At 62.6% G+C, this 115,343-nt stretch carries 86 protein-coding genes, 3 tRNA genes and 2 pseudogenes (1 of these 91 running past the window's edge); 49 read left to right on the top strand and 42 right to left on the bottom strand.

The features are described from left to right. From NFR41_RS08240 to NFR41_RS08265, 6 genes and pseudogenes are all read left to right on the top strand, one after another. Positions 1–1,412: pseudogene (locus NFR41_RS08240) on the top strand (hypothetical protein); the annotation flags it as partial. Positions 1,413–2,139: 727 nt separating this feature from the next. Next, the gene (locus NFR41_RS08245; RefSeq protein WP_251231464.1) at positions 2,140–3,480 is read left to right on the top strand and encodes an MFS transporter; all 1,341 of its coding nucleotides are present in this window, start codon (positions 2,140–2,142) and stop codon (positions 3,478–3,480) included. A gap of 327 nt (positions 3,481–3,807) precedes the next feature. Beyond that, positions 3,808–4,314 (top strand): PadR family transcriptional regulator, encoded by a 507-nt coding sequence (locus tag NFR41_RS08250; RefSeq protein WP_251231465.1) that lies wholly within the window; start codon positions 3,808–3,810, stop codon positions 4,312–4,314. A gap of 9 nt (positions 4,315–4,323) precedes the next feature. Then, positions 4,324–5,463 carry an HAAS signaling domain-containing protein gene (locus NFR41_RS08255; RefSeq protein WP_251231466.1) on the top strand — a complete coding sequence of 380 codons (1,140 nt, stop codon included), beginning with the start codon at positions 4,324–4,326 and terminating at the stop codon, positions 5,461–5,463. A gap of 214 nt (positions 5,464–5,677) precedes the next feature. Continuing rightward, on the top strand, positions 5,678–6,466 hold the full coding sequence (locus NFR41_RS08260) for a MerR family transcriptional regulator (RefSeq protein WP_251231467.1): 789 nt from the start codon (positions 5,678–5,680) through the stop codon (positions 6,464–6,466). Between the two features lie 7 nt (positions 6,467–6,473). After that, positions 6,474–7,328, top strand: coding sequence for an MBL fold metallo-hydrolase (locus NFR41_RS08265; RefSeq protein ID WP_251231468.1), 855 nt, complete (start codon positions 6,474–6,476; stop codon positions 7,326–7,328). A 300-nt stretch (positions 7,329–7,628) separates the two neighbouring features. Here NFR41_RS08265 and NFR41_RS08270 read toward each other — a convergent pair whose 3' ends face one another. Beyond that, entirely contained in the window at positions 7,629–9,239 is a 1,611-nt protein-coding gene (locus tag NFR41_RS08270) for an FAD-dependent oxidoreductase (RefSeq protein WP_251231469.1), read from the bottom strand. Between the two features lie 869 nt (positions 9,240–10,108). Between NFR41_RS08270 and NFR41_RS08275 the strand changes: the two genes are divergently transcribed. The 3 genes from NFR41_RS08275 to NFR41_RS08285 all read left to right on the top strand — a co-directional run bounded on the left by NFR41_RS08275 (position 10,109) and on the right by NFR41_RS08285 (position 15,416). Continuing rightward, complete coding sequence (locus NFR41_RS08275) at positions 10,109–11,638, top strand: helix-turn-helix transcriptional regulator (protein ID WP_251231470.1); 1,530 nt, start codon at positions 10,109–10,111, stop codon at positions 11,636–11,638. A 610-nt stretch (positions 11,639–12,248) separates the two neighbouring features. Continuing rightward, positions 12,249–13,871: an MSCRAMM family adhesin SdrC gene (locus NFR41_RS08280; protein ID WP_251231471.1), complete on the top strand. Its 1,623-nt coding sequence runs from the start codon at positions 12,249–12,251 to the stop codon at positions 13,869–13,871. 168 nt (positions 13,872–14,039) lie between these two features. Beyond that, complete coding sequence (locus NFR41_RS08285) at positions 14,040–15,416, top strand: MFS transporter (protein WP_251231472.1); 1,377 nt, start codon at positions 14,040–14,042, stop codon at positions 15,414–15,416. Here the strand turns inward: NFR41_RS08285 and NFR41_RS08290 are convergent. From NFR41_RS08290 to NFR41_RS08300, 3 genes are all read right to left on the bottom strand, one after another. After that, positions 15,413–15,847 carry a type II toxin-antitoxin system VapC family toxin gene (locus tag NFR41_RS08290; RefSeq protein ID WP_251231473.1) on the bottom strand — a complete coding sequence of 145 codons (435 nt, stop codon included), beginning with the start codon at positions 15,845–15,847 and terminating at the stop codon, positions 15,413–15,415. The two genes, NFR41_RS08285 and NFR41_RS08290, sit on opposite strands and share 4 nt — an antisense overlap. Then, complete coding sequence (locus NFR41_RS08295; RefSeq protein WP_251231474.1) at positions 15,844–16,221, bottom strand: argininosuccinate lyase; 378 nt, start codon at positions 16,219–16,221, stop codon at positions 15,844–15,846. Before NFR41_RS08295 ends, NFR41_RS08290 begins: the two co-directional genes overlap by 4 nt. Before the next feature lie 302 nt (positions 16,222–16,523). Next, complete coding sequence (locus NFR41_RS08300) at positions 16,524–18,152, bottom strand: FAD-dependent oxidoreductase (RefSeq protein ID WP_251231475.1); 1,629 nt, start codon at positions 18,150–18,152, stop codon at positions 16,524–16,526. Positions 18,153–18,399: 247 nt separating this feature from the next. On the opposite strand from NFR41_RS08300, the gene NFR41_RS08305 reads away from it, so the two are divergent. Continuing rightward, a complete protein-coding gene (locus tag NFR41_RS08305) occupies positions 18,400–19,989 on the top strand; it encodes a helix-turn-helix transcriptional regulator (RefSeq protein WP_251231476.1) in 1,590 nt (529 codons plus the stop codon). A 206-nt stretch (positions 19,990–20,195) separates the two neighbouring features. Here NFR41_RS08305 and NFR41_RS08310 read toward each other — a convergent pair whose 3' ends face one another. Next, positions 20,196–20,927: a response regulator transcription factor gene (locus tag NFR41_RS08310; RefSeq protein WP_251231477.1), complete on the bottom strand. Its 732-nt coding sequence runs from the start codon at positions 20,925–20,927 to the stop codon at positions 20,196–20,198. On the opposite strand from NFR41_RS08310, the gene NFR41_RS08315 reads away from it, so the two are divergent. After that, positions 20,896–22,416, top strand: a complete 1,521-nt coding sequence (locus NFR41_RS08315; RefSeq protein ID WP_251231478.1) for an FAD-dependent oxidoreductase — start codon at positions 20,896–20,898, stop codon at positions 22,414–22,416. The genes NFR41_RS08310 and NFR41_RS08315 overlap by 32 nt on opposite strands. 90 nt (positions 22,417–22,506) lie before the next feature. On the opposite strand, the gene NFR41_RS08320 is transcribed toward NFR41_RS08315, so the two are convergent. Then, the gene (locus tag NFR41_RS08320) at positions 22,507–22,776 is read right to left on the bottom strand and encodes a type II toxin-antitoxin system RelE/ParE family toxin (protein WP_160213459.1); all 270 of its coding nucleotides are present in this window, start codon (positions 22,774–22,776) and stop codon (positions 22,507–22,509) included. Continuing rightward, complete coding sequence (locus tag NFR41_RS08325) at positions 22,769–23,074, bottom strand: hypothetical protein (protein ID WP_251231479.1); 306 nt, start codon at positions 23,072–23,074, stop codon at positions 22,769–22,771. Before NFR41_RS08325 ends, NFR41_RS08320 begins: the two co-directional genes overlap by 8 nt. A gap of 370 nt (positions 23,075–23,444) precedes the next feature. Between NFR41_RS08325 and NFR41_RS08330 the strand changes: the two genes are divergently transcribed. Next, positions 23,445–24,539, top strand: a complete 1,095-nt coding sequence (locus tag NFR41_RS08330) for a DUF6092 family protein (protein ID WP_251231480.1) — start codon at positions 23,445–23,447, stop codon at positions 24,537–24,539. On the opposite strand, the gene NFR41_RS08335 is transcribed toward NFR41_RS08330, so the two are convergent. Further along, the gene (locus NFR41_RS08335; protein ID WP_251231481.1) at positions 24,445–25,083 is read right to left on the bottom strand and encodes a helix-turn-helix domain-containing protein; all 639 of its coding nucleotides are present in this window, start codon (positions 25,081–25,083) and stop codon (positions 24,445–24,447) included. The two genes, NFR41_RS08330 and NFR41_RS08335, sit on opposite strands and share 95 nt — an antisense overlap. A 315-nt stretch (positions 25,084–25,398) precedes the next feature. Between NFR41_RS08335 and NFR41_RS08340 the strand changes: the two genes are divergently transcribed. Next, entirely contained in the window at positions 25,399–26,025 is a 627-nt protein-coding gene (locus NFR41_RS08340) for a hypothetical protein (protein WP_251231482.1), read from the top strand. A 121-nt stretch (positions 26,026–26,146) separates the two neighbouring features. Here NFR41_RS08340 and NFR41_RS08345 read toward each other — a convergent pair whose 3' ends face one another. Beyond that, entirely contained in the window at positions 26,147–26,488 is a 342-nt protein-coding gene (locus NFR41_RS08345; protein ID WP_160213463.1) for an NAD(P)/FAD-dependent oxidoreductase, read from the bottom strand. Between the two features lie 15 nt (positions 26,489–26,503). Beyond that, on the bottom strand, positions 26,504–28,537 hold the full coding sequence (locus NFR41_RS08350; RefSeq protein ID WP_160213464.1) for an oxidoreductase: 2,034 nt from the start codon (positions 28,535–28,537) through the stop codon (positions 26,504–26,506). Between the two features lie 338 nt (positions 28,538–28,875). Between NFR41_RS08350 and NFR41_RS08355 the strand changes: the two genes are divergently transcribed. From NFR41_RS08355 to NFR41_RS08370, 4 genes are all read left to right on the top strand, one after another. Further along, positions 28,876–29,628, top strand: coding sequence for a hypothetical protein (locus NFR41_RS08355; RefSeq protein WP_160213465.1), 753 nt, complete (start codon positions 28,876–28,878; stop codon positions 29,626–29,628). Next, complete coding sequence (locus NFR41_RS08360; RefSeq protein WP_160213466.1) at positions 29,625–30,437, top strand: helix-turn-helix transcriptional regulator; 813 nt, start codon at positions 29,625–29,627, stop codon at positions 30,435–30,437. Before NFR41_RS08355 ends, NFR41_RS08360 begins: the two co-directional genes overlap by 4 nt. 378 nt (positions 30,438–30,815) lie before the next feature. Beyond that, a complete protein-coding gene (locus tag NFR41_RS08365; protein WP_160305451.1) occupies positions 30,816–31,115 on the top strand; it encodes a transposase in 300 nt (99 codons plus the stop codon). Further along, positions 31,112–31,978, top strand: coding sequence for an IS3 family transposase (locus NFR41_RS08370; protein ID WP_160213468.1), 867 nt, complete (start codon positions 31,112–31,114; stop codon positions 31,976–31,978). Before NFR41_RS08365 ends, NFR41_RS08370 begins: the two co-directional genes overlap by 4 nt. Before the next feature lie 6 nt (positions 31,979–31,984). Here the strand turns inward: NFR41_RS08370 and NFR41_RS08375 are convergent. Further along, a pseudogene (locus NFR41_RS08375) lies at positions 31,985–32,644 on the bottom strand (IS3 family transposase); the annotation flags it as partial. Between the two features lie 742 nt (positions 32,645–33,386). On the opposite strand from NFR41_RS08375, the gene NFR41_RS08380 reads away from it, so the two are divergent. Continuing rightward, positions 33,387–34,304, top strand: a complete 918-nt coding sequence (locus NFR41_RS08380; RefSeq protein WP_160213470.1) for a Ppx/GppA phosphatase family protein — start codon at positions 33,387–33,389, stop codon at positions 34,302–34,304. 353 nt (positions 34,305–34,657) lie between these two features. On the opposite strand, the gene NFR41_RS08385 is transcribed toward NFR41_RS08380, so the two are convergent. After that, positions 34,658–36,400 (bottom strand): helix-turn-helix transcriptional regulator, encoded by a 1,743-nt coding sequence (locus NFR41_RS08385; protein ID WP_251231483.1) that lies wholly within the window; start codon positions 36,398–36,400, stop codon positions 34,658–34,660. 466 nt (positions 36,401–36,866) lie between these two features. Here NFR41_RS08385 and NFR41_RS08390 point away from each other — a divergent pair, with 466 nt between their 5' ends. Continuing rightward, the gene (locus NFR41_RS08390; protein ID WP_160213471.1) at positions 36,867–38,642 is read left to right on the top strand and encodes an FAD-dependent oxidoreductase; all 1,776 of its coding nucleotides are present in this window, start codon (positions 36,867–36,869) and stop codon (positions 38,640–38,642) included. A 287-nt stretch (positions 38,643–38,929) separates the two neighbouring features. Here the strand turns inward: NFR41_RS08390 and NFR41_RS08395 are convergent, their stop codons facing one another. The 3 genes from NFR41_RS08395 to NFR41_RS08405 form a co-directional block, all read right to left on the bottom strand. Next, positions 38,930–39,430: a hypothetical protein gene (locus NFR41_RS08395; protein WP_160213472.1), complete on the bottom strand. Its 501-nt coding sequence runs from the start codon at positions 39,428–39,430 to the stop codon at positions 38,930–38,932. Between the two features lie 30 nt (positions 39,431–39,460). Then, the gene (locus tag NFR41_RS08400; RefSeq protein ID WP_160662095.1) at positions 39,461–41,071 is read right to left on the bottom strand and encodes a molybdopterin-dependent oxidoreductase; all 1,611 of its coding nucleotides are present in this window, start codon (positions 41,069–41,071) and stop codon (positions 39,461–39,463) included. Positions 41,072–41,506: 435 nt separating this feature from the next. Beyond that, on the bottom strand, positions 41,507–41,845 hold the full coding sequence (locus NFR41_RS08405; RefSeq protein WP_251231484.1) for a hypothetical protein: 339 nt from the start codon (positions 41,843–41,845) through the stop codon (positions 41,507–41,509). Between the two features lie 66 nt (positions 41,846–41,911). Between NFR41_RS08405 and NFR41_RS08410 the strand changes: the two genes are divergently transcribed. Together NFR41_RS08410 and NFR41_RS08415 are read left to right on the top strand one after the other, a co-directional pair. Beyond that, positions 41,912–43,192, top strand: coding sequence for a helix-turn-helix domain-containing protein (locus NFR41_RS08410; RefSeq protein ID WP_251231485.1), 1,281 nt, complete (start codon positions 41,912–41,914; stop codon positions 43,190–43,192). 164 nt (positions 43,193–43,356) lie between these two features. Continuing rightward, positions 43,357–44,472: a DUF8462 domain-containing protein gene (locus NFR41_RS08415; RefSeq protein ID WP_160213474.1), complete on the top strand. Its 1,116-nt coding sequence runs from the start codon at positions 43,357–43,359 to the stop codon at positions 44,470–44,472. A 312-nt stretch (positions 44,473–44,784) separates the two neighbouring features. Here NFR41_RS08415 and NFR41_RS08420 read toward each other — a convergent pair whose 3' ends face one another. Beyond that, positions 44,785–46,224, bottom strand: coding sequence for a helix-turn-helix transcriptional regulator (locus NFR41_RS08420; RefSeq protein ID WP_251231486.1), 1,440 nt, complete (start codon positions 46,222–46,224; stop codon positions 44,785–44,787). 265 nt (positions 46,225–46,489) lie between these two features. Here NFR41_RS08420 and NFR41_RS08425 point away from each other — a divergent pair, with 265 nt between their 5' ends. Continuing rightward, the gene (locus NFR41_RS08425; RefSeq protein WP_251231487.1) at positions 46,490–48,172 is read left to right on the top strand and encodes an FAD-dependent oxidoreductase; all 1,683 of its coding nucleotides are present in this window, start codon (positions 46,490–46,492) and stop codon (positions 48,170–48,172) included. 217 nt (positions 48,173–48,389) lie between these two features. Here the strand turns inward: NFR41_RS08425 and NFR41_RS08430 are convergent, their stop codons facing one another. Next, positions 48,390–48,983 (bottom strand): DUF3825 domain-containing protein, encoded by a 594-nt coding sequence (locus tag NFR41_RS08430; protein WP_251231488.1) that lies wholly within the window; start codon positions 48,981–48,983, stop codon positions 48,390–48,392. A gap of 441 nt (positions 48,984–49,424) precedes the next feature. Here NFR41_RS08430 and NFR41_RS08435 point away from each other — a divergent pair, with 441 nt between their 5' ends. Next, positions 49,425–49,784 carry a YccF domain-containing protein gene (locus NFR41_RS08435; protein WP_251231489.1) on the top strand — a complete coding sequence of 120 codons (360 nt, stop codon included), beginning with the start codon at positions 49,425–49,427 and terminating at the stop codon, positions 49,782–49,784. Positions 49,785–50,258: 474 nt separating this feature from the next. On the opposite strand, the gene NFR41_RS08440 is transcribed toward NFR41_RS08435, so the two are convergent. The 6 genes from NFR41_RS08440 to NFR41_RS08465 all read right to left on the bottom strand — a co-directional run bounded on the left by NFR41_RS08440 (position 50,259) and on the right by NFR41_RS08465 (position 56,733). After that, positions 50,259–51,599, bottom strand: a complete 1,341-nt coding sequence (locus NFR41_RS08440) for an MFS transporter (RefSeq protein ID WP_251231490.1) — start codon at positions 51,597–51,599, stop codon at positions 50,259–50,261. A 51-nt stretch (positions 51,600–51,650) separates the two neighbouring features. Then, positions 51,651–52,499 (bottom strand): dimethyl sulfoxide reductase anchor subunit family protein, encoded by an 849-nt coding sequence (locus tag NFR41_RS08445; RefSeq protein ID WP_251231491.1) that lies wholly within the window; start codon positions 52,497–52,499, stop codon positions 51,651–51,653. Beyond that, on the bottom strand, positions 52,478–53,077 hold the full coding sequence (locus NFR41_RS08450; protein WP_160213480.1) for a 4Fe-4S dicluster domain-containing protein: 600 nt from the start codon (positions 53,075–53,077) through the stop codon (positions 52,478–52,480). Before NFR41_RS08450 ends, NFR41_RS08445 begins: the two co-directional genes overlap by 22 nt. A gap of 2 nt (positions 53,078–53,079) precedes the next feature. Then, positions 53,080–55,416 carry a molybdopterin-containing oxidoreductase family protein gene (locus NFR41_RS08455; protein ID WP_251231492.1) on the bottom strand — a complete coding sequence of 779 codons (2,337 nt, stop codon included), beginning with the start codon at positions 55,414–55,416 and terminating at the stop codon, positions 53,080–53,082. A 182-nt stretch (positions 55,417–55,598) separates the two neighbouring features. Continuing rightward, positions 55,599–55,799, bottom strand: coding sequence for a 4Fe-4S binding protein (locus NFR41_RS10515; RefSeq protein ID WP_160213482.1), 201 nt, complete (start codon positions 55,797–55,799; stop codon positions 55,599–55,601). Next, complete coding sequence (locus NFR41_RS08465) at positions 55,780–56,733, bottom strand: LysR family transcriptional regulator (RefSeq protein WP_160303727.1); 954 nt, start codon at positions 56,731–56,733, stop codon at positions 55,780–55,782. The genes NFR41_RS10515 and NFR41_RS08465 overlap by 20 nt, the downstream gene beginning before the upstream one ends. A 526-nt stretch (positions 56,734–57,259) precedes the next feature. On the opposite strand from NFR41_RS08465, the gene NFR41_RS08470 reads away from it, so the two are divergent. Next, positions 57,260–58,597, top strand: a complete 1,338-nt coding sequence (locus NFR41_RS08470) for an MFS transporter (RefSeq protein ID WP_251231494.1) — start codon at positions 57,260–57,262, stop codon at positions 58,595–58,597. Between the two features lie 67 nt (positions 58,598–58,664). On the opposite strand, the gene NFR41_RS08475 is transcribed toward NFR41_RS08470, so the two are convergent. Continuing rightward, the gene (locus tag NFR41_RS08475; RefSeq protein WP_251231495.1) at positions 58,665–60,377 is read right to left on the bottom strand and encodes a helix-turn-helix transcriptional regulator; all 1,713 of its coding nucleotides are present in this window, start codon (positions 60,375–60,377) and stop codon (positions 58,665–58,667) included. A gap of 426 nt (positions 60,378–60,803) precedes the next feature. On the opposite strand from NFR41_RS08475, the gene NFR41_RS08480 reads away from it, so the two are divergent. Further along, the gene (locus NFR41_RS08480) at positions 60,804–61,640 is read left to right on the top strand and encodes a deoxyribonuclease IV (RefSeq protein WP_251231496.1); all 837 of its coding nucleotides are present in this window, start codon (positions 60,804–60,806) and stop codon (positions 61,638–61,640) included. Positions 61,641–61,844: 204 nt separating this feature from the next. Here the strand turns inward: NFR41_RS08480 and NFR41_RS08485 are convergent, their stop codons facing one another. Both NFR41_RS08485 and NFR41_RS08490 read right to left on the bottom strand, forming a co-directional pair. Beyond that, entirely contained in the window at positions 61,845–63,434 is a 1,590-nt protein-coding gene (locus NFR41_RS08485) for an FAD-dependent oxidoreductase (RefSeq protein WP_251231497.1), read from the bottom strand. Positions 63,435–63,640: 206 nt separating this feature from the next. Continuing rightward, positions 63,641–64,282, bottom strand: a complete 642-nt coding sequence (locus NFR41_RS08490; RefSeq protein ID WP_251231498.1) for a hypothetical protein — start codon at positions 64,280–64,282, stop codon at positions 63,641–63,643. Between the two features lie 430 nt (positions 64,283–64,712). Here NFR41_RS08490 and NFR41_RS08495 point away from each other — a divergent pair, with 430 nt between their 5' ends. Further along, entirely contained in the window at positions 64,713–66,113 is a 1,401-nt protein-coding gene (locus NFR41_RS08495) for a helix-turn-helix transcriptional regulator (RefSeq protein WP_251231499.1), read from the top strand. Positions 66,114–66,161: 48 nt separating this feature from the next. Here NFR41_RS08495 and NFR41_RS08500 read toward each other — a convergent pair whose 3' ends face one another. The 4 genes from NFR41_RS08500 to NFR41_RS08515 all read right to left on the bottom strand — a co-directional run bounded on the left by NFR41_RS08500 (position 66,162) and on the right by NFR41_RS08515 (position 70,059). Next, positions 66,162–66,665, bottom strand: coding sequence for a nucleoside deaminase (locus NFR41_RS08500; RefSeq protein WP_432762703.1), 504 nt, complete (start codon positions 66,663–66,665; stop codon positions 66,162–66,164). A gap of 188 nt (positions 66,666–66,853) precedes the next feature. Continuing rightward, a tRNA-Ser gene (locus tag NFR41_RS08505) sits at positions 66,854–66,941 on the bottom strand. 973 nt (positions 66,942–67,914) lie between these two features. Further along, the gene (locus tag NFR41_RS08510; protein WP_160213491.1) at positions 67,915–68,418 is read right to left on the bottom strand and encodes a hypothetical protein; all 504 of its coding nucleotides are present in this window, start codon (positions 68,416–68,418) and stop codon (positions 67,915–67,917) included. A gap of 9 nt (positions 68,419–68,427) precedes the next feature. Next, the gene (locus tag NFR41_RS08515) at positions 68,428–70,059 is read right to left on the bottom strand and encodes a molybdopterin-dependent oxidoreductase (RefSeq protein ID WP_251231501.1); all 1,632 of its coding nucleotides are present in this window, start codon (positions 70,057–70,059) and stop codon (positions 68,428–68,430) included. A 291-nt stretch (positions 70,060–70,350) separates the two neighbouring features. Between NFR41_RS08515 and NFR41_RS08520 the strand changes: the two genes are divergently transcribed. Beyond that, positions 70,351–71,853, top strand: a complete 1,503-nt coding sequence (locus NFR41_RS08520; protein ID WP_251231502.1) for a helix-turn-helix transcriptional regulator — start codon at positions 70,351–70,353, stop codon at positions 71,851–71,853. Positions 71,854–72,757: 904 nt separating this feature from the next. Here NFR41_RS08520 and NFR41_RS10520 read toward each other — a convergent pair. From NFR41_RS10520 to NFR41_RS08535, 3 genes are all read right to left on the bottom strand, one after another. Beyond that, complete coding sequence (locus NFR41_RS10520) at positions 72,758–73,306, bottom strand: hypothetical protein (RefSeq protein ID WP_285833867.1); 549 nt, start codon at positions 73,304–73,306, stop codon at positions 72,758–72,760. Between the two features lie 429 nt (positions 73,307–73,735). Next, positions 73,736–73,811 (bottom strand) — tRNA-Ala (locus NFR41_RS08530). Between the two features lie 232 nt (positions 73,812–74,043). Further along, a tRNA-Ile gene (locus NFR41_RS08535) sits at positions 74,044–74,120 on the bottom strand. A 147-nt stretch (positions 74,121–74,267) separates the two neighbouring features. On the opposite strand from NFR41_RS08535, the gene NFR41_RS08540 reads away from it, so the two are divergent. From NFR41_RS08540 to NFR41_RS08555, 4 genes are all read left to right on the top strand, one after another. Further along, entirely contained in the window at positions 74,268–74,852 is a 585-nt protein-coding gene (locus tag NFR41_RS08540; RefSeq protein WP_251231503.1) for a J domain-containing protein, read from the top strand. Positions 74,853–75,146: 294 nt separating this feature from the next. Then, positions 75,147–76,961: a translational GTPase TypA gene (gene typA / locus NFR41_RS08545; RefSeq protein ID WP_251231504.1), complete on the top strand. Its 1,815-nt coding sequence runs from the start codon at positions 75,147–75,149 to the stop codon at positions 76,959–76,961. Positions 76,962–77,266: 305 nt separating this feature from the next. Further along, positions 77,267–78,508 carry a peptidylprolyl isomerase gene (locus NFR41_RS08550; RefSeq protein ID WP_160213237.1) on the top strand — a complete coding sequence of 414 codons (1,242 nt, stop codon included), beginning with the start codon at positions 77,267–77,269 and terminating at the stop codon, positions 78,506–78,508. A 91-nt stretch (positions 78,509–78,599) separates the two neighbouring features. Further along, positions 78,600–79,520 (top strand): ABC transporter ATP-binding protein, encoded by a 921-nt coding sequence (locus NFR41_RS08555; protein ID WP_160213236.1) that lies wholly within the window; start codon positions 78,600–78,602, stop codon positions 79,518–79,520. Between the two features lie 96 nt (positions 79,521–79,616). Here NFR41_RS08555 and NFR41_RS08560 read toward each other — a convergent pair whose 3' ends face one another. Together NFR41_RS08560 and NFR41_RS08565 are read right to left on the bottom strand one after the other, a co-directional pair. Then, positions 79,617–79,889 (bottom strand): ribbon-helix-helix domain-containing protein, encoded by a 273-nt coding sequence (locus tag NFR41_RS08560; RefSeq protein ID WP_251231505.1) that lies wholly within the window; start codon positions 79,887–79,889, stop codon positions 79,617–79,619. Between the two features lie 203 nt (positions 79,890–80,092). Further along, complete coding sequence (locus NFR41_RS08565) at positions 80,093–80,884, bottom strand: ParA family protein (protein WP_251231506.1); 792 nt, start codon at positions 80,882–80,884, stop codon at positions 80,093–80,095. A gap of 408 nt (positions 80,885–81,292) precedes the next feature. On the opposite strand from NFR41_RS08565, the gene NFR41_RS08570 reads away from it, so the two are divergent. Further along, positions 81,293–81,856, top strand: a complete 564-nt coding sequence (locus NFR41_RS08570; protein ID WP_251231507.1) for a bifunctional nuclease family protein — start codon at positions 81,293–81,295, stop codon at positions 81,854–81,856. A 195-nt stretch (positions 81,857–82,051) separates the two neighbouring features. On the opposite strand, the gene gyrA is transcribed toward NFR41_RS08570, so the two are convergent. The 5 genes from gyrA to dnaA all read right to left on the bottom strand — a co-directional run bounded on the left by gyrA (position 82,052) and on the right by dnaA (position 91,352). Further along, a complete protein-coding gene (gyrA, locus tag NFR41_RS08575) occupies positions 82,052–84,883 on the bottom strand; it encodes a DNA gyrase subunit A (RefSeq protein ID WP_285833868.1) in 2,832 nt (943 codons plus the stop codon). Between the two features lie 73 nt (positions 84,884–84,956). After that, a complete protein-coding gene (gyrB, locus tag NFR41_RS08580; RefSeq protein ID WP_251231508.1) occupies positions 84,957–86,903 on the bottom strand; it encodes a DNA topoisomerase (ATP-hydrolyzing) subunit B in 1,947 nt (648 codons plus the stop codon). 367 nt (positions 86,904–87,270) lie between these two features. Beyond that, positions 87,271–88,380, bottom strand: a complete 1,110-nt coding sequence (recF, locus tag NFR41_RS08585; RefSeq protein WP_251231530.1) for a DNA replication/repair protein RecF — start codon at positions 88,378–88,380, stop codon at positions 87,271–87,273. Between the two features lie 18 nt (positions 88,381–88,398). Next, complete coding sequence (gene dnaN, locus NFR41_RS08590) at positions 88,399–89,496, bottom strand: DNA polymerase III subunit beta (RefSeq protein WP_160213214.1); 1,098 nt, start codon at positions 89,494–89,496, stop codon at positions 88,399–88,401. A gap of 260 nt (positions 89,497–89,756) precedes the next feature. Further along, positions 89,757–91,352, bottom strand: coding sequence for a chromosomal replication initiator protein DnaA (dnaA, locus tag NFR41_RS08595; protein ID WP_251231509.1), 1,596 nt, complete (start codon positions 91,350–91,352; stop codon positions 89,757–89,759). Positions 91,353–92,326: 974 nt separating this feature from the next. Between dnaA and NFR41_RS08600 the strand changes: the two genes are divergently transcribed. From NFR41_RS08600 to NFR41_RS08650, 11 genes are all read left to right on the top strand, one after another. Beyond that, entirely contained in the window at positions 92,327–93,511 is a 1,185-nt protein-coding gene (locus NFR41_RS08600; RefSeq protein WP_251231510.1) for an ATP-binding protein, read from the top strand. Positions 93,512–93,785: 274 nt separating this feature from the next. Next, positions 93,786–93,920, top strand: coding sequence for a 50S ribosomal protein L34 (gene rpmH / locus NFR41_RS08605; protein WP_160213232.1), 135 nt, complete (start codon positions 93,786–93,788; stop codon positions 93,918–93,920). A 28-nt stretch (positions 93,921–93,948) separates the two neighbouring features. Further along, positions 93,949–94,272 (top strand): ribonuclease P protein component, encoded by a 324-nt coding sequence (gene rnpA / locus NFR41_RS08610; RefSeq protein ID WP_251231511.1) that lies wholly within the window; start codon positions 93,949–93,951, stop codon positions 94,270–94,272. A 3-nt stretch (positions 94,273–94,275) separates the two neighbouring features. Then, positions 94,276–94,548, top strand: coding sequence for a membrane protein insertion efficiency factor YidD (gene yidD, locus NFR41_RS10525; protein ID WP_285833869.1), 273 nt, complete (start codon positions 94,276–94,278; stop codon positions 94,546–94,548). 69 nt (positions 94,549–94,617) lie between these two features. Continuing rightward, the gene (locus NFR41_RS08620; protein ID WP_251231512.1) at positions 94,618–95,406 is read left to right on the top strand and encodes a YidC/Oxa1 family membrane protein insertase; all 789 of its coding nucleotides are present in this window, start codon (positions 94,618–94,620) and stop codon (positions 95,404–95,406) included. Positions 95,407–95,498: 92 nt separating this feature from the next. Continuing rightward, positions 95,499–96,044, top strand: coding sequence for a Jag family protein (locus tag NFR41_RS08625; protein WP_160213231.1), 546 nt, complete (start codon positions 95,499–95,501; stop codon positions 96,042–96,044). A gap of 71 nt (positions 96,045–96,115) precedes the next feature. Then, a complete protein-coding gene (rsmG, locus tag NFR41_RS08630; protein ID WP_251231514.1) occupies positions 96,116–96,766 on the top strand; it encodes a 16S rRNA (guanine(527)-N(7))-methyltransferase RsmG in 651 nt (216 codons plus the stop codon). Positions 96,767–97,112: 346 nt separating this feature from the next. Beyond that, positions 97,113–98,105 (top strand): ParA family protein, encoded by a 993-nt coding sequence (locus tag NFR41_RS08635; RefSeq protein WP_349665476.1) that lies wholly within the window; start codon positions 97,113–97,115, stop codon positions 98,103–98,105. Further along, complete coding sequence (locus NFR41_RS08640) at positions 98,098–99,393, top strand: ParB/RepB/Spo0J family partition protein (RefSeq protein WP_251231515.1); 1,296 nt, start codon at positions 98,098–98,100, stop codon at positions 99,391–99,393. Before NFR41_RS08635 ends, NFR41_RS08640 begins: the two co-directional genes overlap by 8 nt. Before the next feature lie 134 nt (positions 99,394–99,527). Then, positions 99,528–100,574, top strand: coding sequence for a dual-specificity RNA methyltransferase RlmN (rlmN, locus tag NFR41_RS08645; protein WP_251231516.1), 1,047 nt, complete (start codon positions 99,528–99,530; stop codon positions 100,572–100,574). 124 nt (positions 100,575–100,698) lie between these two features. Then, entirely contained in the window at positions 100,699–101,670 is a 972-nt protein-coding gene (locus tag NFR41_RS08650) for a D-alanine--D-alanine ligase family protein (RefSeq protein WP_251231517.1), read from the top strand. A 120-nt stretch (positions 101,671–101,790) separates the two neighbouring features. Here NFR41_RS08650 and NFR41_RS08655 read toward each other — a convergent pair whose 3' ends face one another. Beyond that, positions 101,791–102,438: a hypothetical protein gene (locus NFR41_RS08655; protein WP_251231518.1), complete on the bottom strand. Its 648-nt coding sequence runs from the start codon at positions 102,436–102,438 to the stop codon at positions 101,791–101,793. Between the two features lie 291 nt (positions 102,439–102,729). Here NFR41_RS08655 and NFR41_RS08660 point away from each other — a divergent pair, with 291 nt between their 5' ends. From NFR41_RS08660 to NFR41_RS08680, 5 genes are all read left to right on the top strand, one after another. Next, a complete protein-coding gene (locus tag NFR41_RS08660; protein WP_251231533.1) occupies positions 102,730–105,981 on the top strand; it encodes a helicase C-terminal domain-containing protein in 3,252 nt (1,083 codons plus the stop codon). Beyond that, positions 105,971–107,353: a hypothetical protein gene (locus NFR41_RS08665; protein WP_251231519.1), complete on the top strand. Its 1,383-nt coding sequence runs from the start codon at positions 105,971–105,973 to the stop codon at positions 107,351–107,353. The genes NFR41_RS08660 and NFR41_RS08665 overlap by 11 nt, the downstream gene beginning before the upstream one ends. A gap of 82 nt (positions 107,354–107,435) precedes the next feature. Continuing rightward, on the top strand, positions 107,436–110,729 hold the full coding sequence (locus tag NFR41_RS08670) for an aminopeptidase (RefSeq protein WP_251231520.1): 3,294 nt from the start codon (positions 107,436–107,438) through the stop codon (positions 110,727–110,729). Between the two features lie 149 nt (positions 110,730–110,878). Further along, positions 110,879–111,028, top strand: a complete 150-nt coding sequence (locus tag NFR41_RS08675; protein WP_251231521.1) for a DUF5679 domain-containing protein — start codon at positions 110,879–110,881, stop codon at positions 111,026–111,028. Between the two features lie 304 nt (positions 111,029–111,332). Next, complete coding sequence (locus tag NFR41_RS08680; protein WP_251231522.1) at positions 111,333–113,036, top strand: FAD-dependent oxidoreductase; 1,704 nt, start codon at positions 111,333–111,335, stop codon at positions 113,034–113,036. A gap of 84 nt (positions 113,037–113,120) precedes the next feature. On the opposite strand, the gene NFR41_RS08685 is transcribed toward NFR41_RS08680, so the two are convergent. Continuing rightward, entirely contained in the window at positions 113,121–114,614 is a 1,494-nt protein-coding gene (locus NFR41_RS08685; RefSeq protein WP_251231523.1) for a helix-turn-helix transcriptional regulator, read from the bottom strand. Between the two features lie 248 nt (positions 114,615–114,862). On the opposite strand from NFR41_RS08685, the gene NFR41_RS08690 reads away from it, so the two are divergent. Next, positions 114,863–115,343, top strand: partial view of a citrate/2-methylcitrate synthase gene (locus tag NFR41_RS08690; RefSeq protein ID WP_251231524.1) — the beginning only. It continues 869 nt past the right edge of the window; 481 of the gene's 1,350 nt are visible here — the first part of the coding sequence; the start codon lies at positions 114,863–114,865; the stop codon falls past the right edge of the window.

The following is a 115,343-nucleotide window of genomic DNA, read 5'->3' on the forward strand; positions in this document are numbered from 1 at the left end:
TGGCCGAAGGATGGAAATCCGTCGGCGGCTCCTGGTACTACCTGACCCCCGGCTCGGGCGCCATGGTCACCGGCTGGGAGAAGGTGAACGGAAGCTGGTACTGGATGAACAGCTCCGGCGCCATGCGCACCGGTTGGCTGCCCCTGAACGGAACCTGGTACTACCTGACCTCGTCGGGCGCCATGGCCGAGGGGTGGGAGTCCGTCGGCGGCTCCTGGTACTACCTCAACCCGGGCAGCGGCGCTATGGCCGAAGGATGGAAATCCGTCGGCGGCTCCTGGTACTACCTGACCCCCGGCTCGGGCGCCATGGTCACCGGCTGGCAATGGATTAACGACGAGTACTACTACTTCGAATCCTCCGGAGCCATGCAGGCGAACCGCTGGGTCGGCGACTACTACGTGGGCCCGAGCGGCGCCATGCTGCGCAGCCAATGGGTGGACAGCTACTACGTCGGTGCTGATGGAAAGTGGATTCCCGGCTACACCGACCCTGCGAAGCCGGCCGACCCCACAAAGCCGGGCGCAGCACAGGAGCCGACCGCGACCAAGTACTTCACCTACGCCGTGGGCGACTACGTAACCGGACTTGGGAACAGCGCCTCCGATGTGAAGACCGGCACTCCCAGCGCATCGGGCGGCACCTACGAGTCCCTGCCAGGCGGCGGCTTCGACATCGTCTCCTCGGGCGGGTTCGACCTGATGGAAGGCTATTCGTGCGGACATGGCGTATACATTGTAGGATGCACCGTGAGCTCCGGCGACCCCGTCGTGATCCCCGATACCATAGACGGCGAACCGGTGGTGTACGCGAACCTGTGCTCGCCCGACGCCGTCAGCGCCGACCCGCGCCTGATCCTGAGCCAGGTGGACGCAACGCAAGCCAAGCACCTGCGCTGGCTCACCGTCGGCGGCGCGCCGGAAGCACTCTACTGCCAAGGCGCCACCGAGCTGCGATTCCTCAGCTCGCAGGAAAACGCGCTGCTGAAAAGCTTCGACGGGTCCACGTTGACGAACCTGGAAGTGCTGCAGTTCGGCACCATACCGCAGGAGTTCTCTCTGGCCAAAGACTCGCTGGTGGAATTCAGCGCCCTGTACCAGGCCACCGACAAGACAATTCCCTACCTGGACTTCTCCGATGCACCGAACCTACAGTCCTTTTCCGTCGATCGGCGCGGCGGCAACGTCACCTCGCTGGGTCCGCTAACGGCTAGCGGCTATACGTTGAAAGGATGCGATGCACTGACCACGGTGAAGCTGCCCTTCCAGAACATCGACTCCTTCGACCCGTACCAGTTCCCGATGCTTGAAACCTTGGTTCTGACGGGCGACCCCCTTACCTCCGAAGCCCGCAACGCCTGCGAAACCTGGGCCGAGGAAACCGGCGGCAGCCTGACCTTGGCGCTGCCCTAAGGGTACCGGTCGGAAAGACCAGCAGAAAAGACCCGCAGGCTCGGGAGCTGGCAAAGTCGAGAAAGACAGCCAGGCAAAGAGGCTGACCCTGCGAAGTGTCCGAAGCGCTTGTCGTGCGATGTGCGGCAGGCGTTTCGGAAGACAGGCAGCCTATTGAAAATCGGATTATTTGGCAGCGATTTTTACGCCTATGAGCTGGTATAACGCAAGAAACACCAGATAGAACGCCTAAAATTGCCCAGCCAAATAATCCGATTTTCAACAACTCGAAGGCTTGCGGGGGCGCGGTGCGCTATACTGTGCGTCAGTGCCCCTTTTTCGAGAAACGTGATCTTATGGCCTCAATGCTTGCTCTCTAGTACATCTACTCCCTTTCGACGCCACCTTTTCTTGCGCGAAACGACACCTCTACTTGCACTGCGGGCGACCGCTTGTTGCATACGTACAACTGCTTTCGCCGGCATGCAAACTCTACGTGCTAGAGCAACCGTTTCCGCAACCGTAAGGTGGACTGCGCGAAATGCTGAGGAGCCAGGTCGTTGATACTGGCGGTCTCTTTCCCCTGCAGGCTTGCCCCGCATCTTGCAACTCGGGGAAGCGCAAAGGCTGTCCGTTACACGTCCTGCCGGCCAAAAGGAGGAGCATGCGGAAGCGGTCCTCGTCCCCTGGCTTGTGCTCCTCAGAACTCGCGCGTTTGCAAGCATCGATCACTTTCCGAGGAGCCACCATGGTTGAGAACCACGCATCTTCACATGCCAAGCCGGATTGCAGCGAGCCGCGTCGGCCGGACGAGCAGCCGAACAGCCAAGCGCCAAACCAACCGCAAGCCGACGCCGTGAGCGCCGCAGGCCTGCCGCTTCAGAAGAACTGGCTGGCCACCATCGCCTTCATCTGGATCGGGCAGGCGCTGTCGATGATCACCAGCTACGCCGCCGGGTACGCTGTGGTGTGGTACGTGACCGAAAGCACCGGCAGCGCCCTTGTGCTGGCGCTCATGACCGCCGCCGCCATGCTACCCATCGGCCTCATCTCCCCCTTCGGCGGCGTGGTGGCCGACCGATTCAACCGCAAGGCCATCATGATTGTGGCCGACGGAGCCGTGGGACTGGTTTCCCTGGTCGCCGCGGTACTCATTCTGCTGGGCGATGTGTCGATTCCCCTGCTCATGGTCATCTGCCTGGCGCGCGCCGTCGGCCAAGCCTTCCACAGCCCGGCCATGATGGCCACCATGCCCATGCTCGTACCCGACAAGCATCTGCTGCGCATCAACACCCTCGACCAGCTGCTGGCCTCCGTCGCCTCCATCGGTGCTCCGGCTTTCGGCATCTTCCTGTACACCACCTTCGGATTCTCCTCGGTAATGTTCCTCGATTTCGCCGGCGCGCTGCTGGCCATCGCCGGCTTGGCCTTCGCGAAGGTGCCCACGGTCATCGATGAGCAAGCCGCCAACCAGCACGTAATCGCGAATCTGAAGGACGGCTGGGGCTGCATCGCTCGCAATCGCGGCCTTGCCCTGCTCATTGCCATGGTCACCGTGGGCATGATGATCTTCGGGCCGCTGTCGGCTGTGTGCCCGCTTATGACCTTCCAGCATTTCGGCGGCGACGGCTATGCGGCGTCGCTGGTGGAAGCGGCCTTCGGCGTGGGCATGCTGGCGGGGTCGGCCGTGCTGGTGATCAGCGGAGGCGGGAAGCGGCTCGCCGGGCTCATCGCCGTGGCGGCCGTGGTGACAGGAGCGTCGACTGCGCTGTGCGGCGTGCTGCCGCCAGATGCGTTTCCCCTGTTCGTTGTGCTGATGGGCATCATGGCCGTAGCCTGCGCCTGGTTCAACGGACCGCTCATGACCCTTACGCAGCGCAACGTCGACGACGAGAAAATGGGTCGCGCCATGGGCTTGCTCACCGCGGCTATGGGGCTGGCCACTCCCGTGGGCGTAACCCTGGGCGGATTCCTGGCCGAAGCCATTGGCGTGGCGCCCTTCTTCGTGGTGGACGGACTGGCCTGCCTGGCCCTTGGCCTGGTGATGTACCTGCCGAAATCGGTGCGTGCGCTGGACAAGGCTAGCTAGCGGCCTTCGCCTTACTCGCGCCAGGCGGCGGAAAAGCGCAAGGGGGCGGAAAGCCGCAAGGACCAGAAAGAGCGGCACGTGCGGACGGAGCTGGCCGGAATCGGTTGAAGCAGAAAAGAAAGCGCTGGGAGCAGCGGTAAGAAGACGACGAACGCACGGGCGGCGACGAGAAGCAGCGGCCGCAACTAGTGGTGAGCGGCGGTCGCAGCCGCGGAAGCGCACGTGGCGACGGCGATGGCGACGGCTTCCGCGGCCGTTTGTGCGCATCTTCCAAGTGGCCTTGACACTATACTATGCGACATATAGTATATCGCTACAGGAGGTGTAATGGACGCGCAAATGAAAAGGGGATTTCTGGATGCATGCGTGCTGGCAACGCTGCTGCCCGGAGAATCCTACGGATACCAGATCATCAAAGACGCTCCCCCGTCGCTGGGCCTGAGCGAGTCGACACTGTACCCGCTGCTCAAGCGCTTGGAAACACGAGGGCTCATCCGCGTTCGCAAAGCCGAGCACAACGGGCGGCTGCGGAAGTACTACTCGCTCACGCCGGAAGGGAACAATGCCGTGAGGGAGTTTCTGGAAGACCAGGCAGAAGTGCTCAGCCTGTACCGATTCATCCAGCAAGCAGCTCTGAACAGCGCGAAAGCCGCCAAGGGAAGTCCCGCGGACAGCGATTGCGCCCCCGCTGGCCAACCGGACGGCGCTCCGCCACCAGACGGAACCAGCTCGCCCCAGCCGGCCGAACCCGACAGCGGTCCTGCCTTCGAGAAAGGCGCCGCACCGCGCATCGCAACCGTCACTGCCACCGATCCCTCGTCCTCCTTGGTGTAAGGAATGCCCATGAACAGCACGCAGTACCGAGAGAAGCTCACCTCCCTCCTAGGCGCCCTTGCCGCCGAAGAGCGCGAAGACGCCGTCGCTTTCTATATGGAAGCCATAGCCGACCGCATCGACGAGGGTATGACCGAAGAAGCCGCCATCGCTGCAGCTCCCACGCCCGAAGAGGCAGCCGCGGCCATCCTGCTGAACGCCAAGTCCGTTGCTGCGGCGAAGACGGGCGATACCGCCGACCGCAAATCACCCGCGGCCTCGGGCTCCGCAAAGCAGGACGGTTTCTGGAAACGTCTCAAGAAAGGCCGGCTCAAACCTCTGGAATGGGTGGGGCTTGTATTCGCTTCGCCGTTCATCCTTGCGGCAGCAGCCATCGTCGCGGCACTTGCAATCGGGGTGGCGGGCATCGTGCTTGCCGCAGGGCTGGTGGCGGCTGTGCTGCTTCTGGCGGTCTGGATTCTGGTGCTGGCCTGCTGGATCGCGGGGGTCGCCTTCGTAGCGGCGTCGCCAGTGTGCGTGCTGTATGCCATTTGGGGGTTGCAGATAGGCGACATCCCCTACACCATGGTGCAGCTGGGATACGCCTGCTTCGGCTTCGGCACCGGCATCTGGGTACTGTGCGGGTGCAAGGCCCTTACCAAATGCGTTTGGAACGGCCAGCGAAAGGGTTGGTCGGCGTTCGTCCGCGCCTGCAAGCGCCGTTGGGGAAAGAAGCCTGCGGAACCGTCCGGCGCTGTCGTCCACCCCGCGCCCGCACCTGCACCCCAGGGCGGTCCCGTTGCCGCCAACATGCCTGCTGGCGCGCCCTTCGGCACAGCCCCCGCACCCACGGACACGGCTGCAAGCGTCCCGGGCGCATGTGCCATCCCGGCACCCGCAATCAGCTCCGACGCCGTCGGCAGCGGCGTGCCCGGCAGCCCGGCCCTACCGCTTGCCACGTCTTCGCGCTACGCCGCTTTCTTCCGCGTCTGCCTGATCATGATCGCAGTAGGGCTTGCCCTGGTGCTGGGCGGATTTCTGGCGTCGGGCCTGAACTGGCGCGTCTTCTGCTCGTCACTCTACACCAACGGCTCCATCGTCCTTGGCGGCACCGTGGTGGCCGACCCGCGCCAGCTGCTCTTCGGCCGCCTGCTCTACTGGCTCTACTAAGCTCGCATCCTGCGCGGCACCCAGCACCACCGCGCAGCACCGCAAGCCGCGCCCCTTGACCTTCTGGCTGCGTGAGGGTTCACACTGTTCCCCGTCGAAGTTGATCGGCGGGCACGCGGCCAGCAAGCCCGGGCAGCGCCGCATCGAAGAAGGCAGGCCGGCACCGAAGAGCGCCGGGGAGCAGCGCAGAACGCACGACCGAAGGAGCGCAACCGTGACCACGCCCAGCAACCTGATGACCATCGGCCAGCTGTCCGAGCTGTCGGGCGTGAGCGCGCGGACCCTGCGCTTCTACGAGGAAAAGGGCTTCCTGTCGCCATCGCGCACCGAAAGCGGCTACCGGCTGTACTCCAAGCGCGACGAGCGGCGGTTGGCCCAGATTGTGGCCATGCGCTCCTGCGGGCTGCCCCTGGCCACCATCGGCCGGCTGCTAAGCTGCACAGAGGACGTTGACAGCCCAAGCCTTCGCCAAGCCCTGACCGACCATCTTCGGACCCTGCGCGAACAGGGGAACTCCCTTCAGGCCGCCATTCGCAGAACCCAGGCGGCGCTGAACGCCGTGGAAAGGATACAAGGCATGGAAACGAAAGATGCATTCGAAGAGCTGAAACGCCAAGGACTGGAGGCCTTCGAGCACGAGTACGGCCAGGAGGCTCGCCAGCGCTACGGCAACGATGTCATCGAGCAGTCGAACGCGCGCATGATGGCGCTCACCAAGGACGAATGGGACGCCAAGGAGCTGCTGGAGGAGTCCATCAAGGTGCAGCTGCGCCTGGCCATGGCCACCAACGACGCCGCATCGCCCGAAGCCCAGGAGCTCGCCCGCATGCACAAGCGCTGGATCACCGTCCATTGGGGCCCGGGGTTTGCCGACGAAACCTACCTGGGGCTGGTGCGCGGCTACCTGGCCGACCCGCGCTTCACCGCCTACTACGACGGAGCCGCCGGCGAGGGCGCCACGAAGTTCCTGGTGGAAGCCGTAGAGGCTGCGCACGCTGTATAATGGGGGCATGAACGCCCACCCGCAGAGCGAAGCCGAATCCGCAGCGCCCCTCTATCCCGAGCGGGCGCTGCGGCTGCATGTGCTGGCCAGTGGGTCGAAGGGCAATGCGGCCATCGTGGAGAACACGGCCACCGGCCAGGGAATCCTGGTGGACTGCGGCATCTGCAAGCGCGACTTCTTCGCCCGCTGCAGCCAAGCGGCCTTCGATCCAGCCAACCTGCAGGCCATTCTTATCACCCACGACCACGGCGACCACACCAAGGGGCTGGGAGTGGTCTGCCGGGAGCTGGTTCGGCGCGCCGTGCGGCCGAGGCTGTTCGTCAGCACGGCGGTCCGCGCGGCCAGCAAGCCGGTTGCCGAAGTGCTTGACCAGGGGCTCTGCGAGTTCGTGGCCCTTGCTCCCAGCGCCTTCGACGTCGGCGACATCCGCATAATCCCCTTCGCCACCTCCCACGATGCGGCCGAGTCCTTCGGCTTCCGCTTCGAGGTGCCCGGCGACGCCATCGGTTACATCACCGACACCGGCATAGTGCCGCCAACCGCCCGCGAACTGCTACGCGACGTGCGCATTCTGGCCCTGGAAAGCAACCACGACGCCCGCATGCTGGCGGAGGGCCCCTACCCCTGGCCGATCAAGCAGCGCATCGCGTCGGAGCACGGCCATCTCTCCAACGACCAGGCATCCGACGAGCTGGCCGAGCTGCTGGGCCCGCGGCTGCAGACGGTGGTGGCCATGCACATCTCCCAGAACAACAACACCTATCGAGCTCCCGAACAGGCCCTTCGCGAGGTTGTTACCCGCGCGTCCCACCCCGCCGCCGTGCTGGTGGCCTATCAGGACCGCCTCGTCACCGTACGCTAGAGCAAAGCCCGCACAATCGGTAGTTTCATCAAGAAACGGTGACGAAACTACCGATTGTGCGGGCTTTTCGGGCAGAGGGGTGCGGGCGGAGGGTGTGGGCGAAAGGTGCGGGCTTTGCGGGCGAAAGGCCCGGGCTTTGCGGGCGGAGGGTGCAGGCGGAGGGGTGCGGACGGCCGCGAAGAGGGCGAAATGCGGCCCAACGCGAAACGGAAGCGCCTGGAGGGGACGCTTCCGTTTCTGGGGAGAAGGAGAGAGGTTCCGCGGGCAGGAAGGGGGAAGGCTGCCCGCAGCCTGGCTTACCTAGGCCTTGGCCAGGTCGCGACCGACCACGTAACCGAAGGTCATGGCGCGGCCCAGGGACAGGCCGGTGATGTCGAAGGGATAGTCGGTGCCGCCGAACATGCCGCCCTGGACGTTGCCCACCGCGTACAGGCCGGGGATGGGGTTCCACTCCTCGTCCACCACGTTGCAGTTGTCGTCCACCTCAAGGCCGCCGGTGATCACCGAAATCACGTACTGACGACGGATGGCGTAGAAGGGCGGGGTGTCGATGGGGTACATGAATTCCATGGGCTTCATGTAGTCGTCGTCGCGGCCGCCGGCCACCAGCTCGTTGTAGCGCTCCACCGTAGCCTTCAGGTGGTCGGCCGGGAAGTCGGCCACCTTCGCCAGCTCTTCGATGGAGTCAGCCTTGAAGGCGAAGCCCCACTCGATGAAGTCCTCCAGGGTGCCGTCGTTGGCCGGGTCCACCTGGTTGGGCATCTGGGCGTAGTACTGCTCGTAGTTGCCGTCGAAGATCTGGGTAGCATGCACATCGGGGTACTTTACGGCCTGGTTGCAGCGGTGCTCGTACAGCGTGCTCTCGTCCATGAAGCGATCGCCGTAGTCGTTCACGTTCAGCCACGGAGCCTTGCGCATGGGAGCGTTCTTGTCGCCGTCGCCCACGTAGTGATGCACGTGCACCATCTTGGGATGGGGCGCCTCCTGCATGCGTGCGCCGGCCCACAGGCCCATGAGATGGCCTTCACCGTCGTTGTAGGGAGGGTTGTAGAAGTTCTCGAAGGGCAGCGCACCGGGGCACCACTTGGCCAGCATATCGCGGTTGTTGCCGTAGTCGCCCGTGGCCAGCACCACGCCCTTCTTGGCGTTGAACTGGATATACCCGTTGGCGCTCTCGCCGATGACGCCGGTCACCGCGCCCGAGCCGTCCACCACCAGCTGCACACCGGGGCAGTTGAAGAACACTTCGGCGCCCTTCTGCTCGGCCAGGTCGGCCATACCCTTCGCACCGGCAATCTGCTTCCCTTCGAACTTCACCGCCGGGATGGGCGCGGGGATGATGGCCTTCACGCCGGCCTCCTCGGCCTTCTTCAGGATCCAGCTGCCGGACTCGGGGGACTCGTCGAAGTAGCGGCGCACGAGCGACCAGTTGATCAGGTTGTTGTTATTGGCGTTGAACTGCTTCATCATCTCGTCGACATCGATGGTCTCGCAGCCGGCCTCGGTGAATTCGGGGCTGTTGATGACGGCGCAGAAGTTACCGTGGGTCAGGCACATCTCGCCCTTCTGCAGCACAGCCACCTTGGCGCCACCTTCCACGGCAGCCAGAGCGCAGGCGGCACCGGCCATACCCAAGCCCACCACCACGATGTCGTAGTCCTTGGTCTCGGCGATGTCGGTGATGGCAGCGGGGGCAGCCAGCGGATCGACGGAGGCCACCGTGGTGCTGGTGGCGTCGGCGGAGGCAGGGGCAGCGGCGCCATCGGCGGGAGCGGCTTCGGCCTTCGTCTCGGGAGCACCCTTCGGCGCACAACCGGCCAGAGCACTCACGCCGGCCAGAGCGGCGGCACCAGCGCCCATCTTGAAGAAGCTGCGGCGGCTCAATCCGGCGGTCTCGGTGTTCTTCATCATGACTCCTTCTCCTTTTCGCGGCCCGTTTCTGGGCCTTGTCCCGTTTGCGGCCCGGCCTGCGGGCCTTCCCTTCGCGGCCTGGCTTCCGAACCTCGGTCTTTTCTCGGTCCGGCCTGCGGGCCTCGTCTTTCCGCGGCCTGTCTTCTGAGCCTTGTCTTTTTCTCGACCCGGCCCCAGGCCACGCTCCGGCGAATGCCGTTTCTTCCATCCCCCGCGCCCGCTCGCCGTTGCCTTCCCATATTCCTTAGGCCAGCGATCCGGTCGCGGTGCCGCCTCCGAAGCGGCGAGGCCATCCTAGGTCCCGGAGCGGCGTGCGGTCACCTCACGATTAGGCTGATTTGCCCCTCATCCACCGGTCTATTTTTATCACCCACTCTTGCTTTATGCCTGGTCAAACGGGTGCTGATAAAAGACTCTTACCGGTGGCTAGGTTTTTCCGAATTGCCGAAAGCGCACAAGACGCACCAAGCTCGAAACGGAAAGAGGTGCCTTGCCAGGGTTATCGTTGCGCCGTGGTCGCTTTATAATGTTGCAAGCTGACGGGAGGCCGAAAGCATGCAGAATCGTTCGGTTCGTCAAGAAATCGTGGCGAAGGCGCCGATTATGCTGGCACGACCGCAGGCCACCACCCATGGCGAACGCAGGCAACGGCAGACGAGAGCCGCAGCGGGCAGCGGGCGGCGGCAGTCGAGAGCCGACCCGATCCGAGGGGAAGCAGCCGGCCTCGAGCTGCAGTGGTCCGAGGGGGCGCGACGTGGGTCACGGGCCGCCACTCATGGCGAACGCGGGCGGAGGCATGTTGAAGAGGGCCGCGGCGAAACGGGGCGCCGACGGGGTGCAGCACGAGAACGCCTGGGAAGGAAGCGAAGATGAGCAGCGAGCACGCCACGGGCATCACCGACGGCAGCGAGGCGGCGCCGTCGCAACGCGCAGGTTTGGGCGCATTGCTGCCCGACGGTGTGCTGCCGCTACGCTACCTGGGCATGGGTGTTTACCTGGCGTGGATCTATTCTGTGCACTTCGGAAGCCCTGCGTCGCCCTCGTCGGTGCCAGGGGTCACCCTAGAGCCGCTGTTCCTGATATCGAACCTGGTGAACGCCGTAACGCTTATCACCTGCGCCCTGTGCGCTCAACGGCTGCACCGCCATCCGCATCGCGGCGTCGTGCCGTGGGCAGCCGGTGCGCTCATGGCCGTAGGCACCGTGCTCATGGCGCTTCCGGAAGGCACCGTCTCCGTCATCGGAGCCGAGCTCTACAGCGCTGCCGCCATTACCGGCGCGATCTTCACTGGCTTGGGACTAGCCGCCATCATCTTGCTGTGGAGCGAGTTCTACGCCGCACTGCCCATGCGCCTGGTCGCACTGTACTACTCGTGCTCGTTCGTGCTGGCAACGCTGCTGCACTTCGTCATCATGGCACTCTCGGGGCCGGCGGCTCTTCTGTTCACCGCACTTCTTCCGCTAGTGAGCGCCGCCCTGTTCGTAGGCAGCATGCGCATGATCAAACGCCAGCAGCACGCCACCAACCAAAGCGAGCGTCAAGAGGCTGACGAAATCGCCTACGTGATGGGCCGCAGCTCGACCCAGCGTTGGAGCTTCCCCATCCGGCCCATGCTGCTTATGGCGGCTTATTCGTTCACCATGAACTTCTGCCGCACCACCGGCGGCATCGTCAACGACCTCACCATGCTTGGCGTGTCGTTCGCCGCCCTGGTGGTGCTGGTCATGGCGCTGTTCTTCTTCGATCGCTTCGACGTGCGCTACCTGTACCGCATCGCGCTACCGCTCATGGTGGCCGGTGCGCTGTTCCAGCCGTTCCTGATGGACGGCGGCCTGCTGCTTGCGGGCATCATGCTGAACATGAGCCACGCCAGCTTCGTCATCCTGACCATGATCGTGCTGTCCACCATCTGCAACCGCTACGGCGTGCTGGCCATCTGGCTGTTCGGGCTCACCCGCGCCGCACGGGTCCTGGCCAGCGTGCTGGGGTCCCACGTGGGCGTGACGGCCTGGAACCAGCTGGATAGCACAGGAATCTTGTTCCTCACCTGCGTAGTGGTGGTGTTTCTGGTGTCGTTTTCCATGTTTCTGCTGAACGAGAAGGACCTGGAGACCACCTGGGGCATCACGCCGCTTGCGCCGCACAAGGAAACCGCCGGGTTCCAGTCGTCGCTGGAGGGAACCTGCGCGAAAATCGCCCGGGAACACGGGCTGACCCGCCGCGAGGAGGACGTGCTGACGCTGCTGGCCCAAGGCAAGAGCGTCCCGCGGATCGAGCAGGAGCTGTGCATTTCCAACGGCACGGCGAAAAGCCACGTGCGACATATCTACGCGAAGCTGAACGTCCATAGTCGCGACAAACTCATCCAGCTGGTGGAAGTCGGCGGCGAAGGCGAATAAAGCAGGCGCCCCCACGGCAGCGGCATGCCAACCGGGTAGGCAGCCACGCGGGAGCTGCAAGGGCAGCCGGTCTGGGACGGTCGAGGCAGGTGTGGTGGCTGTGGTGGCTGCAGCACTCCGGCGGGTGTGGTGGCTGCGGCATTGCGGCGGCTGCAACACCGAGGCTGAGACCCCAGGGATGCGGGACCTTCCGCCGCGCTCCGCTGTGTTCGGCTATGCCCGCACAATCGACAGGTTCGTCAAGAAATCGTGCCGAAACTGTCGATTGTGCGGGATGGCCGCCTGACAGCTTTGCAGATAAGGGTGATGCACTCAATCAACCATGATTAACAGCATAATCCCTGATGGGAAGCGTCTACAATTAGTTCATTTGTGTATGCATTATGTTTCACTTGTGTCATAACTCACGATTCATTGCGTTTTCTTTCCCCGCTTGATACGTTATCGACGTCAAACAATGCCCCGTGCGCTACGCCGGTGAACCGCGGACATCACCTATTCGTCGTCCCGAACGATCACCGTCTTGCCTGTATCGTCGTAATTCATCGACGCCCCGCACCCGCTTGCATACAACGCACCGCTTCTATCCCTTCGTCCGAATGGAACGACCATGAACAACATACGCACTCGAAAGTCGCGCTTCTCTGCATCCCGAAAGAACCCTTTCCACGCTCTTGCTACCGCAGCCTTCTTGTCGGCTGCGCTGGCCCTCGCTCCCCTTCCGGCGCTCGCCTCTAGCACGGAGCCCAACAACGCGGCCGAAAGACCCGCACCCGAGGCCGCCCAAAACCCGGTTGTCGCCGAAGCCGCAGAGCCGGATGCCGATTCCCAACAGCAGCCCGAAGTCCAAGCGGAAATCGCCCACATTCAGAGTAACCTGAGCGCCGCCGATGCGGCGGAGGCGGTAGTCGACACCGCTCTGGATGCTTCGGCCGCCTTCGCTGCGGATAGCCTTGCACTAAGCGGCAATGGGCAAACCGCCGAAACCAACTCCAGCGGCGCTGCAGAAGACAGCGTTGAGACCTGCTCGCTCACGGTGTACTACTGCGAAATTGTCTTCTATGAGGATCCGGACTTTTCCCATCCGTCCGGCATGCGTCTGCTGAAAACGAGAACCGTCGAGGGGCTTACCCCGGGTGACACAATCAACCCCTGGAACTACGTAGAAGTCATCGACGGGTTCCACTTCTTCGACGGTTGGGCCGAAAACAAGACGCTGAGCACCGACAGCAGCAAAAACAACGTGCAGCTGAACTACTTCGCCACCACAAACAACTCGTTCTCGGTGAACTACTACATGCTGACCGACGGGAACGCCCCCATAAGCAGCCAGAACATCGTCCCTGACAACTCAGGCGCAAAAATCGGCCTGGACGGCAAACTGGCGACAGGAGACTCGATTATCGCCGATTATTACGGCGAACCGGTACGAATCACCAAGCTAGGAGGCCTGCAGGAAGAGGGGCAGCGGTTCGGTCAGATGGTCGATGGGTCGAACTATGCCACGCCAATCGAGCACATGATGTTTCTAGACAGCTACCCTTCATCCATCCGCGTGGGTACCGACCCTGAAAGCAACGTCATCAACATGTTCTACGCTCCTACCCTCACGACACCGCCCGACGAGACGCCGGCACCCGGAGATGGTGAAGACGGAGGCCAAACGCCCACGCCGGACGTGCCCACCACCCCCGATGGCGACACCACACCGGACAACCCCTCCGACGGCAGCACGCCGGATAACCCCGGCGATGGCAGCACACCGGATACCCCCTCCGACGGCGACGCCACTACGCCGGACAACACGCCCGACGGCGACGACCCGTCCCAGGGCAGCGACAACGCCGACGATAGTCAGGGAGGAAGCGACAACGACGCAAGCAAGCCGAGCACACCCAGCACAACCAATCCGGCAGATTCAGACGAAGGTGCCGGAAACGAGCAACCTGGCGAATCGGACAATTCTGACGGGAACGCAGAAGGGTCTTCGACCGAGGCCGGCAACAACGGCAGCAACTCAGCTGCCACCGGCAGCAACCAGCCCAATGGCAGCTCAAACGCCTCCGGCGACTCCGAAAGCGAGAGCGCAGCGGACCAGGGCACTACTGCCTCCGACAGCTCGAGCACTCTGACGCAGACCGGCGATTCGTTCGCACCGATCGCAATAGCGGTAGCGCTGCTGGCCGCCATAAGCCTGGGCGTAGTGGTAGTGGCCCGCCGACACCTTTCGTAGTCCGCGCATGGCGAAAGGATACTCATGGGCAGCTCGCATAGCGCAACCGTACCGGGATCGGCGAGAACGGCAGTAGCGGCGCAACCTGCCGCACGGAAGCCCGCGCAAACCCGGTCGGGGCGCGGGCTGGGGTCAGACCCCGCCGTTTCCATCCCCACCGGACGCGCCATGTGGGCGATGATGGCCATGATGCTGGGCAGCAACCTGCTAGCGTCGTTCAACCAGTCGCTCATGAACATCGCGCTCGACCAGGTGGCGACCGATTTCCATGTGAGCCTGTCCATGGCCAACTGGATGGTGCTGGGCTTCACCATAGTGGCGGCGACCGTCATCACCATGGCCGCCGCCCTGCTCAAGCGCTACGGCCTGCGCAAGATCATGCTGTTCGGCTACGTTGCCTCGCTGGCGGGTTCACTGCTGGGATTCTTCTCGTGGGACTTCGGCGCCATGTTTGCGGCACGGCTTATCCAAGCCCTTACCGTAGGGTTGTTCTTTCCCGTGGTGACCAGCGTTATCCTCACCATTGCGCCGAAGGGCAAGGGCGCCACCATGCTGGCCATCAACAGCGGTGCCATCGGCGTGGGGCTGGCGTTCGCCCCGCTGCTCGCCGGATTGCTGCTCACCTACGTGGGGCTGCACGCACTCTTCCTCATCCCGGCGGTCATGTCCGCCGTGCTACTGGTGTGCGGCCTCAAGTTCCTGCACAACGTGTACGAACGGCAAGATCAACGCATCGACGTCGTCAGCGTGCTGCTGAGCTTCGCCGGGCTGGGCGCGTTCATCTTCGGGCTGAACGAGGTCACGCGTACGTTGGTGCCGTCGCTGGCGTTCATGGCGGTGGGCGTGGCCATTGTGGCGCTGTTCGCGTGGCGCCAATTCCACATAGCCGACCCGCTGCTGAACCTGTCGCCCTTGACGCACAAGAAGTTCGCAGCCGGCGAGCTGCTTATGATGCTGGGCTATGCGGGCTCCATCTACATGAGCTTGCTGGTGCCGCTCTACCTTGAGGGCACCGCCGGTTTCTCCGCCTTCGTTGCCGGCGCGCTGCTGGCCGGACCCATCCTGTGCTATGCGGTCAGCTGCTTCGTCGGTGGGCGCATCGAGGACAAGCACGGCATCTGGCCGCTGGTGCCCGCGGGCTTTCTGGTGATCCTGGTTGGGTTCGTGGCGGTGGAGTTCACCTCGTCCCAGCAGCTAGTAGTGGCCATGATGCTGTGCGTTGCGACGTCCTACGCCGGCGTAGGTCTGGTGTTCCCCACGCTAAAGGCCGCCGATTTGGACGTGCTGCCGCGCAAGCTGTTCGCCCACGGCTCGTCAATCCACTCCACGCTGGTGCAGATCGCCGGGTCGCTGGGGTCTGCCCTGTTCGTCGGCATCATGTCCGCCGACGTGGACCGACTGATGGCTAGCGGCGCCACCAAAGCAGCGGCCTACGCATCCGGCTTCTCGCACACGCTGCTCATCAGCATAGGCATACTAACTGCAGCGCTGATAGGAGCCACCGTGTACGCCCGCGTTCGGTCGCGGCGCGAGGGGCAGCACTAGCTCGCAGCAGGCCCGTGCTTCCCTTCCAGCTTCGTCAGCCAGACGCTGTTCACCCCTAGAGACAGACTGAGATCCTGCAGCTTCTTGTCCAACGTGAACAACGTTGCTCCGCTGCGCCGCGCGAGCACCACGTAGAACAGGTCGTAGGACGAGTGGCCAAGCCGAACCGACTCCCCCATCGCCTCAACCCACAGCTCGCCATCGTCGCAAAACCGATCGACCAGCCCAACGGCATCACGGCCGCAAGCCACGGCTTCTTCTTGCCCCAAGCACCCCGCTCTCACGTATTTGACCAGCCCGTGAGTCACTTCGCTGAATAACAGCGCAGGTGCGAGCACCGTTTCCCCCTCGAGAAGCTGACCTTCCAGCGCCCGACCGTACTCCGATCCGAGAGCCATGGCTATGGCCGCGTTGGCGTCGAGAACAATCATCGCACACCCCCCAGCACCATCTCCGCCAGCCCATCAAGGTCTTCGTCTCGCTCCGCCCGGGCTTGAGCTAGAAACTCCACGGGCTCCGGCAATTCCGCCGAACGTTTTGCCCTTCGCTGTGCCGCCCGCTGAAGAATCGCCCGCTTACGCGCAATTCGCTCTCCATCCCGGGAATCGAAGTCCGAAACAGCAGGCCCCTCGAAAGGTCGCGCGCCTCGTCCCCCCAGCACATCATCGACGCCCGAGCCCCCGTTAATCATGGCATCGACGGCGAAGACGGTTTGCTGCGCAATGCTTCGGTGGTTTGCCGCCGAATACTCCCGCAGCTGCTCGTACAGCTCCGAGGGAAAATCTCGCACCTGCAGCGCCGGCATAGCTCCTCCTCGCGTAGTCGTTTTACATGCATATTACATGCATTATTGAGACAAGTCAACCCCTCGCTAGTGGCTATCGCCGAGATCAGCGCTATGAGCTAGCAGCATTTGACGGCATTCTCTGGCAAAAGCCGCGGCGACACCAAGCTGCGCTTCGAGCCTATGGCACTATTGCAAGCGCTTGCCAGGCCCGCTGAGCCGTGCATCTGCGCACCCGATATAGAAAACGGCGGCCCCGCACCGCAAAACGGTAGCAGGCCCGCCGTACACCACAGCTATATAGGAACCGCCGCCGGAACCGCTTACGCCTTCGCGTACTCCCCAGCGTTCTCGCCAGCCAGAAGGCCGCTGCCCAGCGCAAAGGCGTTGCCGGAGGCCATCTGGTAGTAGGGCGAGGTGAACAGGTCGGCGTCGGCGCCGGCCACGTACAGACCGGCAACCGGCTTCCCGTCGGCGTCCAGCGCCTGGCCGGCAGCGTTCGACTTGATGCCGCCAAGGGACAGCCACCCCGCCGGCTGCGACTGCACCACATAGTACGGCGGCGTGGTCAGGGCATTCAGGTACTTCGCGTCCTTGAAGAACAGCTCGTCAATGCCCGAGGCGCACGCGGCGTTGTACTCCTCCACCGTAGCCTCCAGGTTGGTCAGCCCGAAGTGCTCGGCAAGCTCGGCGATGGTATCGGCCTTGAACGCCCAGCCCTCGCCGATGGCCTTGTCGAACTGCGCCTCCAGATCGCTCATGACGGTTTCGGCGAACATGCCCTTCATGCGCTCGTCGCCGAAGAAGTCGCTGGCCGGACGCGTGGTCAGCTCTTTGATGAAGGCGCTGTCGGCCACGGCGTAATGGAACTTCTCGCGCACGAACGGCTCGGCGGCGAACATGCAGCGCTCGCACACAAAACCCTCGTTGATGAAGCGATCGCCTTCGGGGTCCACCAGCAATCCGCCGAACACGGTCAGGCGCAGCGGCTCGTTCTCGCCGGTATTGGGACGGAAAGCGTAGGTGGGCGATGCCAAGTCGTTCGCTCCGCCGTACTCGTTCATGGAAATGCTGAAGCACTTGCCGATCTGAGCTCCTGCCGCCTGAGCCATGTCGATTCCCGCACCCGTGCACGCAGGGTTGCCCATGACCACGATCTTTGCACCGGCGAAGCGCTCGGCCACTTCATCGGCATTGCCCAGGAAGCCGCCCGAGCACATGACCACTGCCTTCGCGCGAATGTCCACCACTTCGCTGCCGCTTACGCATTGCACGCCCGCCACAGCGCCGTCTTCCAGGATGACGTTCTCGGCGGTGGTTCCGAACAGGCACTCTACGCCTGCGTTGTCAGCCACGGCCTGGAACACAGCGGCGCGGTCGTCGCCGGTCAGGTTGTACCAATGCACGCCCTTCGTGTTGATGTTGGCCTGGGCGCCGGTCTTGTCGAAATCAGTGCGGAACTCCATCCCGCTTTCCACCATGGCGTCGATGGCGCGACCCGAAGCACCCAGCAGCGCGCGCAGGGCCTTCTGGTTGCTTTGGTAGTTGGTCCCATTGTTGATGTGGTCCATGGCCTCTTGAATCGTCAGCACCTCGCCCGTGGCCTGCTGCTGCAGCTTCGAGCCGGTGCACCATGCGCCGGAAGTGCGCACGTTAGTGGTACCGCTCATGGACGGCGCCGTGTCAATCGCGATAACCGACGCGCCCTTGCTCGCCGCGCCGTGGGCAGCCATGAGGCCGGATGCGCCCAGTCCCACCACCAACACGTCGCACTCGCGGGTGCTCGAAGCGTCCTTCAACGCGGGTTTCGCAGACGCCATGGTTGCGTCATCGCTCGGCGCGGGCGTCTTCTGCGGATTCGAGCACCCGACCAACCCTGCAGCCGCCACTGCTGCCAGAGCGCCCGCCCCGGCCAAGAAGCCCCTGCGCGATACGCTCGTCGATTCTGCCATGTTCGTCGTCTCCATTATGATTGCCTCCCTTTCTTCCGCCGTCTTCGCAGACAGCCCTCTCTCCTTGCGCGTGCCTCAGCGCCGTAACCGCGCCATGAGCAATTTGCATCCTAAAAAGATCGCTGGGAGCCGCCATCATCGTCTCGCGATGATGTTTTGCGAAAGGGTGATTCCCTATACTTGCCGTAGAATGATTTTTCGGAATTACTTGCATATTCGCTAGGGTTTCAAAACGGAGGGGCCTCCTATGGGCGAGACTGCGGCAAAGCCCGAAATACGCAACATAAGCTGGATGGCAGCTTGGGCTGGGCTGGCATGCTGTCTGGTCTCCAAAGAATCGATTCGCTACACAGCGCTGTGGACCTTCGAGCTGAAGAGCCCGGCGCTCATGATAGCCATCCTGGCTTTCATCGTTGCGGGCTTCCTCGGCATGGCCCTTGCATGGACCAAGCGGAAAACAGCGCTGTGGAAAAGCGGTCCGCTCGTGTTCGGCTTGGCCTTCGTGTCTTTCGCCGGAACCGCCGTGCACGTGCTCGAGGAAGGCGGCATGCTTGCGCCCGACTGGCTGTCGTTCCTTGCGAAGGTAGCGGCGGAAGCATCGCTGCTGCTGTTGGTGGTGTACGCCCAATACCTGCTGCAGTTCTCGTGGAGCGAGCGTCTGTCGGTGTTCGTATGGGGCATCATCGGCGCAGGCGCTTGGCAAATCGTTCTGATAGCCGTGTCCGTCGATTTGGCTCGATGGCTCGTGGCGATAGCGGCGCTTCTTTCTGCAGGGCTGCTGGTGGTTTCGCGAAGGTCGTTCGCCCAAAGACCTCCGACGGTCGAAGCGGAAACCGCAGACCAGCACAGCAGCGCGAAAGGCGCGCGCTCAAGCATGGCCATTCCCAAGAACAAGGCCGCATCGACGGAAAGCAACCAAACCGGCACTGCTCTCTTGGCGTGGCCGAGGCTTTCTCTGAGGGACGCCCTTCTCTCGCCGAAGTCTTTCTCTGGCTACGTTGCCACCATCTTCCTGGTAAGCATCGTACTGATGGGGGCCTACTCCCAGTGGCGCACGCAACAGGATGGGCAACTGGTCTCCATGCTGGTGCAGGCCTCCTCTGGGTTCGGCTTCATGCTAACCGCGCTGGTGGTGTCGCTGCTCGGGCGCTCCGTTCGCGACAAGTCGCTTCTTTACGTATGCCAGACCATCGTGTTGCCCGTTGCCCTTGGTGCGCTCTACATCGGCACCGCTTTCCAGGGGCCCGGCGTGTCGCTTTCCGTCATCTTGTTCGATGCGGCGTACTCGGCCATTCTGTTCGTCATCTGGCTTTCGCCGGACGTCTTCGACCGCAACGACAGTTTCATCGTGGTATGGGCCGGGTTTCTCGCCTACAAACTGGGATGGTTTGCGGGGGTGCTGACCACTGCGTCGCTAGCCCACACAACAGCATGGTGGCTGGGCAACGTCGTGGTGGTTTCAGCGTTTCTGTGCCTGGTCGTACAGTGCTCGGCGTTTGTGGTGGGCAACCTGCGGCCTGGGAATGCGCAGGGGCAACCGCAGGCGGATAGCAGCGGCGCCCGGGTAAGCCTCGAGCAAGTATGTGGCCGCCTTTCAGAACGCTTCGGGCTAACCGCCCGCGAACAAGACGTGCTGCTGCTTCTGGCGAAGGGGCGCACGGCCAGCTATATAGCTCGCGACCTGGTGGTTTCCGAACCGACCGTGCGCACCCACATGTCCCATATCTATAGGAAAATGGACGTGGCCTCCCACCAGCAACTGCTCGACACGGTAGAGCAGGCCACTCGCCAAGCCAGCGGCTCCGAACCAGGCAACAATCCCGGGCCCACCTCTTAAGCTGCAGCCGCCTTTGCAGTGAGAGACGGCACTCCTTGCAAGGAGCTTCGTGACGAGACAGGGAATAGCAAGACGACAGGGTAGGCGGGGTGCGGGCTTGCCCGGCGACCGGCTGCCGGTGACCAGACGACGGGTGGGGAGCGACGGAGCGCATGTGAAAGAGCGCGTGCGGAAGAGGAAGCGAACGGCAGCGGAACGCTGGCGGCCTATTCGCCGCTGCGTTCTACCAGGTCGATGAGCTCTTGGCGCGAGTGCACGCCCAGCTTCTTGTAAATGTGGCGCGCGTGGGTCTGGGCGGTGCCGGCGGAAATGAACAGCTCGTCTTGCACGAAGGGCAGGCTGCGACCCTTCGCCAGCAGCACGGCTACCTCCGCCTCGCGCGGTGTCAGGCTATGGGCGCTCGCCAAACACGCAATCGTGGCAGCCACAGGGTCTACGCCCGCACCTTCCGCGACGGTGATGCCCCTCGCGCCCTCCGCCCCGGCCGCACCACCCACATCTTCCGCATTTTCCACGGCTCCAGCATCAGCCTCGGCATCGAAAAGAGCCCGCACGTTGGGGCCGTTCAGCACGAACAGCGCCATGAACATGAGCGCGAACACAGCGATCAGCGACACGGTAGTAATCTCGGTGGTTCCCACTTTCAGCGCCTCGGTCAGCCATCCGTTCAGCGACGAGCCAACCACCACGGACAGCGCGTAGGTTGCGTCCAGCACACCGATGGCGACCACGGGCCGCACGCCCCGCTTGCGACACAGCGAGAAGCAGACGGCCCAGGTGATAGCGCGGAAGCACCAGAATCCAGCGCCGAATATGCCGTAGGACACCGCCAAAGCCGACCCCGCCAAAAACGGCGCCACCAGAAACGCAGCCGCCATGAACAGGAACACGCCGCGCAGCAGCGGGATGGCCGCCAGCTTCGCCAACCAGATCGCCATCGCCGCCGTGCCCGTAGCCGAAGCCGGCGAGGCCGCCAAGGAATGCGACTACCTGGTCATCGGCGGAGGCAACTGCGGCATGATGTCGGCCGCCCACGCCGGCGCCGAGGGGCTGAAGACCATCCTGCTGGAAAAGGCAACCGTCACCGGCGGCTCATCGGTAGGCACCGAGGTCACCCAGGGCTATTCGGACTGCAAGATCATGCAGGAATGCGTAAACGACCCCGAGGTCATCAACATGAGCCAGCAGACCGGCACCCCCAACGACATCTTCACCTACTTCATGATGCACAACTCCTGGGAGGCCAACGCCGAGCTGGTGTCGAACTTCGTGCACAACAACCACCGCTTCCACGACTTCCTCTACGAAGAAGGCGCCTACCCCATGATGCTGCTGCCCTCGCTGGACGCACCCACGGGCGGCATCATGTACAAGGGCCAGGGCATCGGCGCCTTCGAGGTCATGCAGAAGGCGGCGGAAAAGTACGGAGTTGAGATCCTTACGAACTCGCCGGCGACGGCGCTGGTCATGGACGGCGACGCGGTGGTTGGCGCCATGGCCGCGCTCGACGGGGGCGACCCGGTGTACGTGAGGGCCAAGGCGGTATTCGTGGGTACCGGCGGCTTCTCGAACAACGAGGAGATGATCGCCCACTACATGCCCGGCTGGGGCGAGATCGCGTGGAAGAACGACGCGCACATCCCCCACGACGGCGACGGCATCCGCATGCTGCTAGGCGCCGGCGCGGTGGAGTCCGACATGAGCCTGGCGCAGCCTTCCGCATCAAGCGTCGAGGGCGTGACCTGGGACAGCGCCATCGACAAGGCCGCCCGCGAGCCCTACCTGTGGGTGAACGCCATCGGCGCGCGCCTGGGCAACGAGAAGTGGAACGTCATGGACACCATGTACAAGGTGGGCATCAAGGAGAACGACTTCACCTACTTCAACGTCATCGACTCGGCCGCCGTGGAGCGCATGGCCACCCAGGCGCTCATGACCAACGCGCGCACGGTGCTGGGCAGCATGGACCCGATGCCCGAAATGGCCGACGAGCTGGAAAAGGGCGTGAAGGCCGGCACCGTGTTCAAGGGCGAGACGCTGGCCGACCTGGCGAAGTCCGCCGGCATCGACCCCGAGGGACTGGCCGCCACCGTGGAAGAGTACAACGCCATGGCAAAGGCCGGCGAGGACACCAAGTTCTTCAAGGATCCGGCGGCGCTGTTCCCCATCGATGAGGGGCCGTTCTACGCGTTCCGCCTGATTCCGTCGTGGTACTCCACCCTGAACGGCGTGAAGATCAACGGCCGCATCGAGGTGGTGGATGCTGACGGCTACGCGATCCCGGGCCTGTACGCCGGCGGCCTGGACTCCGGCGAGTTCTACAAGGACAACTACAACCACGGCTTCTCCGGCGGCTGCTCCGGCTACTCCTACTTCACCGGCTACTTCGCCGTAGACAACGTAAAGGACTACATCGCCGAGCTGTAAGCCGATAAAGCTTGCGGGATCGACGGAACCGAAACGGCGAGGCGTGAGGCAGCCCCTTCCGCCTCGCCGTTCGGCAAGACGACAGCCCCATCACCAAGCGCCACGCTGATGGATGAGGGCGGCCACTTCTACGATGTCTGCGTCGGGATGGTAGATGGTCACGATGTCGAAGGGGTTAACCGGAATCTTCCTCACCTGGCCCTCGTATTTCCTCGCAATGGATTCAGGCACGTCCCGCGAACCCATGAAGGGCATCGTTTCCAGCAGCTTTGCCGTGGACAGGATGCGCTCGAAAACCCTGTCCGATTCGACCATGCCCATATCCCTCTCGAAGCCTTCGGAAACGACCAACTTAGTCATTGCCGTACCTTACCGCACGCATGCGGTTGCAGAAGTCCTCTACGTCTTCGCTATAGCGCCCTTCGTCAAAATCCTGTTGGGCCCGAAACAGCAGGTATTCCATCTCGAGCTCGTAACGGGCTTCCTCCTTTGCCTCCTGAATCCGCCGCGCGAACACCTCTTCGGAGCAGAAAATGAATGCGCCGTTGCCGTTCTCGGTGATATGGACCACGCTTTTTGCGGCGTCGTTTTTCACCTCGCGCTGTCTTGTGGCCAATGCAGTTGACGAATAGATTGGCTCGCATACCACGGCACCCATGGCTGCCCCTTTCGTAGAGGTCAGTGTTTGTAGATATTATCTTATAGGATTCGATAGGATATTTACAATAGAATGACACAGATGCGGCAATGAGCCTCTGAGAGCGTCCTTATCGAAACCTCATAAGAATTGACAGGCGCATATCGCGCACGGCGTCCCTTCTTCCCACCTGACAACGAAGCAGAAGCCAACATTTCGGGACGGCTCACCCGGCGGCCTGCGTCACGTGCCGCCCGCGTCCCGCACGAGCTTCGCGGCCAGCGCCGGCGTGCAGCTGCGTGCGGCCGTCATGCCGCCATGACACCAGCTGTAGCACTACCGGGATGCTGCTATGATAGGCAGAACAACGTTGGCCGACCGAGGAGAGCCCATGGAAACTTCCGCCGCAATTCTTGCGCGCCGCAGCGTGCGCGCGTTCAGCGATCAGCCCGTCAGCCGCGACCTGCTGCGCTCGCTTGTGGAGGCGGCAACCTGGGCGCCGTCAGCCAGCAACGTGCAAGCGTGGCGGTTCTGCGTGGTGGACGACCCTGCGCTGGTGCGGAAGCTGGATATGGTTTCGCCCGGGCTTTCGGGAAAACCGCCGGTCATCGTAGTGGTGCTGTCCGACCGCGAGTACGCGCGGGCCAAGGGCGGCCAGAAGGCAGCCGACGAGTTCTCCTCCCTGGACGCCGCCTACGCCTGCGAGAACCTGATGCTGGCCGCCGCCGACGCCGGACTTGGCACCTGCGCTATCAAATCCTACAACGACGACGCCGTGCGAAGCCTGCTGAACGTACCGGACGGCCTGCAGGTCGAGCTGCTGATCTCGCTCGGCTGGCCAGACCCCGCCAAGTCGCCCCGCGCGCCCAAGCGCAAGCCGCTAGATGAAGTGCTGCGCTTCAACGGCTGCGAAACCTGGGGTGCCGAAGAGACCTCCTCCCACACCGATGCGGCCGCTTCGCAAGCCGACGATGAGGGACGCACCGCATCCTGTGCCGAGCAGTCGCGCGATGCGATCGGTGCGGAAGGCAAGGCCAGACCAGTCCAGACATCGCTTTCCGAAGCCATGAGCGCTTCTCCCGCCCCGCAACAGGAAACCACGCAACCATCGGCCGCCGCGTACGAAACCGCCTTCCACGGGTCCCTTTCTGCAGCGATGGCGGCCGCGTCCGCAGCTGCCGGAGCCCCTCCGCATAGCGCCGAGGAAGGCACTGACGGCCTGGAACTTCTCGCCTACATGGTGACATCGGCTGCGGGGCTGCGGGGCGAGCCGGCCATCTACGGACCGCTGCGCCTCATCGAATCGTCGAAGCGCGTTGCCGCTCAGCTGGCCGATTCGCTGAAGACCGCCGACCCCGCCCGCGCCGAAGTCCTACGCAACCTGGCAACCCTCATAGCCGAGCGCCAGAACGACTGCATGACCGACGAAGACTCCTTCTACGCCATGCTGAGCGAAGCCGCAGCCCTGCTGGCAAAGGCGCTGTAGAAGGAGCCGTTAGGGAATGCTTCCACATGCCGGCGTAGCCCCGCTCTATCCAGCGGTAGATGGTGGAGGGGGCGGCCCTGAACTCGGACGAGCGGGCGTCAGCTATCTGCGCCGGCGACAGGCCGCGGGCCAGGTCCGCCCTGATCTTGGCGGCGATGGCCTCAAACTCCTCCTCCGTGCGGTCCACGCCGCGCCTGGCGGCGGACAGCTCGCCGTCGGCGACCAGCTGCGCGCGGGCCGCGGAGTACTCGCAGCGGAACGGCATCGAGCAGCGGTAGCGCCGCTTGCTGCACCCGTTGCACACGTGCGGCCAGCCGCGGAGCCTGGCGCAGGCCCCCTCCGGCACCGACCCCACGCGCCCGCCCTTACCGGAGCCGCGGCTTACGGTGCGGTTGCGCCTGACCTCGTCGGCGACGCTCGACTGGGACAGCCCCAGGTCGCGCGCCATCGCGCGGGCCGACCGGTTCTTGTCCAGCCCCCGCTCCACCGCGGCCCTCTCGGCGCGGTCGAGCCTCCTGTAGAGCCTCTGCCTTCTCTCGGACATCGGAATCTCCTTCCGCTCGCGCGACGCCCCTTCGGCGCCGCTGTCGGATGAAGCATCCCGAACTCAGCCGCACGCGTCCAGCTAAGTTCTGAGAAAAAGGGGAGGTGTACGGATCAACTCGCGAATCAACCGTAACTTTTGCGATAGCACCGGCGCACAATGTATTGCTGCGAAATGGGGTTACTCTTATACTGGAACACGCGAGTATAGACTTGCAAGCGTAAGAGCTTCTCACACGCCCGATAAGGCTTATGCGAATGCTCTTCATGCAACGCAAATCATTCGTCAAGCAGCTTGGAATACGGAGGGTAGAGGATGAACCACAAACGTATACATCTTTTGAGTATCTTGTTTGCCCTTTCAATGGTTATGCTTCTTGCTGGCTGTACCGTAAACACTCCTGGTACAAAGAATCATGATACTCCCATGAGCGAAATGAGTTATATAGCTCCGTACGGCGAGGGATCGTTCAGTTTGGAACACATATATGCGCGAGAAACAAATCAAGACTATAAGTATAGGCTTTATGTCATATGCGAATATGATCTGAGCAAGCTGAGCGAGAAAGATCGCACACTATTTCTGGAGGACGAAGGAGAAATAACGCGAGTGTATACGATGTGCTATCTGAAGGGGGGAGAAAACAACCTGGACTTTGATGGTATGTTTTCCTATCCTCAGAAAGGAACCAAACTGACATCAGACAACAAGTACTACAAACTGATGACTTATCCTTCATTTGGCACAAGCACCGCAGATGACCGGGAAACATTCCTTGGGACTGAACTCACGGTTTCTGTTGATGTATCTGAGGACTTGGTTGATGACTCCAACGAATTGAAAAAAAGCTGCGATATTACCGCATATGGAACTATTGACAAATTTACATCAGAGGAAGAGTTCAATAAAGTGTTAAATATCATGGGATGGGAGAGCCTGTAAACAAACGCCCGTAAATAAAGTGAAGAGGCTTTAAACTCCTTCGACCTGCTCTTTAACACAGGCGGGAGTGGGACAGAGAGGGTGCTCCCCTCCCACTCCCGCCAACCGTTGGCCAACTCTCTTAGCAGTGGCGAGCTGCTAGATTCGCTGCAGTGATGGCGCTTTGGATGTCCCACGGGTCGGCGCAGTCACCTACGGCGTACAGATCGAAGCCCTCGTTCGCAAGCGCGTCGCGCAGCTCCAGGTTCACGACCATGTCTGCGGCGTTCACGATGCAGTCGCAGGGCAGCTCCACATCGACGCCTGCCTCGTTGCAAACAACGACGGTCCCCTCGCCCCCGCTCTTCACCAAAGCGTTCGGGAACACCCGTACGTCGCGGGCGTACAAGGCCGGCACCGTGAACATCTTGATCTTGTCGGACTGGCCCTTGCCCAGGTTCACCTCGTCATCCTCGGCCACCATGGCCACCGTCTTGCCCTAGGCCAGCAGGTACCAGGCCAAATCCAGGGCCTGGGCGTTGAAGCCGGCGATCAGCACCCGCTCGCAATCGTCCAGAAACATCGCGTCGACTATGCCCACCACCGGCGTGGCCTGGGTTCCCTGCAGCGACATCGAGGGTCGCAGTCCGCCTGTGGCCACGAACACCACGTCAGGGTTCTCCGCCTGCACTGCGGCAGCATCGGCCTCCTGGCCGGTCACCACGTTCACCCCGGTCACGTCCAGCATGTGCGACAGGTAGCTTCGCGCCCGATCCAGGTTCTCGTGGGGCTCCTTCACCGTGTGGGCGAAGTCCAGAAGCCCGCCCAGCGACGAACTCTTCTCGAACAACGTCACATCGTAGCCGCGTTCGGCGCACACCCGGGCCGCCTCCATGCCGGCAGGGCCGCCGCCCCCCACCACGACCTTCTTCTGCCCGTCTCCCGCAGGCACCTTGAAGCCTTCGGGCATCTCTTCGCCGAAGGCACGGCCGTGGGCCGGATTCATGCGGCAGCTCTCGTTCACCCCGGTATGGTTGCCGAAGTCGCCAACGCAATGCAGACAGCGGCAGCAGGAGCGAATCTCATCCACTCGGCCGTCCTTCAGCTTCGACACGTACTCGTAGTCGGCGTAACCGGCGGCGCGGTTGATCATGAGGAAGTCCACCTTGCCACCGGCCAGCGCCTGCTCGAAGAAGTCGGGCGCATGGGCCGGGTCCATGAACGTGACGGCCCCCACGGGGATGGACACGGCCCCCTTCACCTTGGCCGCAGCGTTCAACATGAGTCCGCAACCGGAATGGCTGGCGTCCAAAATGCCTCCGAAGTGCTTGGAGAAATCGAAGAACGTGCCGTAGCCGCTGGTTCCATCGATGCCATAGCCGCCGAAGTAGGCGTCGTTGACGAACTGTGCCTCGTGGATGCCGTAGACGCCCAGGCGCAGATGCAGCGAGTCGGCTCCTGCTGCTTCGATGAGCTTGGCCATGGCCGCCACCTCCTCCACGGTGCTGGCCTTCGTGCTCTGACCGATGGAAGCGTCGTTGTCCTCCACGCCGTTGATAAGCACCTGCACGTGAAAGTCAGCGCCGCATGCTTCCTTGATGCCGCGCACCGCCTCGGTGACCAGGCGGGCGCGGTTCTCCAGAGTGGCCGGACCATACGGGTCGTCCAGGTCGCGATCGTTGCGATGGCGCGACAGGAAGTAGGCACCGGAGTTGTTGGCGGCGGCGTTAATCTCCACGCCGTCGAAGCCCAGGCTCTGCATGTTCTGCGAAGCGGTCACGTAGTCGGCGATGAGATTGGCTATGTCCTGGTCGGAAAGCTCGCTGGCCATGCAGACCGTTCCCTTTTCGGGGGTGTTGCTCCAGCGGTAGTCGGCGCTGGCCAACTGGATGAGCACGGGGGTGTCGGTCTCGTGCACCGCTTCCACCACGCGCTCCAGGCCTATCTCGTTCCACCACTGCTGCTGTTTGGGGTTGCCCGTCTCGTCGATATGGGGCAGCTTCCACGCCTTGTCCTCCAAGATGATGGCTCCGATACCGTTCTGGGCCAGCATCCGGTAGTACTCCACCGTGGCGTCGATGTTGTACACCGCCGGGCCGCGCATGGTGCTGACGATGGTGCCAGAGTTAGCCGACGCCTTGATCATGCGGTTGGCCAGCGTGCGGCTTCCCCACTTCAGCGGCGAGAACAGCGTGGTCTTGCTGAAGTCCTGGATGGTGTTGCTGCGGAAGTCGGGGTCCTGGGGGTTAAGGACGGCCGAGGCGGTCGGGCCCTGGGAGTTCCCCGGCGCGGCGGCGGCTTGGGTGGCAGCGTCCCCGGCGTCCGCAGCGTCAGCGCCCGATGCGTCCTCGGCCGACTTTCCCGCGGGCTGGCACCCGGCAAGCATACCTGCGGCCAGCGCCGGCAGACCCATGGTGGCCGCCGCCCCCATGAGCCCGCGCCGCGTCAGCGAGGACTTGGCATCCGCACCGGCGCCTTCGCACGCGTCCGCACCTTCCACAGCCCTGCGAGCACCTTGCTCGTTCTTCTTCATGATCCGCTCCTCTCCGCCCCGCTCTTCCTGCGCCGTCCCTTACGGCCATGGCCCCTTGCCACGACGAGGCTGCCCCTGAAACTTACGTGACCGACGCTGGTGGGCGCTATCGGCCTTCGGGGGGATTTTCATCGGTCGACCCATCCTTCCAAAGGGATGAGATATGAGGTTCTGACTGTTCAGAGCCGCGCAGTCGCCCAAAGCTATCCGGCACCGCGCACCTGGGCAGCACCCTTCCCACCGTCGAACGTGCTACCATTACGGAAAACGGGCGCGACGGCCCCCTAGGCTTCGGCCCCCTTTCATGAGGCGACGAACGGCACCGGGAAGGAGACCAGGTGGCAAGCGGCACCGCAGCAAGACGACAGCAAACGCTGGCCTTGGTCGTCGGCTTCGGGCTGTTCCTGGCCTACGTGTTCGTGTCCGAGCTGACCAGCCTGCTGTTCGAGGACTTCGCCGCTGCCCGAGCCCTCACCTCCGTCATCCCCACCATGCGCGACGCGGGCTGCCTTGCGGCCTGCGCGGTGCTGTTCGGGCTTTGGCGCGGCAAACGCCGCGATGCCCTGCGCGAACCCGACCTTCCTTGGAGCAGCACAGCCGTGGCCGTGGGCGCATTCGCCCTTTCCTTGGCCACGCTATTGAAGGCGGGCTACCTGATCGGCGGCGGGGACGGTGCCCTGCTGGCCGGCTCCTTCGCCTGCGGATTCCTCGGGCTTGGGGCCTTCGCCCTGTGGGCCTGGGCCCTGGTCTCCCTTTCCCAGAGCCGCCTCTTAGCGGTCATAGCGACTTCGCTGGTGGTGGCCGTGGGCTTTTCTGCCTGCGTCTCGGTGCTGCCGGACGCCTCGGGCAAAGCCATAGCGGCGGTGGTTCCCCCGTGGGCATGTGGCTCGCCTTCGAAGCGCTGCGAAAGAGCTCGTTCGATACCGAAGCAGCCGAAGATTTCGCCGCCCCCTCCTGCTCCACCGCTCGAGTACCGCTGCCCGCCGGCTCGACCGAACCCGCCGACCCCAAGGTCAAACATGACCAATCCGCCCCCGCAGTCACCTCTACCCACGCCGCCTTCGGCGCTCCCACCTGGCTGGTGCTGGTGAGCCTGGAATCGGTGGTCCTGGTGGCCGACCTCATGCTGGCCGTAGTACCGGTCTGCCTGAACCACGAGTTCCTCTACGGTCCCGTTCCCGTTCCCGCAGCTCTAGCCGCCGGCTTGACACTGCTTCTGGCAGCGATGACGTATGCGCTGTCACGTCGCCCCGAAAGCCGGCTGACCTCCTTGTGGATCGGCGGCATGCTGCTGCTCATCGTGGCCTACTTCGCCTTCCCCTTCCATTCGCCGGGCGGCTTCTCGCTGGCCTTGGCCTCCACGGGACGTCTCATGGTGTTCGCCTTCGCGCTGCTGGTGTTGCTGCGCTCCGTGGGAAGCAGCCCGCACAGCGCAACCCTGCCCCTGACGGCCGCCCTGTTCGCCGTCAGCCTAGGGGCCCTAGTCAGCGACGTGGCCGCCATCGCCATCCAAAGCTCGCCCAACTACGTGCACACCGAATTCCGCTCCTTCGCCGTCATATTCTTGGGAGCCACCGCGCTTCTGCTGATGGTGTCGCTGGTGCTACTGCCCCATATCAACACCGTGGGTAACGCCAACGCCCAAACCTCACAGCCGCTGCAGCCCCAAACCGTGGCCCAGCGATGCGCCGCCCTGTCCGCTGCCTACGAGCTGACCCCGCGCGAGTCCGAAATAGTCGAGCTGCTGGCCCATGGACACAACACCCCCTATATCGAGCAAGAACTGGTGCTGGCCAAAAGCACCGTGAAGACCCACATCAAACACATCTACAAAAAGTGCGGCGTATCCTCGCGCCAAGAACTGCTCAGCCTGCTGAGCAACCCGGCAGACAATCGCTGACCCCAGGGCGCCATCCTTAAACGACGACCTGCGCAGCGGACCGAGGGAGAAAGCCGTCGTGGCGCGGAAGCTCTGCGGGAAACGACGCCTGTGGCAAGCGATTTGTAAGCGATGGCGGCTATGACAATCAACTCGCAAAGGCACTGTAACCCGCCACGCCTCGGCGGCGCACCGCCACTCGACCGCCCGCGGTTGCTGCACGCGCCGCATCGGCCCACACCCTCGCAGCCGCCAACGCGCTGCACTCGCACGCTACCCTGAATCACGCATTTCGGGCAGGGTTGGGGGTGCGGACGATTTCTTGGACCGTCCCTACACCGCCCGGTTGGAGAGGGTAAGATAAATTGGACACCAAGTTTAAGGTGAAAGGTGTTCGATATGACTCAAAGAAGGAAGCGGTACGACAAGCAGTTCAAGATAGCTGCAGCGAAGACCGTCCTGAGCGGCGAGATAAGAGTTGCCGACCTTGCGAAAGAGCCTGGTGTCAAGGACTCGACGCTCAGGCGTTGGGCGCAAGAGTACGAGGAGATGGGAGAGGCGGCATTCCCCGGCAACGGCAGCCCCAGGGTCAACAAGGACTACGAGATCGTGAAGCTCGGGAAGAAGGTCGAGGAGCTCGAGCGCGAGAATGAGCTGCTAAAAGAATTCCGGGCCTTCTTGAGTCAAGACCATGCGTGAGGTGCGAGTTCCTCAAAGCGCATAGGGGCGAGTTCGGCCCCATCAGGAAGGCATGCGGGATCTTGGGGGTCTCGAAGTCCGAATACTACGACTACCTCAAGCGGAGGAAATCGAATGCCCAGATAGAGCGCGAGGCGCTGGAGGGATTCGTCGTGGAGAAGTTCGAGCTGCACAAGGGCCGCTACGGCTACCGCCGCATCAACCGCGAGCTAAGGAGAGACGGCATCGCGGTCAGCGAGAAGCGCGTGCTGAGCGTCATGCGGAAGCTGGGGCTTAAGGCCAAAGGCGCCACGAGGAGGCACCGCAGGGCGAAGGCGGTCGAGATGGGCGATCCGCGCGTCAACCTCGTCAACCGCACGTTCGAGGCGGATGCGCGCAACCGCCTCCGGGTGGGCGACATCACCTACATCGGCACCTCCGAGGGCTGGCTCTACCTGGCAGCCGTCATCGGCGCATGGCACCGCAAGGTCGTCGGCTGGTCTATGTCCGAGCGCATCACCGAGAAACTCGTGGTGGATGCGCTCGAGCAGGCGGTCGGCAGGGAGGATCCCCCTGCCGGCCTCGGCCTCGTGTTCCATGACGATCGGGGTGTCCGGTACACGTCCCGCGCATTCCAGCGCTGCCTGGGGTCCCATGGGATAGCCCAATCGATGTCGAGGCCCGGCAACCCATGGGACAACGCGCTCGCCGAATCCTTCTTCAAGACCCTGAAGCGGGAGCTGGTGAAGGGAAGGGGGTACAAGGCAAGAGACGAGGCGCGGCAGGATATCTTCAGGTACATCGAGCCCTACTACAACAGGCAGAGGATGCGTTCCGCCATTGGCTACAATGCTCCTTGCGACTTAGAGCGCGATGCAGCCTAAAGATTCTTAAATAATTGTCCAAGAAGTCTTGACCACTCCACAGCCCTCGCTGCGGCGGTACTCGTCGGGGCTCAGCCACCCCGGCGAGCGCTTGATGCGCCCCTCCCGATAGTACGCCAGGTAGGCCTCCAGCCGCTCGCGGAACTCGGCCAGCGAGACGCCCCTCCAGTCCCTGTAGTGGAAGAACTCGTTCTCGGGCCTGCCGAAGAACCCCTCGCAGGCGGCGTTGTCCGGGCTGCAGCCCTTCGCCGACATGGAGCGGACCAGGCCGCGCCGCTCGCACAGCGCGACCCAGCCGGGCCAGCGGCAGCGGGCCCCGCGGTCGCTGCGCACCACGGTGCGCGCCCCCTCGCGCCTGCCGGCCAGGGCGTCGAGCAGCGAGCCGTCGGCCAGGGCCTCGTCGGGCGACGTCCCGACCCTCCGCCCCGCCGGGCGCCCGTCGCAGCAGCCCGCCACGGCGCTGAGGCAGGCCTTGCCGGCCGGGATCCGGAACCCGGCGACGTCGGTGACCCGCAGCTCGTCGGGGGCGCCGGCGGAGAACCGCCCGGCCACGAGGTTGGGAGGGGCCTCGGACGCCTCGCCGGCGTGGGAGCTCCAGCGCCGGCGCCTGCGGGCGTAGGGGACCTCCAGGCCCTCCTCGCGCATGATGCGGCGGACCACCTTCTCCGACGCGCGCGCAGCGCGGCGAGGGCGTCGGGGCGGCCCAGGCGGGCCCGGTGGTACTCATAGGAGCTCTTCGAGATCCTCGAGAAAGCGGTGACCTCTCGGAGGGGCAGGCCTGTCGCCGCGCGCAATCTCTCGCCCAGCTCGCACTTTCTCCTGTTCGAGATCGAACCCGGGTGCGAGCCTGCCCCTTTTAGGTCGTCCAACACCGCCCTGAGCAGCATGTTCTCCGTCATGGCCGCCTCGTAGGCCGCCCTGTCCGGCTCCTCCAACGCCGCCTCCTCCGCATCGGGAGGGGACATCGTAGCAGGCCGGCGTGGAGCTTCTGCGGCGGGCGGCCTGGCGCAGGAGCGGCCCCGCCGCCCCCTCCTCTCGCGGGGAGGCCCGTGCAGGGCCCGCCTCCTCACCGAGTCCGGGCTGGCCCCGCAGAACTCGGCCGCCTCCGCGTAGCCCGCCCCCTCGGATAGGGCGTAGAGCGCCATCTCGACCGTCTCCCTGTCGTACATGCGGACTCCTCTCCGGACCTCGACCCTGGTCCAAGTTTTTGTCCGCACCCCCAAATCTCCGGCTTTGCGGGCATAGCGGCCGAACGAACCGGCAGGGTAGACAGGGGCGCGCCTCGCGAGCGCACTCCGAAGGTTTCTGGCGGAAAACGATGCGGTTGGCTGGGGCGGGCAAGGTTTATCATGGGATGTGCAAGCATCTACCCGAAAGGCGCAACCCCACTCTGCAAAGGCGGCTCATTATGCAACGTATCGGAATCATCGATCTGGGCTCGAACACCGTTCGGCTAGTTGTGTTCGACGTGGAGCGACACTTCGGACGGCGCCTGCGGCCCCATGAGTTCCGCGAGGTGCTGAACGAGAAGACGGTCGCAGGGCTTTCGGCATACGTGGTCGACGGCGTCTTCACCTCGGCCGGCATCAAGCGGGCCGTTGGCGCGCTGGAAGGCCACCTGGTCAGCGCCCGCAACGTAGGGTGCAAACAGATGTACGTATTCGCGACGGCAGTGCTGCGGAACTGCTCGAACAGCAAGCAGGCGGTGCGGGAAATCGAACGAGCCACAAACCTGTCCATCGATGTGATCACCGGCGAGGAAGAGGCGCACCTGGGATTCGTGGGCGCCTCGATCACGCAGCCGTTAGGGGACGGCCTGCTCATCGACATCGGCGGCGGCTCCACCGAGCTCACGCGCATCGAAGGCGGGCGCGACGTCGCGAACACAAGCATCCCCCAAGGCAGCGTGTCGTCCTACGCGCGGTACGTGTCGCTGGTGTTCCCCACGCCGGACGAGCGCGAGGCAATCCGCAAAGCGTTCGCGACCCAGCTCGGCAATGCGCCGCAGCTCGGTCGCAACCTCCAAGCCTACGGCGTCGGGGGCGGAGTGCGCGCGGTGGCGAAGATGGTCGGCTGCATGGCAGGACGCGAGAAGGCGGTCAAGCAGCTGGCGCCCGAAAGCGTCGCCTCCGTGCTGGCGCTGTTGGATCGCGATCCGTCGCAATTCGCGCATCTGGCCGTGAAAGCCGCACCCGACCGCCTGCACTCGCTGGTTCCCAGCGCCATCATCCTGCAAGAATGCCTGGCTGCCGTAGGCGCCGAATCGCTCGCAATGTGCAAGTACGGCCTGCGCGAGGGCTACCTGCTGGAACGCGTGCTGAGCTGACAAGCCGTTAGGACCAACCGCTCGCAGCGTCACGAGCCTCATCCTCTCGCACGCGCTTGCGCCGCTATCTCCGTACAGAGCCGAAGAAAGCAACAGTCCTTGCTTCCACGCCAGAAAAGCCCTGAAGACCGACCTCTTAGACACCATGCGCTATCCGAAAACGCCCTCACGTCCTTGTCTTTCTCGGTTGGCATGAGGGGCTACGCCACGTGTTGCAAGTTACCAAGCTTGCATCAGGATCAAAACCTACCTTTTTCCAAACCGCTCCTGAAAACAGCAGGCGCGCCGACGCAACACAAGAACGAAAGCTGAACGGCACGGCTGCGAACCAGCAGGCGCGCTCTTTCAGTCGCTTAGACTTGCAGCTGACTCTCGCTCTCCACCACGCTCAGGAGCTCTTGGCGGGAATGAACGCCCAGCTTGCGATAGATGGCCTTACAGTGAGCACGCACAGTGTTGCTGGACACCACCAGCTTATCGCTGATGAACGTCACGTTTCGTCCGCGAGCCAGGTACCCCAGCACCTCGGCCTCGCGGGGCGTAAGTTCGAAACGATTGGCAAGCCCGACGCACGCGGCGAGTGCAGAATCGCTCCAAGGCAATTCGCCAGCGGAGGAAAACCCGTGGACCGCCGAACCCGAAGCTTCCATTACAGCGTTGCCTTCGGCGGCCACGGAATCCATTGGCGAGCCGGGCACATCTGCGATGGCCTCGTCGGCTTCGGCACCTGCGTCCGCGCAGGCTCTGTGCTCTTCACCAGCACCATCAACTGAGGCATCCTCGCCGCGGGCACGGCCAAGGGCGCCCTTGAATCGCGTGGACAGCAACACGATTGAAAGTACGTAAATCACCAGCAGTGCCATCATCAACAGCTGCGAGAAACCGAATTCCAACCCATACCCCTGTGCCGATCCGAAGACCTTCCCTAGCCGATTCAGCAAATACACAAATCCTGCAAACAGGCCGTACACCGCCAGCGGGCTCACGTGCCGCACCTGCGCCTCGCGGGCGCACAACAGCATCATCAACATGGACGCTATGGAGAAAATCAGATACGCCACCACCGAAAACGTCAGCTGGTAGTCAAAGCCCAGAAACGGCAGCAGAACGAAACCGGTCGCGACCACGGGAAACGTCACCACGTAGAACAACGCATACCGATCGTCGCGGCGGTACAAATGCCACCACAGCACCCACAAAATCGCCGCCGACGCCATGCGGGCAAGCGCCTTCATCCCGTTGAACGCGTTGGCCGTATCGGCGCCAAAGAACGCGAGCGGCGCGATGCCGCTTGCAAAGCCGAGCGCCGCTATGCACAGCGCCGGCTGCCATAAATCACGCAGCAGCTCTTTCGCTGAGGCGGCCAAGGCAGGGGCGGCGGCTCTCTCTCCCGCATGTTCGCAGGTAGACAACACGGCGTCGGACGCGTCCTGGCTTCGCGCAGGCAAGGCGCTGCAGAACAAAAGAACATCTGTCGAAGAGGCTCCGTCGGACACGCCGCTGCCCGAAGTGCAACGCACATCGCGGCGGCGGGACGAATCACCCAGGAACCTCCCCAAGCTAGCAGCCGACGCCGCCAGACACATAACGAACGCCGCCACGGCCACCACGGCCGAGCTCGCCACCATGACGACGAAAAACGCCGCTCCGGCGAAAAACGTGCCTCCGATGATAGCCTCTGCCGCGCGCCGGGTCTCCATCTGCGAGAACACCAACTGCCACAGCATGAAGAGTCCGGCCGTCGACAGCCCAATAAGCACACCGGCACCTGCAGCGACCAACGGCGCCCGCTCGCCCCAAAGTTCTAGGCCGAGAAACAGCGCTCCGCCCACAGCAGCTGTCAGGGAAAGAACAGCGATAGCGACACGACGCCACAAGAGCGGCGACCGCCAGTCAGAAGGCCATAGCCTGTGCAACGCCCAAGTCCGCCACGCCAATGCGCCTACCAGCAAAAACGCCAGCGGATATACCACTGCTTGGGCCATGTCCGTCGAGCTGAGCGCGACGCCAAGGTCAACGCCCGAAGGAGCAAACAGCAACATACCATTCCAGCCGAGCAGCGATACCATAACCAGGTGGCACGCATAACCGCCCACGTAAGGCCATGCGCCCCGAAGAGTCATCCCGCCTGGTATGTTCTTCGCTGCTGTCACTAGCTCGTCCCGCAATCCATTCCCCTCGGCAACTTCCGTCTTCGGCGAGAAAGCTCCTCCTGGTCCCATTATAGGTCACTGAGCTGTTAATTTCGGGAAAAGCAAACCGGCAACCACTCTGAAATGGGAAAACGTCGAAATACTACCCAAACTAGGTAAGATACGTGACAGTCCTGAAACCCAAAAGACTACCCAGTTTGCGGCATGGTGCAAACAACCGGCTTGCCGTTCAATGGGCTCGTCGGCAAGAACGAATCCGTTTCCAAAGAAAGCCTCGTCGCACGCCGCAGCCGACAATGCGCACGGGATCGACATCGCGGTGCGCAGCGCAACACGCAACGCGGTGCACGTTGTGCAGAGGGAAGCGCCGCGCACGTCGTCCCACGTCAAGGAAGAGAAAGGGATAGCTATGAGCCAATCGATGAACCGTCGCACGTTTCTGAAGGGCGCAACCGTTGGTATGCTGGGAGCTACAGCAGCTGCCACTGGGGTGCTCGCCGGATGCTCGCCGGCAACGCCGCAGAAAACCGAACCCGACCAGCCCGTCAACTCCGACGTAGCCAAACAGCCGGAACCCGCCGCGACCGGCGACGGCGCCAGTGGCGAGTTTTTCATGGACCGTGAGAAATCAGAAGCGGAATGGACGTTCCAAATTGCGCCCGACCCCATCGCCGAAACCGACATCGCCGAAACCATCGAAGCCGAGATCATCGTAGTGGGCGCAGGCACATCGGGACTAGTCACCGCCGTGGCCGCCGCTGAAAAGGGCGCCGATGTGGTGCTGTTCTCCGCTAGCAAAGCCCCTTGCTCGCGCGGCGGTACCAACCACGCCGTGAACAGCAAGATTATGGAACGCGAAGGCCTTCAGCCCTACGACGTGCAGCGCATCTACGAACGCGAACGCACCCTGGCGGCCAACGGACTCGACCAGCGCAAGTGGAGCATCTTCCTAAACCATAGCGAAGAGTCTATGAACTGGCTCATCGACCTCATGGAGAGCAAGGGCATCCCCATGAACATCGAGACGCCGGCGCCGCACTCGCTCTTCGGCGAAGAGGACCCACAGTATATGCCCTACGCTGGCCATGGCGCCTACAGCGACGACCTAGCCGTTGGCGCCGGACAGCCCTTAGTGGTGAACGCGCTGGCCGAGATACTGCAAGAGCTGGGCGGCCGCATCACCTACCAGATGAAAGCCGAACAGCTGGTACGCGGCGACAAACCGAATGGCACCTCGGGCCGAGTGGGCGCTGTCATCGCACGCAACCTTGCCGACAACACCTTCGTGAAATACGTGGGGACAAAAGCCGTGGTGCTGGCCACTGGCGATTTCTCGGCCAACAAGGAAATGATGGCGAAATACTGCCCGTCCATGCTGTCGCTCATCGGCGACGACGCCGGCGAGGATTACGACGTGGGCGCCGCGACCACCGGCCTGTACAAGGGCGATGGCCAACGCATGGGCCTGTGGGTGGGAGCAGCCTGGCAGCACAACGTGCCGAACTGCCCCATGGTGAACGTCCAGCAGGGAACCGCCGCTCAGCCCTATTGCGGCCACTGCGGCCTGGTGCTAAATCTGAACGGCAAGCGCTTCAGCGACGAATGCGCCATCCACTCCTACACCGGCCACGCCGTACTCATGCAGCCCGAAGCCCTGTCCTTCCCCGTGTGGGGCACGAACTATGCCGCAGATAACGCTCCCTGGTACAAGCGCGGCGCCTGGAACGCTGGAGAAATTTCTGTAGAAGACACACTTGCCAGCTGGGATAAGAACGTCGAGAGCGGTCGCTTCGTGAAGGCAAACACGCTCGACGAACTGTTCGAGCAGCTAGGCTTGCCAGCAAACGAAGCGAAGGCGTCCGTGGAGCGATACAACGAGCTGTGCGCCAAGGGCCACGACGACGATTTCCTCAAACGGCCCAGCCAGATGATTGCCGTGGCCGAGGCCCCCTTCTATGGGGCGAAAGTGGGCGGACGCTTCCTCACGGTACTGGGAGGCCTGCGCACCAATCCCGATTTCCAAGTGTGCGAAGAGGACGACACTCCCATCGAGGGCCTGTACAACATCGGCACCATGGTGGGCGACTTCTACAACAACACTTACACCTTCCTCATGGAGGGCCTGAACTACGGTGCCTGCGTAACCTTAGGCCAATACCTGGGCTACTTGCTGGCTGAGAAGTAACGGGGGAGAGTCGCAGAGGGGGGCGGCTCGGCGCCAGCCCCTTTCTGTCCCCTTGAAATAGAGCATCTCTGCGTGCTTTGCCACGGTTTCGCGGCAAAGCACGCAAACCTTCACACGGGCAGGCCCGCCCAATCGCACATGATTCGCGTCCGCCAGAAGGCTTCTGGATCCACCGCAACCGCCGACCCCCGCAGCCCTCATGCGCTCCCAACGGAAAGCGGGGTGCGCGCCCCATCGAGCACGCACCCCGCATCACCCGCCCGAAGGCGTCTTTAGGCCAATGGTCCCTAGGACACGAGCCCCATCAACGTGGCAAGGGCCACGCCCTGCACTTCGGCGTTCACCGTAGCGCCGCCGCCCGGTACGTTCGTGGCGCACGAGCAGCCCATGATGAAGCCGCCTGCGTCCTCCACCTCAGCCAGCTCGCCTACGTTGGCCTGCACCGACACGCCATCGCCCGTAACAACCACCACGTTACCGCAAGCGCAACGCACCGCATAGTCGGGCATGCTGGCACACAAGGCGTTGGCCGCTTTTGCGAACACGCCGGAAATGGTCGCATTCGGGGACACCACGTCCTGGCTGAACGCGAACTCTCCCGAAACGTTGGCCTGCGACACACCTGTCGCCTGCGAAGCCTGCTCGGCCGCAGCGTCCTGCGACACGCCAGGTGCAACGCCTTCGGGGGCCTCAACCGCCATAGCAGTCCCCACGCCGGCTAGCGCAGAGCTCGCCAACACCACGGCGCCAGCGGCAGCGCCGAACCTCTTAGCTGTTTCTTGCTTCATGATGCTTTCCTCCGTTCTTGCCGCCGCGGCCTACTCGACGATCTTGACGATAATCGGCGAAGGAGACATCTGGCACTGGCCGGTTCCGTCCACCGTGTTCGAGTACAGTACGTAGGTGCCGGCCTGCTCGGGCTGCCACTCGATGGTCCAGTGGGTCCAAGACGCGTGGTCGTAGTCGTCGTCGATGTCCACTTCAGTCCAGGTGTTGCCGTAGTCGGCGCTGAACTGAACCTTGTCGACGAAGTGGTCGTCCTCAACCCACACATAGCTGTAGCCTTCCAGCTTCACCGGCTCGCCCAGCTTGAACTCGGCACCGTCGTTGCTGGGGTTGATCCAGCCGGAATTGATGGCACCGCCAGAGTCCCTGTGAACCACGTCGCCCGGATGATCGGTTGGGTAGTCGCCTGCCGGACCGCTGCTCAGGATGTCCCACAGACCCGTCGTACCAGGCTGGTCGGAGAAGTTGATCTCGGTGAGCCACTTCATGTAGAAGCCGCCCATGCGCCCAGGCCAACCAAGCGACGCCGGATAGCCGTCCACCTCGCGCAGCGGCTCGTTCCAGTACTGCAGCACCACCATGCCGCCAGCGTCGATCAGCGCCTGCAGGTCGTAGGTCGCACCCTTGGGCCAATGCCAGTTGTCCTCGGTTTGCCAGTCGAGCGACACCTTGCCGTCCTCAAGGCCACCGCAGGCCTCGATGATGTCGGTCAGCAGCACGCCCTTGATCGGGGCGTTGTGCACCTGATAGCTGCCAATGGTGTTCGCACCGCAGGGGATGCCAGCGACACGCTCGGTCTGAGGCATGGCGTTGAGCTCCTCGTAGGTGAACTCGCGCGGGTTCTTCACGCCGGTCACCTTGAGCGTCCACTGGGAAGCATCCACTTCGGGCACGGCCACGTTGCTCGCCCAGAAACGGTCGTCCTTGTTGGACGGGTCATGGTCGTAGGTGGCCGTCAAGGGCATGTTCGCCTGAGTGACGATGCCGCTCATGTTGCCATTGGGCCAACCGCGGCCAACCAGCCATTCCTGGGTGTCGGGATTGCCCGCGTTCGGGAAGCCGCCGAATTCGCGGCTGTACTTGTAGTAGTCGTACATTACGAACTCGCCAGCAATGTTGATGGCATGGCAGCTCATGCAGTTGCCGTTCTGCTCTTCCACGAACATCTTCGACCCGAAATGACGATTGTGGATAAGGTCACGGATCCACGGGCCGGACGCGTTGGTGCCGTGGTGGCAGCCGAGGCAGTCGCGGATGTTGGCGTTCTTGCCGTAGCCAGGGTCGGACGCTGCCATATGGAACGACAGCATGCTTATATTGTTCGTGGTATCCCACAGATCCTCATGGCAGGCGTTGCACCCGCGGTTGCCGTCGTTGACCCACAGCGTGGTCTGGAAGCTCTCCTCGAATAACCCGGGATCGCTGTCGGTGAAATCATTGAACGTCATGTTCATGCCGTTGGAGGTTGCGGCATCGTCCTTGTTAGCGTCGGTTGCGGAAGCCTTTTTGTCCGAAGCGTCGTCGACAGGCGCCTCGGCGCTGGCGGAAGCCGCGCCGTCGTCCTTTGCCTGAGGCTGCGGCTGCGGCGAACATGCAGCCAACATGCCCCCTCCAACAATCGCGCCGGCGATAAGCACTCCCATTAGCACCTTTTTCGACGGCATCCTCAGCCGCCGCATGCCATGACCTTCCGGTGTCTTGCGCATGGCCTCTCCTTCCCTTCCTCTCGTGTGCTCTTAGGCGGTCCCCGTCTGTTCCGAGGTCCGTCGTCCGGTCGAGCGCCATCCCCCTCCTTTCCCAACCCGTTTGCTGTCTTACGCGCGAAACCGGACGGGGAAACGTTACAAAAGCTGCCAACAATCACCTTTACTAAAAGTTGGTTATCTTTCCCGGCTCTCTGCCGCCTTGCCTTCCGCCTGCGCTTTCTCCCGAAAAATCGACCTGTTACTCCGAATCCGAAAACGTCGAAGGAGGGGGCGCGAAACCTCAATAACCAACTTTTTGGTACCGTCCGTTTGCCACGTTGCCCTATCATGGTCAGCCGAGAGCAACAGCCGCAGACCGCAATGCAGGCGCTCTCAAGCCACCGGCGAACAAAGGGTACAGACATGGCCGAACCCCAGAAGCGCGTCGAGCGCAGCAAAGCTCGCGAGGCAGCCGCCCCGCAAAAGGATTTCGAGCCGCTGGCTGCTTTGCCGAAGCTCGAACGCAAGCGCCTGGGGCTGCTTTTGCTGTCTTCGCTCTGTCTGCTCGTTTCCTTCACGCTCTTTCACGAGGTCGGACGCTTCTACATAAAAGTTGTCCCGAGCACGATGCTTTTCAGCAGCTTCGTGCTCTGCCTCTTTCACTCGCTCGGCGTTCTCCTGGGCGCGCTTTTCATGATCGTCCCGACGACTTCCCGCTGGCTGACCCTGCATGAGAGCGTCTTCCTGCGAATCGCGGGATGGGGACTGGCGGCCTTGTCCGCGGGCTGCCTTTACGCTGTGGCCGTTTCGAAGTCGGCCGCGGGACTGTGCCTGTTCGGCACCTTGGGAAGCGCCGTTTGCACCATGCTGATCGCCCTTCTTGTCTGCCAGCTGCAAGAACTGCCGGTCAGAACCATCGCATACGGGCTCGCCCTAAGCATCGGGGTGTGCGCTTTCGCCAACTACCTGCTGTTCCCCCTTGCAGCCCGAGAGCTTCCCGCCGCGGCGGCGCTGGCGTTCCACGTTGCGACAACCGTGTGCGCCGCCATCTTTCTCTCCCAGCTTGCTCGGACCGGCGATGACACCGCAGGAACCTCGGCCATAGGCGCTGCCTCCCCCTCTCGTGTAGCAGCAGACGACACCCCTCCCGCCGTTGTGGCCAAATCATCCTCGTCAACGACCACAATGGACGACCAAAGCGGCGAAGAAGGGCAAACGGGCGAAAGCGTCACGCAAGGAGGTGGCTGGCCGCACCTCAAGCGAGGGCTTCCGCTGGTCGTGCACCTGCTGGCCTACGGATTTGCCTTCGGCTTGTTGCATGTCACAATCGGCATCTTCGGGCTGCTAGGGCCCGAACGCGATGTGCTTGAACTGGTGGGCACCCTTCTGGCGGCTGTGCTGGTCCTTGCAACCTATGTAAGGAACACGCCCACAGCGCGCGAGGTATGGACGAACATGCGGCGGCTGACGTTTCCCCTGCTCTCGGGATTCGTCATCGCTCCCGCCCTTATGCACAGCGTCGCCGCGTCCGTTTTCGCCGAGGCCGCCACCTGCTACTACGGCTGCCTGTTCGTGCTAGGCTGCATATTCATGATGCGAGAGACCGTAGTGGCGCCCCTGTGCGTTGTCGGCGGCGGCATGGCGTTTCTGAGTGCCGGCCTTGTCGTCGGGTCGATCTGCGGATTCCTGCCCTTCGTCCTCAACCGCACCGACGACCAGCTCCTGCTTTCGGCGTCCATCATGATCGCGTTCGTCGCCACCACCATCGGCACGTTCTGGATAGGCGACGACCACGCGCTGCGAACCTGGTGGGGCCTGCGACGGAACTACACTGCCAAGCAGTACCAGGACCAGCTGATGCGGAAGCGCTGCGAGCAGGTTGCCCGCGAGTTTAACCTGTCGGAACGCGAGCTTGAGGTGCTGCTGCTCCTGGCTCAGGGCCGGCGGGCTGCGCAAATCAAAGACGACCTGTTCATCTCCATCAACACTGTGCGCGTCCACACCCGCAACATCTACAACAAGCTGGACGTTCACTCCGTAAAGCAGCTCACCGACATCGTGGAAAGCGTGGTATTATAGCGCTCCTTCCGCTCCCGCCGCTCCTTCAGCCGCACCAGGCTGCCGGCCCAGCAGCGTCGGATGCCAAGCAGCTGTAACGCCTCGACAAACGCATTCGCCTAAACTTGCAAAAAATGCCTAAAAATGCAAAAATCGCCTAAAGATGCAAAACGATAAGGAGCGCTATGGTCTCTGCTAGCAAAAACCCCTTCACCCCGACTTTCGGAAGAGTGCCCGCCCTCATGACCGGCCGAGAGCAAATACTTGCTGAAATGACGCGCGCTTTCGAAAGCGGACCGGGCAATCCAAACCTCTCAACCATTTTCGCCGGCGCACGCGGCACGGGCAAAACCGCGCTGCTGCTCCACCTTTCTCGCGTTGCGCAGGAACAGGGATGGATCTCCGTCAATGTCAGCTGCATTCCCGGAATGCTCGAGGATATTGCGCAACAGGCCTACGAAGCTGCCGCGGATCTGGTCGACCCCTCCGAACACGCACGTCTTCGAAGCGTGACGATTGGTTCGGTAGTGGGCGTAGAATGGGATAACCCCGAAGTGCCAGCGGGAAATTGGAGGACTCGCATGTCGCGCCTGCTCAAGGCGCTCAACGCCCAGGACATCGGACTCGTTATAACGGTTGACGAGGTGCAGCCGAACTTGGACGAGATGATTCAACTCGCCTCTGTGTATCAACACTTCGTCGGCGAAGAGCGAAAGGTGTCCTTGCTACTCGCAGGTCTCCCTGGCAAGATGTCATCCCTGCTCAGGAACGAATCAGTTTCGTTCCTGCGCCGCGCGAACAAGCACACGCTCAGGCCGATTGCCGACGAGGAAATCGCCATAGGCATCCGCTATACCGTTGAAGAGGGTGGTCGCACGATACAGGCCCCAGCCATCGAGGCAGCCGTGAAAGCTAGCGAAGGGTTTCCCTACCTCATGCAGCTCGTCGGTTTTCAAAGCTGGGAGCAGCGACCCCATGCAGACGAGATTACTCTCGACGATGTCAACCTCGGCGCAGCGATGGCCCGCAAGAATTTCGTCGAGCGCGTACTGGAAGCAACCTACTTCGACCTGTCCCCCAACGACGTTCGTTTTCTGCAAGCCATGCTTGAGGATCCTGAAGAAAGCCGGCTCGCCGATATTGCTGAGCGTCTGGGCGAGGCGAGCAACTACACTAGCACCTACAAGCGGCGCCTGATAGAACAGGGCGTCATTGGAGAGAGAGGCCCGTCGTTCGTGGCCTTCGAGCTCCCCGGCTTCCGAGACTACCTTGCACAGAAGTGCGGCCCGCTGAGCAAGTAGGGCGCCTTCCCGCTTGCATGCAGCCGAAGACGAGGTGGCGGCATCCTCTCCCTTTGCCTGTCTCAATCTGGCCGCCACCCCTTCCCCGCGTTTCCTGCCGCTCCTTCCGCTCCTTCCGCCGCTGGCGGCGCTTCGCATTGGTGCTGTCCCCAATGATCAAGTTGACGGTTGTGCAGCGCACAAGCGGCTTTTCTACCAACTCGTCTGACCAGGCATTATGCAGTGTTTTACCAGCTCACAAGCTTGTCGGGTTAATGCACGAGTTGCCGGTTGTGCGGCGTGCAACCGGCAACCCGAGCGCATCGCCAATCCCTATCTCAGGCGCTCCACGGTGTCGATGAGGTCCTGCTTGGTGTGAACGCCTGTTTTCTGGTAGATGCCCTTCACGTGCGACTTCACCGTCTCCTCGGTCACCACCAGCTCCTTCGCAATGCGAGCGCGAGAATAGCCGCGGATCAGCAGCAGGAACACGTCGGTTTCCCGCGGCGACAACGCGAAGCGCTCCGCCGCTGCCTTGTAGCTCTGCTCCGGAAAGACGCCGTCCTCGTGAACCGGAGTCTCGGACGCCGGGCGCACTCCCTCCCATCCTTCAGCGGAAAACGCAATCCCCTTCGAGAACACCGCGAACAGCACCGTCCCGAAAAGCGCCAGGCCCGAGGCTATCTGCAGGTCGAAGGTCGGGGCCATAAGCGACATAGCGTCGGCGCTCAGCACGAACCCCACCAGCTTGCTCGCCTGCATGGACGCAAGGCCGCAGGCAACCAGCCACACCGACGACGCCCCCTCGCGCCCCGCGAAGAACACCCAAAGCGACCACAGCACGATATAGATGTACTCGTAGCCGAACCGGTAGGCCGCCGTGCCTGCCAGCGACCACGCGCCGGACAGCGGGAGCAGCAGAAACCCCAGCGCCACAAGGGGCAGCGCAATCCGATAGGCCAAGCTTCCGAAATCTTCCTTCCTTCGGGAAACCGCGAAGTACGCCCATACGCACGCGGCCATGACGAAGGCCATGCCAACAACAAGCCGCACGCCGTCCGCGTCCGGGCCGCCGTCCGTCGCGGCGAACCCGCGCATGGCGCCGAACGAGAACCCGAAGAACAGGCCCAAGGCCAGCACGTCCTTGGGAAGTCCGGGAGAATCCTGCCCCTCATGATTGGTCCTGGACAGCAGCAGCATGCTCCGCGACACCTGCGATCGGTACAGCACAAGCTCCATCAGCGGAAAGGCCAGCACGAGCACCTGGACCCACCCTATCGGGAGGAGTCCCAAGGCAATATGAGCGAGCGCCGCCAGCCCGCTGGACGCTGCGAAGTACACGGCGCAGTCCCTGGTACCCAGCGCCACCAGCGTCTCCCCCCACAGCAAGAGGAACATTCCCGCGCCAGCGCCGGTGAGCAGCCCGGCCATCACCTCGACCAGCGCCGTCGGGTTCCCGAACAGAACAGACACGTAGCGCGACGCAAGAAACGTGCCCAAGAACATGAGCAACGCAGCAACAACGGCCACGCCTTCCCGTTTGAACAGCGCACGTCCGCCTTTGTACCACGTAGCGAAACCCGTCAGCACGAGAGCGTTCGCACCGAGCGAAAGCGTATAAAGCGGATCGGGCAGAAGCGCGAAATCGACCAGGTTGCCCGTAGGGGTGGCGAAAAGCGAGCCGGTGAACATGAGCCATCCCCAGGCCACATGCACGGCATTCCCCACCAGAACACGCCATACCACCTTGCCGTCTAAAACAGAAAGCCCCATCCCAGCTCACCCCTTCTTCCGCTGTGCTCCATTGTACGGAAGCAATCACCCGCGCTACCCGGGGAATCCTCCCCCATTTCGGGGGGAAGTTGGCTTTTCGCGATGATTTCCCCCGCCGCGGGGAAAGCAGGGGGGCGGCATCCTCTCCTACCATCAGGCCAGAGCGGCACCAACTTCGGGGAGGGCGCCGCATTCAAAGAATCTGGGGCGCGGAAAGAAACACCACTCGCAAAGCGCCTCGGCCTGAGAGAAGGAGGGATCAACCATGTTGAATCGCAGGGACTTTCTGAAAGGTTCCGCATTCGGAATCGCTGGAATCACCGGAGCCGTGGCGCTTGCCGGATGCGCCAGCGCGCCGCAAGGACAGCAGAGCGCCGCGCAAAACCCGACAGACGCAGGCGCCGAAGAGCGCACAGGCCTGCAAGCTACCGCCGAGGCGGCGCAGAACACCGAAGCGCGCAAGGTGTCGCTGGTGGAGTTCGAAGCGGACGTTGCTCCCAAGGTCACCGAAACCAAGGAGTGCGACATCGTGGTGCTGGGCTCGGGCGCCGGTGGTCTGGGGGCCGCGGTGAAGGCCGCGCAGCTGGGCGCCAAGGTCATCCTCCTGGAAAAGGGCAGCGAACTGGGCGGAAGCACCAACGGCACCGAGGGCATGTTCGGCTGGGGCAGCTCGCTTCAGCACGAGACCGACGGTGTGGAGCTGCCGCTGGTGGCCGAACTCATCCAGGACGAGCTCACCTATTCCAACTACCGCATCGACGCGGCGCTTTGGAACCGCTTCATCAACGCATCGGGCAAATCCGTGGACTGGCTGCGCGACCTGGGCTACCAGTTCGACCGCGTGGACGTGTACAAGGGCCAGATCAGCGCATTCAAGTGCTACCACTGGTGGGCCGAAGAGAAGGGCTCCACCATGATCGCCCACCTGGCCGACGTCGCCGCCGGCCTGGGCGTCGAGATCATCACCCAAGCCCCCGGAGTGGCCCTCATGACCGAAGATGGCAAGGTGGCCGGCGCCTACGCGCACAACGTTGCCGACGACAGCTACTTCGCCGTGAAAGCCAAGGCCACCATTGTGGGCACCGGCGGATTCGGCCTGAACAACGCGCTCATCGAGCAGCTTACCGCCTGGGACATGACCTACGGAACCACCCGTTCCACCGGCACCGGCGACGGCGTCATCATGGCCGAGGACGTGGGGGCGGGCACCTACATGACCTCCATCCTGCCGCGCACCGCCGTGGAGGGCTACACCGTCTACGACGAAATCGCCATCGGCTGCTGCGACAACCCGCTGCTGTTCGTCAACGAGAACGGCGACCGCTTCATGAACGAGGGCACCTACGTCACCAGCTACATGGCGCTGTACGTGAACTCCATCATCAGCCAGAAGCACGCCTACACCCTGTTCGACCAGGCCATGATCGACCGCTTCATGAGCGGCGAGGGCATCCTCAGCGGCTGGCGCAAGTACAAGGCCGGCGCGCAGCTTCCAGAATTCCAGTCGCAGCTGGACGAATGCCTGTCGTCGAAGCGAGGCAACGTGTTCAAGGGCGACACCGTGGAGGACCTTGCGAAAGCCATGGGCGTGGACCCGGCGAACCTGAAGGCCACGGTCGATCGCTACAACAAGCTGTGCACCGACGGCTTCGACGAGGACTTCCTGAAGGGCGCCGAATTCCTCATCCCCGTGCAAACCGGGCCCTTCTACGCAGTGCGACAGGATCCGTCGGTCACCAACACCATCGGCGGCTTGGACGTGAACTACAACAACGCCGTGGTAGACGTGAACGGCGAAGCCATCCCCGGGCTGTACTGCGTGGGCGTTGACGCTTGCAAGCTATACAAGGAGACCTACAACTACGCCATGTCCGGCGGCCTAGTAGGATACTGCCTGTACAGCGGCCTAAACGCCGCCGAACACGCCTACGAAGAGGCGCTGGCATAAGAGTACGAACTAGGCGTGTACGAGAGCGCGCACCCCGCCACGCACTGCGACGAAAAGCTCGCGCCGGCGAATGAAAGGCCCGCACCTCCCTCTCTCCGAATCCGTAAGATGGACTCTCCGTGGGAGGTGCGGGCCCTCTCGATAATCGAGTTGCCTGTTGTGCGATGTTTTCCCGTGCCGCAGCGCCCACAACCGACGGCCTGCGGCGCACAACGCTCTAGCGAGCCGAGTTCGCCGGGGCTATCCACGACGCTTCGGGGCGCGCGATAAGCCGCGCGTTGCTGTAGGCCCACTCAAGCGTCAGGCAGGTGCGGCCCGCGTAGTAGCCGTTTTCGCGCTGAATCGCCAGGGCAATCTCCGGCTCGTCCGACGTCAGGCACAGCGGCAGCAACAACTGAATGCGCCCGTTGTAATACTGAGGAACCGCCAGCATGTAGTTCGCCGCGGCGCGCCGTTCGGCCTCGCTTACGGCGCCTTCGAACACGCGATGGAGCAGAAAGGACTGGTCGTCGCCTCGTAGCGCCTCCGGTATGCGCTCCAAATTGCGCTCGTCGCCCAGGATGTGGTCCACGTTCACGCGGATGGGTAGGCGATAGTCGTAGATAAGATCGGCCGGGTTGTCGGTGAAGCGCACGCGCTGAGGCAGCTCGGGGATTTCGTTCAGCGCATGATCGCTGGTTTTGAAGAACCCTTCCAGAAACCAAGGCTGCGCGTTCTCGCGCCTGTTGGGAACGAACAGCGCGTAGATGCTCTCGTAGCGATCGGTGTACAAGCCCGTGTCGAAGCACGCGTACTCTTCCGTCTGCAGCAAATACGGGGCCCGCCCTCGCCGAGGCTCTCTTTGCGATTCTGCAGTTGAGCAGCGCGTTTGAACAGGAAAATGACGTAGTTCTTCAGAATGCTCAGGCCGGGACCCCAGTCCTCATCTGCAGCCAAGGCCGCCAGCTCCTCGTTTTTCGGCTCGTAGCAGAACGCAAACTCGTAAAGCTCGTCGGTAACGGCCATAGCTCGATGATCCTTCCTGTCGCTGGGCACCCAGAGGGGACACGCGCGTTGCTCCCTTCTAAAATCCATTTCGCAAGCGCTCCTGTCAAGCCCGAATCTTGCATGTCTCCCCGTAACGGGCAATCGATCTTCTTCTGCTTCATGGAGAAATGCGCCTACTTGCTCTCAGCTATGACGCTTGCAAGCCCGTGCTGCTACCCTTCTGAAGAAGAGATTTCACCCCACACCGCGCACCCGAAGGAGGGCCATGTCCACCATCGCGAACGTCATCTGGATTATCTTCGGCGGCCTGGCTACGGCTATTTGGTGGTGCTTCATCGGTCTCATTTTCACCATCACCATCGTGGGCATTCCGCTGGGACGCCAGTGCTTCAAGATGGCGGCGCTCACCCTGGCGCCCTTCGGCAAGACGGTCACTTACGGCGGCGGCGCGCCCTCGCTCATCGCGAACGCGTTCTGGGTGATTCTAGCCGGCATTCCCATGGCTCTTGTTTACGGGCTGCTGGGTGTGCTGTACTCCATCACCGTCATCGGCCTGCCCGTAGGCCTGCAGTGCTTCAAGATGGCCAAGCTTTCCCTGCTGCCCTTCGGCGCCGTCGTGCGCTAACCGACCAGCTCGTTGCGGCCCGGCGCCATTGGCAGGCGTTGGCAGAGAAACGTCTTCCGCGACACAGCTCTGGTAGAAACACCCCTGGCGGCGCATTCTTTGGCAGAAACGTCTCTTGCGACGATCGCAGCGGTAGAATCGTCGTTCTCGCGCCATCAAATTGGCAGGATCGTCATTTTCGCACCCTTAAATTGGTAGAACCGTCGCCTATTTTTCGGCGACCTGGGGAAACGCTTTTGAAAGCGACGATTCTACCAATTCGGGACCGCAAAAATGACGGTTCTACCAATCTGGGAACACAAAACGGCGGTTCTACCAATCCGCACAACAAAGCGAGCCCCCGGAGAATCCCGAGGGCTCGCTTATCGTAAACAGCTCGCTGCCGTACCTTCCGCAAACGACTCGCTGCCGCACCGTCCGCAAGTGGGTCTCCACTGCGCCTTCCGCAAGCGAGTCGACCTTAGCGGCTCGACCTTACGCCTTCTTCGGGAAGCGAACGAGGAAGCCGGCCACGCAGCCTACCAGGCAGATCACGGCCACAACTGCGAACATGGTAGCGTAGGTGCCGGTAGCGTCGAAAACAGCGCCTGCGATAGTGGGCACCAGGCCCGAGAACAGCGACAGCAGAAGAAGCACCGTGCCGATGATCTTGGGGAAGTTCACAATGCCGAAGTAGTTGGCGAAGGCCGTCGGCATAACGGAGGTGTTGCCGCCGAAGCCCAGTCCCAGCAAGATGTAGTAGACATAGAGCATGACCACGTCGCCCGGCTGAGCCAGGAACGCGCACAGAGCACCGATAGCCGTGAGCAGTGCGCAAGCGCCCAGGATGCGAGCCGGCTCGATACGGTCGGCCAGCGGAGCGATGACCAGGTTCACCGCCACGGCAGCAATGCCCTGTACGGCCACGGCACCAGCGATAACGCCCGTGTCGATGCCCAGGCCGCCGAAGTGCAGCACGCCGGAGGACACCGCCATGTTCAACGCCACGAAGATGGAAAGCGCCGCTATCAGAAGCAGCCAGAACGCAGGGGTCTTGAACGCCTGACCCTGGGTGAGCGACGTCGGATTCTTGAACACGCCCGCCCGCTTGTCGGCCAAAGCAGCAGCCTCAGCCTCGGTAGCCGGCGACTCCACACCAGCGCCAGCAGCCCCAGCGCCCGCAGCCACAGCGGCAGCCTTCTCAAGCTCAGCCGCGGAAAGCCCGTCGGGATTCTGACCCATATCGGAGGGCTTGTTGCGCATGAACAGGAACGCCACCGCCAACGAAATAACACCCATTACCGAGATAAGGAAGAACCCCATGGGCCAGTTCCCTTCGGCGCCGATGGCCGCGTTGGTGATCAGCGGGAACGAGAACGCCACCACGCCGCCGAGACCCATGGTCACCGCCATAGCCAGACCACGTTTCATAACGAACCAGTTGCCGATGGTCGTCTGCGTTGCCACCTGCCCGCCCAAGGTGCTGGAGAAGCTCAGCAGCACGCCGAACAGCACGATGTAGGCCGCAGTGCTCGCCCCGGCGAAGAAGCCCAGCAACACGCCCGTCAGAATAATGAGCGCCGACGAGGCCAGAAACGCGTTCTTCGCCCCGTACTGCCCCACGAACTTGCCGATCAGCGGCCCGGGCAGGCCCTGCATCAGGATAAACACGGTGAAGCCGATGCCGATCATCGTACGGTCCATGCCCACCGTAGGATCCAGCGCCATCACCGGAATGGTAATCTGCGCCGCCGCCAAGCCGAAATTGCCCAGCAGCGCATACAGCACCGCCGTAGCCACAACAACCTTCCAACCGTAGAACTTCTTCTCGGTCATTACGGTATTCCTTTCATCAGCACCCCAGGTCAACCCAAAGGCGCATGCCGTTTACATGTCCAGGTTCAAATCCACCGGATACATGGGGAACATCTTCACCTTGCGGGCGCCCTTGAAGAACAACACCGTCCACGCGGCAATGCCCACGGCGCTGGCAGCCCACGCAACGGCCGCGAGTGCAACCGCCGCCGACGGCACCACGAATACCAGGGCCAAGCACACCACAGGCACCACAGCGCCCGCAGCCAGCCAGGTCGCGAACGGCCCGCGATAGGGCTCCTCCATGACGTCCACGTTCACGCCGTAGCCAACGCTGCGCATGCGAACCACGTAGGCGGCCTGTACAATCACGCAGACCACAGTGCTCACCAGGGCGATCACCACGAACATAGTCGGCACCAACCCGGCCGCGGCAAGCCACAGCACCGCCACGCCGATGGCGCCCGCCTCCAACGCCGTCAGCAGGAACAGCACCAGCACGAAAGGAGTGTTCCACGCCGGGCGCGACCCCATCTGGTAGGCCAAGCCCGTGCACACCAGGAACGCTCCAGCCAGAATCGCGGTTACCGCGCCCACGAACGCCGTCGCCACGCCCAGGTCGAACAGCGTGCCGTTCAGCGCGCACACCAGCAGCGCCACGCCCAGAAACGGCGTGATGAGCGCTTCCTGGGTCAGGTGCGACTTCAGGTTCGAGAACGCGTTGAAGAATCGCTGCGGACGTTGCAGGTGGAAGACGGAAGCGATGCCTCCCACGGCCAGCAGCGCCAGCGTGATCCAAGCCACCACAGACAGCGGCACCGGGGAGCCCGCATACACTTGCCCGACAAAGGCGCAGATGAACAAACCCAGTCCCACGCGCTGGCAAACGGTGGAGATAACTAGCGGCCAATGGATTTGCATAGCGTCTCAGCTCCTTTCCGCGGGAGCAGGTACACCACAGAGGGCTTGTTCCCAAATTCGGGATGCACCCGGTAGGCGCGATCCTCGTTGTCCTTCAGAATCTGCGACACCCGGCTGTCAGGATCGTTCAGGTCGCCAGCCACACGGCAGCCCGTCGTGCAGGTGTAGGCGCACATGGGCTGCTCGCCCTTTTCCAGACGGTGCACGCACAGAATGCACTTCTCCACGGTCTTCGTGTTGGGGTTCAACGTACGCGCCTCGTAGGGGCAAGCCCAAATGCAGTACTGGCAGCCGAAGCAGAGGTTGGCGTCCACCAGCACCACGCCATCGTCGGTCTGATAGGTAGCCTTCGTGGGACACACGCTGATGCAGCTGGGGTTTTCGCAATGCATGCACTGGTTGGGGAAGTAGAACATCTCCAGCGCATCGGGATAGGTGCCAATGGGGCCCATGCGGTACACCCGCTCCCAGAACACGCCCAGATCGACGTTGTTTTCCATCTTGCACGCAACCGCGCAAGCTTGGCATCCCGTGCATTTATCCAGGTCGATGACCATTCCGTAATGCTTTTCCGCCATGGCTACTCACCGCCTTCCTTCTTGACGATGCGACAGAGCGTGCTGCGCAAGCCCGGCGTCATGAAGTCGTCGCTGTAGGCGCGCGAGCCGGTGATGACGTTGGCGTTGCACATGTCGTCGGGATAGTCCGGCAGGTTCAGCTCCTTGCACCCTTGCCACCAGCCGTGGGGAATGACGCACACCCGCGGGTCCAGGCCGTCGGAAGGCCGCGCCTTCATGGTGATGCGACCCGTGGGCGATTCGATCCACACCCATTCGCCGTATTCGATGCCCAGCTCCTTGGCCACCGAGGTATGGAAGATGACCTGGGGCTCGGGAACAATCTCGCGCAGCGTGGGGATGCCGCGGTAGGCCGAATGGTAGTAAATCGGGTACCGGCGCCCAGTGATAGCCGTCAGCGGGTAGTCCTTGGCCACTTCGGGGGTGGAGTACACGCTCTCCTTCGGCTCGTTGGCCCCGGGGAAGGGGCTACCGCCTGCCACCAGGTTCACCACGCAGTACAGCTCCACGCGGCCCGAGGGCGTGGCGAATCCGTTCTGCTGATAGTTGCGCGAGGGGGTGGGCTCCAGGTGATGAATCCAGTTGTCCTTCAGCTCGTCCCAGGTCACACCCGCATGAGTCTGCTCCAGCTGCCAGTCGAAGAGCTCCTCGTCGGTTTCCCAAGGCCACCATTCTGGATTCAGGCGATTGCCCAGCGTGCGCCAGAACCACACGTCGCTGCGGCGCTCGTACAAGGGGTCCACGGCCCGCTGCTGGGCGAACACCCACTCGCTGCATACCTCGTCGGCCAGGTAGTCACGCTCGGTCCAGTGGGTGGACGGCAACACCAGATCAGCCAGCTCGCAGGTGGGCGACATGTAATAGTCCATGCACACCAGCAAATCCAGGCTCATGAGCGCCTTGCGGACGAACTTCGTGTCCTCCGACCAGGAAAGCGGGTTTCCCTGCACCATGATGTATCCCTTGATGGGGTACGGCTCACCGGTGATCATGGCGTTGAAGATCATGTTGGTGTTGCCCGAACCGTTGAGGTAGCCCGGGGACCGATCGTCGACCATACGCAGCTCGGTGGCGCTTTCGGGGCTTGGGCCCGACAGGGTGAACATCTGGGTCCAGAACGGCATGGACAGATTGCCGCCCTTCTTCTCGAAGTTCCCGCACAGCGCAATGATCATGAGGATCAGCTGGATGGTGTCCTTGCAATTGGTCTGCTCCTCGACCCCTTGGAACACGTTGATGGTGGCCGAGGGGGCAGTGGCGTAGGTGCGTGCCGAATCGCGAATGACGTCGGCGGGCACCCAGCACAGCTCCGACGCCTTCTCCGGCGTCCACGGCTCAACCAGCAGCTTCAGGGCGTTCCACACCGTGGTGACCGGGGCTTCGCTGCCGTCGGCCAGCTTCACCATGCCGCGGTAGTCCATGTCCTCGTCCACGCCGGGGGTATGGATGTCCACCATAGTGCCCGTGTTCTTGTCGAACACCAGCATACTCTGCGGATTGCCCTCCGGGTCGAGCAGCTGCGCGTTCAGCGGAACGTTGGGGCCTTCGATAAGGAGCATGGCCGCGTTGGTGTGCTTCTTCGTGAACTCGTGATCGTAGAGGTCCTCGCCGATGATGACGTTCAGCCACGCCATGGCCAGATACGGGTCGGAACCGGGACGCACGCCCACGAAATAATCGGCCTTGGCCGCCAGCGGATGCTCGAAGAAGGGGTCGATGACGATGAGCTTCGCCCCGCGGTCCCGACTACGCCCTATCTGTCCCGAGCAGTACGTGGCCTCGGTCCATACCGAGTTCGCTCCCCAGAACACGATGCAATCGGCGTTGTCGAAATCGCAGCCGTCGAAGATGCTGAAGCCGCCGGTCTGCACGACGGACTGCACCATCATGGGCACAAGGCAGATGTTGCCCGGCGCCTGGCTGTGATGCACCCGTCCCCCGGCGTTGCCCATGCGAGCCGTCCACTGATTCGTGCCGCGACCAGTTCCCTGACCATAGGCGATGGTCTCTGCGCCGTACTCGTTGGTGAGCGTCTGGATTCTGTCCACGAGCCAATCGAGGGCCTCGTCCCAGGTGATGCGCTCCCAATCCCCCGCACCGCGCTCCCCCTTGCGGCGCAGCGGCCAACGAAGTCGCTCGGGGTCGTAGAGAATCTTCGTGGCCGACAGGCCCTTTCCGCACAACCGGCCTTGGCTGCGCGGGTCCTCCGGGTTGCCCTTCACGCTGACCAGGGTGCCGTCCTTGTCTACCTCGCACAGCACGCCGCACTTGGCATGGCATTCGAAGCAGTTCGTCTTGACGATCTTCCCCCCGTCGGGCAACGGGATCTGCGAATTCATCCTTCCTCCTCTCGTCGGTTGCCCACTTGACTTTGGGCCTGCGAGCGGAAGGACGCACTCCGTCTGCCCTAGAGCGCAGGTCCGCGAAGGCGCAGGCCCATGGGGTCATTGTGAAAGGGGGAAGAGCTGCGGGCAAACAGCAAGCCGCGGCGTTCCCACAACAAATTACTGTAGGTAAATGCCTAGATAAACAGGCCTTTTCGCTTAACGATGGCACGAAGTTTGCACGCCTGTACACAGCAGCCGCAATCGGTGCAGCGCCCGGGGTCGATGACGGCCTTATGGCTCTCGTCCTCGCTCATAGCCCCCGCCTCGCACACCTTCAGACAGCTTCCGCACGAACGGCACAGCTTGGGATTCACCTCATAACGCCACAGCTTCATCCGCTGCCCCCTCTCCTGGACGACGCTCCATGTAGGAGGCGCACGACGTGGCCAAATACCGCTCGAGGAAATGAGCGAACATCTCAGCCGAACTGCCCGAGGCTGGCGTTCCCAAAACACCCAGGCTGAAGGTAACCGACTCCTTAATGGGAACCGCGGCCGTTCGCAGGTCGGGCTGCTCCATGAACGCGGACAGCGAATCCGTGAACGTAACCGCCTCCCCCGAAGCCACCGCCCGGCCTATCATGGCCAGGTTCGACGTGCGCAGCAGCACGTTGGGACGACCCCCACCCAGCATGTGCCCCACCAAGCGAGCGAGGAATTCCTCGCCATAACAGGCAAGCGGGGTGGCCGCCAAATCCGCCGGCGTCACGAAATTCTTGCTCGCGAAAGGATGGTCCGCCGAACAGGCCACCATGAGTTCGCACTCCACCAGCGGAGTGAAATCGTTGCGCACCCGGTAGGCGATGCGTTCCATGAACGGCGATATGGCCACCAGATGCAGCACGTCGGCATCGTCGCGATCGTAGGACCGCACGATATCGAACAGGCTGCGCTCGATGATGCGGGGGCGATTGCCTGCCGCCATCGTTTCGTACTCCTGGAACAACGTGTCCAGGCGATTCACGACGAAGGGGCTGGCTATCACCGTAAGAGGCTCGTCGCCCAGGCTGCCGCTGCCCAGCGCCGCCGCGATCTGCATGCGCCGATAAGCACTCAGCGCCACAGCTGCCTCGCGAGCCACCGCCCTGCCCGCCGCCGTCAGCTGCAACCCGCTGGGCGTTCGATCGAAGAGCCGAGTTTCCAACTCGGTTTCCAGGCTTTTTACGATGGATGAGGCCCCTTGCTGCGAAATGAAATGCTGGCGCGCTGCGTGCGAAATGGAGCGATGCTGGGCAACGCTCAAGAACAACGACAGCGATTCCACGCGCATAAAAGCCCCTTTCCGCAGATGCGGGTTATTCCATCATGCCCCTTCGATGCGGAACTGACTCACGCCAGCGAACCCGCGCCGCCTCAGCCACCCTCAGCCCGCGCCGCGTCGGCCACACTCGACTCGCGCCGCCTCAGCCACCCTCAGCCCGCGTCTCCTCGACCTCCCCAACCCGCGCCGCCTGCACCGCTTTTGGCAGAAACGTCATTTTCGACATACTAATTGGTAGAATCGTCGCTTGCAAAACCTTTTCCCCAGGTCGGCCAAAAATAAGCGACGATTCTACCAATCCAGTACCGCGAAAACGACAATGTTGCCAGTCCGGAGCCGCAGAAACGGTGGGGGCCCGCCGCCATGGCCTTAAAAGTGGCAGTACCGTCACTCCAGAGCCGCAGAAACGACGGTGCTGCCAGTCTTGCAACGCCAAAACAACGTCTCTACCACTCGGCTGCCTCCAATTGCGCGAAACGAGACGCAGACCTAGAATGGGTGATCGCAAACAAGGACCCGACCAAGGCGTACATTCATGACCGGCGACAAAACTTACGATCGCACCGACGACACGATTCGCAGCAAAGCCGCTGCTTCCGCTTCTTCCTCCGAGTGCGCGAACGAACCTCGTGCACAGAAAGGGGAACCCTCAAAGGAGCCCCTGCTTTTCCTGTACGCCAACCTGTCGGCTGCTCGGCGGCGCGTCTGCTACGGTTTGCTGGTGCTGCTGGGTTTTTCGCTGGGGTGCTCGGAGTTCGTGGTCATCGGCATCGAGCCGGAGCTGGCCGAGGCCTTCGACTGCAGCCTGGCACGCGTGGGCGACCTCATCAGCTGGTTCGCCCTTTCCTACGCCATCGCCACACCGCTGCTGGCCATCTTCACCAGCCAGTTCCGCAGATCGTCGCTGCTGGCGGTGTATCTGTTCGTGTTCGTGGTGGGCAACCTCGTTTCCATGGTGGCCGAAAGCTTCGAGCTGCTGCTGGCGTCGCGCGTGCTCATGGGCGCCGTGGCCGGACCGCTGCTGGCCGTGGGCACCACCTATGTGCCCGACCTGCTGGGGCCGAAGCACTCATCCATGGGCATCTCCGTGGTTTACGCCGCGTTTTCCATTGCCCTTGTGTTGGCCACAAGCGCTGGCCGATTCATCGCCGAGTACCTGACCTGGCATATCGCCATGGAGGGCGCTTTCGCCTTCGCGCTGATCACCGCCATTCTGCTGCGCTTCATCATGCCGAAGAGCGCCCATGGCTCCGACGGCGTTGCCTCCCCCGCCAACCAGCTGCGACTGCTGAAAGAGCCCGCTGTGATTTTCGGCGTGCTGATTTTCCTGTTCGGCATCGGTGCTGTGTACACCTTCTACGGCTACGTAGCTCCTTACCTGGAGACCACCCTGGGGCTGAGCGCCGCGCAGTCGGGCGGTGTGCTGCTGGTGTTCGGCTGCATCTGCTTCGTGTCCGATATCCTGTCGGGCGTCATCGACCTGCGGTTCGGCATGAAGGCGCTGCCGCCCATCTTCGTTGCGCTTGCCGCCGCACTGTTCGGGCTGTGGCTTGCCGGCGCGAATGCGGCGCTTGCGGTTGCCGCCACGTTCGTCATCGCGCTGCTCATGTACTCGTTCTCCATCCCCTGCATCACCATGTTCATGGACGTAGCCCGCCGCAAACACCCCGGTGCCCTCATCCTGGCGGCGTCGGTGGAGCCCACGTCGTTCAACATCGGCATCTCCTTCGGCACCGCAGCCGGCGGTCTGGTGGTAACGAACCTGGGCCTGCAGGCGGTCGGGCTCGTGGGCGGCATCTTCGCGTTGCTGGCCTGCGCATGCTCGGTGGCGGCCATCGTTTCCTGGCGGAAGATCAGGGCGCTCACAAGGTAGCGTCGCGAAGCGGACGTTCCCACGGAGGACGCAACTCTATCGGCGGCGTCCGCTTCGCCCCGGGCGCCTAGCGGAACGATTCGTACAGGTCGATGAGCTCCTGCTTCGACCCCACTTCCAGCTTGCGGTAAATATGGGTGGTGTGGGTCTTCACGGTACCGGTGGTCACGAACAGCGCGTCGGCGATGTAGGGGCGACTGCGGCCGTGGGCCAGGTAGGCGAACACCTCGGCCTCGCGGGTGGTCAGGCCGTAAGCCTGGGCGAATCGGTCGAGCCGGTCGCGCTCAAACACCTCGGGGTCGCCCGGCTCCTCGGAAGCCGGCGCAACGACAGGGGGTGCGCTCGCGGGCAAGGACGTATCGGCTGGGGCTGCGGAAACTTCCGTGCGCGAAAACGCCTCGGAGGCAGATGCGGAAACCAGCGCCGGAGCTGGCTCGCGGGTCGTTCCGTCGATCTCGTCCCCCAGGTCGGCTTCGTCGTCGCCGGGCTCCGCCTCCGCGCCGGCGCCCATCTTCGTGCGAGAAAGGAACAGCTCCTCGCTGCGGCCCACGTGGCTCGTCACCATGTAGAACAGCACCAGAATGCCGAACCCGCAGGTAAGAGGCAGCATCAGCGATTCCTGGCGCGCAAGCTCGTACACCACGCGGCCCGCCAGAGAGCCCGCCAACACCACGCCGGCGACCACCGCCTGCCCCACGCTGAACGAGAACAGCGGCGCCATATCGAACCGCTGCGTGCTTCTGGTCATAATTACGTAAATCATAATCTGCAGGAACAGCGAGCATCCCTGGGCGAAGGCACCGCCCACCACGAAGCCTAAGCGCCCGAATACCAGCAGCACCAACAAGCCGAACACGGTTAGCGTGACCATGATATGGTACATGCTTCGCACCGAGAGGGAGTTGTGCTCGCGCAGCATCGCCAGCGAGGTGAGCACGCACACGATTGCCACCACCCACGCCCCGTTGTGGAAGATGTCGCCCGCGCTGCCCCGGGTCATAGTGGTCAGCAGCGAAGCCACCAGAGCACCCACGAACGACGCGGCAACCAGCACGCTCACGGCTCGCCAGGGAATGGCGCGCAGTCGCCATGTGCCCGCGGTCAGCTCCTCGGGGGAGGACGGCGCGCCCCGGTCAGCATGGGCGGCGGACTCGTCGGCGGGACCAAACACGTTGGAGGCAAGGCTGTGCCGGGCGGTGGCGTCGCTCATCCAGCATACCCACGAACCCAGGGGAAGCGCCAGCAGCACGCCCACAGCCACCTCGTTGGGAATCATCGCCATGGACAGGTAGATTGCGCTAGCAAGCAAAAACGAAACGACCACCAGCTGGCCCGAGCTTTTCGAACCCAGCGAGAACCGCGCGCCCCACGCGCCAACCATCACCACGGTGCATACGCCGGCAAACACGCTGGACGCGGCCACAAGTGCAAGCGAATGGATGCGCAACGCCACGAACAACCCCAATGTGGAAAGCGTCAAACCGCCCGCAGCGAGAAACGTATGGCCTGTTGAAAGACGAATTGGGCGACGATAGTGGGCGACAACCAGGCAAACGGCGAACACCATAGCCGCCGCCTGCAGCAGGTAGAAGCCCGTCTCAAGCTCCGAGCGCCCACGAATCGACTGCCCCGGCAGAAACAGCGCCGCGCTTAGGAACGTCGCATACTGCCACGCCCACAGCATGCCGGCGCCGCACAGGGTCTTGAACGCCGAGCCCCACGAGCTCGTCGGCCTCATCGAGCGCGCAAGGCCGCCCGCCCGCGCCCTCAACCGAGACACAACCGCCCCTCCGCTGTCCGCCGACTCAGCATGGTTGCGCCGAGCACGCCGGACGCCACCTGCCGCAGACGCCCCCGACCGCACGTCGGACAACGCGCCAGCCAGCCCGCCCCCACCAGGGCCGCGCTTTCGGGTTCTGTTTTCGCCGCTGTTCATGGCACGATTATAAAGAAGCCCGCCGCGCCAGCCCGAGCTCGTTTCCAAGCGGCAAGCTCTCTCCACGGAAATACTCCGAGCAGCGCAAGGAGCCTCGAGCACCGCGCGGCGGCGCAGGGCGAGGGGGGCGGGCAAGGAGGGCGAACTAAAGGCGCGGACGCCGCGGCTACCGCCTCTTGTCCGCCGCCACCGGAAGCCCTTGTGCTACCCTGTGCGCTAACTCTCGCCACCCAGGCGTGAAGCACACGCCCTCTCCCAAGGAGCCAGCTTATGATCACCATCGGATGCCATCTGTCCGCTGCTAAGGGCTATGCCGCCATGGCGCGCGACGCCGCCTCCATCGCCGCAAACACCTTCCAGTTCTTCACGCGCAACCCCCGCGGCGGCAAGGCCAAGGCACTCGACCCGCGCGACCTGGAGGCCTACCGGGCGGCTGCAGCTGAGGCGGGCATCACGCGCATCCTGGCCCACGCGCCCTACACGCTCAACCCCGCGTCATCGAAGCCAGAAACCGTCGCCTTCGCGCTGCAGACCCTTGCCGACGACCTGGCCCGCATGGACGAAGCCACGCCGAACCAGCTATACAACATGCACCCCGGCTGCCATGTGGGCCAAGGCACGGAAGCCGGCATCGCGCTGGTGGCCGACGCGCTCAACCAGGTGCTTCGGCCCGAGCTGACCACCACGCTGCTGCTGGAGACCATGGCCGGCAAGGGTTCGGAAATCGGCGGGCGCTTCGAAGAGCTGGCCGCCATCATAAGCCAAGTAGAACTGGCCGACCACGTGGGCGTATGCCTGGACACCTGCCATGTATGGGACGGCGGCTACGACATCGCCGGCAACCTGGACGGCGTGCTGGAGGAGTTCGACCGCGTGGTCGGCCTTAACCGCCTGAAGGCCATCCACGTAAACGACAGCCTGAACCCTCTAGGCGCCCGCAAAGACCGCCACGCCCGCATAGGGGAAGGCCATATCGGCACCGAGGCCCTCTGCCGCGTGGTGAGCCACCCGGCCCTGCGCCACCTGCCCTTCTACCTGGAAACGCCCCAGGACAGCCTGCAGGGCTACGCCGCCGAAATCGCCCTACTGCGCGCAGCGGCCGAATAGCGAACCATTTCGATAGCTTCGGGTTTTCTTGCCCCCGCCCGCCGTCTTTCTTGCCGAAGCAGCGCATACCGGGCAGGTTCGCACGCTTTTCTGCACGAACCTGCCCGGTATGCGCTGTTTTCCAACCGAAGCGCCCCGCAGAAACTCCACGGGGCGCATTTCTCGGTCGACCTTTAAGGTTTCGAAACTAGGCAGTAGCCGAAACTACTCGGCAGCCGCCTCGTCGCTCGGCAGGCTTGCCGCATCGGCGGCGGCGTTCGCACCGGCAAGACGGCCGATGATGGAGTAGCCGCTCATGACGCACCAGTAGTCGCCGTTCATGATGCCACCCGCCGCGCCCGGCACTGCGTACAGGCCGGCGATGGGAGTATCGGCTGTGCTGATAACCTGGGCATCGGTATTGATCTTCAGACCGCCGAAGGTAGCCATGATGCCGCCCACCACGGGAATCGCGTAGAACGGACCAGTCTCGATAGGAGCCGCCGGGAGCGTGCCCACATGGGGGAAATCCAGCTGGTCGGCCGTGCCCGCCTTCGCCGCCTCGTTGTACTCGGCAATGGTCCGAAGCATGGCGCTGGGGTTGAAGGCCACGCCGTCGGCAGTTTCGGCTACGATCTTGGCGCCCAGCTCTTCCAGCGTATCGGCCTGCACCACGGTCATGCCGCGCTCGATCATATTGTCGATGCGGTCGCCGCCGACCACAGCTGCGTTGAAGAACGCCGTCTGGCGGATGAGCTCGCGCAGGGCCTCGTCCAAGATAAGGTAGGCGCGAGCCATGGGCTGCTGCATGACCTCCTGGTTCACCAGCGAAGAGCCCAAGCCCTCGTTCACAAAGCGCTTGCCATTCACGTTCACGTACACGCCCACGCACTGGATGGAGTGCTCGGTGGTGCCGTAGTACAGCACGTGCGCCTCGTCGATATCGGTCAGCGCCTCGTAGCCCTCCGGCGTGTCGATGCCGCCCAGGTAGTCCATGGGCCACGGCTGCGGGTGGCCGTAGAACGAGCCGAAGCTACGGGACAGCTGTCCGCCCACTTCCACGCCCATTTTGATGCCCGAGCCGTCCAGATACGGAACGCACTGAGCCATGCCCAGGTCGGCGTGGCGGCCGATGTACTTCGTGCACATCTCCTTGTCGCACTGCCAACCGCCCGTGGCCAGGATGACCGCGCCGGCCTTAATGTCGTAGAGGCCCTCGGCGTCCTGCACGCGGATGCCCGTGGCACGACCGGTCTCGTCGGTGAGAATCTTCACGGCGCGGGTGCCGGTCAGCGTGGTGCCGCCCTTGTCGGTGAAGATCTGGCCGAACTGCTGCAGGTACTCGTCGGTGTAGCTCTTCGAACCCTCGGACGCATCGCGCTTGCCGCCCATCCACACATAGGGGCTGCCCGGGGCCAGCTCCTCGGTGGTCAAGCCCAGACCGTCGATCCACTCCAGGTACGGGGCCCATCCGTCGACCACCAGTTGACCCAGGGCGTCGTCGGACATAGCGGCCTTCTTCTTCACCTCGGCCCAATCGGTGCCGAAACGAGGACCGAACGCGCCGGCGGCGAAACGGCTGGTGCCGCCCACATTCTTTGACGCCTCGACCAGAATGACGTTGGCCCCGGCCTCAGCAGCGCTCACGGCCGCCGCCAAACCGCCGATACCGGCACCGGCGATGACCACGTCGCAGGTGTGCTTCGTCTCGTAGACGGGAGCGGCCTCTTCCGCCTCGGCGGCCGGCTGCTCGTTCGTGGCGCACCCGGCCAGCGCCCCCATGCCGGCCAGCGCCCCAACGCCAGCCGCCATCATGCCTGCTCCCTTTAGAAAGTCCCTACGCGTCTGCTCCATTTTTCCCCTTCCCTTCCTTGGGTTCAGAATCGGTCAGCCGCCCGGGCGCCCTGTGCGTCCGATTGAAACGGCTCAGTCCGATTGGAATGCTTTCCTTGACCCGCCAGCTGCGGGCGATGTAAAGGCTTGTTCTCGCCAGCGGCTCGCCTCCAGCGGCTTCCTGCCTGCTAGTGACAGGTGTTGCACTCGTACACACCGGCATGGTGGCACGAGATGCAGGTGGTCGCAGCGCCTGCGTCGGCCTTGTGCTCGCTATGGCAGTCGGAGCACTTGATGTCCGCATGGCCTGCGGTAAGTCCCATCACCTCGTGAGGATTCACCATGGTGCCGTTAGAGTCCACCAGCTCGGTCACGTCGGCGGTCAACGCCTTGAACTCGTCAGCGCTCATGTCGTGGCAACCGGAAGCCTGGCAGGCCTGCGCATCCACCGTGGTCTTCTTCAGCTTCTTGGGCATGGGACCTTCGGCAGTGGCGTCCTGGTGCACCGTGGACAGCGTCGACTCGTCGCTGTGGCAGGTGATGCAGGTAGCACCTGCCTGGGTTGCATGCGTGCAAGCCCGCAGCGAGCTGTCCTCGGTGGACGCCTGCTTGTCCTGGTGGCACACCCCGCAATCGATGTCCATGCTCCACATGCTTGCGTCGGCGGGCGTAGTCGGCGCGTCCTCGGCCGCAGTGTCGGCACCCTTCGGCTCGTCGCTACTCGCCGGGGCGCTCGGTGCCGGCGCGCAGCTGAAACACACCAGGCAAAGAGCTGCCGTTGCCGCCACGATCAAGCACTTCGTCGCCTTGCTGCGTCGCGCGCTGGCCATCCGGGCCCCACTCTCATCTTCGCCAGCTGCGGCCAGCCCGGCTGTTTCAACCGTAGCCGCCACATGTTCGCCAGCGCAGCTGCAAGGCGCGAAACCGTACGCTTCCCCGGCCGCCGCATGCCCCTGGCTTCCATCATGTTCCATAGGTGTCCTCCCCTCTCTCATCCCAACGGGCTGCACCTTACTTCGTCGTTTGCCCCCTTGTCATCGAAGCAAAGTTGTGAAATTATGCATCAAACATTTTTTGGCGTTTCATCAGGCATTTTCGTTTTCGGAAAAGCCGAGGTCAGAAAATTGCCTCACTAGTTTCTGGTGAGGGATGAGGGAGGGAAAAGGAATGGATTTTCGCCTTCGGGGAACGTTCGAGAGGGCCCAAGAGGCCGTTTCGGGAGCTGCGACGGGGAGCCGTTTGCAGAAAAAACGCGACCGTATGAACGCATCCATGGTGCTAGGGCTGGCGCTGTGCCAGTGCTGGCTAACGCTGTGCTTCTTCGCGCCGCAGCTGTTCCCCGATAACCAGTCGACCAGCGTGTACGAGCTCTCTCTTCTTGTTACCGCCGTCAGCCTGCTACCAGGCGTGGTTGCTGCTCGCAAGATGGACGCGCTGCTCAATCGCAAGCAGCTAATCTACGGGTTCGCCGTCTGCGCAAGTTTGGGGACGCTGCTCATCCCCTTCTCCTCCGCGAACGGCGGCGTCGCCCTAGCCATCATGGTGCTGGCTGCCGTGCTGACCGGATGCGCCGGCGGATGGCTGTTCATCGCTTGGTACCGAGCCTTTTGCCGCGCCGACGACCTAGCAGGATTCGTGCTGAGCGTTACCGTTCAGAGTGTTATTCTGTATGTGCTGACCAACCTGCTGCTGCCGCCGGCGCTCAGCCCCTGGCTCATGATGGCCGTGGCCTGCCTTATGCCGCTAGCCTCCGCCTTCTTGCTGTCAGGCTGCCCCGAGCCCACCGTCGAGGATTCGCTGTTCGACTACGATCTCCCCCATGTGCAGCCTATCCAACGGCGCGCCATCGTGCAGCTATGCGCCGGCATGTTCGTCATCAGCTTCGTAGACGAGTTCATGCGAAATCAGTATCTAGGCAGCACCGACTTGGTGTACTACTCCGGCACCGTAAACCTTATCGTGCTGGTGCTGAAGATTGTTTGCTCGGCACTTATCCTGGCAGCAATTTCCGAGCGGTCGCATAACGTGCAGCTCATGTACAAGGCATCGTTTTTACTTACCATGATAGCCATCCTATTCATGCCTTATATGCACTCCGACCTGGGCTACGGCATCACGAACTTTGGTGCGTTCTTTTTCAAGATCATCGTAATGCTGGTAACCTTCAACTACTGCCGGCGCTACCGCATTGCCCCAGTGCTGCTGTTCTCGATCACCCGCATTATCTGGTCGCTCGACCTGTTCGTGGGCTTCTTCTTTTCGGAATGGGCTAACAGCCTTGCTGCGTCGGCGCCGACGCTTCCAGGAATCCTGTCGGTAGTAATGGGCGTGGCCATCGTGGCGACGTACCTGTTCGTGTTCACTTCGTCCGAAGGCGAAACTGCGCTGCTGAAGGAGGAGGGTCGCGAGGAGGCTGCAAGCCAGGCGGAACAAGAGGCGAAGTGCAGCCGCCTGACGCGGGTGGGCAAGCTGTCTGGCCGCGAGTCCGACGTGCTCATCCTGGTAGCTCGGGGTCGGTCGACGCCGCGCATCCAAGACGAGCTGGGGCTTTCCAGCAACACTGTGAACACCCATATCCGCCATATCTACCAGAAGCTGGGCGTGCATTCCCGTCAAGAGCTGCTAGACCTGGTGGAGAAGACGGCCCCCGACGAGGAATAGAACGACGAAGATTCGCCGATGCGCAGGCGCGTTGCGATGGCTTGCGTCCTACTTCTTGCGGGCGGCGCGGCGTTCGGCGAAGAACTCGCGCAGCAGGTTCGCACATTCCCCTTCCCGAACGCCCCCTTCCACGGCGAAGTTGTGGTTCAAGCGTTCGTCGGCGTTCACCTGGTAGAGCGACCCGAGCGCGCCGGCCTTGGGGTCGAAAGCGCCGAACACGCAGCGGTCCACGCGCGACTGGTGCATGAGCCCCGCGCACATGAGGCACGGCTCCAGCGTCACGTACACGGTGCACCCGGTGAGCCGCCACACACCCAAAGATTCGGCGGCAGCTTTCATGGCCAGGAATTCCGCATGGCCCGCCGGGTCGGCGTCGGTTTCGCGACGGTTGCAGGCGGCGGCGATCACGCGGGCCTCGGCGGTGGGACGGCGCGTGCCAGGGTCGATCGGCTCGTACACCACCACGGCCCCAATAGGTACCTCGCCCATCGAAGCAGCCTCCCGTGCCTGTTCAAGGGCCAGTTCCATATACGCATCGTCACTCAGGCGCACGTTCTTTACACCCCCGCTTCCTCTTCCCCGTCGAAGCCCGCAATATCGACAGGTTCATGCATTTTTCTGCACGAAACTACCGATAGTGCGGGCTTTCCGCTAGCGCCGTACGTCGACGGAGCTTGCAAACTCTTTCCCTGCGCCCCACCAACGAACGGGCCGAGCAAACGCCCGGCCCGAGTGATAGCTGGCGGAGGAAGTAGGATTCGAACCCACGGAACCTTGCGGCTCAACAGTTTTCAAGACTGCCGCCTTCAACCACTCGGCCATTCCTCCGCGTATGCAGCGCATAGTCTACCACACGTAGCTCCGCCCGTCCGAAGACAGGAAGCGGCCCGGCGCGCATCACACCCGCTCTTCCCGCTTTGTCGATTACAATCGACAAAAAGAGTACTTGCAACAGTTTTATCGATCGTAATCGATAAAACATCCACCCTTCCCCGTCCTCAACGCCGCCCCCGTGTACCCTCGCCGTACGCTACCCGGTGGGCTGCTGCGGCCTCCCCCTCGTGCGCCCTCGCCGCGGGCCCTCCCTACTCCACCTCTTCCCGCAGCATGGACTTGTCGCCCAGGCGGTAGTCTTCGCGCCAGCAGCTGCAGATAGCACGGCTTGGAGGGGTCCTCTGTTCTGTTGAGAATCTTGCGCGCGAACACGGCGATGCTGGACGACTCGGGCGGCGACGTTTCTGTACTCATCCATGTAACGAACGACGGTTATGGCAGAAAATACTGTAATAGAAGACGTTTATGTACGATTTCCTGTAACCGATGACGTTTATGGCACGTTTCGGCTGCCATAACCGTCATCGGTTGCACGCGGGCCCACAGGGACGGGATCGGTTGCAGGCGAGCGCGTCGAAACGGGATCGGGCGCCAGAAGACACACAGAAACGGCTCCGGTTACAGGCCACCGGACGCATTCGGCACCTGCAACGAGAAACCGAGCGCAATCGGCGCCCGATGCGTTGGGACGGGAGGCCGCCCACGGCACGCCGCACCTCTGGAACGCAACCCTCGCAACGACCGGCCCTTCGGTGCTTCTGCGCGTGAAAAAAGCGGCCCGCCCCGAAGGACAGACCGCTTAGTTGCCGGCCGCGGGGCCGCAGGGCTGCGGGCCTCTGAGGAAACCCGCGGTCCGCAGCCAGCGACTCGCAGCTTGTGGCTTACGGCTTGCGAACACCGCCGCCAGATCGGCGCGCGTGCAACCACCTCCGCTCGCAGACGCGGCGCAAACGCGGGGTGACCGATTCTAGGCGTTTACCGCAGCAATGAGCGCCGCCAGAGTGGTGCCACTCACGCCGACATTAGCAATAGCGCCGCCGCCGGCCGTGTTGGACGCGCACGCGCAGCCCACCATCACCGTCGAGCCATCGCCTGAGGCAAGCTCGTCCACGGTCCCCAGCACCGAGCCGTCAGGCCCGGTCACCAGCACCGGCTCGCCGGATGCGGCCACGCTGTACTGGGGCAGCGACGAGCACAGCACCGCCGAGGCCTTCGTAAACACCGCGCGAACCACGTCGTTGGTGGTGGTCATTTCCTGGCTGAACAGGAACGCACCGTCTATCGGCGACGCCACGCTCTTCCCCGCCGCAGTCGCAGCCGCAACCGAGTCGGCGCCGGCCACAGCCGCGTTGTCCGCAACAGGGGCCGCTACCGCAGGAGCCGCTACCGCCGCAGCGCCCGAGCCGGCCAGCAGAATGGCCGCCGAAGCAACGCCCGCCACTTTCATGTTCACGGTCTTTTCCATAGTCATCGTCAACTCCTATTCCACAACCACGGTGATGGCGGACGGATACTGCTGCCAGCCCTTCGCCTCGGACACAGCGCACACGTACAGCTCGTAGGTGCCGGGCTCGTCGGGTGTCCAGGTGGCGGTCCAGTGAGTCCACTGCACCGGGTCGAAGTCGTCGGGCACGTCAACGACGGTCCAGGTGGTGCCGTAATCAGAACTGAAGGCAATCTGGTCCAGCTTGCGGTCGCCAAAAGCCCACACGTAGGCATAGCCCTCAAGCTCGATCGGCTGCCCAGCCTTGAATACCTCGCCGTCGTTGGCGGGGTTGAACCAACCGGAGTTGATCATGCTGCCATAGGAGGTAGCTCCGGGAGCGCTGGGCGTCTCGATATACTCGGGAGTAGTGAACATGGCGCCGGTGTCTGGCAGACCCTGCTGCTCGGAGAAGTCGATGCCCGTCAGCCACTTGCTCCAACCGCCAGCCGGCGTGCCCGGAGTAGCCAGAGCCACAGGGAAGCCCTCCTCTACCGTCAAAGGCTCACCCCAGCGCTCCATCATAAGGATGGCGTTCTGGTCAAGCATAGACTGCAAATCGTAGGTAAGCATCGGCGAGGGGAAGCGCCAGCCGTCCGCCGCATTCGGCCCCACGGAAATTATGCCGTCCTGCACGCCGCCGCAGGCTTCGATGAGGTCCTTGAGCAGCACGCCCTTCACGACCACGTTGCCGATCTGATAGCTGCCGACACCGTTGGCGCCACACATCATGGCGATGGTCATCTCGGTCTGCGGAAGAGCCTTCAGGTCCTCGTAGGTGAAGGTGCGATCGTTATTCGTGCCGGTAATGGTGAGCGTCCAATCGGCCGCATCCAGCTCGGGGATAACGTAGTTGGAAGCCTGGTACATGTCCTCGCGAGCGGAAGGCTCCTGGTCCATCTTCACATCCATGGCCATGTCGCGGGCCACGGTGACGCCGCCGATGGTATCGGTTTCCCACGTACGACCGGCCACCCAGCCCATGGTGCCATCAGCGCCAGCCTGCTTGTAGCCGCCCATCTGGTCGGAGTGCTTGTAGTAGTCCCAGATCTGGTAGTTGCCTTCCCCATCGAGCGCATGGCAGCTGAAGCAGTTGCCGTTCAGCTCCTTCACGAACATCTCGTTGCTCAGGTGCGCGATATGGATAGGATCGCGCAGCCACACACCGCCCAGCGCTGCGCCTCCCGAATGGCAGAAGGAGCAGTCGGTCCAGTCGGCCTTCTGGCCATAGCCGGGCTTGGACGAAGCCAGGTGCTGGATAGGGCTCAGGTCCTTGATCGTTTCCCACAAATCATCATGGCATGCGTTGCAGCCGCGGTTGCCTGCATTCACGAACCCTTCGGTGTAGAAGTTCGTGGCGTAATCCCCCGAGTCGTTGTTCAGAAAGTTCGAATACCCCATGGACTCCAGCTTAGAGGCGGTATCGTCCGCAGCGGCCGCGTCGTCCGATACGGCTGCGGGCTCTTCCGCCGACGCTACCGGTTCCGGAGCGTCCTTCGATACGCTGTTGCTCGGTGCGGGCGAGCATGCCGCCAGCGCCACCACCGAGGCCACCATCACACCCGCGAGCGCCACGGTGGCGAAGCGCCTGGCCGACCAAGGCCTCCGTGCTTCTTGAGCCTTCCTCATTGGCCCCACTCCTCTCCTTCTCCTCGTCCAGCTCGCCTCTTTGACAAGCCGAACCCTTCGCGGGAGCCGCACCGGCAGCTTCCTCCCCCGCCTGCTCGGGCACCCGCACGTCGCCTTCCATAGTAGAAACGGCTCCGTGCAAGACCCAGTTCAAAAAACAACTATCGTGGCGAGCAGACCCCAACAACCTAGTAATTAATTAATCAATTTCGTTTTACCAGCCAAAACGCAAAGACCCTTTCTCCCTCCGGCGCCGAGAAACGAAGTAGAATTTCCCCAGAAGGAGAACCGATGGCCCCTGCGAAGAACAAGAACCGAAGCGATACGCCGCCCGAAAGTCGCGGTAAGAGCAAAACGCCTGTGGCGCTGCTTGTCGCGACCACGGGTCTGTTCGCCTATTGGAACCTGTTCCACGAGCTTCATCGTTGTTTTCCCTCAACCGATATCACCTTCTTCTCCCTTACAGGCGGACCCTTGGACGGCTTTCTTAACTGCGCTGTAGGGCCGCTCGGACTCGCGACGGGAAGCCTCATCGCTCTTGCTCTTCGAAGGCGGGAAGCAGTAATGCAGGGTGCTTTCGCAAGGAAAACGCTCGTCCCTCTGCTTCTGTTAGGCGCCATTCCTTTCGCCACGGTGGGCTTGGGAGGACCTTGGGGTTTCGTTCTTGCGTCCCATCTGGCCATATCCGTGCTGATCGTTTTTCCCTTCGTGTTTCTGTTCTCGAACGTCGCAACGTTGGGACGCCAGACGATGCTGCTTGTGACCGTTGCGTCGCTGATCGTTTCGAAGGTGTACGGCTCGTGGGTGATACCGGCGGTCGTTGCGGGCGTTGGTTTTTCCGCCGGGTTCGTTGCAGGAGCGTTTCCGCTGGTGTGCTCGCTGATGGCCTGGGATAAAACCGAGCTGCCGGCCTCTCTCGCGCCCGCCTGTGCTACCGGAGCTGGCGAAACGGTCCAAGGCCGTAAGGCTTGGCGCCCGCTCATTACGCACCTGGCGTTCTACGGTTTCGGACTGGGACTTTTCCATTCCATGCTTGGGGTTGGCTTCGGGCTTGGCGGGAATGTCCGCCGCTCGGTTGATTGCGTCGGCACCGTCCTTGCAGCGCTCTTCGCTTTGGGGACCTTGCGTAACCTCACTTTCGAAGAGGAACTGTGGCAGAAGATTCGCGGCGTAGTGTTCCCCTTGTCGATCATAGGGTTTCTGCTGATACCCGTCACAGACGCCTACGTGCTATCTGCCGCACTCGAAGAGTTCGGACTGTCCTATTACAACGTCCTGTTCGCCATGGGCTGCTTCCTCATGATGCGCAACACCGTGCTGTCTCCTACTACTATCGCAGCCGCCGGCATCCTCTTCAAAAGCATCGGCAGCTTCGTGGGAATCTTGCTGGGCGCGGGGCTGGCCATGACCGACATTGCGGGCAACATCCAGGCTGTCGCCATTATCACCATCATCGTGTTCTCCGCATTCACGTTGGGAACTTTCTGGATCGGCAAAGACAGCGAGCTGCGCAAGTGGTGGGGCCTGCGGCGCAACTACACCGCGCAGCAGTTCCGTGACCAGCTTATCGAGCGCAAGGCCGCCAAGCTTACCCACGAGCATCGTCTTAGCCAGCGCGAGCAGGAGATTCTGGTGAAGCTGGCGCAGGGCAAGCGGGCGCGGCAGATCAGCGAGGAGTGCTACATCTCCATCTACACCGTCCGCAACCACACGCAGAACATCTACCGCAAGCTGGGTGTGCACTCGTTCACCGAGCTCGACGCCCTGTTCGCCGCCATAGAGCTCTCCGATTGAAAGCCGCGCGGCGAAGAGATGCAGGACCCGAAGGCGCTGGGCGCGCTGTCGACCGCTTCGCCGGGGCTGCGGGCTCACTGGGACTGCGGGACGCCAGGGCTGCGGGGGTACGTCGGAGTTGCAGGTTGCAGAATCTGCGAGGTCCACTAGGGCTGCAGATTGCGCCAGGGTTGAGGGTTGTCAGAGCTGCGGAATTCATCGGGTTGCGGGTTGCCGAGGTGAAGAGGCTCACGGCAGTTGTGGGTTACCGGAACTGCGAAGTGCGCCGAGCCGTGAGATTCGCTAGGACGGCAGCCTGGGCCGCGCTTTCGATAGCGACCCCATAGCCTCCAATCAACAGGCGCCGTGCGATAGGAGCTTGCTTGCCCTGCCACACAACACCGCAGGTCCTGCCGCGCTTGGGTTTGCCGACCCCTCGCACACGGCTTCAGCAAGCCCATCGCACCGCGAAGCCCACGGCGTTCCTGCACGCTCCCACGTAGCCCGCGGCGTTCCTGCACGTCCCCATGTAACCGATGACGTTTGTGGCAGAAAAAGCTGTAACGGAAGACGGTTATGCACGATTTCCTGTAACCGATGACGTTTATGGCACGTTTCGGCTGCCATAACCGTCATCGGTTACACGCGGGCGGACGGAAACGGGCTGGGTTGCAGGCGAGAGCGTGCAGAAGCATCGTCGGTTGCAGGCGGGAGCGCAAGGGCGGCTTCGGTTGCATGAAAGCATGCAGAAACGGCATCGCTTGCATGGGGAAGTGCAGAGCCGGCGGTCGCGGGCAGCCGCGCACAGAAACAGCTTCGAGCACATGGGGGACGCAGAGGAGGACGCGATGCGAGCTGCCGGGCGCGAGCGGCGTCAGGTGTGGACAGCCGTGCGCAAACGAACGGGCCGCCAGCAGCAACCTCCCTACCTGCCCATTACGCGCATGAGCAGGCGGATGAGGGTCACGATGCCTCCTCCGGGAACCTGCGCCGTGGGGCCGGGGGTGTAGCCTCCTCCAGCGCTACGCTGGCCGCCGGCGCCACCTGAGCCGCCCGACCCCGAAAAAGGATTGCCCGCACCATCCGATCCACCTGCAAAGGGGCCGCCGCCCGCGCCGGTGCCGCCGAAGGGCGAGCGCCCGCGAGCCGAAGCGCGATCGGGCTTGATACGGTAGTTCGGATGATTCTTCAGGAACCGCCACCGGCTCAGCAAGGTAACCCCCAGACCCACCAGCGCCGTGATCAGAAAACTGACCGCCAAATCGAACACACCCTCGTTCGACTCGAACAGCGAGTACAAAGTGAACAGCGCAAAAAACACCGAAAGCGCGCCGGTGATGGCCAGGAACATCTTGATGACCACCTCTTTCGCCCGAAGCGGCGACTTCGTGTAAGCAACGAACACGTACACCACGGCAGCCGCAACCGCCAGCACCAGCAGCATGGGGATAACGCGCGACAGTCGGGCAACCATAGGGCCTCCGCTTCGTAGAGCTCAGTGGAAAGAGGTTTTGCTGCAGTGTACCCCATCACCGCCCCGCTTTCGCGAACCGTGTACCATTCGCCACCCGAAGCCCCTAACTGCGCACAAAGACCAGTAGTCGAAAGAATCCCTCCTGAATAAGGCACACGTTGCGAGCGAAATAGCAGGAAATAGAGAGGCGACTTGCGGTGAGAAAGCGCGCGGGAGCCCGTCGGCAGACGATTACCTGCTCAAGGTATAGCACCTGGTAAGACACATAAAAAGAAAAACCCCTTCATCGGGCCTTTCTACATCTCGCGACTATGACGACCGTGCGCCGAGCCGCATAGTAGCCGAAACGGGGGGCTCGGCTGATGTTGCCATGGCAAAGACTGGTAGAAACAAAGACGAACACCCGAAGGTGTTCGTCTAATTCTCCTATGGTGGAGCATAGGGGGATCGAACCCCTGACCTCAGGCTTGCAAAGCCCGCGCTCTCCCAGCTGAGCTAATGCCCCGTTTCGGAATCCGCATCGCTGCAGAAACCGCGCGTCTTGCCGAAGCTACCCGGCAGCCCAAACGGCCGCGCCGCCGCTGTCGCCTCAAGCACTCAACACAGCGCTGGTTGCTCTTGGCGAAGGCGAGAGAAAACCTTGGCAAGCTGCCCTTTCCGCATACCGTTTCCGCATCTGGATATAATAAACGCTCCACCGGCAAACTCGGCTCACGGTGGAGCGTTTATCGCGAAAATGGTGGGCCCGAATGGATTTGAACCAGCGACCTCACGCTTATCAGGCGTGCGCTCTAACCAACTGAGCTACGGGCCCGCGAAAAAGTGCTTGAATATCATAGCGCCGCACTCATGGCAGGGTCAAGAAGTATTTTGGGAAATTGCCATCTTCACAGCCTTGACAAGAAGCGGCCTCGCCCGAGCGTGCTAGGATTGCCGAAACGAAACCGCTGAAACGAGGCCTATGAACCGCATCGAAGCATTGCGCCTGCTGGGGCTTGACGAAGACGCCACCGATCAGGACATCAAGATTGCCTACAAGGAGACGGTCCAGATTCTGCATCCCGACCGGTTCGCCTCGAACAAGAAACTGCAGGAACGCGCCACCGAGCAGTTCAAGAACCTGCAGGAAGCCTACGAATATCTGACCAGCAGCGCCGCCCGGAAATCGCGGCGGGGAGGCACCTCGTCGATGAGCGACGACCCCGCCTCGCGCCGTGCCTCCGCCCGCTACCAGCACCAACAGGCCGAAGCGCGGCTCGCCGGCATCCAGGCGGCCCGCACTCAGCTGGTCAAACAGCGCGACGCCCTTCTGGACGAGCGCCGCAACGCGCTGATTATGATGGTGGTCGGCGGTATCGTGGCGTTCATAGCCATCCGTCGCCCGGGTGCCTTCAAGGCCATCGGCGGCATCGCGTCGGCTGCGGCCATTTGGGGCGTGGTCTCGCTGCTGTCCAGCCAACGCAACATCAACACCTTAAACGATCACATCGCCGAACTGCGCGCCGAAGAGAAGGCCATCCTGGACGAACTGGACGGCGCAGAGTAACCAATCGAAACGCAGTTGCCGGCACCCAGAGAAGGGCATGGCCGCCCGAAGCGCAGTCGCCTGAAGAAGGCCCGCTCTCGCCCGCAACTTTCTCGGGGGGTGCGGGACCGGAGCTGGTCTGAAGCCGGGGGCCTGGGCTCTTGGGGCCGAAAAACCCTGGCGCCCGAAACTCCCATCCTCCGAGATGCTGAGTTCGGGGGATTCTTCGCGGTTTTCCGTGACCGCCCGGCGCTTCGGCGGCGCGGGCGGACGGATTAAGCGTACAATGCAACGGCTTATTCGATAGGAGAACCCATGAAGCAAGAGAACATCCGCAACGTCGCCATTATCGCCCACGTCGACCACGGCAAGACCACCCTGGTGGACCGCCTGCTGTGGTCCTCCCACGTGTTCCGCGAGAACCAGCAAGTGGAAGAGCGCGTGCTGGACAGCAACGACCAGGAGCGCGAGCGCGGCATCACCATCCTTTCCAAAAACATCTCCATCACCTACAAGGGCGTGAAGATCAACGTCATCGACACCCCGGGCCATGCCGACTTCGGCGGCGAGGTGGAACGCGTGCTGAACATGGCCGACGGCGCGCTGCTGATCGTGGACGCCTACGAAGGCCCCAAGCCCCAGACCCGCTTCGTGCTGTCCCACGCCCTTGAGCGAGGGCTTCGCATCGTGGTAGTGGTGAACAAGATCGACCGCCCCAACGCCGACACCGAAGGGGCCGTCGACAAGGTGTTCGACCTGATGGTGGAACTGGGCGCCTCCGACGAGCAGCTAGACTTCCCCGTGGTTTATGCCTCGGCGGTCAACGGCTACGCGCGCATGGATCCCAACGACGGCAATATGGACATGATCCCGCTGCTCGACACCATCCTGCGCGAGGTCCCCGCCCCCGACGTGAACGTGGACGGCCCGGTGGCACTGCAGGTGTGCACCGTCGACCACAGCTCCTACGAAGGCCGCATCGGCGTGGGTCGCCTGTCCAGCGGCACCCTGCACGAGAAGGAGCAGGTGCTGGTGGTAAAGCCCGACGGAAGCTCGCGCAAAGCCCAAATCCGCAAGGTGTACACCTTCGAGAATCTGGGGAAAGCCGAGGTCACGGCAGCGGATGCCGGCGACATCGTGGCGGTCATCGGCATCGAGGACGCCGACATCGGCGACATTATCACCGACGTCGAGAACCCTGTGGAAATGGAGCCCATCGCCGTGGAGGAGCCCACCATGGCGGTCGTGTTCGAAGCCTCCACCAGCCCGCTCATCGGCCGCGAAGGCGACATCGTGGGCGCGCGCCAGCTGAAGGAGCGCCTCATGCGCGAGAAGGAGAGCAACATCTCCATGCGCATCGACGAGCTGGAGGACAAGACCGGCGTGCGTGTGGCCGGCCGAGGCGTGCTGCACCTGTCCGTGCTCATGGAATCCATGCGCCGCGAGGGATTCGAGTTCCAGGTGGGCCGTCCGCAGGTGGTCTATAAAATCGCGGAGGACGGCAGCAAGCTCGAACCCATCGAAGAGGCCACCGTGGACGTTCCCAACGACTATGCGGGCAAGGCCATCGAGGTCATGGGCTCGGCTGGCGGCATCATGGAGGACATGGCTTCCGACGAGACCACCACGCACCTCACCTTCTCCATCCCTTCCCGCGGCACGATGGGCCTGAAGACCCGCATCCTGAACGCCACCCACGGCGAAGCGGTGCTGTTCCACCACTTCAAGGAATACGGCCCCTATTCCGGCGAAATGTCCGGGCGCAAGAACGGCGGCATGATCGCCATGTCCACCGGCAAGGCCGTAGCCTACGCCCTGGACACGCTGCAGGAGCGCGGGCGCCTGTTCGTTTCCCCTGGTGATGAATGCTACGAGGGCATGATCGTGGGCGAGTCGGCCAAGGAAGGCGACATGGTGGTGAACGTGGAGAAGACGAAGAACCTGGGCAACCAGCGCTCCTCTACCGCCGACAAGGCCATCCAGCTCACGCCGCCGATCACCTTCACCCTGGAAGAGGCGCTGGAGTACATCGAGGACGATGAGCTGGTGGAGGTCACGCCCCAGAGCATCCGCCTGCGCAAGCGCATCCTGTCCTCCATCGAGCGCAAGAAGGCCAACAAGAACAAGTAGGCCGCCAGCGCAACGGACCAACGAGCCGCCTTCGGGCGGCTCTTTTCATAATTGCGTAGTTTATTAATTAATAACAATTGAAAGCCGCTGGGTTCGCACTTCCCTGACAACAAAACCCCACGAACGGACTGTGAAACCACAGTGAGTATATTGTGCATGGGCGCAGCAGTTTTGCCCCCTGTGAGAGAATGCGAAATCAACGAGGTGAAACCTTGCTTTTCAACGGACGACGAGGGAGAAGTCCGTTTGGAAGCCTGCACCGAAGAGCGCCAGAGAAAGGGTAAGACTTGAAGGTATCCCGCTTTATGAAATCCGCCTGCGTGCTGGGCCTTTCCGCCGTGTGCGCCCTGGGCGTGGCCGGCTGCTCTAATTCCAGCACCGCCCCCGGTTCGTCCAACGACGGCTCCGTTTCCGGAGGGGTGGCCGCCACAGTGAACGGGGAGCCCATCTCCGAAGACCTGGTCACCAACTACATCGAGTCGCTGCGCGCCCAGTACGGCCTGACCGACGAAGGCTCGTGGGGGCAGTACCTGGCAGCGTCGAGCCTCACCCCGGAAAGCCTGCGCGAGAACATCATCAACTCCTATGTCGAGCTCGAGCTCATGGAGGAAGGTGCTGCGGCTGCGGGCATCGTCGCCGACGACGCCACCGTGCAAGGCTACGTCGACTCCATGAAGTCCAACTACGACTCCGATGAAAAGTGGCAGGAGGCCTTGGCCGGCGCCGGCATGACCGAGGACGAGTACCGCCAGGAAATCGCCCGCCAGCTGGTGTCCCAGGAGTTCACTGCCACCTTCGAGTCCACCGAAGAGCCCACGGACGAGGAGATGTTGCAGTACGCCCAGATGTACTCGTCCATGTTCAACGGCGCGAAGCGCTCCAGCCACATCCTCTTCTCCGCTGACGACGAGGCGACCGCCCGAGAGGTGCTCGAGCGCCTGCAGTCCGGCGAGCTGGACTTCGCCGAGGCAGCTCAGACCTACTCGCAGGACGGCAGCGCGTCCAACGGCGGGGATGTGGGCTGGGACAAGCTGTCCAACTTCGTGACCGAATACCAGACCGCCCTCGACGGCCTTGGCAAGGGTGAGCTGAGTGACCTAGTGGTGAGCCAGTTCGGCATCCATATCATCAAGTGCACCGACACCTTCGAGCCTGCCACCACCACCGCTGACGACGGCACGGTTTCCGCGAACATCACCAGCGTGAGCGAGCTGCCCGAAGAGTTCCAGGAAGTGGTGAAGACCGCCGCCAAGAACCAGAAGAGCACCGAGAACTACCAGGCGTGGCTGACCTCCGAGCGCGAGAGCGCCGACATCGTGATCAACCCCATGCCCGAGGACGTGCCCTACAACGTGGACATGTCCCAGTACTCCGCCACCAACGGCCTGGCCACCGAGGACAACGGAACCGTCGACGAAACCATCACCGAGGACGAGACCCAGGGCACCGTTCCCGAAGGCGGCGAAGGGGCCGACGACGCCCAGACCGAAGGCGGCGAGGGCGAGGGCCAGGACGGCGAGGGCCAACAAACCGAAGGCACCGAGTAGCATCGTTTCCGCAGCTTGGGATTACCGTTAGCGAAGAGGTCATGGTAACATGGCCTCTTCTTCGTTTCTCAATCAGGAAAGATTCGCCGCCATGACCGCATCTCCCCTCATCCAGCTTCACGATGCCGAAGTCCGCCGCAGCGGAAAGATCATCCTTCATATCGGCGACTTCTCCTTGGACCAAGGCCAATCCATTGCATTGCTCGGTCCCAACGGGTCGGGGAAATCGACGTTCGTGAAACTAATCACTCGCGAGATCGTGCCGCTGTACCGCGACCGGGCGCCGGTGCTGTTCCAAGGAACCGACCGCATCGTGCTGACCGAAGTTCATAAGCAGCTGGGTATCGTATCCTCGTCCATGCAGGACCAGATGACCGTCCACCTTCCGGCAGTCGAGATCGTTGAAGGCGGCCTGTTCGGAACATTGGGGCTGCCGGCCCACATCACTCCCACCGAAGAAACCCGGCAAGCGGCAAGGCGAGCGTTAAGGCGGCTGCATATCGAGGAGCTTGCCGACCGCGATATCCTGACGCTGTCCACCGGGCAGGCGCGGCGCGTCCTCATCGCCCGGGCGCTCATCCACGACCCCCGAACCCTCATCTTCGACGAACCGTGCACCGGGCTCGACCCCCAGGGCATGCACCAGGTGCGTGCGGCCATGAGCGAGCTCGCAGCCGAAGGGAAGGGCATCGTGCTGGTAACGCACTATCTGGAAGACATCGTGCCCGAGATTGAAACCGTGGCTCTTCTCAAGGAAGGGCGCTTGGTGGCTTGCGGTTCAAAGGAGTCGCTTCTCACCGACCAGTCCATCAGCAACCTGTTCGACGCGCCGTTCGTCGTAACCAAAACCGTGATGCCGCCGAAGACTGCCAAAGGGAAGCAGACTGAGGGCGCGGAGGAATCCTTAAGGGGCAGCAATCGGTCAGTGCGAGACGCTTCGGGAAACCTTCCTTCTCTCAAAGACGCTCAGATGCCTTCTCGGGTGGTGTTTTCTCTTTCGAGCATCTACTAGATGTCTTTCATGCAACGAGCCCCTAAGAATCGCTCTCAGGGGCTCGTTTTTTTTACGCCTGTCCGAAAGACGTAGGTCGATTCAACTTGCCAAGGGCTACGAAAGCTCCTTCTCCAGGGCCTCGCGAATAACTCCGGAGATGCTGACCTTCTCGCCCTGGGCCTTGGCCATGAACACCTTCATGCGCAGCCGCTCGATCATATCCTTGGGAAGAGAGATGGTGATGGCCGCGAATTCCTGCTTCGACTCGCTTGCTGCGGCTGCGGCCTTCGCGGAAGAGGACTTCACCTTGGGCTTCTCGTCGCTTTGGGAATCGAGTCCGGCAAGCTTTGTGAAGTAGGCGTCGGCGGATTTCGCGGTACGACTCATTGATTTCCCTCTCTCATAGTTACAGTGTTGTTGCTTATTATTTTACTTAATTGTCGATTATTTAGCTACTAATCTTATTACTCTTAACAAAATAGTCCCATAGTTTGTAACTATGGGACTATTTACTATGTAGTTATTTATCTATTCAATACTTGAATCGTTTTTCATATCCTCCTATTTTCCCAGTTCAAATTCACTCATAATTACTTAGTTATATTGTTAATAAACTCTTTAACAAACGATTGATAATCGCTTACTGCACCTATACTCTTATCCATATCGTAGATATCGATAGACTCAAGCTGGGCCGTCATGACACCTACCGATTGCCGAATGAAGGTTTGGTACAGCGGGGCATCAAAGTACTCGCTGAATTTCTCGGTAACCTCTTTCATAGTCTTCATAGTGTTCCAGCGAGGGTTGAACTTGGTAAGCAGAATGCCGATAACCCGGGCGTTGGGGTTGATGTACTTGCGGGTCATGGACAGGCTCTCAGCCAGGTCCCTCATTCCCTTCGTGGCAAACGAACCGGCATCAGTGGTTACCACAACGCCGTCGGCAGCTGCTGCAAACGACTGGATAGTAAGTAATCCCAGGTTAGGAGGGGTATCTATAACAATGAAGTCGTATTCGGAGGCTATAGGCTCCAACGCCTCGCGCAGGCGGTACTCCCTTCCCTGCACGTTGGCCAGCTCGGCTTCCACGTTGGCCAACGCGGCGTCGGCTGGAAGCAGATCGTAGCGGTCGAGGTGCACGATTGTCTCGTTCACCGGGCTTCGCTGCATGATCACCTCGTACACGGTGTCCTTGTCCTCGGTGTCGAAGCCGGCCCAGTCGGTAAGATTGCCCTGAGGGTCCATATCCACCGCGAGAACCTTGTATCCCTGCTGGGTAAGACCGCTTGCAAGAGCGCCTACCGTAGTGGTTTTACAGCACCCCCCCTTACGGTTGGCTACTGCAACGGTACGATTCGAAGACGTCTTGCCCTTTGCCATGTCTTTCCTTTCCGAGAAATGCATAGCTGTTATTCTATCAAACTTGCTATTTACGTAGTAGTGTGTTCATAATCTATATTTTTATTAACTATGTAGTTGTTTTTCACCAGGTCAATCAACTTATTTCTCAAATAGAAGTTATCAACTACATAGTTTTTAATTCATTATTTACCTTATTAATAACCTATTGTTTTACTTCGCTCAATAAGTAATGAACTTGTTATTTAAAACACTGTCACTACATAATTATCAACAATCTACTTAGTTAATTACGAAATATACTGTTAACAAATTATTAAATGATTAACTATTTACCTTATAACTATCTATCTAAATAACTACTCCTTCCCTACGGTTTGGAAACCGATGGCTGTGTTGAAGCTTCTACCTCGCCAAACGACCCGTACAATGTCAACCATGATCTTCCCTTTTGCCAACCATCACCTTACGGAAGAAGGCGACGTGGTTCCTATCAGCATCCTTTCTCTCATCATCGGCGAGGCACCTTCCCCATCCGTCGTGGTATTGAAACCCCAGGAGGAGGCGCGGGACGAATCCATCACCCGAATCGTTCCTATCTGGATCGGCCCCACCGAAGCCACTCAGCTGGGCGCCTCGATGGAACATCTCCGATATCCGCGACCTATGACCCACGATCTTTTCCTGGATGCGCTGACAAACCTGGACGCCCATATCGAACAAGTCATCATCGATGACGCCAAAGGAACCACCTTCAAAGCGAAGCTTTTGCTTCGCCAACACGGCCGTCTTATTCGGCTTGATTCTAGGCCTTCTGACGCCCTATCTTTAGCTGTTCGCCAGTCTGCACCTATGTTTATAGAAGATAGGGTCTTAGATCGCGTCTCATTCCCTTATATCCATAAGGCCGCCTTATCCGAGAACCCCGAAGCCGTTCTCGCCGACTTCCACTCCTTCCTCAGCACCCTCTCCCCCGACGATTTCGTCTCTTAAAGGATACACAGCCAAGGGAGCATGCCATCATCACCGTCCCCCTGACATGCTGGCACCCGGCATGCCCCTGGCAGGCAGCGCGGCGCACGGCGCGGCTGGCTCGAAATCATGCCATCATCCCCGTCCCCCTGACATGAGGCAAAAAGAAGGGAGCCGCGGCGGCTCCCCTTCTTTTCGGATGGTTGTTGCGACCGACTATTCCTCGGTTTCCTCGATCTCTGCAGGTCCGACGGCCTCCGTCGTCTCGACCACGTCGTCGGTGCCTTCCATGTCGTCAATATCCGACTCGTCCATCTCGTCGTTCTCGCCCTTGGCCACGGTGGAGCCGTCGGCGGCTTTCTTCTTGCCGCGCGACGAGATGGCCACGGCGGTCACGCGGTCCTTGTCGGCCACGTTCATTACGCGAACACCCTGGGTGGCGCGTCCCAGCTCGGAAATGCCCTTGACCGGGGTGCGCACCACTACGCCCTCTTCGGACATGATCATAATCTCGTCCTCGGGCCCGACAATCTTCATAGCCGCCAGCAGGCCCTTCTTCTGGGTCATGGTAATGGTGAACACGCCGCCGCCGGCCCTATGGTGCTCGGGGTACTCGACAACCGGGGTGCGCTTGCCGTAACCCTTCTCGGTAATCACGAACAGGTCGGTGCCGGGTTTGGCGATCTCCATGCCCAGCACGCGGGCGTCGGCGGGCACCTTCATGCCGGTCACACCCATGGTGTCACGTCCCATGGCACGCGCCTCGGACTCGTCCCATAGGATGGCCTTGCCAGCCGAGGACACCATCATAACCTTCTCACCAGGGGAAACCCGACGCACTGCAATCAACCGGTCCTCATCGCGCAAATTAATGGCGATCAATCCGTCGCGGCGGGTGCGGTCGTAGAGCTCCATGGAGGTCTTCTTCACCATGCCCTGCTCGGTGGCGAACAGCAGGTACTCGTCCTTCGGGAAGTCCTTCGAAGCGATGACGGCGCTGATGGTCTCGCCCTTCTCGAGCGGCAGTAGGTTCACGATGGCCGTGCCGCGGGCGTGGCGCGAGGCCTCGGGCAGCTCGTAGACCTTCAGGCGATACACCTTGCCCTTGGTGGAGAAGAACAGCATGTAGGCGTGGGTGGAGGCGATGAACAGGTGCTCAACGTAGTCGTTGTCCTTCAGGTTCACGCCCTGCATGCCCTTGCCGCCGCGCTTCTGCTGACGGTACGTCGCCACGGGCAGGCGCTTCACATAGCCGGCACGGGTGACCGTGACCACCATGTTCTCGTCGGCGATGAGGTCCTCCACGTCCAGATCCTTCGCAGCGTCGGAAATGAGCGTCTTGCGGGGCGTGGAATACTTCTTCTTGATCTCCTGCAACTCCTCCTTGATGATTTGGCGAACCAGAGCCTCGTCCTCGAGCACACGCTTGTAGTAGGCGATGCGCTCCATGAGCTCGGCCAACTCCGCCTCGATCTTCTCGCGCTCCAGTCCGGTCAGACGACGCAAACGCATCTCAAGGATGGCTTGGATCTGCTTCTCGGCCAATCCGAAGCGCTCGGTGAGGCGCCCGGCGGCCTCCTTGTCGGTCCGAGACGAGCGGATGATGGAGATGGCCTCGTCAATGTGGTCGAGGGCAACGATGTAGCCCTGCAGGATATGGGCTCGCTCCTCGGCTTTGGCCAGCTCATAGCGGGTCCTGCGGGTGATGACGTCCTTCTGGTGCTCGATGTAGTAGTGCAGCATCTCCTTGAGCGAGAGCACTCGCGGAATGCCGTCCACCAGCGACAGCATGATGACGCCGAACCCCACTTGCAGCTGGGTGTGCTTGTACAGCTTGTTGAGCACCACCTGGGCGATGGCGTCCTTCTTCAGCTCGATGATGATGTCGATGCCGTGGCGGTCGGCGCCGTCGTGGATGTTGGCGATCTCCGGCAGCTTCTTCTCGCGCACCAGCTCGCCCAGCTTCTCCAGCAGGCGCTGGCGGTTCACCTGGTAGGGAATCTCGGTGATCACGATCTGGGAGCGGCCGTTCTTGTTCTCCTCCACCTTAGCCTTGGCGCGGATGGTAAGCGAGCCTCGGCCTGTCTCGAAGGCGTCAATAATACCCTTGCGGCCCATGATCACGCCGCCGGTGGGGAAGTCGGGGCCGGGGAGCGCCTTCATAAGCTCCTCGGTGGTCGCCTCGGGGTTGTCCAGCATCAGGCAGGTGGCGTCGATGGTCTCGCCCAGGTTGTGGGGCGGGATATTGGTGGCCATGCCCACAGCGATGCCGTTCGAGCCGTTGACCAGCAGGTTCGGGAAGCGCGCAGGAAGCACCGTGGGCTCTTGGAGGCTCTCGTCGTAGTTCGGCTGGAAATCGACGGTCTCCTTGTCCAGGTCGCGCAAAAGCTCCATGGCCGGCTTGTCCAGGCGTGCCTCGGTGTAACGCATGGCGGCCGCGGAGTCGCCGTCGATGGAGCCGAAGTTGCCGTGTCCGTCGATCAGGGGCACACGCAGGCTGAAGGGCTGGGCCAGGCGCACCATGGTGTCGTACACGGCCGAATCACCATGGGGGTGGTACTTGCCGATAACGTCGCCGACGGTACGGGCCGACTTCATATGCGGGCGGCTGGGGGTGTAGCCGCTCTCGTTCATGGCGTACAGGATACGGCGATGAACCGGCTTCAGGCCGTCGCGCACGTCGGGCAGAGCGCGGGACACGATGACGGACATGGAGTACTCCAAAAACGAAGCCTGCATCTCCTTGCCCAGGTACGCCGTGCGCACGATGGTCCCCTCACCGCCGTTTGCCCCTTCCACAATGGCCCCGTGGGGGTTCGCCATGGTGGAGGTGTCGATCAGCGAGCGGGCGCGGTTCTCTTCGGAGAAGGCGTTGAACGTGGACGAGAGAGGCGAGCCGAAGCCGTCGTCGGAATCACCGTCGTCGTCAGAATCCAGCGCCTCGTCCACTTCCTCGTCATCGCGGTCGAAGTCCTCTTCCGCCCGGTTGAGGAACTCGTCGAAGGACGATTCCGCACCTTCCTCGCGGTTGTTGGTATCGTCTGCCATGGGCACCCTTTCTTATTTATTAACTACATAGTTCGTAGTTATGACTTACATAGCAGAATACTTAATAAATTCCTTAGATGTCAAGGAAGCGCACGTCGCGGGCGTGACGCTGGATGAACTCCTTGCGGGGCTCTACCAAGTCTCCCATCAGCTCGGACACCACGCGCTCGGCTTCGGCGGCGTCGTCGATGCTCACCTGCAGAAGCGTGCGCGTTGCCGGCTCCATGGTGGTCTCCCACAGCTGCTCGGGGTCCATCTCGCCCAAACCCTTGTAGCGCTGGACGTCGAACTTGCCCGGGTCGTCGTACTCGGCCAGGATGCTGGAAAGCGCCGACTCGTCGTAGATGTAGCGCTCGATCTTGGTGCTCTTGGAGTTCTTCTTTTTCAAGCCGAAGATGGGCGGCTGAGCGATGTAGACGTAGCCGCGGTTGATGAGCTCGGGCATATAGCGGTAGAAGAACGTGAGCAGCAAGCAGCGGATGTGCGCGCCGTCCACGTCGGCGTCGGTCATGATGATGATGCGGTGGTAGCGGGCCTTGTCGGCGTTGAAGTCCTCGCCGATGTTGGTGCCGATGGCGGTGATGAGCGAGCTGATGGTGTCGCTGGAAAGGGCGCGGCTCTGCCCGGCGCGCTCAACGTTTAGGATCTTGCCGCGCAGGGGCAGAATGGCCTGGTACTTGCGGTCGCGCGCCTGCTTGGCACTGCCGCCTGCGGAATCGCCCTCGACTATGAACACTTCGGATTCCTCGGGCTTGCGCGAGGAACAGTCGGCCAGCTTGCCGGGCAGCGAGAAACCGTCCATGAGCCCCTTGGTCTCGCGCACCTTCTCGCGGGCCTTGCGGGCGGCCTCGCGGGCCTTGAGCGCCTGGGTGGCCTTGCTCACGATGCGCTTGGCAGGGGCGGGGTTCTCCTCCAAGAACTCGGCCAGGCCCTTGGTCACCGCGGTCTGCACCAGCGGGCGAATCTCGGTGTTGCCCAGCTTCGTCTTCGTCTGCCCCTCGAACTGCGGGTCGTGCAGCTTCACCGACACGATGGCAGCCAGCCCCTCGCGGGCGTCGTCGCCGGAGAGGTTGGGGTCCTTCTCCTTGAGCAGGCCCTTGTTGCGGGCGTACTCGTTGATGGTGCGGGTGATGGCCTGCTTGAAACCGTCCATGTGGGTGCCGCCCTCATGGGTGTTGATGTTGTTGGCGAAGGCCAGGATGGAGTTCGTGGAATAGGAAGTGGACCACTGCAGGGCAACCTCCACGGTGCCATCCTCGTTCTCGGCCTCGAAGTACACCGGCTTGTTCAGCGTCTCCTTGCCCTCGTTAAGATACTTCACGAAGTCCACGATGCCGCCCTTGAACTGGAACACGTCGGTGCGGGGGTTGCCCTCGGCGTCGCGGATGCGCTCGTCGAACAAGGTGATCTTGAGCCCCTTGTTCAGAAACGCCATCTCACGGAAACGGTTGGCCAGGGTGTCGTAGTCGTAGACCGTGGTCTCGGTGAAGATCTCGGGGTCGGGCCAGAAGGTGACCGAGGTGCCGCTGTGCTTGGAGGTGCCGATCTCGTGCAGCTTCGTCGAAGTCTTACCGCGCGTGAACTCGATCTGATACTTCTTGCCGTCACGGGCCACCTGTACCTCCACGCGGGTGGACAGGGCGTTCACCACGGACACGCCCACGCCGTGCAGGCCGCCGGAAACCTTGTAGCCCTCGCCGCCGAACTTGCCGCCGGCGTGCAGAATGGTGAGCACCACCTCCACCGTGGGGATCTTCTCCTTGGGGTGCTTGTCCACGGGGATGCCGCGGCCGTTGTCGATGCACGTGATGGAGTTGTCCTGGTGAATGTACACCTTAATCTCGTCGCAGTACCCGGCCAGGGCTTCGTCCACAGCGTTGTCTACCACCTCGTAGACCAGGTGGTGAAGACCGCGGGGGCCGGTCGAGCCGATGTACATGCCGGGACGCTTGCGAACAGCCTCCAGGCCCTCGAGCACCTGAATGTCTGAACCGTCGTAGTGATCCGGTTTGCTTGCCACTGGCACGCTCCTAACCTGTAAAATGGTCTTTCCTTCGCACGATGGTTCCGAAAAAACCTCTCCTTCCCGGAAAAGCCGTCCGAAACGCACGGCACCCACCGCCGCTCAAGCGCGGTTCGGAAAGGGGGATCCTTATATCATCGTAGCGGCGAAAGTATAGCATAGCCAACTCCCACGGAGAGGCTCTACATAGCTTTTAGACGCATTCTCATCGATTCTAAGCATGGTTTTTCAATTTTTACGAGTCCCAACCCATTAAATTGCATGTATACGTCAAATAAGCGCTTAAAACACGCAAGCTGCGGTGTGGTTTTCTGCAAGATGGGTGCAAGGACTAGTTCGCACCACACAAAGGCCAGCGAAGGGTCTAGACGACGGTCGTGACACCTTCCAGCCGCTGCAACGCCACCACCCGGGCGGCATCTAGCAGGGAAGCGTCGAAGTAATCGAGGTTCGCCGTGGTGATGAAGGTCTGCATATCGCCCACGGCGTACTCCACCAGGGCGCGGCGGCGGCGCTCGTCCAGCTCGCTCATAACGTCGTCCAGCAGCAGCACCGGCTTCACCGACAGCACATCCTGGATCACCGACACCTCCGCCAGCTTCCACGCCAGCACGGCGCTGCGCTGCTGGCCTTGGCTGCCGAAGCGCTCGAGGGCATGACCCTCCACCAGCAGCCGCACCTTGTCCGCATGGGGTCCCACCACAGCGCGCCGCCGTGCGCGCTCCTCGGGGCGCCGTTGCGCCATGCACGCGCGCAGGCGCTCGCGGGCCTCGTCGCGGCCGAACTCCGGCGGGTCGGACGACTCGTCGTCAAGCCACGAGGGGAGGTACTCGCCGCGCACGTCCTCGCCGTCGGAGATGCGCCCGTACCACAGCCGCAGCGCGTCCTGCAGACGACGGAAGAGCGCGGCCCGGTAGCAGGAAAGCATGGCCCCGCACAGGGCCAGCGTCTCGTCGATACTGTCCAGGTAGCCGTCGGAGGCATCCTCTTTGAGCAGGCGGTTCTTGAAGGCCAGAGCCTTCTCGAAATCACGCCTCACCTGGTCGTGGTTGGCCGACAGCTGCCCGCCCAGGCTGTCCAAGGCGCCCCGGCGGCTGGCCATGCCCCCTTTGGCCAGGGCCAGGTCGTCGGGGGTGAAGGCCACCGACGGCAGCAGGCCCGCCAATGCCGAGGGCTGCTTCGGCTTGCCGTTCACCCGAAAGCGCCTGCGGCCCTCGTCCACCACCATCTCCACCTGCACCAGCCGCTGCCCATCCCCCAGCTCGGCGGATACGCTGGCGCGCTCTGCACCCTCGCGCACCAGCTCGGGCACACGGGGGCTGCGAAACGACGACCGGGAGGTGAGCAGGGCCAGGGCCTCCAGCAGGTTCGTCTTCCCGGCGGCGTTGCGGCCGGAGAACACCGTCAGCATGCCAAGCCCCTCCAGACGAAGGGCTTGGTAGCTGCGGAAGTCGCGCAATGTCAGGCTCTGCACCCTCAAGGGCTGGCCTTCTTACATGGAGATGGGAACGACGAAGTACAGGAACTTGTCGGAGGCGTCGGCGGAGCGGAAGATGCCCGGCTGCCGGTTGGTGGTGGTCTCCAGATAGGCCTCCTCGCCACCAAGGGCCGACAGGCCGTCCAGCACGTAGGAGCAGTTGAACGAGATGGCCAGCTCCTCGCCTTCCCCTTCGCAGGACACCACTTCCTGGGCGCTTCCCACGTCCTGCTCCACGCTGGTCAACTGCAGAGTCTTGGCCTCGGGGGAGATGTTGAACACCACCCGCGCATCGGCGCGACCGATAACGCTCATGCGGCGCACGGCCTGGGTCAGACGCTGCTGGTCCACCTTCACGCGGGTGTTGTAGGAATCGGGGATGAGCATGCGGTAGTTGGGGAAGTTGCCCTCGATGCGGCGGTTGATGAACACCGTGTTGCGGTAGTGGGCCACGATCTGGTTCTCGGCCAGGGCAAGGTGAATGCCCTCGTCGGAGGGGGCCAGGGCGGCCAGCTCGCGCATGAAGGCGCCCGAGATCACGGCCTGGAAGTCCTCTGCTTCGCAGGCCAGGTCGGCCTCAGCCAGGGCCAGCCGGTAGGTGTCGGTGGCCACCATCTTAAGCGAACCGCCCTCCAGCGACACCAGGATGCCGGTGAAGATCGGTCGGCTCTCGTCGCGCGACACCATCTTCTCCACCCGCTTCACCATCTGGGAGAACATGTTGAATGGGATGCATATCTCCTGTTCAGTGCTCACCTTCGGGAAACCGGGGAAGTCCTCGGGGTCCAGCGTCTTCAGCGAGAACGAGGTGGTATCGCAGGTGATGATCGCGGAGTCCTCCTCGGCCACCACGTACACCGCTGCGTTGGACAGGTTCTTGACCACGTCCAGGGTCAGCTTCGCGGGAAACACCGCTCGTCCCTCCTCCTCCACCATGGCGTTCACGGTGTACTGGATGGAAAGCTCTAGGTCAGTGGCCTGCAGGGTGATGGAGTCGCCCCGCGCTTCGATGTAGATGCCTGCCAAGATGGGCAGGGTCGAGCGCGTGGAGGCTCCCTTCTGCACGATGCTGAGGGCGCTTTGGAACTCCGACTGGTTGATGACGAACTTCATCGGCGGGCCTTTCTATTGACTATCTTTCTCTTTTCTAAAATACATCCATCGTAGTAATAAGAGCGGTGGAAAGGGGGATAATCCGCGTCTTTCCAGATGAGGGCTCGGTTCGTTTGCCGTTTCCATGGTGGGAAGGATGTGCTTCCTTTCCACCGCCTTTCGAGGCCCCCCGTCAATCCACCGCACCACGGCCGTTTTCCACCCTTGCTCCGCCGCTTTTCAAGCGTGTTGTCAAGCATGGGACTTGGAAGGTACATGCTCTACGCGTCTCTGATGGATTGGCGCAGCAACTCTATCTCTTCCTGGAGGGTCCGGTCCTTCGGCAGCTTGCCCCCTATGGTCTTGTAGGCGTACATCACCGTGGTATGGTCGCGGTTTCCGAACTGCTTTCCGATGTCTCCGAACGGCAGGTCTATCATCTCGCGGCACAGGTAGATGGCCACATGCCGGGCATGGGCGATGTTGCGCGAGCGTTTCTTCCCGATCAGGTCGGCGTGGCTTACCTTGTAATGGGACTCAACCTCGCGCTGTACGTCGGGGACGAGGATGCGGCGGGAGGGTCCGCTGCTGAAATACCCTTCCAGCACGCTTTTCACCTCTCCCACCGAGATCTCGTCCATCTGGAACGTCCTCATCTGCTGGTAGATGCGCCCCACGGCGCTTTTGAGCTCGCGGATGTTGCTGCCGCTCATCTCGGCGATGCAGGTCTGGGCTTCCCGCGACAGCTGGAAGCCTCCGCCGGGCTCCATGGCGCACAGGTCATCGATGTGGTTCTTGATGATTCCCAGCTTCGTTTCCACCGTGGGCGGTTGAATGTCGCAGGTCATTCCCTGGTTGAAGCGGGAGGTATAACGCTCGTCGATGTCGATGTTGGAAGGGCTTCGGTCGGCCGACAAGATAATCTGCTTGCCGCTGTCGATGAGTTTGTTGAACATCTGGAACACCGCGTCCAGCGTCAGCTTCTTGCCCTGCAGGTGCTGCACGTCGTCCACCAGCAGCACGTCGGCGCTCTCGTAGCGGTCCTTGAATGCCCGGTAGCTGGTGCGGTCCTGGGCTTGCACGCGCCCGGCCTCCACGTAGTCGTCCACCAGGGAGTTCGTGTCTACGTAGACCGTCTTGCGGAAGGTCATGTTCTCGTTGATGTACTTTTCTATGGCCCGCAGCAGGTGCGTTTTGCCAAGACCGCTCTTCCCGTAGATGAACAGCGGGTTCGACATGGGTAGCCCCGGATGTTCTGCCACCTTCATGGCGGCGTCGAAGGCAATGGCGTTCGAGTCGCCCACGACGAAGTTCTCAAAGGACATGCTTCCCGTGGTGGCGTCGTCGAGTCCCCGCCTTTCGGGGGTATCCGCCGTTTTCTCTGGTCGGGTGCTTGCAGGTGCCGCATTTGCCTCTGCTGCGGCGGGTACTGCCCGATCTGCTGCCGCAACGGTTTCGGGTGCTCTGGCCGCCGGTACGCCCTGGCCCCCCCACCCCTGCCCTGCGCCGGCGTCGCCCGCCGGTTGGTTGGGGGCCTGCGGCGCGGCAACAGGGGCCGCAGGCGATACGGCGGGCGTGTCGGAGGCCTGCTGCGCCGGCGCGCTCGGTGCCGCGCTCGGCTCGTCCACCTCTATGAGCACGGTGGACGCTACCCCCGACCACTCCTCCATCGCCCGGGTGATGTGTTCGAGGAAGTTCTGCTCTATATGCTTCTTTATGAAGTCGTTGTCGGCGGTGAGCATGAGGAACCCTTCGCTCGCGGCCTGGGGGTGCAGGCGCATGAAGAACGCGTCCACCTGGGGCGCGCTTACGCCGGGGTAGCTTTTCACCCGTTCCGTTACATCAGCCCATGTGCGTTCGAGTTCCAGGTTGTTCATGGGTCCCTTGGCCTTTCCTCCGGCACGTCCCGCTTCTGCTCTCTTCGCGACGCCGCCGCTTTCGCTCTCTTCGTGCCGCCACTGTTTCCGTTTACTTCGCTTCGGCGCCGAAGGGCCGGCTTTCCCGCCCTGCCTTCTAGCCGTCGCACATCCCGTTTCTTCATCAGAGGCTCTGGTTTCGCCTCTTCTGCCGTTTTCGCTTCTTTTCCTCTTCTGTTTCTTCCGCTTCTGGCGACCCGGACGCCCTTTCGACTCCGCAGCCGTTGCCTCGGTGTGTCGTCCCCCGCCGCCGCTCCTCTTTGCAGGTTTCGGAACCGCCGGCTGTGAAAAACGTTTCCAGCCGGTGCTCACACGGGGTTCTCTCGTTGACATTGTAGGGGATGGGGGCTGTAATTCCTATCGAACAGCCGTAAAATGTGGAAAATGTTAAAAACAAACCCTCCGATACATGCCGGCTTGTGGAAAAACCTTTTCCGTTGTTTTGTCAAGCGCGTTTCCATGAACGACGCGCAGCGCTTCCATCAGGTGATTTGATTTTGTCTGGTCAAGATAACATTTATTTGACCTGGGAAAATAGAACAGGCTCGCCATAGCGCCTCCGAAAATTATTTTCAATGGCGTCATAAGGCGAGGTCACGGAGATTCTGCAGGAGGCCTTCTGGAAACAAGGGCGAACATATGGGGTTGTTTTGGCTGGGACGGCTTTTATTTCACATTCTTGGATGGTTTTTCACGCCGCCGAATCGATGAATTTGAGAATTCTTCAATGTTTTCCACTTTCTCTGAACAAAAAGTGTAAAACTCTGAAAAATCGAGATGAACAAGTTGTTGAAAATTCAGAAAACTATGTTTTCCACCTGAAATGATGAGCGTTAACCCTGATGGATGGTTTTAGAATTCGAAAACAGGTACAATCTTTTCGGAAATCGCTCTGAAATCCTTGGAATACTGGAATTCTGAACAACGGAACATATATGGACAACCAGAATGAAATCCCAGATGAAGTGCGTGATTCAAATTATTCTGAAGGGCTGCCCTACGATTATTCGAACGTGGTGAATCCGGTTCGCATCGCCGTTTACGACGACGGGCACAGCATCCCGCGCATGGTGGTGGTGCCCCCGGCCGATACCGCCACGTTCATAGAGAACCTTTCCCAAATCGTCTACAACGAGGCGAGAAACGCCGGAGGGTCGCTGCCCTACATGGCAATTCGGGAAGTGTCGGAGAACTTCATCCATGCGCGCTTCGCCGAGGCCACCGTTTCCATTTTGGATCGGGGAAACACCGTCCGGTTCACCGACCAGGGTCCCGGCATCCCCGACAAGGAGCGCGCCCAGCAGCCGGGGTTCACCCGCGCCATCGAGCCTATGAAGCCTTACATCCGCGGCGTGGGCAGCGGTCTCCCTATTGTGCGCGAGTATATGGAGCTTTCCCGCGGCCGAGTGACCATCGAGGACAATTTGGGCACCGGCGCCGTGGTGACCATCAGTTTGGTGCAGGACGGGGCTGTTTCGGGAGAGCCTTCGTCCCCCCTTGCTACGAGACCAGCCGAAACGGGCGGCGAGGTTTCTACCTATGGAGTGTCATCGGGTCCCTCGATAGCCTATTTCCCCAACGGGTCAGGGACGGCGTCTGTTGGATCCGGCGCGCCGCAGGCTGGCTCTGCGAGTTTCGTGCCTGCCCAAGTCTCGCAGCCTGCTACACCTGGCGTCTACCCCCAACCGGCGGTTGGCTACGAGCCTTCGTCCCCGTATATGGCTTCCACGGCGTCTGCGCCGGTGTACGTAGCCCCCCAGGCGACCTACCCTTACATTCAGCAGGTTCCTACCGCTCAGTATGTGCCCGGGCAGCCTGTTCAGCAGCCGGTTCCCGCGTCGCCTTCGGTGGCGTCAGGTGTTCCTGCCGGGCAGTCCCATGGCCGCGGGTATTCGGTGGATATCCCCGAGCTCACCCAGCGCGAGCTCGACGCAATGGCGATTATGTATCAACAGGGGCCTATCAGAGGATCTCAGCTTGGGAAGATTCTCAACCTCGCCTCTTCGTCGACGTCTGCGGTGTTTGAGAAGCTGGAAGCTAAAGGTCTTGTGATGAAGTACGACGATAAGAAACGGGGTCTTACCGAAATCGGCAACATCATAGCGTCCCGGACAATCTAAAAGTTTTACCTGGTAGAATTGGTTTCATATCTTATAACTATGTAGTTAATGGAATACATATTTTAATATCTTGTTAACTAAAAGGCTGTGTAAATCGGCCTTTTCCCGTTTATGCAGTTCTTATGGCAAATCTGTTATTTAAGGCTCTGAACAGGAATTAATCCTTGCATGGATGTAGTCCGTGTGAAAAAATGGCCGATACGCATGTTTTGAGCAAAACGAAGGCGGTGCGGCTCATAAGGACCCCCGTCTTTGCATGTCGAAAGGGAAGACTATGAAGCGCACCTATCAACCTAACAAGCGTAAGCGTGCCAAGTGCCACGGTTTCCGTGCTCGCATGGCCACGAAGGGCGGCCGCAGCGTTCTGGCCCGCCGCCGCGCCAAGGGCCGCAAGCGCCTCTGCGTGTAAGACCGCGCACCCAAGCAGGTGAGAAAGGTTGGAGATCATAAAATCCCATGAGGATATCTCCAACCTTTTTTCATGCGGCGAGCGTCGTCATACGCCCTACCTGACACTCATCTCTCTACCTTGCGAAGAACACGACCACCCCGGTCGTGTTGCTTTTGTTGCGGGGAAGAAGCTGGGCGGAGCGGTGTGGCGAAACGGCGCGAAGCGGCGGATGAGGGAAATATGTCGCCTGGCCGGCGGCCCTCGGCAGGGTTATGACACGGTGTTTGTCGCCAAGCGGCGCATCCTGGATGTTCCCTATCGGGATGTCGAGCGCGCCTACGCCGAACTTGTTCGCAAGCGGAGGGGTTGAGAGATGGGTGGCCGCGCGGCGGCGCACGAGGAGCCTTCTCGCGTTGGTTCAAGGTTGAGAAGAATTCCGTGCTCCATTGCGCTGTTTCTCATCCGGTTCTACCGAGCGGCCATCTCGCCGATGTTCCCCTCTTGCTGCCGCTTCACTCCCACCTGCTCGGAGTACGGGATGATCGCGTTTCAGAGGTACGGGTTTCTCAAAGGGTTTCGGTTGACCGCCAAACGTATCCTCCGCTGCCGTCCTGGCGGCGGGAAGGGGTACGACCCGGTTCCCTAAACGTCGGGGTGTGCGGGTTGTTTGGCTGGAATAGGCTCTTCCAAGAGCAGAGAGGCAGGTACGGACAGCATGTGGGAAGTGTTTAAAGGCTGGATATTCGACATCATCCAGTTCTTCTACAACATGTGCGGCGACTGGGGTATGGCTATCATCATCGTAACGGTGATTTTCCGTATCATCATTTCCCCGCTCATGCACAAGCAGTCGAAGTCGTCGTATCAGATGCAAAAGGTTCAGCCCCTGATGCAGGAGATTCAGACGAAATACGCCAACGACCCCCAGCGCATGCAGGAGGAGATGCAGAAGCTCTACGCCGAGGTGAAGTTCAACCCCCTGGCCGGCTGCCTGCCCATGTTGCTGCAGATGCCCATCTTCATCGCGCTGTTCCAGGTACTCCGCGACGACATGCCCAGCAAGATCGGTGACAGCGCCTACCAGTTCTACAACCTGGTCCCCAACCTGATCACCACGCCCGGCCAGGCCTTCGGCGAAGGGTTCGGCACGTTTCTGCCTTACCTGATCCTCATGATCGTGTTTGCGGGCGCCACGTTCCTCCCCATGGTGCTTATGCAGATGGGCAACAAGGACAACCCCCAGCGCAATCAGACGCTCATCATGGCCGGCGTCATGAGTCTTTTCATGCTGTGGATCGGCTGGTCCTCCCCTGCCGGCGTACTTCTGTTCTGGGGCGCCTCCTCGGTCATCGGTATAGGTCAGCAGCAGATTTCGCTGCGTATCATGAAGAAGAAGGACGCCGAGGCCGAAGCGATGATCGACGTGAAACCCGTCGAGGTTGACGTCACCCGCAAGGTCAAGAAGCCCCGTCCCACCAAGAAGGACTCGTCGAAGCGCCGCTAAGCCGCTTTCACTGGGAAGTTCGGGGGTGTTTCACGTGAAACACCCTTTGGATACAAGATAAGGAGAATCTCATGAGCGAACAGGTTGAGGAGATGCCCCAGGAGGATTTCGCCGCTGCCGAGGCTTCCGAATCGCTGACGAACGGCAACGAGGAACTGGAGGTCACCGACGAGGAGCTTGATGCCATCGCCGACACCGCCATAGGCGCGCTGCAGGACATCCTGAAGCATTTCGATATCGGCGAGGTCACCATCGACGAGTACGAGGGAGACGAAGGGGAGCTCATCCTCGACATCACCGGCTCCGATCTGGCGGTGCTCATCGGTCGCCACGGCAAGACCCTCGACGCGCTGCAGTTCCTGGTCTCCGCCATCACCGTGCGCAAGATCGGCTACCGTTACCCGGTGGTCGTGGATGTGGAGGGCTACAAGGGCCGCCAGCGCGAGAAGCTGGAGAACATCGCCCGATCCAAGGCTGATTACGCTGTCAACCGCGGACACAGCGTGAGTCTGCGGCCCATGAGCCCCTACGAGCGCCGCATCGTGCATATCGCCCTTCGGGACGATGAGCGCGTGTACACGGAGTCCGAGGGCGAGGGCCCGTCGCGCCATATCGTCATCTTCCCTGCAGAGGGGTAAGCGCCATCTTCGGATTTCAGGGGCCCTGCGGGAAACCGTGGGGCCCTTGTCGTATGCGAGAGGGGGAGCCTGTGAATGCGCAGCCTTCGGCGCTCATGGAGCGCTACCTTGACCGGCTTATCCAGGAGAACGAGAAGACCAACGTAACGCGCATCACCGACAAGGAGAGTGCGCAGGTACTGCATCTTGAGGACTCGCTCGTGGCTCTTCCCGAGATGGGCGACGCCCCCGAAGGTCCCTATGCCGATCTTGGCTCCGGCGGCGGATTCCCCGGCGTTCCCTTGGCCATTGCGACGGGCCGCCCGACATTGTTGGTAGATTCCGTAGCGAAAAAGATGCAGCTGGTCCACGGCATCGTGCAAGAGCTGGGGATTGGTAATGTTGAAGTGTACGCAGGGAGAATAGAGGATTTGGCCCGACAAAGACCCGGGGAGTTCTCCGTGGTGACCGCCCGGGCGCTGGCGCAGCTTTCCGTGCTGATGGAGCTGTCCTCACCCCTGCTCCGCCTTGGGGGAAGGCTCGTCTGCTACAAGGCGAACCCGAGCGAGGAAGAGCTGTCCCATGGTCTTTCGTTGCAGGATACCCTGGGCTTTTCCCTTGTATCCCAGCGCGAGGTGGATCTGCACGGCAACCACCGCACCATCCTCTGCTTCGAGAAGATTACGCAACCGAGCATCAAGCTGCCTCGTAAAACGGGATTTGCTCAGAAGAAGCCTTTATAGAGGATTCTTCTGCCAGTAGGGGCATTTTTCTAGCAGCTCGCTCGCAGCAGCGTGCCCGACGATGTTGAATTCCCATCAGCAGGGACGTCTTGCCGGTAAACCGTATAGCATTTTCTTCGGAGAAAGACCTCCGTTTGCTCAGATGAATGGGTGAAGAGGAAGACGGTTCACTGGCTGTGCGGGAAGCGTTTTCCAGCAGAGGTCCTGGCGGCTTTTCCTCCTGCGCTCCTGTTTCCATTCCGCTAACTATGATGATTCGTCCCCAGAGGGTTTCTCCTTCGCAATTGTTTCACGTGAAACACCCTAAAGCCGCTATACTATGGCTCAACTGTGGAAGGAGCCGCGCATGGGGTTTTTTGACAATCTAAAACGGGAGCGTGGAGCCGCCGTACCGGCCGCCGAACCCGTCGTGGAGGAAACCGAGACGCCCGAGGAGGAAGCAGTCGAGGAATCCTTGAATATAGAGGACGTCGAAGTGGTCGAGCGAGCGCCCCAACCTCGGGTCAGCGGCGAGGGCTTCGTTCCGACCGAGGTGAAGTCCTATAGTCAGAAGAAGCGCGTGAACCACGTGGTAGGGCAGACGAAGATTCTGGCCATCATCAACCAGAAAGGCGGCGTGGGGAAGTCCACCACCGCCATCAACTTGTCCGCTGCCCTGGGCGCGTTGAACAAGCAGGTGCTGCTGGTTGACTTGGACCCGCAGGGAAACACCACCAGCGGCTTGGGCATCGAGAAGAGCCAGATCGACAACTGCATCTACGATGTGCTGCTCAACGATACTCCCCTGACCGACGTTATCATCCCCGACGTCTATGAAGGGCTCGACCTGGTTCCGGCTACCATCAACCTGGCCGGCGCCGAAGTGGAGCTGGTGTCCGAGATGGCCCGCGAGAACCGCCTGAAGGATGCCCTGGGCAGCCTGCGCGGCCGCTACGACTACATCCTTATAGACTGCCCCCCTTCCTTGGGGCTTCTCACTGTGAACGCCCTGGTGGCGGCCGACAAGCTGTTCATCCCCATCCAATGCGAGTTCTACGCCTTGGAAGGCGTGACAAAACTTCTCGATTCGATGAAACGTGTCAAAACGCGCCTGAATCCCACCTTGGACATCTTCGGCGTGCTGCTGACTATGTACGATGGCAGGACCACCCTTTCGCGCCAGGTGGCGTCGGAGGTGCGCTCCTACTTCGGGAAGATTGCGTTCACCACCACCATTCCCCGCACCGTGAAGCTTTCGGAGGCCCCCAGCTACGGGCAGCCGATTATCGAATACGACCCCGCAGGCAAAGGCTCGCAGGCCTACCTCGATCTGGCTAAGGAAGTGATTCGCCGTGGCTAAGGCAACTAAAAGCGGTTTGGGCAGGGGCCTGAATTCCCTGTTGGGGGGCTCTTACGACGAAGCGGCGCCGGCAGAGCCGAACCAGCGTCGCGTCACCGTGGCGGAGGATCCCCAGCGGGAGCAGCCTCAGGAGAAGCCGCAGGTGGAAAAACCCGAGCCGGTTCGGAAGGTGGTCGAGGAGCAGTCCGAACCTGCTCAGGAACCCGCAGCGCCCCAGAAAGCCGCTGTGACGGCCCCTACGGATGCCGAAGAGGCCGTGGTCATCATGCGCCCGGCACGAGTTGAAAACCCGCCGGAGAAGGCCTCTCAGGAAGCCGCTGGGGAACCGAAGGGCCCGAAGACTTACGCCCAGCGCGCCGCCGAGGTGTTCTCCCGCCGGCAGGTGGCCGCCCCTAAAAGCAAGACGGCGGACGTTTCCTCGACGACCGCTGCCGAAGATGATGCGGTTGTCGAGGTGGAGAGCAGCGTGCGCGCCGGCTCGGTGACTACCCGCGGCAACAACGAGGTGCCCGTATCCTCGGTGGAGCCGAACCCCGACCAGCCCCGCATTGCCTTCAACCAGGAGGACTTGGAGGAATTGGCCCAGTCCATCCGCAAGAACGGCATGATCCAGCCGATTCTGGTGAGGCCTCTTGGCGCCAACCGCTACCAGATCATCGCCGGCGAGCGCCGCTGGCAGGCTTGCAAGATGGCCGGGATGAAGATGATTCCCGTGAGCATCCGCGAGGCCGACGACGACGGCGCCATCGAGCTTGCCCTGGTCGAGAATCTGCACCGCAACGACCTGAACCCCATCGAGGAAGCCTACGCCTACAAGCGCCTGATGGACAAACAGGGGCTCACCCAGTCCGAGCTCGCCCAGATGATGTCGAAGGGCCGCTCCACCATTGCAAACGCCATCCGCCTGCTCGACTTGCCCGAAAGCGCCCAGCAGCTGCTCTTCGAGGGGAAGATCACTCCCGGCCATGCGCGCGCCATCCTGTCGATTCCCAGCAAGGAGGGGCGCGAAGCCCTCACGAAGAAGCTGGTGGAGGAGAAGCTCTCCGTCCGCGACACCGAGAACCTGGCGCGCCTGTTCGCCCACAAGCGCCCTGAACCGCCCCGCAAACAGCCCATGCCGCCCAGTTTCAAGAAGGCGGCCCGGTCGCTTCGCCGCATGCTCCAGACCGGGGTTCGCGTGAAGGTGTCCGGCGGGAAGAATCGCTTGGAGATCGAGTTCAAGGACGAAGAGGATCTGCAGCGCCTCCTCGCCGAGTTCGCTGCCGCCCGAAAGGCGAAGAAGGACTAAGAGGGCGCACCGCGAGCAAAGTGATGCAGCTTCAAGAAGGCGGGCTTGCTCCCGCCTTCTTGCTCGCCCGGTAGATTCATCTGACCAGAGGTCGTAGAGGCGGACCGGCACCGACGAGAAGCGAAGGAGACCCTATGAGCAAGCAATCCATCAAGCGACTTTCGCGCCAGCAGCTGCAGGAAGCCCTGCAGGAGCTGGGGCAGCCGAAGTTCCGCGCCCAGCAGGTGTACGAGTGGGTCTACGGCAAGCATGCCGCCTCCTTCGACGAGATGACCAACCTTCCGAAAGCCCTGAGGGAGACCCTGGCCGAATCCTACGAGCTTTCCTTTCCCGAGGTGGCTCACAAGGCGCTGTCCTCCGACGGTACGGAGAAGTACGTGGTGCGTTTCGCCGACGGAGCATGCGTGGAGACCGTGGGAATCCCGTCGGCCAACGGGCAGCGCCTGACGGTGTGCTTCTCCACCCAAGCCGGCTGCTCCATGGCCTGCAGCTTCTGTGCTACGGGAAAGCAGGGGCTTACGCGCAACCTTACCTGCGGCGAGATGGTGGACCAGGTGGCCCTTGTAGGTCGGCAGATGGGACGTCGTGTCACCAACGTGGTGGCCATGGGGCAAGGGGAGCCCTTCGCAAACTTCGACGCGGTGCGAGCCGCCCTTGAGATCATGAACGATCCGAAGGCCCTGGGCATCGCCGCCCGGCAGATCACGGTTTCCACCTGCGGCATCCTATCCGGCATTCGCCGCTTCTCCGAGATTCCCGAACAGTTCACCTTGGCTGTGTCTCTCCATTCCGCCGACCAGGCGACCCGCGACAAGCTGATGCCGTCCATGGCCCATCAGACGCTGCCGGCCTTGCGCCAGGCTATAGTTTCGTACGCGGCCAAAACGAACCGCCGCGTCACGTTGGAGTACATCTTGCTGGCGGGGGAGAACGACAGCGACGCCCACCTGGAGGCTTTGACCGAGTTCGCCCGCGGGCTGCTCTGCCATGTGAACCTCATTCCGCTGAACGCGGTGGACGGATCGTCCTTCAAGCCCTCCGACCATGCTACGGTGGGCAAATGGGTTCGCGCCCTCGAGAAGGCCGGCGTGCAGGCCACCGTCCGCCGGTCGAAAGGCGGTGACATCGCCGGCGCATGCGGGCAGCTGAAAAACGAGATGACCGCCCCGTACCGCCCGTAGGCCTTTCGGTCTGTTGCTTCGGTAAGGGCGGGCGGCGGACAATTCGCGCGTCGAGGAGCTTTGCTATACTTCCCGACGTATCGACCGGAACGTTTGCAGCCAAGATCTTTCGGAGGAAGTGTCCATGGATTGCCAGAAGTCGAATGAACGGTCAGCCAACGGCCTCGTGCCCGGGCAGTGCCCTGTGGCGGTTCTTTGCGGAGGAACCAGCACCGAACGGGAGATCTCGCTCAAATCGGGTGCTTCCTCGGCAGAAGCCCTTCGAGAAGCGGGATTCCCCGTCACCGTTTTTGATCCCGCACGCAAAGAAGACCTTCTGGCCCTGATGACCGGCGATTTCGCCGTCGCGTTTCTATGCACCCACGGCAAAGGCGGCGAAGACGGCACGCTTCAAGGTTTCCTGGACACCATCGGGCTTCCCTACACCGGGTCGGACGTGTGGTCGAGCGCTGTGGCCATGGACAAGACCAAAACGAAGCTGTTCTACCGCGCGTCCGGCGTGCCCACCCCGGCTTCCGTGTGGCTGCGCAAGGGCGAACCCGCAGACGCCGGCGCCCTGGTGAACGAGCTCGGCTCGCACCTGGTGGTGAAGGCCGCATCGGGCGGAAGCACCTTGGGACTTTACATCGTGGAAGGAAGGGATGAGCTGGCCGAGGCGCTGCAGCAGGCCTTCTCCTTCGACGACGACGTTCTGGTTGAGCAGTTCATTGCCGGCTCCGAGTACACCGTTTCCGTGCTGGGCAACAGCGATCCGGAAGCGCTGCCGGTCATCCAGATTCTGCCCGCCAACGGCAGCTTCTACGACTTCGAGGCGAAGTACGCCCCCGGCGGCTCGCGCCATGTGTGCCCGGCACCGCTCTCCGACGAGCAGACCGATCGCATGCAGCGCTATGCGGTTATGGCCCACAAGGCCCTGAGCTGCCGCGGCGTGTCCCGCACCGACTTCATCATGGACGACGACGGCGCCATGTGGGCCTTGGAGACGAACACGCTGCCCGGCATGACCAGCACCTCGCTCATTCCCGACGCCGCGCGGGTGACGGGGATGGACTTCCCCACCCTGTGCACCCAGTTGGTTTCGTTGGCGTTGGAGTAGTAGCTCTTTCGAAGCCCGCGCCCGGGGCCGTGCCTTGGCGTTTCGGGAATCGGCACGATCGCACCGTCTCGCCTCCCCCTGAGGGGGTTGTCCCGGCCGCCTCAAGAAGGGGAAGCCGGGCTAGACGATGCCGGCTGCCTTCAATCCCAGCAGCGCCGCCCCGGCAACGAGGGCGATGATGAACGCCCAGCTGACAACATAGCAGCCGACGTTGCGCGAGCGCCCCAGCTCGATAACTTTCTCGGAAAGCTTGCGGCGCGACTTCATGATGACGGTTCCGGCTGCCCGCTTCGGCAACGGCACGGTCTTGGTGGGTTTCCAGTCGCCCCCGGCTTCCAAGACGGACCGAACCGCCTGGGAGCCCAGGTTCACCTCCGGGCGCACCCCGTCGGCAAGACGCTTGTCCACCAACGAGAGGAAACGGTCGAAGGCCGCCTGGTCCTTCGGGTCGAAGGCCACTACCGCCGCCTCGCCCCAGTAGCGGGCCGGCTCAGGGGAGTCGGTGTAGGCCACGAACGACAGCAGTGCCTGCAGCTTCCATCCACGGGCGTTCATGATGGCCAGCCGCCGCGACAGGTTCTCGTCGAAGAACGCCACCAGCGCCCCAAACCGGTTGCGCATCCAGGCCGTGGTCACGCCGTCTTGCGTGAGGAACTCTATATCGAACCTATCTCCCACCAGGTTGTCCGCGCCTACTAGCGCGCTGCCCTCCTTCTTCGAGGGAGTTTCGAACCGGGCATAGGTTCCGAAGTAGCAGTCCTGTTGCATCGGGGTCTCCTGGCGGTCGGCGCGGGCGCGATGTTTCACGTGAAACATTCGGTTCATCCGAAGAGCGCTCTTGCGATGCAACGCGGCCACAGAGGTGCCGCTGCTTTCAGAAGGACGCTTCCGGACGGACGGAACCATTGTAGCGAAGGCGTGCTCCGCGGGAGCGGCGCAAGGGTGTTTTGGGCATGGAATCGCGGCCCTCTGGTAAGCGAGCAGAGGGAAAGATGATAGTCTGACGTGCAAGAACAGCTTCGACTACCGAAGGGCGCCCCTTTGCTTGCAGATTACATAATGGACGGTACGCCGGAATCGGTGGTGCGGCGTTACGCTGGCCTGTCCCGCTTGGCCGATGCTTCTGATTTCGGACCGCTCGATCGCAACGTGGTGGTTCTTGATACAGAGACCACTGGCGTCTCGTTCAACCACGACGAGCTTACCCAGATAGCGGCCGCGCGGTTGGAATGCGGACGCATCACGGAATGGTTCGTCACCTTCGTGAACCCGGGCAAGCCCATTCCCGAAGACGTCGCCCATCTGACCAACATCCACGATACCGACGTGGCCGACGCCCCTACTCCCCAGCAGGCGCTGGAGCAGCTGGTGGAGTTCGTGGGCGATGCGAAGGTGGTCGCCCACAACGTCGGGTTCGACCGTACGTTCACCACTCGCCATCCCGAAGGCTATCCACTGCTCGAGAACGTGTGGATCGATTCTCTCGACCTGGCCCGCATCGCGCTGCCGCGGATGAAGTCCCATCGGCTGCTGGACCTGGTGCGCGCCTTCGACGCACCGCTTTCCACCCACCGGGCCGATGCCGACGTGGAGGCCACGTGCGCCATGTACCGCATCCTGCTGGCTGCGGTTGAGGCCATGCCGCCGTCGCTGACGGTGGAGATAGCCGACCTTCCGGCGGAAGGGCTGTGGTCCACCCAGTTCGTGTTCAAGGTTTTCGCCGCGGAGTACCGCCGCATGGTCCATGGGAGCCTGGCCGCGTCGGACGAGGGTGCCCAGCCTGCGCTCGAACCGGCCTGCGGGGTTGTGGACGAGCTTCCCGACCAGCCCCAGGAGCTTCAAGGGCAGTTCGACCTGCTGCTGGCAGAAGCCGACATGGGAGCCGGGATCGACCGCTATCCGATGACGTTGCCGGGTGCCGTGGTGCGCGGCAACGCCGACGTTCGCTTCTCTCTTCGCTCCCTGCGCCATCGGCGTGCAGGGGACGCGGCCCCTCCGAAGCGTGATGCTGAGGTGCTGGCGGAAGACCCTTCCCAGGGCTTGCGGTTCGCCGACAGCGCCCAGGTGGACGAGGCGTTCTCCACCGAGGGAGCCGTGGGGTCGCTCTACGGCGACTACGAACCCCGCCCGGCGCAGCTGGCCATGGCCCAGGCGGTTAACAAGGCCTTCTCCACCTCTGAGAATCTGGTGGTAGAGGCGGGAACCGGCGTGGGGAAGTCCATGGCATACCTGGTGCCCAGCGCCTACGCCGCGCTCATGAACGACGTGACCGTGGGCGTGGCCACCAAGACGAACGCCCTCCTTGACCAGCTGGTGTACAAGGAGCTGCCCGCCTTGGCCGACTCTCTTGCCGCCGTCAACCCCGATGCGCCGCGGCTTACCTACGCCCCGCTGAAAGGGTTCTCCCACTACCCGTGCCTGCACAAGGTGGACAACCTGCTGCGCGCAGGGGTGGGCACGCGCCTGGTGAACAACGTGGAGATGCCCCAGGCCCCTGCCGTGGCCGGGCTGCTCTCCTTCATCGAGCAGTCCGACATCGACGACATGGACAGCCTTAAAATCGACTACCGAGCCCTGCCCCGCCCCGCCATCACCACCGGCAGCCTGGAGTGCCTGCGCCGGAAGTGCCCCTACTACGGCAACGGCTGCTTCGTGTTCGGGGCCCGCCGCCGCGCCGAGGCGTCCCATATCGTGGTGACCAACCATTCTCTGCTGTTCTGCGACGTGGTCGCCGACGGGGGTCTTTTGCCTCCTGCCCGGTTCTGGGTCATAGACGAGGCCCACTCCGTGGAGGACGAGGCGCGGCGGGCCTTCTCGCTGAAGATCTCGGCCGAGGAGCTGCTGTCCATGGCCTCGAAGGCCAACAGCGCCAGCAGCCGGCGGGACATGTTCGCGCGGGTGGAGTCCCGCATCCAGTCGGTGCCCGGCGAGAAGCTGGTGCTGGCGGACCGCGAGGCCGCCAACGCCGGGATAGGGGTCTCGTCCGCCGATGCGGAGGGCAACGACACCGGCGATGCGGGCAGTCTGTTCTACGCCCTGGTGGCGAAGGGGCGGCGTCAGGGCGTATCGTTCCGCGAAGCAGTGGAGCAGTTCAACGGCGCCATGAAGGGCCTGCTCTACTTCGATCAGGCGAAGGGCAGCAAGCGCTACGAGACCACGGAGCTGTGGGTCAACGAGACGGTGCGCGCATCGGCGGTGTTCCGCGAGCTTTCCCTGGCCGCTACTGCGCTCAAAGAGGTGTCCGAGCGCCTAGCGTCGGCCTGCCAGGGCGTGGCCGGCTACCTGGAGGGCATCGAGGGCATGGCCGATAGCCAGCGCGAGTTCGCCGCCCTCGCCTGCGACCTGAAGGGCCTTGTGAATGCCCTGGAGGTGATATTCGAACGGCCCGAGGACACTTACGTGTACTCTGCGATGCTGAACAAGCACAAGGACCGCTGGCAGGACAGCGTGGAGGCTCAGCTGCTCAATGTGGGCGACGCCCTGAACGAGACCCTGTTCGCCCGCACCTTCAGCGTGGTGTTCGCGTCGGCTACGCTTTCGGTGGACGGGAAGTTCGACTCCTTCGCCAACGCCATCGGCCTGGACCAGGGGGAGCAGTCTCAGGCCACGAAGCTTGCCCTGCAGTCCCATTACCGCTTCGACGAGCAGATGACCATCTACGTGCCCACCGACATGCCCGAGCCGAACGACCCGGCCTATCTGGGGGCGCTGCAGCGCCTGCTGACCGAAACTCACCGCGCGCAGCAGGGGTCTATGCTGACGCTGTTCACGAACCGCCGCGAGATGGAGGCGTGCTACGAGGTGGTGCGCGACGACCTGAAGGGCGACGATCTGCGCGTGGTGTGCCAGAAGTGGGGGGTGTCGGTCAAGGGCCTGCGCGACGATTTCCTTGCCGACGAGCACCTGTCGCTGTTCGCGCTGAAGAGCTTCTGGGAGGGCTTCGACGCCCCCGGGTCGACGCTGCGCGGCGTCATCATCCCGAAGCTGCCCTTCGCCAAGCCAAGCGACCCGCTTTCCTGCGAGCGCGCCGCCCGGGACGATGCGGCCTGGCGCCGTTACGTGCTGCCGGCGGCGGTGCTGGAGACGAAGCAGGCAGCAGGGCGCTTGATACGCAAGGCCGACGATTCCGGCGTGCTGATCTTGGCCGACGGCCGGTTGTTGACGAAGTCCTACGGGAAGATGTTCCTGCGCTCGATGCCCAGCAAGACGGTGAAGATGCTCACTTGCGCCGAGATAGTCGAGGAGTTGCGGCAAGCTGCGGCGCACCGCCCCGCCGCCGGGCGCTCTGCGGAGACGGGCGATGGCGCGTAGCGACGACAAGCTGGCTCGCGCAGCCCATATCAAGCGCCATACCCTAGGCACATCCAACGAGATCTCGCTCAGCGTGCTAGACGCCGCCCGCAACAAGCTGGATGCCGGGCAGGAGCGCCAGGGCGGCTCCGGCAGGCTTCCTCGCCCGTCCTTCTCGTTGCCGCGCCCTTCGTTCGGCGTGCCCCTGCCGCGCAAGGCGCCCAAGGAGAAGTCCCGCGCCGAAGGGCTTCACGGACGGTCGTCGGGAAGCCACGGCGCGTGGTCGGCCCGGGTGGCCGAGCAGCCCGGCGTGCGCAGCTCTGCCTCCACCGGGCTTCCGGTGGAGAGCTTCACCGGTGCGTCCGGGGAGATTTCCCGAAGGAAGCGCCTGCGCCGCGTGGCCGCCTTCGCCGCCGCGGGGGTAGCTGTGGTGGCTGTGGTGGCAGCCGTGGGCAGCGCCGGGGCCTGGTGGGCGGCGCGCACCCAGTCCCAAACGCAGGGAGCCGCCCAGCTCCAAGATGCGTTCGCCTACCTTGCCGAAGCCGACGAGTCCCTTGCCGCGTTTGACGAGTCCTACAACCAGGTCTTCGGCGACGGCGGCTTGCCGAGCCTGCGCAGCGCCGCCCCTTCGAGGGGGGCGCTGGTTGCGGAGCCGGAGGATGCGCAGACCGCAGATCGGTTGGAGCGGCTTTCCCTCACCCCCTCGCCCGAGGCCATGGAGGCTGCGTCGGCGGCCCTGCAGGCCTCCGGCGTGCAGGTGGAGATGGCCCTAAGCCAGCTTCAGGATAACGACGACCGGGAGGCGGCCAGCCAGGTGAGCGCGTCGCTGACGAGGAAGCAGGAGATGCTTTCCGCGGCCGGAGCGCTGCAGCTTTCCGCTGCGGGCGCCGCCGCTGCGCTCTCGGATGCGGTGCAAGGCTGGAACGCCCTTGTGGAGGCCGACGAGCTGGCCCGAAGTGCCGTGTCCGCGCTGGGCGGGGCGAGCGAGGACCAGATACGGGAGTCCTCCGAGCAGGGAAGCGCCGCCATCGTCCGGTTCCAGGAAGCCCAGACGTTGCTTGCCCAAGCGGCTCAGGCTTACCCCGTCTGTTCGCTTGATGCCGTGCAGGACTACGTCCAGCTGCGCTTGCAAGCACTTGACCAGGCCCAAGCCTCCAACCAGGCGCTGCTAGACGGAGATACGGAAGCGGCGGTAGAGCATAACGACCGCTACAACGAGCTGGACGCTCAGGCCGCTGAGGACGCCCAGAATCTTCCTACCTCAATGGAATCCCATATTCTCCAGGTGTTCCTGGACGACGCAGCCGCCGCTTGCCAGGCCTACGAGCAAGCTCGGGTACAAGCGGCCGCAAGTGACGCATTTATTCGCGATTATTTGGGAACATCCCAGTAATGGCGTATACTAAAAACAACTGTGCGTAATTACGCTCGAATATGATTCCCCCTGGGGACTAGGCAAACGAAAGGACAAGGATATGGCGGAGATTCTCGACCATGTTGCCTATCTGTCCAACGAAATAGGACCTCGCCCTGCCGGCACCGAAGAAGAGCAGCAGGCGGCGCTCTACCTCACCGAGCGGATACAGAAAGAAGCGGGGCTTTCCGCCCATATGGAGGATTTCGAAAGCGCGCCTTCGCCCGATCTTCCCCGGGCTATCTGCTGCGGGCTTTCCCTGGTCGTGGTGTTGCTGTCGTTCTTCCTGCCGGTTCTATGGCCGGCGGCCGTCGCTGTCACGCTGGTGGCGGGCGTGCTGTTCATTTTGGAGGAGCTAGACCGCCCGGTGTTGTCCCGCTTTCTGGGCAAGGGCGTGAGCCAGAACGTGGTGGCCCGCTACGAGCCCGGTTACTCCGAGCAGGCTGGCGGTACGCGCCGGCGCAAGGTTATCCTGGTGGCCCGCTACGACTCGGGGAAGGTGCGCGCCGAGCTGCGCGAGCCTTTCCTGTCTGTCCTTCCCATTCTCCAGAAGGGGACGGCCATGTCCATGGCGCTGCTACCCGTGCTGGCGCTGGTGCGTTTCGTGGGGGTTGGAGAAGAGGGCGATGCGTCTGCGCTGGTGCTTACAGCGTTGATGGCTATCGCTTGCCTGTTCTGTCTGCTCACGCTGGTTATCTCCATTATGCACAAGGTTGCCCACTACAACGATGCGGCGAACTGCAACGCCTCCGGCGTGGCGGTGATGTTGGAGGTGGCCAAGCGCGTGGGGACCGGTCGCATCCCCGAGGCCGAGATCGCTGCCCAGCAGGAGAGCGCTCAGCCCCTAGTGCACGGCCAGGAGGCCGCCTACGCCGCCGATGTGGTGCCGCAGGGCGCTGAGCTTGTGTACGAGGTCGCAGAAAACGCCTCTCCCGCGTTGGGGAATTCCGGACGCATGCATGCGGGTTCCTCGCATACCGCCCATCCCAACAGCGCCGTCGGTGCGGCCGCCGGACGCCAAGGGGCTGTATCTGCAGCAGCGGTGGCAGCCGGGCGTCCCACTGACGGCCTGGCAGCAGCCAAGGCCGCCATTGCAGCGCTGACCGGCCAGCCCGTGGAGGGGGCAGCCACGGTGTTCGCCGAGGTGGTCGACAGTGCCGCCGCGCCTCTGGCCGCAAGCCCTGCGCCGGCGGCTTCCATAGTGGGGGTAACGCCCGCCGCCTCCGCCGCGCCTGCTGACGACGCCGCTGATTTCGTGGCCGACGAGGCCTATGCCCAGGAAATCCAGGAGCTCCAGTCCGTTCCCGCGGCTTCGGCCCAGCCTTCCTCCCAGCCTGCGGTTCCCGATTGGTATGCCGAAGCCCAGAAGAAGGCCAAGCGCCAGGAGCCGCCCACCCGCCCCGTTCAGCGTTCCCGCTACGCCGATGCGCTCGACCAGGCGGTGGTGGAGAGCAACGGCCACTTCGCCGAGGCCAACCTGATTGTGGAGCAGCGCCTGGAGGAGACGCTTTCCGCCGGTCGCGAGGAGATTCGCGAGGTCAAAGCCCCGCAATGGACCCTTTCCGACAACAGGGCAGCGGTGTCGGCACCGGAGACGGCGCCCCAGGATTCCGCTTCCGCAGTCGCTCCTTCGGACGCCCCGGAGCCTTCCGAGACCGTAGCCCTTCCGCAGTGGCTTAACGCGGTGGCCGGCGCCAAGGAAGAGGCACAGGACGCCGCCGCTCAGCGCACGGCCCATCGGGTGGACGTTACCCGCGCTCCCTTGGATGCGAGCGGCCGCATCGACATCTCGCTGGTGCCGGACACCCCTCAGGCTGCCCCGCGCCCCATCACGCTGCCTTCCATTGGCGTTTCGGCCGCCAACCTGGCTCCCATCACCGAAATGCCCAAGCAACGCGCCCCTCTGGCCGAGGAAGGCGTGGCGCCCACGGCCAAGAGCCTGCTGTCCATGCTTCCTTCCATCACGCTGGACGACATTGCCGCCGAGCATGCGCAGACCGGGTCCGACTCCGCCGCATCCGACGGCTCCGTGGCCAGCGCCCTCGCGGGCATGCCCTCCCTGGGCAAGACCGGTTCGGTGGGCATTCCGCTGCGCTCGACCATGGCCGGCCTTTCCGGCGCCATCCCCGCCGTGTCGGCCAGCCCCAGCAACACCTCGTCGTTCGCGCCGGTGGCCGGTGCCCTGGTGAACGAGGCGCTGAGCCAGGAGGCGGCCGCCGTGGCCGTGGTGCAGAACGTCGCCCCTGCCGCCCCTGCCGAGCCGTCTCTTCCCGGCGCGACGGTGTCCTTCGCGCCTGTGGGAGAGCGCCTGTCTGCTGAAGCGGGCGGCGACTTCATCATCGACGATGCCGACGATTCCGACTACGTGACCAGCCAAAGCGGCGTGGGGACTTTCGGCGGGCCGGCCTACGTGGAGATGCCCAAGTCTCGCATGCAGCGCTTCTTCGGGAAGTTCCGCCACAACCAGGAGCCCGACGAGTTCGAGGAAGTGTCGGCGCAGGAGTGGCTCAACGTGGACGAGAGCTTCGACGCCCGCACCGTGGGCGCGCAGCGGGGCAGCTGGGACAGCTTCCGCACCGAAGACCCGGCTGACGCTGCCCTAGGCGCTCAGCGGTCCTCTCAGCCCTTCGCAGGCCAGCCTCAGTCCGGTTCGTTCGCAGCCGGCGGCTCCTTCGTCGAGCCCGAGACCCAGGAGGCCCCCGAGCCGAAGCACCCTTGGCGCGTGCGCCGCGATCGTAACGAGTTCGGTATCGACGGCTTCGAGGACGACTGGTCGGGCGGCGCCTACACGCCCCGTCGCCTGGAGAACGGCGACCTCGATTCCCGCGACATCGCCGAAGAGGCCGCTTTGGCCGCCGCGGGCCGCGCCGAGGTGTCCGAGGAGCTTCGGCAGATCTACCAGTTCCGCAACCCTGACTTGAACATAGAGATCTGGTTCGTGGCCTTGGGCTCCGAGCTGTCGGGCAACAGCGGCATGCGCGCATTTATGGCTGAGCATCAGCAGGACCTGCGTGGTTCTGTGATTGTGGAGCTCTCGTCGCTGGGCGCCGGGGATATGTGCGTGGTCTCCGATGAAGGACGCTTGCGCAGCGTGAAGGTTCCCTCGCGCATGACCCGCTACATTCGCAAGGCTAGTCAGGCTACCGGCGTGTCGGTGGGGTCGGCCAAGATGAAATGGCACGAATCGGCGGCCTCCTACGCCACCAAGCAGGGCTGCCAAGCTATGCACCTGTGCGGCGTTGCAGGCCAGAAGCCGGCCTTCTTCGCCCAGATGGACGACGTGCTGGACAACGTGGACGAAGCCCTGTTGGAAGAAAACGCTACATTCGTTATGGAGTTGCTCAAGAATATCTAGTAATGCAAGAATTCCTTCGGCAAAACGAAGGGCAAAGCGTATAATAGGCCGCCGTGTGCCTGGGGCATAGGGGGTTCGCCCTTGCGGTCTCGGGAAAGAAAGAAGAATGTGGGCGGAGGCCCACCATAGAACGGGAAAGGGTATTTCAGATGGCTATCGAAGCTTATTGCGTCAAGTGCAAGGAAAAGAAGGTCATGAAGGACCCCGTCGAGAGCACGACCAAGAACGGCAAGCCGATCACCAAGGGCAAGTGCCCCGACTGCGGTACCACCATCTGCCGCATCGGCGCTGCGAAGTAGCCTTCCTGCTTCAACTGTTTCACCGCAAGGCGTCCCCTCGGGGGCGCCTTTTTCGCGCTCGGGCCTAGGCGCAGCCCGACGAAACGCGCCGCCTACGGCGGAGGGTCGTCCACGCCCGCGCCTTTCCGAGCGGCATCGACGGGGAGCGCGGAGAAAAGCGCTCCCGTTTCCCCAGTTCAAATCGCTGACATAATTTATGTGAGGGCGATGGGGCCATTCTTCCCAGTTCCTTGTGAAGCGCGCAGGGGCGAAACATGGGACCATGCTCGCCGTCTTGTTTCCAGCCTATTCGAGGAGGGTATACATGGAGAACATCAATCGACGCGGGTTTCTGAAGGGCGGCGCTGCGCTCGCTGCCGGAGCGGCTCTGGCGGGTCTTGCCGGATGCGCGCCGACCAACCAGAAGGGCAAAGAAGAGGTATCCGCCCAGGCGGCGACGAAACCACTGCCCTTGGACCTGAAGGAGTCCGACTTCGATTTCAGCGTCGTGGAGCTCGAGCCCATCACGGATTTTGCCGAGGAGCAGACCTACGACATCGTGGTCGTGGGTGCTGGTTGCGCTGGCGTGCCGGCCGTTCTGACCGCCGTCGAGGAGGGGGCGAGCGTGGCTTGCCTGCAGAAGGAAGCCGCCGTGTCCGCGAACGGCAACGGCGCCTCCTTCGTGGTGAACGCCGAATCGAACCCGGCGGGCATCTCGCGCTGGCGCAGCAGCTGGGCTGAGCGCAACGATTGGCGCATCAACAACAAGCTCTTCGACTACTACGTCCGCTACGCCGAGGAGGCGGTGCCGTGGGTCGTCGCCCAGGGCCGCGCCGCCGGCATCGAGCCGGTCGAGTACCTGACGTCTTCGACCATCTCCTACGACGACGGCGGAATAGTCGCCGTCTGTGACGTGACCCAGGCCTCCAACAACGACCTGATGACCGCGCTGGCCAAGGTGGCCGAGCAGCAGGGCGCCACGTTCTATTACTCCACGCCGTGCGTGCAGCTGGTGCAGGCCGAGGACGGCACGGTCACCGGCGCTATCGGCAAGAAGGCCGACGGCTCCTACATCAAGCTCAACGCCACCAAGGGCGTGGTCCTGGCCGCGGGCGACTACATGAACAACGATTCCATGGTTAGCCGCAACCTGCGCGACTCCATGGCGTTCCCCGTGTGCCTCATCAACCATACCGGCGACGGGCACATCATGGGCATTCTGGCCGGTGGCCGCATGGCGCCGCTGGGCCACGCGCGCCAGATCCACACCAACTATATCGGACCGTTCATGTTCTACAACTTCCTGGCGCTCGATGCCCACGGCAACCGCTTCTGCAACGAGAACATCCCCATGTCCAGCTTGAACGGCGCCATGGCCCAGACCTTCCAGCCCAAGGACGGCGGCATTCACTACCGCATCTTCGATTCGAAGGTCGAAGGCGGGTTCAAGGGTCTGCCCGGCGTGCCCGCGGTGGCGCTCGTGGGTGAGGGGTCGGCGTGGATGGACGCCGAAATCGTGGTGTCCGGCAACACGCTGGAGGAGCTGTGCGAGAACGCGGGCATGCCGGTCGAGGCCGGCGTGGCCTCCATCAAGCGCTACAACGAGCTGTGCGCCCAGGGACGCGACGACGACTTCGGCGTGCCGGGATCGGACATGTGCGCCATCGATACGCCTCCGTTCTTCTGCATCAAAGGCGACATTGCCATGTCGGGCATCAACGCCGGCGTCATGGTGGACGAGTTCTACCGCGTGATCGACGACGAAGGCCAGCCCATTCCGCATCTATGGGCCGCCGGCATCCAGGCGGGCAACCCCTGCGGCGGCATCAACTGGAACATGCCGGGCGGCTTCTCCAACGCGCATATCTTCACGGCGGGACGCTACACGGTCATCAACGCGCTGACCGGCGGCATGGAGCCGAAGAACCCCGGCGGCTTCGAGCAGGTGTCCGACCTGTTCAAGGACCAGGACGGCAAATTCGCGTGGCAGACGCCCGAGATGTGCGACCACGAGATCACCGTCTGGTAGGAGCGCCGACGCAACGTTAGGCGAGCAAATGCGCGACGCCGTTTGGCGGAAGCGGGTACGATCGGGGGCCTGGGCGATTCGCCGTCAGGCCCCCGCTTCCATTTGCCGCTGCGCCGTCTGCACCAGGTCGATCAGCTCCTGGCGGGAATGGATGCCCAGCTTGCGGTACAGACCCTTCGCATAGGTTTGCACGCTGTTGATGGACACGACCATCTCCTGGGCGATGCGCTTCTGGGTATTCCCCTGGACAAGCAGCTCCATGACCTCGCGCTCCCGCTTGGACAGGCCGTGGCTGCGGGCGATTTCGTCGAAGACGGAGCGCTCGTCGCCGTGGGAATCGGTCCCAAGCGGGTGGGAGACGTCGGCGGGCGCTTCGGCGACGGACGCACAGGACGAGAGGCTGCCGATGAGCTGGACGGTCATGAGCACGAGCCCGGCTGTCATCGCGAAGGCCGTGACCAACGTGACGGCGCTGACCAGCGTGGGGTACTGCTCGGGGGACGCGGCCAGCGGCTCGCCGAGCTGCGTGAGCAGGTCGATGCCCAGGACGGTCGCGGGGACGACGCACGCGCAGGTCCAAAAACCCCAGCTCCGGTCGCGTTGCCAGTAGGTGACCGCCGCCCAGAGCAGCACGAAGGCCATGGGTCGACTGGGCAGGATTATCACCTGGCAGAAGGCGGCCGCCTGCGGATAGAAGAGCGCGACGACGTAGAGGCAGGCGACGCACAGCAGGAAGAAGGCGAACCACGGGATGGCGGTGCGCTCGCGCTTGGCATTCCAGGCCACGCTGAGGATGAGGGCGCCGTAGAGGACCAGGCTGATGCCGTAATGAGTCCAGCCGTTCGCGAACCATCCGGTGCCTTGCGAGCCCGTGGAGATGTTCATGAAGGCGGCGCTGCCGATCAGGTAGAACACGCAGATGGCGGACAGCAGGAGGGGCGAGGGGGCGAAGCCGTGCGCCCCTCCTGCCGACAGGGGGGCGTTCGGGTCGATTGCGCCGTCGGGTACGCTGCGGACGGCGGCGGGCGCCTTCGCTCCGGCGGCCAGGCAGAGCGGCCCGGCCGCGAGCATCATGACGTAGCTCGTGGTGCTATCTACGCCGAATTCGTCCAGCAGGCCCACGACTCCTCCGATGACGGTGGAGAGCAGCAGCGAGAAGGCCAGCAGCAGCGCCGCCCGTCCGTTGTCGAAGACGGCGAGCAGCGCGCAGACCCAGACGGACAGCACGAACCCGTACAAGCCGAACAGCACCGCATAGGCAAGGACCCAGGGAATAGGTGCGACGACGCCGAGCGCCTTGAGCGCCGCAGATACGATCACGGTGGCGAGGAACAGCGAGAACGTGCCGACGAGGGCCCCGCGCGACGCCGATAGGCGGCCCCCGCGGTTGCCGGCTATACCCGTCGCGGCGGAGCAGAAGCACAGCGACAGCACGAGAGCAAGGAAAAACGAAGATTCGAGGGTCTTTCCGTCGACTTCGGAGAACAGGTCGACGGGGAAGGGCATCAGCGCGAAGAACGACCAGTAGCACGCAAGGGAAAGCGCGGAGAGCACCAGGTATGTGCGCGAAACGGTCATTCGTCTCCAAAGCGAGTTTTCGTCCAGGCGGTAGTATATTGTAGCGGAAGGCTCCCGCTCGTGCCACAGAAGCGCCGGGCGCCTCCCCGACGATGCGCGCCTGCGGGGCATGAGGGCGGGCAATTGTGGTGCGCCGCCGACCCTGCGGGGTTTCAGCTCCGCAAGCGGCCCAAGGTGCGCTACCATGATTCGGAATGGATTGACGACGGCCCCTCTTCGGCGGCTGAATCGATTGAAAGGAGCTGCCTGTGGCGACGGACGGCAAGCTTGCCCTTTACGAGAACTTCATGGCCATCAACTCCGTGGACGCCGGCGGCTACGAGCGCTTCGACGTGAAGCGCGGCCTGCGCAACGCCGACGGCACGGGCGTCATCGCTGGCATTACGAATGTCTCCAACGTGCATGGCTACGTAATGTCCGATAATGTTAAGGTGGCCGACGAGGGCCATCTGACCTACCGCGGCTACGACGTATACGACCTGCTGGGCGACGAGGGGTCCAACCGCCGCTTCGGATTCGAGGAGGTGGCCTATCTGCTGCTTATGGGGTCGCTTCCCACGCAGGAGCAGCTGGACCGTTTCGTGGCCGAGATCGATTCCCAACGCGAGCTGCCCGACGGCTTCACCGCCTCAATGATCATGCGCGACACGCCGCCCGACATCATGAATATGCTGGCCCGCTCGGCCCTGCTGCTGTACGCCTATGACAACGACGCCGAGGAGCGCTCCG

The sequence above is a fragment of the Adlercreutzia aquisgranensis genome (genome assembly GCF_943193145.1).
Taxonomy (GTDB): Bacteria; Actinomycetota; Coriobacteriia; order Coriobacteriales; family Eggerthellaceae; genus Xiamenia; species Xiamenia aquisgranensis.

Coding starts and splice junctions, on each gene's coding strand:
- NFR41_RS08245 (WP_251231464.1), top strand. CDS start 2,140: ATGGTTGAGAACCACGCATCTTCACATGCCAAGCCGGATTGCAGCGAG.
- NFR41_RS08250 (WP_251231465.1), top strand. CDS start 3,808: ATGGACGCGCAAATGAAAAGGGGATTTCTGGATGCATGCGTGCTGGCA.
- NFR41_RS08255 (WP_251231466.1), top strand. CDS start 4,324: ATGAACAGCACGCAGTACCGAGAGAAGCTCACCTCCCTCCTAGGCGCC.
- NFR41_RS08265 (WP_251231468.1), top strand. CDS start 6,474: ATGAACGCCCACCCGCAGAGCGAAGCCGAATCCGCAGCGCCCCTCTAT.
- NFR41_RS08270 (WP_251231469.1), bottom strand. CDS start 9,239: ATGATGAAGAACACCGAGACCGCCGGATTGAGCCGCCGCAGCTTCTTC.
- NFR41_RS08275 (WP_251231470.1), top strand. CDS start 10,109: ATGAGCAGCGAGCACGCCACGGGCATCACCGACGGCAGCGAGGCGGCG.
- NFR41_RS08280 (WP_251231471.1), top strand. CDS start 12,249: ATGAACAACATACGCACTCGAAAGTCGCGCTTCTCTGCATCCCGAAAG.
- NFR41_RS08285 (WP_251231472.1), top strand. CDS start 14,040: ATGTGGGCGATGATGGCCATGATGCTGGGCAGCAACCTGCTAGCGTCG.
- NFR41_RS08290 (WP_251231473.1), bottom strand. CDS start 15,847: ATGATTGTTCTCGACGCCAACGCGGCCATAGCCATGGCTCTCGGATCG.
- NFR41_RS08295 (WP_251231474.1), bottom strand. CDS start 16,221: ATGCCGGCGCTGCAGGTGCGAGATTTTCCCTCGGAGCTGTACGAGCAG.
- NFR41_RS08300 (WP_251231475.1), bottom strand. CDS start 18,152: ATGGCAGAATCGACGAGCGTATCGCGCAGGGGCTTCTTGGCCGGGGCG.
- NFR41_RS08305 (WP_251231476.1), top strand. CDS start 18,400: ATGGGCGAGACTGCGGCAAAGCCCGAAATACGCAACATAAGCTGGATG.
- NFR41_RS08315 (WP_251231478.1), top strand. CDS start 20,896: ATGGCCGCCAGCTTCGCCAACCAGATCGCCATCGCCGCCGTGCCCGTA.
- NFR41_RS08310 (WP_251231477.1), bottom strand. CDS start 20,927: ATGGCGATCTGGTTGGCGAAGCTGGCGGCCATCCCGCTGCTGCGCGGC.
- NFR41_RS08320 (WP_160213459.1), bottom strand. CDS start 22,776: ATGACTAAGTTGGTCGTTTCCGAAGGCTTCGAGAGGGATATGGGCATG.
- NFR41_RS08325 (WP_251231479.1), bottom strand. CDS start 23,074: ATGGGTGCCGTGGTATGCGAGCCAATCTATTCGTCAACTGCATTGGCC.
- NFR41_RS08330 (WP_251231480.1), top strand. CDS start 23,445: ATGGAAACTTCCGCCGCAATTCTTGCGCGCCGCAGCGTGCGCGCGTTC.
- NFR41_RS08335 (WP_251231481.1), bottom strand. CDS start 25,083: ATGTCCGAGAGAAGGCAGAGGCTCTACAGGAGGCTCGACCGCGCCGAG.
- NFR41_RS08340 (WP_251231482.1), top strand. CDS start 25,399: ATGAACCACAAACGTATACATCTTTTGAGTATCTTGTTTGCCCTTTCA.
- NFR41_RS08345 (WP_160213463.1), bottom strand. CDS start 26,488: ATGGTGGCCGAGGATGACGAGGTGAACCTGGGCAAGGGCCAGTCCGAC.
- NFR41_RS08350 (WP_160213464.1), bottom strand. CDS start 28,537: ATGAAGAAGAACGAGCAAGGTGCTCGCAGGGCTGTGGAAGGTGCGGAC.
- NFR41_RS08365 (WP_160305451.1), top strand. CDS start 30,816: ATGACTCAAAGAAGGAAGCGGTACGACAAGCAGTTCAAGATAGCTGCA.
- NFR41_RS08380 (WP_160213470.1), top strand. CDS start 33,387: ATGCAACGTATCGGAATCATCGATCTGGGCTCGAACACCGTTCGGCTA.
- NFR41_RS08390 (WP_160213471.1), top strand. CDS start 36,867: ATGAGCCAATCGATGAACCGTCGCACGTTTCTGAAGGGCGCAACCGTT.
- NFR41_RS08395 (WP_160213472.1), bottom strand. CDS start 39,430: ATGAAGCAAGAAACAGCTAAGAGGTTCGGCGCTGCCGCTGGCGCCGTG.
- NFR41_RS08400 (WP_160662095.1), bottom strand. CDS start 41,071: ATGGGAGTGCTTATCGCCGGCGCGATTGTTGGAGGGGGCATGTTGGCT.
- NFR41_RS08405 (WP_251231484.1), bottom strand. CDS start 41,845: ATGCAGGGTCAGCCAGCGGGAAGTCGTCGGGACGATCATGAAAAGCGC.
- NFR41_RS08415 (WP_160213474.1), top strand. CDS start 43,357: ATGGTCTCTGCTAGCAAAAACCCCTTCACCCCGACTTTCGGAAGAGTG.
- NFR41_RS08420 (WP_251231486.1), bottom strand. CDS start 46,224: ATGGGGCTTTCTGTTTTAGACGGCAAGGTGGTATGGCGTGTTCTGGTG.
- NFR41_RS08425 (WP_251231487.1), top strand. CDS start 46,490: ATGTTGAATCGCAGGGACTTTCTGAAAGGTTCCGCATTCGGAATCGCT.
- NFR41_RS08435 (WP_251231489.1), top strand. CDS start 49,425: ATGTCCACCATCGCGAACGTCATCTGGATTATCTTCGGCGGCCTGGCT.
- NFR41_RS08440 (WP_251231490.1), bottom strand. CDS start 51,599: ATGACCGAGAAGAAGTTCTACGGTTGGAAGGTTGTTGTGGCTACGGCG.
- NFR41_RS08445 (WP_251231491.1), bottom strand. CDS start 52,499: ATGCAAATCCATTGGCCGCTAGTTATCTCCACCGTTTGCCAGCGCGTG.
- NFR41_RS08450 (WP_160213480.1), bottom strand. CDS start 53,077: ATGGCGGAAAAGCATTACGGAATGGTCATCGACCTGGATAAATGCACG.
- NFR41_RS08455 (WP_251231492.1), bottom strand. CDS start 55,416: ATGAATTCGCAGATCCCGTTGCCCGACGGGGGGAAGATCGTCAAGACG.
- NFR41_RS10515 (WP_160213482.1), bottom strand. CDS start 55,799: ATGAAGCTGTGGCGTTATGAGGTGAATCCCAAGCTGTGCCGTTCGTGC.
- NFR41_RS08465 (WP_160303727.1), bottom strand. CDS start 56,733: ATGCGCGTGGAATCGCTGTCGTTGTTCTTGAGCGTTGCCCAGCATCGC.
- NFR41_RS08470 (WP_251231494.1), top strand. CDS start 57,260: ATGACCGGCGACAAAACTTACGATCGCACCGACGACACGATTCGCAGC.
- NFR41_RS08480 (WP_251231496.1), top strand. CDS start 60,804: ATGATCACCATCGGATGCCATCTGTCCGCTGCTAAGGGCTATGCCGCC.
- NFR41_RS08485 (WP_251231497.1), bottom strand. CDS start 63,434: ATGATGGCGGCTGGCGTTGGGGCGCTGGCCGGCATGGGGGCGCTGGCC.
- NFR41_RS08490 (WP_251231498.1), bottom strand. CDS start 64,282: ATGGCCAGCGCGCGACGCAGCAAGGCGACGAAGTGCTTGATCGTGGCG.
- NFR41_RS08495 (WP_251231499.1), top strand. CDS start 64,713: ATGAACGCATCCATGGTGCTAGGGCTGGCGCTGTGCCAGTGCTGGCTA.
- NFR41_RS08510 (WP_160213491.1), bottom strand. CDS start 68,418: ATGACTATGGAAAAGACCGTGAACATGAAAGTGGCGGGCGTTGCTTCG.
- NFR41_RS08515 (WP_251231501.1), bottom strand. CDS start 70,059: ATGAGGAAGGCTCAAGAAGCACGGAGGCCTTGGTCGGCCAGGCGCTTC.
- NFR41_RS08520 (WP_251231502.1), top strand. CDS start 70,351: ATGGCCCCTGCGAAGAACAAGAACCGAAGCGATACGCCGCCCGAAAGT.
- NFR41_RS10520 (WP_285833867.1), bottom strand. CDS start 73,306: ATGGTTGCCCGACTGTCGCGCGTTATCCCCATGCTGCTGGTGCTGGCG.
- NFR41_RS08540 (WP_251231503.1), top strand. CDS start 74,268: ATGAACCGCATCGAAGCATTGCGCCTGCTGGGGCTTGACGAAGACGCC.
- typA (WP_251231504.1), top strand. CDS start 75,147: ATGAAGCAAGAGAACATCCGCAACGTCGCCATTATCGCCCACGTCGAC.
- NFR41_RS08550 (WP_160213237.1), top strand. CDS start 77,267: ATGAAATCCGCCTGCGTGCTGGGCCTTTCCGCCGTGTGCGCCCTGGGC.
- NFR41_RS08555 (WP_160213236.1), top strand. CDS start 78,600: ATGACCGCATCTCCCCTCATCCAGCTTCACGATGCCGAAGTCCGCCGC.
- NFR41_RS08560 (WP_251231505.1), bottom strand. CDS start 79,889: ATGAGTCGTACCGCGAAATCCGCCGACGCCTACTTCACAAAGCTTGCC.
- NFR41_RS08565 (WP_251231506.1), bottom strand. CDS start 80,884: ATGGCAAAGGGCAAGACGTCTTCGAATCGTACCGTTGCAGTAGCCAAC.
- NFR41_RS08570 (WP_251231507.1), top strand. CDS start 81,293: ATGTCAACCATGATCTTCCCTTTTGCCAACCATCACCTTACGGAAGAA.
- gyrA (WP_285833868.1), bottom strand. CDS start 84,883: ATGGCAGACGATACCAACAACCGCGAGGAAGGTGCGGAATCGTCCTTC.
- dnaN (WP_160213214.1), bottom strand. CDS start 89,496: ATGAAGTTCGTCATCAACCAGTCGGAGTTCCAAAGCGCCCTCAGCATC.
- dnaA (WP_251231509.1), bottom strand. CDS start 91,352: ATGAACAACCTGGAACTCGAACGCACATGGGCTGATGTAACGGAACGG.
- NFR41_RS08600 (WP_251231510.1), top strand. CDS start 92,327: ATGGACAACCAGAATGAAATCCCAGATGAAGTGCGTGATTCAAATTAT.
- rpmH (WP_160213232.1), top strand. CDS start 93,786: ATGAAGCGCACCTATCAACCTAACAAGCGTAAGCGTGCCAAGTGCCAC.
- yidD (WP_285833869.1), top strand. CDS start 94,276: ATGGGTGGCCGCGCGGCGGCGCACGAGGAGCCTTCTCGCGTTGGTTCA.
- NFR41_RS08620 (WP_251231512.1), top strand. CDS start 94,618: ATGTGGGAAGTGTTTAAAGGCTGGATATTCGACATCATCCAGTTCTTC.
- NFR41_RS08625 (WP_160213231.1), top strand. CDS start 95,499: ATGCCCCAGGAGGATTTCGCCGCTGCCGAGGCTTCCGAATCGCTGACG.
- NFR41_RS08635 (WP_349665476.1), top strand. CDS start 97,113: ATGGGGTTTTTTGACAATCTAAAACGGGAGCGTGGAGCCGCCGTACCG.
- rlmN (WP_251231516.1), top strand. CDS start 99,528: ATGAGCAAGCAATCCATCAAGCGACTTTCGCGCCAGCAGCTGCAGGAA.
- NFR41_RS08650 (WP_251231517.1), top strand. CDS start 100,699: ATGGATTGCCAGAAGTCGAATGAACGGTCAGCCAACGGCCTCGTGCCC.
- NFR41_RS08655 (WP_251231518.1), bottom strand. CDS start 102,438: ATGCAACAGGACTGCTACTTCGGAACCTATGCCCGGTTCGAAACTCCC.
- NFR41_RS08660 (WP_251231533.1), top strand. CDS start 102,730: ATGGACGGTACGCCGGAATCGGTGGTGCGGCGTTACGCTGGCCTGTCC.
- NFR41_RS08665 (WP_251231519.1), top strand. CDS start 105,971: ATGGCGCGTAGCGACGACAAGCTGGCTCGCGCAGCCCATATCAAGCGC.
- NFR41_RS08670 (WP_251231520.1), top strand. CDS start 107,436: ATGGCGGAGATTCTCGACCATGTTGCCTATCTGTCCAACGAAATAGGA.
- NFR41_RS08675 (WP_251231521.1), top strand. CDS start 110,879: ATGGCTATCGAAGCTTATTGCGTCAAGTGCAAGGAAAAGAAGGTCATG.
- NFR41_RS08680 (WP_251231522.1), top strand. CDS start 111,333: ATGGAGAACATCAATCGACGCGGGTTTCTGAAGGGCGGCGCTGCGCTC.
- NFR41_RS08685 (WP_251231523.1), bottom strand. CDS start 114,614: ATGACCGTTTCGCGCACATACCTGGTGCTCTCCGCGCTTTCCCTTGCG.